Annotated in this window: 94 protein-coding genes and 1 riboswitch (2 of these 95 cut by a window edge); of the genes, 58 read left to right on the top strand and 36 right to left on the bottom strand. The window is 71.9% G+C overall.

From position 1 onward, the window contains the following. Nucleotides 1-790, bottom strand: the start of a protein-coding gene (locus OG259_RS11680; protein WP_328942226.1) for an IucA/IucC family protein. It extends 815 nt beyond the left edge of the window; the window shows 790 of its 1,605 coding nt (coding positions 1-790); the start codon lies at nt 788-790; the stop codon falls past the left edge of the window. Nucleotides 791-837: 47 nt separating this feature from the next. Between OG259_RS11680 and OG259_RS11675 the strand changes: the two genes are divergently transcribed. After that, nucleotides 838-2,376, top strand: coding sequence for an IucA/IucC family siderophore biosynthesis protein (locus tag OG259_RS11675; protein WP_328942225.1), 1,539 nt, complete (start codon nt 838-840; stop codon nt 2,374-2,376). A gap of 128 nt (nt 2,377-2,504) precedes the next feature. Here OG259_RS11675 and OG259_RS11670 read toward each other — a convergent pair whose 3' ends face one another. From OG259_RS11670 to OG259_RS11655, 3 genes are all read right to left on the bottom strand, one after another. After that, nucleotides 2,505-3,002, bottom strand: a complete 498-nt coding sequence (locus tag OG259_RS11670) for a DUF3291 domain-containing protein (RefSeq protein ID WP_328942224.1) — start codon at nt 3,000-3,002, stop codon at nt 2,505-2,507. A gap of 32 nt (nt 3,003-3,034) precedes the next feature. Continuing rightward, nucleotides 3,035-3,775 (bottom strand): helix-turn-helix transcriptional regulator, encoded by a 741-nt coding sequence (locus tag OG259_RS11665; protein ID WP_328942223.1) that lies wholly within the window; start codon nt 3,773-3,775, stop codon nt 3,035-3,037. Between the two features lie 346 nt (nt 3,776-4,121). Further along, nucleotides 4,122-4,517, bottom strand: coding sequence for an SMI1/KNR4 family protein (locus OG259_RS11655; protein WP_328942222.1), 396 nt, complete (start codon nt 4,515-4,517; stop codon nt 4,122-4,124). Nucleotides 4,518-5,299: 782 nt separating this feature from the next. On the opposite strand from OG259_RS11655, the gene recA reads away from it, so the two are divergent. Continuing rightward, nucleotides 5,300-6,445 (top strand): recombinase RecA, encoded by a 1,146-nt coding sequence (recA, locus tag OG259_RS11650; RefSeq protein WP_328947059.1) that lies wholly within the window; start codon nt 5,300-5,302, stop codon nt 6,443-6,445. Between the two features lie 4 nt (nt 6,446-6,449). Then, nucleotides 6,450-7,016 (top strand): recombination regulator RecX, encoded by a 567-nt coding sequence (gene recX, locus OG259_RS11645; protein ID WP_328942221.1) that lies wholly within the window; start codon nt 6,450-6,452, stop codon nt 7,014-7,016. A gap of 218 nt (nt 7,017-7,234) precedes the next feature. Here the strand turns inward: recX and OG259_RS11640 are convergent, their stop codons facing one another. From OG259_RS11640 to OG259_RS11605, 8 genes are all read right to left on the bottom strand, one after another. Next, nucleotides 7,235-7,645: a rhodanese-like domain-containing protein gene (locus OG259_RS11640; protein WP_328942220.1), complete on the bottom strand. Its 411-nt coding sequence runs from the start codon at nt 7,643-7,645 to the stop codon at nt 7,235-7,237. Continuing rightward, nucleotides 7,642-8,241: a cysteine dioxygenase gene (locus OG259_RS11635; RefSeq protein ID WP_328942219.1), complete on the bottom strand. Its 600-nt coding sequence runs from the start codon at nt 8,239-8,241 to the stop codon at nt 7,642-7,644. Before OG259_RS11635 ends, OG259_RS11640 begins: the two co-directional genes overlap by 4 nt. Before the next feature lie 105 nt (nt 8,242-8,346). Next, on the bottom strand, nt 8,347-8,418 hold the full coding sequence (locus OG259_RS11630) for a putative leader peptide (RefSeq protein ID WP_309544753.1): 72 nt from the start codon (nt 8,416-8,418) through the stop codon (nt 8,347-8,349). A gap of 47 nt (nt 8,419-8,465) precedes the next feature. After that, on the bottom strand, nt 8,466-10,283 hold the full coding sequence (locus OG259_RS11625) for an FAD-dependent monooxygenase (protein WP_328942218.1): 1,818 nt from the start codon (nt 10,281-10,283) through the stop codon (nt 8,466-8,468). A gap of 226 nt (nt 10,284-10,509) precedes the next feature. Further along, entirely contained in the window at nt 10,510-11,400 is an 891-nt protein-coding gene (locus OG259_RS11620; protein WP_328942217.1) for an amino acid ABC transporter permease, read from the bottom strand. Further along, entirely contained in the window at nt 11,397-12,071 is a 675-nt protein-coding gene (locus tag OG259_RS11615; protein ID WP_328942216.1) for an amino acid ABC transporter permease, read from the bottom strand. Before OG259_RS11615 ends, OG259_RS11620 begins: the two co-directional genes overlap by 4 nt. 120 nt (nt 12,072-12,191) lie before the next feature. Beyond that, nucleotides 12,192-13,013: a glutamate ABC transporter substrate-binding protein gene (locus OG259_RS11610; protein WP_328942215.1), complete on the bottom strand. Its 822-nt coding sequence runs from the start codon at nt 13,011-13,013 to the stop codon at nt 12,192-12,194. A 54-nt stretch (nt 13,014-13,067) separates the two neighbouring features. Next, nucleotides 13,068-13,853 (bottom strand): amino acid ABC transporter ATP-binding protein, encoded by a 786-nt coding sequence (locus OG259_RS11605; protein WP_328942214.1) that lies wholly within the window; start codon nt 13,851-13,853, stop codon nt 13,068-13,070. Nucleotides 13,854-14,136: 283 nt separating this feature from the next. Between OG259_RS11605 and OG259_RS11600 the strand changes: the two genes are divergently transcribed. Continuing rightward, nucleotides 14,137-14,853, top strand: coding sequence for a response regulator transcription factor (locus OG259_RS11600; RefSeq protein WP_328942213.1), 717 nt, complete (start codon nt 14,137-14,139; stop codon nt 14,851-14,853). An 18-nt stretch (nt 14,854-14,871) separates the two neighbouring features. After that, entirely contained in the window at nt 14,872-16,308 is a 1,437-nt protein-coding gene (locus OG259_RS11595; RefSeq protein ID WP_328942212.1) for a sensor histidine kinase, read from the top strand. Nucleotides 16,309-16,485: 177 nt separating this feature from the next. Here OG259_RS11595 and OG259_RS11590 read toward each other — a convergent pair whose 3' ends face one another. From OG259_RS11590 to OG259_RS11575, 4 genes are all read right to left on the bottom strand, one after another. Further along, nucleotides 16,486-17,484, bottom strand: a complete 999-nt coding sequence (locus OG259_RS11590) for a TAXI family TRAP transporter solute-binding subunit (RefSeq protein WP_328942211.1) — start codon at nt 17,482-17,484, stop codon at nt 16,486-16,488. A gap of 120 nt (nt 17,485-17,604) precedes the next feature. Beyond that, entirely contained in the window at nt 17,605-18,780 is a 1,176-nt protein-coding gene (locus OG259_RS11585) for an RCC1 domain-containing protein (RefSeq protein WP_328942210.1), read from the bottom strand. A 51-nt stretch (nt 18,781-18,831) separates the two neighbouring features. Continuing rightward, nucleotides 18,832-20,019 (bottom strand): RCC1 domain-containing protein, encoded by a 1,188-nt coding sequence (locus OG259_RS11580; protein WP_328942209.1) that lies wholly within the window; start codon nt 20,017-20,019, stop codon nt 18,832-18,834. A gap of 14 nt (nt 20,020-20,033) precedes the next feature. Beyond that, entirely contained in the window at nt 20,034-21,260 is a 1,227-nt protein-coding gene (locus tag OG259_RS11575) for an RCC1-like domain-containing protein (protein WP_328942208.1), read from the bottom strand. A 663-nt stretch (nt 21,261-21,923) separates the two neighbouring features. Here OG259_RS11575 and OG259_RS11570 point away from each other — a divergent pair. The 5 genes from OG259_RS11570 (at nt 21,924) to OG259_RS11550 (ending at nt 27,251) form a co-directional block, all read left to right on the top strand. Further along, nucleotides 21,924-22,406, top strand: a complete 483-nt coding sequence (locus OG259_RS11570) for a hypothetical protein (protein WP_328942207.1) — start codon at nt 21,924-21,926, stop codon at nt 22,404-22,406. Between the two features lie 80 nt (nt 22,407-22,486). Further along, entirely contained in the window at nt 22,487-23,464 is a 978-nt protein-coding gene (locus OG259_RS11565; protein WP_328942206.1) for a hypothetical protein, read from the top strand. Between the two features lie 18 nt (nt 23,465-23,482). Then, nucleotides 23,483-24,874 (top strand): hypothetical protein, encoded by a 1,392-nt coding sequence (locus tag OG259_RS11560; protein ID WP_328942205.1) that lies wholly within the window; start codon nt 23,483-23,485, stop codon nt 24,872-24,874. 179 nt (nt 24,875-25,053) lie between these two features. After that, entirely contained in the window at nt 25,054-26,088 is a 1,035-nt protein-coding gene (locus tag OG259_RS11555; RefSeq protein ID WP_328942204.1) for a LysR family transcriptional regulator, read from the top strand. A 236-nt stretch (nt 26,089-26,324) separates the two neighbouring features. Further along, on the top strand, nt 26,325-27,251 hold the full coding sequence (locus OG259_RS11550; protein ID WP_328942203.1) for a DMT family transporter: 927 nt from the start codon (nt 26,325-26,327) through the stop codon (nt 27,249-27,251). 127 nt (nt 27,252-27,378) lie between these two features. Here the strand turns inward: OG259_RS11550 and OG259_RS11545 are convergent, their stop codons facing one another. Further along, entirely contained in the window at nt 27,379-29,661 is a 2,283-nt protein-coding gene (locus tag OG259_RS11545; RefSeq protein ID WP_328942202.1) for an MMPL family transporter, read from the bottom strand. Between the two features lie 356 nt (nt 29,662-30,017). Between OG259_RS11545 and OG259_RS11540 the strand changes: the two genes are divergently transcribed. Continuing rightward, nucleotides 30,018-30,515, top strand: coding sequence for an SRPBCC family protein (locus tag OG259_RS11540; RefSeq protein WP_328942201.1), 498 nt, complete (start codon nt 30,018-30,020; stop codon nt 30,513-30,515). A 90-nt stretch (nt 30,516-30,605) separates the two neighbouring features. Here the strand turns inward: OG259_RS11540 and OG259_RS11535 are convergent, their stop codons facing one another. The 3 genes from OG259_RS11535 to OG259_RS11525 all read right to left on the bottom strand — a co-directional run bounded on the left by OG259_RS11535 (nt 30,606) and on the right by OG259_RS11525 (nt 33,219). Continuing rightward, nucleotides 30,606-31,250: a response regulator transcription factor gene (locus tag OG259_RS11535; protein ID WP_328942200.1), complete on the bottom strand. Its 645-nt coding sequence runs from the start codon at nt 31,248-31,250 to the stop codon at nt 30,606-30,608. After that, the gene (locus tag OG259_RS11530) at nt 31,241-32,452 is read right to left on the bottom strand and encodes a sensor histidine kinase (protein WP_443051946.1); all 1,212 of its coding nucleotides are present in this window, start codon (nt 32,450-32,452) and stop codon (nt 31,241-31,243) included. The genes OG259_RS11535 and OG259_RS11530 overlap by 10 nt, the downstream gene beginning before the upstream one ends. A 92-nt stretch (nt 32,453-32,544) precedes the next feature. Further along, a complete protein-coding gene (locus tag OG259_RS11525; RefSeq protein WP_328947057.1) occupies nt 32,545-33,219 on the bottom strand; it encodes a DedA family protein in 675 nt (224 codons plus the stop codon). Nucleotides 33,220-33,443: 224 nt separating this feature from the next. Between OG259_RS11525 and miaB the strand changes: the two genes are divergently transcribed. The 3 genes from miaB (at nt 33,444) to OG259_RS11510 (ending at nt 36,261) form a co-directional block, all read left to right on the top strand. Next, nucleotides 33,444-34,973 (top strand): tRNA (N6-isopentenyl adenosine(37)-C2)-methylthiotransferase MiaB, encoded by a 1,530-nt coding sequence (miaB, locus tag OG259_RS11520; protein WP_328942199.1) that lies wholly within the window; start codon nt 33,444-33,446, stop codon nt 34,971-34,973. A gap of 27 nt (nt 34,974-35,000) precedes the next feature. Then, the gene (locus tag OG259_RS11515) at nt 35,001-35,288 is read left to right on the top strand and encodes a hypothetical protein (protein ID WP_328942198.1); all 288 of its coding nucleotides are present in this window, start codon (nt 35,001-35,003) and stop codon (nt 35,286-35,288) included. A 211-nt stretch (nt 35,289-35,499) separates the two neighbouring features. Next, the gene (locus OG259_RS11510; protein WP_328942197.1) at nt 35,500-36,261 is read left to right on the top strand and encodes a class III extradiol dioxygenase subunit B-like domain-containing protein; all 762 of its coding nucleotides are present in this window, start codon (nt 35,500-35,502) and stop codon (nt 36,259-36,261) included. 126 nt (nt 36,262-36,387) lie between these two features. Here the strand turns inward: OG259_RS11510 and OG259_RS11505 are convergent, their stop codons facing one another. Continuing rightward, a complete protein-coding gene (locus tag OG259_RS11505; RefSeq protein WP_328942196.1) occupies nt 36,388-36,645 on the bottom strand; it encodes an antitoxin in 258 nt (85 codons plus the stop codon). Between the two features lie 51 nt (nt 36,646-36,696). Beyond that, nucleotides 36,697-37,005 (bottom strand): hypothetical protein, encoded by a 309-nt coding sequence (locus OG259_RS11500; protein WP_328942195.1) that lies wholly within the window; start codon nt 37,003-37,005, stop codon nt 36,697-36,699. 140 nt (nt 37,006-37,145) lie between these two features. Between OG259_RS11500 and miaA the strand changes: the two genes are divergently transcribed. The 6 genes from miaA (at nt 37,146) to hflX (ending at nt 45,514) form a co-directional block, all read left to right on the top strand. Next, nucleotides 37,146-38,084, top strand: a complete 939-nt coding sequence (gene miaA, locus OG259_RS11495) for a tRNA (adenosine(37)-N6)-dimethylallyltransferase MiaA (protein WP_328942194.1) — start codon at nt 37,146-37,148, stop codon at nt 38,082-38,084. A 108-nt stretch (nt 38,085-38,192) separates the two neighbouring features. Next, nucleotides 38,193-38,696, top strand: a complete 504-nt coding sequence (locus OG259_RS11490) for a hypothetical protein (RefSeq protein ID WP_328947056.1) — start codon at nt 38,193-38,195, stop codon at nt 38,694-38,696. Nucleotides 38,697-38,885: 189 nt separating this feature from the next. Next, nucleotides 38,886-39,764 carry a diaminopimelate epimerase gene (gene dapF / locus OG259_RS11485; protein WP_328942193.1) on the top strand — a complete coding sequence of 293 codons (879 nt, stop codon included), beginning with the start codon at nt 38,886-38,888 and terminating at the stop codon, nt 39,762-39,764. Between the two features lie 203 nt (nt 39,765-39,967). Then, nucleotides 39,968-42,229 carry a RelA/SpoT family protein gene (locus OG259_RS11480; protein WP_328942192.1) on the top strand — a complete coding sequence of 754 codons (2,262 nt, stop codon included), beginning with the start codon at nt 39,968-39,970 and terminating at the stop codon, nt 42,227-42,229. Between the two features lie 152 nt (nt 42,230-42,381). Then, the gene (locus tag OG259_RS11475; RefSeq protein ID WP_328942191.1) at nt 42,382-43,872 is read left to right on the top strand and encodes a M1 family metallopeptidase; all 1,491 of its coding nucleotides are present in this window, start codon (nt 42,382-42,384) and stop codon (nt 43,870-43,872) included. Nucleotides 43,873-44,020: 148 nt separating this feature from the next. Further along, complete coding sequence (hflX, locus tag OG259_RS11470; protein ID WP_328942190.1) at nt 44,021-45,514, top strand: GTPase HflX; 1,494 nt, start codon at nt 44,021-44,023, stop codon at nt 45,512-45,514. Nucleotides 45,515-45,674: 160 nt separating this feature from the next. Here hflX and OG259_RS11465 read toward each other — a convergent pair whose 3' ends face one another. Together OG259_RS11465 and OG259_RS11460 are read right to left on the bottom strand one after the other, a co-directional pair. Next, nucleotides 45,675-46,856: a trypsin-like serine peptidase gene (locus tag OG259_RS11465; protein WP_328942189.1), complete on the bottom strand. Its 1,182-nt coding sequence runs from the start codon at nt 46,854-46,856 to the stop codon at nt 45,675-45,677. A gap of 348 nt (nt 46,857-47,204) precedes the next feature. Next, nucleotides 47,205-48,383, bottom strand: coding sequence for a trypsin-like serine peptidase (locus tag OG259_RS11460; protein WP_266897482.1), 1,179 nt, complete (start codon nt 48,381-48,383; stop codon nt 47,205-47,207). A gap of 562 nt (nt 48,384-48,945) precedes the next feature. On the opposite strand from OG259_RS11460, the gene OG259_RS11455 reads away from it, so the two are divergent. The 5 genes from OG259_RS11455 (at nt 48,946) to OG259_RS11435 (ending at nt 57,417) form a co-directional block, all read left to right on the top strand. Next, the gene (locus OG259_RS11455) at nt 48,946-50,340 is read left to right on the top strand and encodes a diaminobutyrate--2-oxoglutarate transaminase family protein (protein WP_328942188.1); all 1,395 of its coding nucleotides are present in this window, start codon (nt 48,946-48,948) and stop codon (nt 50,338-50,340) included. Nucleotides 50,341-50,717: 377 nt separating this feature from the next. Continuing rightward, nucleotides 50,718-52,664 carry an IucA/IucC family protein gene (locus tag OG259_RS11450; RefSeq protein ID WP_443052122.1) on the top strand — a complete coding sequence of 649 codons (1,947 nt, stop codon included), beginning with the start codon at nt 50,718-50,720 and terminating at the stop codon, nt 52,662-52,664. Nucleotides 52,665-52,719: 55 nt separating this feature from the next. Continuing rightward, a complete protein-coding gene (locus OG259_RS11445) occupies nt 52,720-53,406 on the top strand; it encodes a GNAT family N-acetyltransferase (protein ID WP_328942187.1) in 687 nt (228 codons plus the stop codon). Between the two features lie 67 nt (nt 53,407-53,473). Beyond that, the gene (locus OG259_RS11440; protein WP_328942186.1) at nt 53,474-55,393 is read left to right on the top strand and encodes an IucA/IucC family protein; all 1,920 of its coding nucleotides are present in this window, start codon (nt 53,474-53,476) and stop codon (nt 55,391-55,393) included. A gap of 50 nt (nt 55,394-55,443) precedes the next feature. Continuing rightward, nucleotides 55,444-57,417: an ATP-dependent DNA helicase gene (locus OG259_RS11435; RefSeq protein ID WP_328942185.1), complete on the top strand. Its 1,974-nt coding sequence runs from the start codon at nt 55,444-55,446 to the stop codon at nt 57,415-57,417. A gap of 107 nt (nt 57,418-57,524) precedes the next feature. Here OG259_RS11435 and lexA read toward each other — a convergent pair whose 3' ends face one another. After that, nucleotides 57,525-58,313, bottom strand: a complete 789-nt coding sequence (gene lexA, locus OG259_RS11430) for a transcriptional repressor LexA (RefSeq protein WP_030325322.1) — start codon at nt 58,311-58,313, stop codon at nt 57,525-57,527. Nucleotides 58,314-58,747: 434 nt separating this feature from the next. Here lexA and nrdR point away from each other — a divergent pair, with 434 nt between their 5' ends. Both nrdR and OG259_RS11420 read left to right on the top strand, forming a co-directional pair. Further along, nucleotides 58,748-59,257: a transcriptional regulator NrdR gene (gene nrdR / locus OG259_RS11425; RefSeq protein WP_030325324.1), complete on the top strand. Its 510-nt coding sequence runs from the start codon at nt 58,748-58,750 to the stop codon at nt 59,255-59,257. Nucleotides 59,258-59,427: 170 nt separating this feature from the next. Next, entirely contained in the window at nt 59,428-62,322 is a 2,895-nt protein-coding gene (locus tag OG259_RS11420; protein ID WP_328942184.1) for a vitamin B12-dependent ribonucleotide reductase, read from the top strand. Nucleotides 62,323-62,401: 79 nt separating this feature from the next. On the opposite strand, the gene OG259_RS11415 is transcribed toward OG259_RS11420, so the two are convergent. Beyond that, entirely contained in the window at nt 62,402-62,932 is a 531-nt protein-coding gene (locus tag OG259_RS11415; RefSeq protein WP_328942183.1) for a TerD family protein, read from the bottom strand. On the opposite strand from OG259_RS11415, the gene OG259_RS11410 reads away from it, so the two are divergent. Continuing rightward, a complete protein-coding gene (locus OG259_RS11410) occupies nt 62,931-63,905 on the top strand; it encodes an arylamine N-acetyltransferase family protein (protein ID WP_328942182.1) in 975 nt (324 codons plus the stop codon). The two genes, OG259_RS11415 and OG259_RS11410, sit on opposite strands and share 2 nt — an antisense overlap. A 42-nt stretch (nt 63,906-63,947) precedes the next feature. Then, the gene (locus tag OG259_RS11405) at nt 63,948-64,553 is read left to right on the top strand and encodes a YdbC family protein (protein WP_328942181.1); all 606 of its coding nucleotides are present in this window, start codon (nt 63,948-63,950) and stop codon (nt 64,551-64,553) included. A gap of 70 nt (nt 64,554-64,623) precedes the next feature. Here the strand turns inward: OG259_RS11405 and OG259_RS11400 are convergent, their stop codons facing one another. After that, nucleotides 64,624-65,208, bottom strand: coding sequence for a TetR/AcrR family transcriptional regulator (locus OG259_RS11400; protein WP_328947054.1), 585 nt, complete (start codon nt 65,206-65,208; stop codon nt 64,624-64,626). A 137-nt stretch (nt 65,209-65,345) separates the two neighbouring features. Here OG259_RS11400 and OG259_RS11395 point away from each other — a divergent pair, with 137 nt between their 5' ends. Genes OG259_RS11395 through OG259_RS11385 form a run of 3 tightly spaced genes read left to right on the top strand, consistent with a single transcriptional unit; the run spans nt 65,346 to nt 68,570 of the window. Next, the gene (locus OG259_RS11395; protein ID WP_328942180.1) at nt 65,346-66,956 is read left to right on the top strand and encodes an ABC-F family ATP-binding cassette domain-containing protein; all 1,611 of its coding nucleotides are present in this window, start codon (nt 65,346-65,348) and stop codon (nt 66,954-66,956) included. Nucleotides 66,957-66,989: 33 nt separating this feature from the next. Beyond that, complete coding sequence (locus OG259_RS11390; RefSeq protein ID WP_328942179.1) at nt 66,990-67,649, top strand: histidine phosphatase family protein; 660 nt, start codon at nt 66,990-66,992, stop codon at nt 67,647-67,649. 12 nt (nt 67,650-67,661) lie between these two features. After that, nucleotides 67,662-68,570, top strand: coding sequence for an ADP-ribosylglycohydrolase family protein (locus tag OG259_RS11385; RefSeq protein ID WP_328942178.1), 909 nt, complete (start codon nt 67,662-67,664; stop codon nt 68,568-68,570). Nucleotides 68,571-68,675: 105 nt separating this feature from the next. On the opposite strand, the gene OG259_RS11380 is transcribed toward OG259_RS11385, so the two are convergent. Beyond that, nucleotides 68,676-70,229: an MFS transporter gene (locus tag OG259_RS11380; protein WP_328942177.1), complete on the bottom strand. Its 1,554-nt coding sequence runs from the start codon at nt 70,227-70,229 to the stop codon at nt 68,676-68,678. 133 nt (nt 70,230-70,362) lie between these two features. Here OG259_RS11380 and OG259_RS11375 point away from each other — a divergent pair, with 133 nt between their 5' ends. The 3 genes from OG259_RS11375 (at nt 70,363) to OG259_RS11365 (ending at nt 72,545) form a co-directional block, all read left to right on the top strand. After that, on the top strand, nt 70,363-70,980 hold the full coding sequence (locus tag OG259_RS11375; protein WP_328942176.1) for a TetR/AcrR family transcriptional regulator: 618 nt from the start codon (nt 70,363-70,365) through the stop codon (nt 70,978-70,980). Nucleotides 70,981-71,107: 127 nt separating this feature from the next. Then, nucleotides 71,108-71,818 carry a ribonuclease HII gene (locus OG259_RS11370; RefSeq protein ID WP_328942175.1) on the top strand — a complete coding sequence of 237 codons (711 nt, stop codon included), beginning with the start codon at nt 71,108-71,110 and terminating at the stop codon, nt 71,816-71,818. A gap of 106 nt (nt 71,819-71,924) precedes the next feature. Beyond that, the gene (locus tag OG259_RS11365) at nt 71,925-72,545 is read left to right on the top strand and encodes a hypothetical protein (protein ID WP_328942174.1); all 621 of its coding nucleotides are present in this window, start codon (nt 71,925-71,927) and stop codon (nt 72,543-72,545) included. A 74-nt stretch (nt 72,546-72,619) separates the two neighbouring features. On the opposite strand, the gene OG259_RS11360 is transcribed toward OG259_RS11365, so the two are convergent. Together OG259_RS11360 and OG259_RS11355 are read right to left on the bottom strand one after the other, a co-directional pair. Beyond that, nucleotides 72,620-73,255 carry a hypothetical protein gene (locus OG259_RS11360; RefSeq protein WP_328942173.1) on the bottom strand — a complete coding sequence of 212 codons (636 nt, stop codon included), beginning with the start codon at nt 73,253-73,255 and terminating at the stop codon, nt 72,620-72,622. Between the two features lie 228 nt (nt 73,256-73,483). Further along, nucleotides 73,484-75,667, bottom strand: a complete 2,184-nt coding sequence (locus OG259_RS11355) for a RecQ family ATP-dependent DNA helicase (RefSeq protein ID WP_328942172.1) — start codon at nt 75,665-75,667, stop codon at nt 73,484-73,486. 141 nt (nt 75,668-75,808) lie between these two features. On the opposite strand from OG259_RS11355, the gene OG259_RS11350 reads away from it, so the two are divergent. The 7 genes from OG259_RS11350 to OG259_RS11320 all read left to right on the top strand — a co-directional run bounded on the left by OG259_RS11350 (nt 75,809) and on the right by OG259_RS11320 (nt 86,271). Further along, nucleotides 75,809-77,239, top strand: a complete 1,431-nt coding sequence (locus OG259_RS11350; protein ID WP_328942171.1) for a DUF4192 domain-containing protein — start codon at nt 75,809-75,811, stop codon at nt 77,237-77,239. A gap of 115 nt (nt 77,240-77,354) precedes the next feature. Then, nucleotides 77,355-79,508 (top strand): glycogen debranching N-terminal domain-containing protein, encoded by a 2,154-nt coding sequence (locus OG259_RS11345; RefSeq protein WP_328942170.1) that lies wholly within the window; start codon nt 77,355-77,357, stop codon nt 79,506-79,508. Nucleotides 79,509-79,617: 109 nt separating this feature from the next. Continuing rightward, nucleotides 79,618-80,430, top strand: coding sequence for an NUDIX hydrolase (locus tag OG259_RS11340; RefSeq protein WP_328942169.1), 813 nt, complete (start codon nt 79,618-79,620; stop codon nt 80,428-80,430). Between the two features lie 122 nt (nt 80,431-80,552). Next, a complete protein-coding gene (locus tag OG259_RS11335) occupies nt 80,553-82,310 on the top strand; it encodes an ABC transporter ATP-binding protein (RefSeq protein WP_328942168.1) in 1,758 nt (585 codons plus the stop codon). Nucleotides 82,311-82,470: 160 nt separating this feature from the next. Next, a complete protein-coding gene (locus tag OG259_RS11330) occupies nt 82,471-83,358 on the top strand; it encodes a FadR/GntR family transcriptional regulator (RefSeq protein WP_328942167.1) in 888 nt (295 codons plus the stop codon). Nucleotides 83,359-83,736: 378 nt separating this feature from the next. Next, nucleotides 83,737-85,284, top strand: a complete 1,548-nt coding sequence (locus OG259_RS11325; protein WP_328942166.1) for an RNA polymerase sigma factor — start codon at nt 83,737-83,739, stop codon at nt 85,282-85,284. 168 nt (nt 85,285-85,452) lie between these two features. After that, on the top strand, nt 85,453-86,271 hold the full coding sequence (locus OG259_RS11320; protein ID WP_328942165.1) for a S1 family serine peptidase: 819 nt from the start codon (nt 85,453-85,455) through the stop codon (nt 86,269-86,271). Nucleotides 86,272-86,479: 208 nt separating this feature from the next. Here OG259_RS11320 and OG259_RS11315 read toward each other — a convergent pair whose 3' ends face one another. Further along, nucleotides 86,480-86,710: a DUF7455 domain-containing protein gene (locus OG259_RS11315; RefSeq protein WP_189832487.1), complete on the bottom strand. Its 231-nt coding sequence runs from the start codon at nt 86,708-86,710 to the stop codon at nt 86,480-86,482. Nucleotides 86,711-87,142: 432 nt separating this feature from the next. Between OG259_RS11315 and OG259_RS11310 the strand changes: the two genes are divergently transcribed. The 5 genes from OG259_RS11310 (at nt 87,143) to OG259_RS11290 (ending at nt 93,712) form a co-directional block, all read left to right on the top strand. Further along, nucleotides 87,143-89,260 carry a DNA gyrase/topoisomerase IV subunit B gene (locus OG259_RS11310; RefSeq protein WP_328942164.1) on the top strand — a complete coding sequence of 706 codons (2,118 nt, stop codon included), beginning with the start codon at nt 87,143-87,145 and terminating at the stop codon, nt 89,258-89,260. Between the two features lie 98 nt (nt 89,261-89,358). Beyond that, nucleotides 89,359-90,573, top strand: a complete 1,215-nt coding sequence (locus tag OG259_RS11305; RefSeq protein WP_328942163.1) for a sensor histidine kinase — start codon at nt 89,359-89,361, stop codon at nt 90,571-90,573. 290 nt (nt 90,574-90,863) lie between these two features. Next, nucleotides 90,864-91,538, top strand: coding sequence for a response regulator (locus tag OG259_RS11300; protein WP_443052121.1), 675 nt, complete (start codon nt 90,864-90,866; stop codon nt 91,536-91,538). A 141-nt stretch (nt 91,539-91,679) separates the two neighbouring features. After that, entirely contained in the window at nt 91,680-92,123 is a 444-nt protein-coding gene (locus tag OG259_RS11295; RefSeq protein WP_328947052.1) for a DUF485 domain-containing protein, read from the top strand. Continuing rightward, a complete protein-coding gene (locus tag OG259_RS11290) occupies nt 92,120-93,712 on the top strand; it encodes a solute symporter family protein (RefSeq protein WP_328942162.1) in 1,593 nt (530 codons plus the stop codon). The genes OG259_RS11295 and OG259_RS11290 overlap by 4 nt, the downstream gene beginning before the upstream one ends. Nucleotides 93,713-93,764: 52 nt before the next feature. On the opposite strand, the gene OG259_RS11285 is transcribed toward OG259_RS11290, so the two are convergent. After that, nucleotides 93,765-94,454: a DUF7342 family protein gene (locus OG259_RS11285; protein WP_328942161.1), complete on the bottom strand. Its 690-nt coding sequence runs from the start codon at nt 94,452-94,454 to the stop codon at nt 93,765-93,767. Continuing rightward, nucleotides 94,451-96,196, bottom strand: a complete 1,746-nt coding sequence (locus tag OG259_RS11280; RefSeq protein WP_328942160.1) for a sensor histidine kinase — start codon at nt 96,194-96,196, stop codon at nt 94,451-94,453. Before OG259_RS11280 ends, OG259_RS11285 begins: the two co-directional genes overlap by 4 nt. 121 nt (nt 96,197-96,317) lie before the next feature. On the opposite strand from OG259_RS11280, the gene OG259_RS11275 reads away from it, so the two are divergent. Next, complete coding sequence (locus OG259_RS11275; protein ID WP_328942159.1) at nt 96,318-97,385, top strand: CobW family GTP-binding protein; 1,068 nt, start codon at nt 96,318-96,320, stop codon at nt 97,383-97,385. Between the two features lie 19 nt (nt 97,386-97,404). Here the strand turns inward: OG259_RS11275 and OG259_RS11270 are convergent, their stop codons facing one another. After that, the gene (locus OG259_RS11270) at nt 97,405-99,864 is read right to left on the bottom strand and encodes a DNA gyrase/topoisomerase IV subunit A (RefSeq protein ID WP_328942158.1); all 2,460 of its coding nucleotides are present in this window, start codon (nt 99,862-99,864) and stop codon (nt 97,405-97,407) included. Between the two features lie 181 nt (nt 99,865-100,045). Between OG259_RS11270 and OG259_RS11265 the strand changes: the two genes are divergently transcribed. From OG259_RS11265 to OG259_RS11250, 4 genes are all read left to right on the top strand, one after another. Beyond that, on the top strand, nt 100,046-101,404 hold the full coding sequence (locus OG259_RS11265; RefSeq protein WP_328942157.1) for a M16 family metallopeptidase: 1,359 nt from the start codon (nt 100,046-100,048) through the stop codon (nt 101,402-101,404). A gap of 26 nt (nt 101,405-101,430) precedes the next feature. Continuing rightward, entirely contained in the window at nt 101,431-102,798 is a 1,368-nt protein-coding gene (locus OG259_RS11260) for a M16 family metallopeptidase (protein ID WP_328947051.1), read from the top strand. Between the two features lie 210 nt (nt 102,799-103,008). Continuing rightward, nucleotides 103,009-103,174, top strand: a riboswitch (cyclic di-AMP (ydaO/yuaA leader). Nucleotides 103,175-103,186: 12 nt separating this feature from the next. After that, nucleotides 103,187-103,957: a M23 family metallopeptidase gene (locus OG259_RS11255; protein ID WP_328942156.1), complete on the top strand. Its 771-nt coding sequence runs from the start codon at nt 103,187-103,189 to the stop codon at nt 103,955-103,957. 206 nt (nt 103,958-104,163) lie between these two features. After that, nucleotides 104,164-104,847 (top strand): GntR family transcriptional regulator, encoded by a 684-nt coding sequence (locus OG259_RS11250; RefSeq protein WP_328942155.1) that lies wholly within the window; start codon nt 104,164-104,166, stop codon nt 104,845-104,847. A gap of 145 nt (nt 104,848-104,992) precedes the next feature. Here the strand turns inward: OG259_RS11250 and OG259_RS11245 are convergent, their stop codons facing one another. Then, complete coding sequence (locus OG259_RS11245; protein WP_015036698.1) at nt 104,993-105,274, bottom strand: HPr family phosphocarrier protein; 282 nt, start codon at nt 105,272-105,274, stop codon at nt 104,993-104,995. A 197-nt stretch (nt 105,275-105,471) separates the two neighbouring features. Between OG259_RS11245 and OG259_RS11240 the strand changes: the two genes are divergently transcribed. From OG259_RS11240 to OG259_RS11215, 6 genes are all read left to right on the top strand, one after another. Continuing rightward, complete coding sequence (locus tag OG259_RS11240; RefSeq protein ID WP_328942154.1) at nt 105,472-108,573, top strand: bifunctional acetate--CoA ligase family protein/GNAT family N-acetyltransferase; 3,102 nt, start codon at nt 105,472-105,474, stop codon at nt 108,571-108,573. Between the two features lie 40 nt (nt 108,574-108,613). Further along, nucleotides 108,614-109,210 (top strand): DUF5998 family protein, encoded by a 597-nt coding sequence (locus tag OG259_RS11235; protein WP_030325407.1) that lies wholly within the window; start codon nt 108,614-108,616, stop codon nt 109,208-109,210. Beyond that, the gene (locus tag OG259_RS11230; RefSeq protein WP_328942153.1) at nt 109,210-110,415 is read left to right on the top strand and encodes an alkaline phosphatase family protein; all 1,206 of its coding nucleotides are present in this window, start codon (nt 109,210-109,212) and stop codon (nt 110,413-110,415) included. Before OG259_RS11235 ends, OG259_RS11230 begins: the two co-directional genes overlap by 1 nt. A 58-nt stretch (nt 110,416-110,473) precedes the next feature. Further along, on the top strand, nt 110,474-111,121 hold the full coding sequence (locus OG259_RS11225) for a thymidine kinase (RefSeq protein ID WP_266897576.1): 648 nt from the start codon (nt 110,474-110,476) through the stop codon (nt 111,119-111,121). A 102-nt stretch (nt 111,122-111,223) separates the two neighbouring features. Then, the gene (locus OG259_RS11220) at nt 111,224-111,655 is read left to right on the top strand and encodes a hypothetical protein (protein WP_328942152.1); all 432 of its coding nucleotides are present in this window, start codon (nt 111,224-111,226) and stop codon (nt 111,653-111,655) included. Nucleotides 111,656-111,883: 228 nt separating this feature from the next. Beyond that, the gene (locus OG259_RS11215) at nt 111,884-112,303 is read left to right on the top strand and encodes a hypothetical protein (RefSeq protein ID WP_328942151.1); all 420 of its coding nucleotides are present in this window, start codon (nt 111,884-111,886) and stop codon (nt 112,301-112,303) included. Between the two features lie 112 nt (nt 112,304-112,415). On the opposite strand, the gene OG259_RS11210 is transcribed toward OG259_RS11215, so the two are convergent. Further along, nucleotides 112,416-115,343, bottom strand: partial view of an AfsR/SARP family transcriptional regulator gene (locus OG259_RS11210; RefSeq protein ID WP_328942150.1) — the 3' portion only. It continues 120 nt past the right edge of the window; only the last 2,928 of its 3,048 coding nucleotides appear in the window; the start codon falls outside the window, past its right edge — the gene reads right to left on this strand; the stop codon is at nt 112,416-112,418.

The following is a 115,343-nucleotide window of genomic DNA, read 5'->3' as shown; positions in this document are numbered from 1 at the left end:
GTGTGCGGACCGAGGCGGTCGGCCGGGCCGGCCGGGGTGTGACGCCCAGTCGGATGAGCTTGCCCTCGGCGAAGGCGGCACGCACGCGCGTAGTGCGGTCGGAGAGCGCGAGCTGCCAGGGGTGGGCCGGAAGCAGGCGGTAGCCGGGGGGTGCCTCGCCGAGGGTGTCGAGGGCTCGGGTGTCGCCGTCCTCGACCACCGCGTCCTCGCGTACACCGAGCAGCACGAGCGGGAACTGGGCATGCGCCTCGGGCGCGTAGCGCAGCCAGTCGGCAGGGGGGCCGTCGAAGACGCGTGCCTTGGGGGCCGGGTGGTACGGGTGGCCCATGACCAGTGCCTGTTCGGAGCGCAGCCAGGGGTCCTCGGGCGGCGCCACGCGGGCGCGTGCGGCGAGCACGGCCTGCACGGCGGTGCGGCTGGCGGTCATCTCGGCGGCCAGGGCGGGATTGCCCCGGCCGGTGGAGGCGTACATCTCCTGGACCGCGAGGTCGACGAGCTCGGCGTGGCGGAGGATCCGCCAGGTGCGCCCCGTCCACAGTTCGGGGGCGGAGGGGCGATGGCCGGGACGGACCCGCAGGAGCCGGCCGCTGACGCGCAGGCGGTGGACGGCGTACGGGGTGGTTTCGCTGGTGCTGGTGCCCTGGTTTCCGTGGCCGGTGCGGGGTGGGGCCGTGGACAGGTCCGTCGTCGGGTCAGCCGGGTCCGTCGTCGGGTCTGCCGCCTCGCGGAGCAGGCAGTTGAGCAGGGGCGTCACCGCCAGTGCGTCGGCGGCCCGCGCGAGTGAGTTCATCGACTTCAGTATGTGTGGATCGCGTTCGACCGCGATAGAACATCCGCATGGGCCGAACCGTCGCGGAGCGGACGCTCGCCGCCGAGCTGGACACCGTACGACCGGCGCTGACGGCCGCGTACGCCGCCGAACTTCCGGGCGCGAGGGCCGCCGTGCTGACCCGGCTGTGGCGCGGGCTCGTCCATGAGCCGTTTCCCTGGGTCGCCGCGCGTACGGTCGGCCGAGAAGGCGTCACGCTGCTTCTGGAGGACGGCCGGCGACTGTGCGGTCCGCAGTCGGATCCCTGGGCGACGGCGGTGTCCGCGACCGGGCTGGACCTCGACGGGGTCCGGTACGACCATCCGGCTGAGCTGGTGGTGGCCCTGACCGTTCCGCAGGGCGGGCGGCTGGCAGCCGAGCTCGACCACAGCGTCGCGTCGCTGGCCCTTTCCCGCACGGCCCCTCGGCGGGAGGCGCCGCCCGTGGACCCGTGGGAGTGGGAGCAGGGGGAGACCGACGGGCATCCGTACCATCCGTGCTGCCGCTCCCGGCCCGGCTTCTCCGCCGCCGAGCAGCTCGCGTACGCGCCGGAGCACCGGCCCGTGGTCGGTCTGCGGCTGGCCGCGGTCGAGGGGGCTACGGTGTCGGGGGAGTGGCCGAGCGAGCTTCGCGACGGATCCACCGTGCTGATCCCCGTCCACCCCTGGCAGGCCAGGCACGTCCTGTCCGGCCCTTCCGGCCCTTCCGGCCTTTCCGGCCTTTCCGGCTTCGCGTTGCGGCCCGGTCCGGACGCCCACCCCCTGCTGTCGCTGCGGACGCTCGACATGGGAGGCGACACCCACGTCAAGACGTCGTTGACCACCCGGCTCACCTCGACCGTGCGGGACATCTCGGCGTACACCGTCACTCATGCCGTCGCGACGTCCGAGTTCGTCGAGCGGCTCGCCCGCCGGCTCGACGGCCGGCTGCACATCGCGCGGACGTCGGCGGCGGCCGGGGCGGGAATGGCCGATCTCGCGGCGCTTCTTCGGGAGTCGCCGCATGTCCACGCGGACTCGGCCGCCGGGGAGAGGGTCGTTCCGGTGGCGGCCCTTCCCGCGCTCCTCGCGCCGCGTGCGGCGGGTGAACGGCTCGACCGGGTCGTCGAGTTCGCGCGCCTCGCCCTCGACGTCTGCCTGGAACTGCTCGACCTCGGGGTGGCCCTGGAGGCGCACGGCCAGAACCTGCTCGCTGTCGTCGACGCCGAAGACCGGACCCGGCGCCTCGTCTACCGGGACCTCGCCGACATCCGCATCAGCCCCGCCCGACTGGCCCGGCACGGCATCGCGGCCCCGCCCATCAGCGGGCGCCTCCTGAACGACGACCCGGCCACGCTCCGCCGCAAGGTCCTCGGCAGCCTGGTCACCGGCGCGCTCGGCCCGCTGGCCGGCGACGCGCCGACCCTCGGCACGATCCTGGAGACGGCCACCCGGGACCTCGCCCCCACCGCGGACCTCCATGCCCTGCGGACGCAACCGCTCCCGGCGAAGGCGCTCACGCTGATGCGGCTGGACACGGGCGGCGGGGACCTGTGGACGGTGCTCCCGCACCCTTCGGCGGACGGGTAGGGCCGTCTGCTGAGCGGCCGGACGCCACAGTGCCTCGCGAGAGCCGTACGAGAGTGTTTCTGCCGCTGCCCAGTTGGGGTGTCGGCGTTGGCCTCGGGCTCCGGGCGGGCTGGGCTGGGCTGGTCGAGTTACGCGGGCGGTACGGCTGCCTGGACGTGCTCGGCGGCCTCGGCGGCGCTGTAGGAGGAGGCGAAGGTGAACGCGCGCGGGGACGGGCCGTGTGCCCGCAGGTCCGCGAGCCGTTCCAGGGCCTCGCCGACGGTCGGAAGGTGTCCGGCGGGGACCCACCAGAGCACCATGTGCGCCTCGACGTGCCGTTGGAACCACTCGCGCCGCCGCCGCATCACCTCCAGGTGCCCGCTGCGGTAGGCGAAGTCCCACAGCGCGTCCTGGTTCTCCCACACCGACAGGTTGACGATCACGTCCTCGCCCGCCGGGCGCAGGCCGGTGGCGTCGGCCGCGCCTTCCTCCACCAGCCGCCACACGAAGCCGGGCGCGCCGTCGGCGGCGGAGTTGACCGGATCGAGCATCTCGATGAACGGCGCCACGCGCGGGTCGTCGAAGGGGTGGAGGAGCGTGGCGATGTTGAGCTGGGCGAGGTGAGCGGCATGCGCGGATGCGGTCATGGCCCCATCCCAGCACGGCCCGCTTTTCTATGTCAATCAACATTGTTTTTAGAAGGTTCGACCACCACGCAGCACTCCCCGGGTCGTGCGTCCATGCGGGCGCGGACGGGGCCGTCCGTGCCGAGCAGCCCCTCAAGGAGTGCGAGGTTCATGCCGCAGACGAGTGGCGGGAAGCGTTCGGCGACGGCGTGGAAGGGGCAGTTGCGCATACGGACGACGGGGCCGGCGGCGGCCCCGGGCTCGGGACTTTCGGCATCCCTGGCACCGGCGGTATCCCCGACATCCCCGGCACCCCCGATATCCCCGACGTCTTCCAGGTGCGGTTCGTATCCGCGTGCGGCCAGCGTCTTCATGGCCTCATCGAGGTCGCCGCAGGGTGCGGCCGAGCCACGCATGGCCTCACCGCGGCGGCGTGCGGCCGCGCAGAGCGCGGCGTCGAGCCCGGCGTGCTCGGCGGCCTCGGCGAGCAGCTCGGCGGCAATGCGGTAGTCGCGGGCGGGCAGCGACACCGACCGCTCGGTCGCCGCCCGCGTGTACACCTTGGCGGGGCGGCCCGCTCCCGGCCCTGAGCGGCCCGTCAGGCGGCGGCTGCCGCTTTCCAGGAGCCCGGCCTCGGTCAGCTTGTCCAGATGGTGCGCGGCGAGCGTGCGCGCCACCCCGAGGGCCTCGGAGGCCTCGTTGCGGCCCACCTCGCGGCCCTGTGCCGCCACGTACTCGTACAGGCGGCGCCGCACCGGATCCTGCAGCATGGCGATTGCTTCGATGTCCTCCACCTGGCCATTCTAGGAACAACGCAGGTTGGAGATAGAGACGCCTGCTCGCGCTCGCGTCCTGCTCACGGGTCGTTCGAGTGCTCGGCGGAGCGGGCGCGCCGGTGGGCCGCGACCCGTTCGCGCCTGGGGCATCGGCAAGAGCGGGAGCGGCGTTCCGGACCGGCGCCCTGGGTGAGACATGGCATCGGCCCACGTCGCGCCCCGGCCCAAGCTCCGGTCGGACATGGCCGCGTCACCGAGTGGGACATCGGGGAGGCGTGGCACTCGCCCGGCCGGCCCCCGGGACCGTACGACGTGCGCCGCCGACGTACGGAGGAGCAGGTCCAGGCCCGCCTGGTCAGCGGGACTACGGCTCGGAGTCGTCCCACTTCCAGCCTGTTTCGGGGAACTGCTCAAGCAGGGCGGACAGCGAAACCGCCTGGTGGATGGCGGACGACCAGGCCTGAGCGGAAACGTCGATCAGCGCCAGAGGTGGAGGTTCCTGCCGGAAGTCGTAGGCGAGCATTTCGCGGCTTCCGTCCCCGCCGATGACGAGGCTTCCGGGAAATCGTCGCCGGAACTCTCCGGCCTCGTTGACGGCGATCAGCTCGGTAACGTCGTTGATCATCAGGAAGTCGTCTGCAGGGGGAACGAACCGGCTCATGCTCCCCTGCGTGGACAGGAAGTGCCGGTAGTCCGGTGGCAGACGGACTCCGAAGTGCCGTTCGACCTGCGTGATCGCGTCGTCGTCGCTGGAGCTCATGAGGCCATTCTGTTGTCGAGGTGCCGGAGATGGGTGGGGAAGGGCGTGACCGTCCTGACGGGGACGAGGCGCCTTCCTGGCGCCTTCTCCGCGCGCGGACCGTCGGCGCGCGGACGGTCAGCGCGCGGCGGCCCGCACCCGGTGGGCAGGCGGCAAGGAGCTCGGCATCTCGTCGCCGATCCAGGCGTACTCCAGGCCGGCCAGGGTGGTGCCCTTGTCGGTCCACACCAGCAGCTCCCCGCTGTACTCGCCGGACTTGTCATGGATTGAGCGTCGACGGGCACCAGCTCGTCGGGCTTGGCGGCAGGCTGCGCCGGAGGCAGGGCGCGCAGATCCACGCTCATCGACCCGGGCGCTCAGAGGGTCACGACCTCCGTCCGGTCCAGGTGATTGCGAAGCTCCGACGCCCCCGTGAAGTCGGCCGAGAGGATGTGCTCCAGCACGGCTCGCTCGGAGGCGTTCAAGGGGCGCCGAGGTTCTACGGGCAGGCGGGACATGGGCTGTCATCCCGGGCCCGTGTCCCGCGGACGGCGGCGAGGGTGGGGTCGGCGTCGCCGCTGCGACGCTCGGTGGCCAACGGGAACGCTCGGTCGCATCAGGTCGGCGTGTCACCCCGGAGTGTGCTTGACACTGAAATCGAACATCCATTCTCATGGAAGCCCGGCCCTTGGAATCTCGGGCTTGTCGCCGAGTTGTCCACAGGCCGGAGGGGACGTCGGGGCCCATTGTCAGTGGCAGGGGTTAGCGTCTTTCACATGAAGCGATCGACTCAAGCAAACCGGGTGGAACCCATGGCAGGAACCGACCGCGAGAAGGCGCTCGACGCCGCGCTCGCACAGATTGAACGCCAATTCGGCAAGGGCGCCGTGATGCGCATGGGTGACCGCGTCCAGGAGCCGATCGAGGTGATCTCCACCGGATCGACCGCCCTCGACATCGCCCTCGGCGTCGGTGGCCTGCCGCGCGGCCGTGTCGTGGAGGTCTACGGACCGGAGTCCTCCGGTAAGACGACCCTGACCCTGCACGCCGTGGCCAACGCCCAGAAGGCCGGCGGCCAGGTGGCCTTCGTGGACGCCGAGCACGCCCTCGACCCCGAGTACGCCAAGAAGCTCGGCGTGGACATCGACAACCTCATCCTGTCCCAGCCGGACAACGGCGAGCAGGCCCTTGAGATCGTCGACATGCTGGTCCGCTCCGGCGCCCTCGACCTGATCGTCATCGACTCCGTCGCCGCGCTCGTCCCGCGTGCGGAGATCGAGGGCGAGATGGGTGACTCGCACGTCGGCCTCCAGGCCCGACTGATGAGCCAGGCGCTCCGGAAGATCACCAGCGCGCTCAACCAGTCCAAGACCACCGCGATCTTCATCAACCAGCTCCGCGAGAAGATCGGCGTGATGTTCGGCTCGCCGGAGACCACGACCGGTGGCCGCGCCCTGAAGTTCTACGCTTCGGTGCGTCTCGACATCCGCCGTATCGAGACCCTCAAGGACGGCACGGACGCGGTCGGCAACCGCACCCGCGTCAAGGTCGTCAAGAACAAGGTCGCGCCCCCCTTCAAGCAGGCCGAGTTCGACATCCTCTACGGCCAGGGCATCAGCCGCGAGGGCGGTCTGATCGACATGGGCGTGGAGCACGGCTTCGTGCGCAAGGCCGGTGCCTGGTACACGTACGAGGGCGACCAGCTCGGCCAGGGCAAGGAGAACGCCCGTAACTTCCTGAAGGACAACCCCGACCTCGCCGACGAGATCGAGAAGAAGATCAAGGAGAAGCTGGGCGTCGGCGTCCGGCCCGAGGCCGCGAAGGCCGAACCGGCGACGGACGCGGCTGCCGCCGCGGACGCGGCCGGCACGGACGACGCCGCCAAGAGCGTCCCGGCACCCGCGAGCAAGACCGTGAAGGCGACCAAGGCCACCGCGGTCAAGAGCTGAACCAGTGACCGGTCGCACCGAATGGCCGGGTGACAGCCCCGACTCGTCGAGGGCCGAGAAGGAGCTGTCACCCCAGGATCCGGCTGAGCGGGCGCGGGCGATCTGCCTGCGCCTGCTCACCGGGACCCCCCGCACGCGCAAGCAGCTCGCCGACGCGCTGCGCAAGCGGGAGATCCCCGACGAGGTGGCCGAGGAGGTCCTCTCCCGCTTCGAGGACGTCGGGCTCATCGACGACGCCGCCTTCGCGGGGGCCTGGGTGGAGTCCCGCCACCACGGACGGGGCCTCGCGCGCCGGGCCCTCGCCCGCGAGCTGCGGACCAAGGGCGTCGAGCCGACCCTCATCCAGGAGGCGGTGGAGCAGCTCGACTCCGACCAGGAGGAGGCCACCGCGCGGGAGCTCGTCGCCCGCAAGCTTCGCGCCACCCGCGGTCTCGACCGCGACCGGCGCCTGAGACGGCTCGCCGGGATGCTCGCCCGCAAGGGCTATCCCGAGGGCATGGCCCTCCGTGTCGTCCGCCAGGCCCTGGAGGCCGAGGGCGAGGACACGGACGGACTCGACGAGTCCTTCTGATCCCCGGGGGAGATCAGAAGGACTCGGTCGAGGCCGCGCCGGTGGCAGTGCCGGTGGCCGAGCTCATGGCCGCACCCGTGGCCGAGCTCACGGCCCGAGCTCATGGTCGTGCTCATGGCCGCGCCCGTGGCCGAGCTCACGGTCCGAGCTCATGGTCATGCTCACTCACGGTCCGAGGCCACGGTCGAGCTCACGGTCCGGTTCACGACTGTGCTTCGTCAGCCGGTCTTTGTCGGGAGCAGCACCGGGAGGCCCGCCGCCTTCCAGGCCTGGAAGCCGCCGATCAGGTCGGTCGCGCGGTGCAGGCCCAGGCGGCGCAGGGACTCGGCCGCGAGGGAGGAGGCGTAGCCCTCGTTGCAGAGCACCACCACCAGCAGGTCGTGGCTGTCCGCCTCCGGCGCGCGGTGGCTGCACTGGGGGTCCAGCCGCCACTCCAGCTCATTGCGTTCCACCACCAGTGCGCCCGGGATCAGACCGTCCCGCTCGCGCAGGGCTGCGTACCGCGTATCCACCAGGAGTGCTTCACCCGCCTCGTACGCCTCGTGGGCGGCCTTGGGCTCGATCCGGTCGAGGCCGGACCTGACCCGGTCCAGGAGTTCGTCGATGCCGACGCGGTCGTCGTCGCTCACTGCCAGTCCTCCGGGCGTTCGACCTGCTCAAGGCGGAGTACCGCGCCCGCCCGGCTGAAGCGTCGGATCAGCGGGAGCGGCGGGTAGTAGGCGTGCACGGACACCGCGTGGGTGTCCCGGGACTCGTTGAGGACCTCGTGCACATGGTGGCGGCCGAAGGCGCGGCCGACGCCCTCGCCGAGGCGGCGGGAGCGGTCGAGACCGTCGGCCAGTTCCAGGGTCTTCCAACCGCCCGCCGGCAGTCGGACCGCCAGCGCGTTCTCGGTGAGCGTGCCGCGCGCGGTGGCGAAGGCGCCCAGAGACTCGGCATGGTCGTGCCAGCCGGTGCCGGTGCCGGGCGGCCAGCCGATGAGCCAGGCCTCACTGCCGCCGGGGCCGTCGAGCCGCACCCAGGTACGGCCCTCGGGGTCCAGCGGCAGGGAGTCGACCAGTTCCCGGTCCGCCGCCGTGCGCCGGACGAAGTCGAGGAGATCGGCCGCCGTCGGGGCGCCGGAGGGGCCATCGGAACGGCCGGGGGTGCCGGAGCTGCCGGTCCGTGCGGCGGGGGAGTCGTCGGTGGGGGTCTTCGGGGGGCGTGCGGGGGCGGGGTGTGACACGGGTGACCGTCCTGGGTTCGCTGAGAGCGCGCGGCGGCAGCACGGCACACGGAGGTACGAGGGACGTACGTCGGTGGCGGGGCGCGCGCGGGGAAGGGAGCGAGATCAGCAGGACGGGCGACACACGCAGCCCGCATAGCGGACGAGGTCCATATGGACCCTCCGCCACAGGCGCACATCGGTGTCGGTCACGCTCCGGAGTACACCATGTGCGCCTGGGGGAATCAATGCATGTCCGCTGTGCGGTCACTCCCCGCGGTCACCTCGGCGCCCGATCGAGGGCCTGATCGAGGGCCCGAATCGGCGTCCGACCCGGCGTTCGTTCCCGCGTCCGACCCGGTGTCCGACCCGGTGTCCGCCGCGGCATCCGCCCGAGCGTTCTTCCCGGCCTTCGACCCCGCCTTCGTGCCCTGCGGTTCGGTCGCCGGGTCCTCCGTCGCGGAGCCGCCCCGGGCCGCGTCCGCCGCCGCGTACAGCTCCTCCGGGTGGACCCCGGCGAAGGCCGCGACGAGATGCCCGTCGGGCCGTACCAGCAGGACGGCGTGGGCCGGGGCACCCGGGTAGGCCTCCGTCACCAGGACCTCGGCCCTCGCCGGGAGGGCGGCGACCGCCTCTTCGAGCCGGGGCATCACCCCGGCGCCGCGCCAGTGCCGCCGGTCCCACACCCCGGTGCCGGGGGCGACCAGGAGGACCAGGAGGCGGCCCTGACCGAGCCGGTCCCGGAGCCGTACGGTCGTGCCGTCGGGGGCGGTCACGCGGACGTCCTCGACCGGGGCGCCCTCCGGGGTGCCGACCGGGGTCCGCCCCTCGGTGTACGGAGGCGCGAGGGGGGAGTGGGGGTACGCCGGGGGCGCGCCCAGCGGGCCGCGCCCCACATGGCCGTCGGTGAGGAGGGCGTCGTGGCCGCGCGTGGCCCCCGGGAGGTACGTGCGCAGGCCGCCGCCGCCCCGCAGGACCGGCAGCGACTGGTCGGCGCCGCGCAGTCGGTGGGCGACGGCCGAGCGACGCTCGCTCTGGTAGCTGTCGAGCAGCCGCTCGGAGGCGCCGTGGTGCCAGGTGTGGGCGAGTTTCCAGGCGAGGTTGTCCACGTCCCGGAACCCCTCGTCGAGGCCCTGGGTGCCGACCGCGCCCAGCAGATGGGCCGCGTCCCCGGCGAGGAGGACCCGGTCGACCCGCCAGCGCCGGGCGAGCCGGTGGTGCAGGGTGTGGACGCCGGTGTCGATGAGCTCGTACGGGGGTGTCACCCCGTCGCACCAGCCGGCCAGGGTCTCGCGGATCCGGGCGACCAGCGCGTCCGGGGTGACGAGGTCGCCCCTTGGCGGCAGCAACCAGTCGATCCGCCAGACCCCGTCGGGCAGCGGCCGGGCGGTGATCTCGTCGGCGGCGCCGCGCCACGGCGGCTGACGGTGCAGCAGGGCCTCGCCGGGCCAAGGGAGTTCGGTGCGGAGCGCGGCGACCGCGTGCCGCTCCACCGCCGTGCGGCCGGGGAAGCGGATCCCGAGCAGCTTGCGCACGGTCGAGCGGGCGCCGTCGCAGCCGACGAGGTGGCTGCCCCGCCACCAGGTGCCCGCCGGGCCCCGGGTGTGGGCGACGACCCCGTCGCGGTCCTGCTCGATGGTGTCGAGGCGGGCCTCGGTGACGAGCCGGATCAGCTTCTGGTGGGCGATGGCGTCGCGCAGCCCGCGCGCGAGGGCGTGCTGGGGGATGTGCAGCGGTGCGGCCGGGGCGGAGGGCGCGGCGGGGTCCTCGGACCACTCCTCCGTACCGCCGAGTCCCAGGTCGAGCGCGAGGTGGCGGACCACCTGGCGGCGGCGCATCCCGCGCCAGCCGACCCAGCGGACTCCCTCGTCACGGAGGGTGGTGCAGCCGAGCCGCTCGACCATCGCGGCCATGTCGGCGCGCAGCACGACGCTCCGGGCAGGGCGGGGTTCGTCCTTGCCCGAGCTCTCGTCGAGGACGACGCTGGGCACGCCCTGCGCGGCGAGCGCGAGGGAGAGCGCGAGGCCGACAGGCCCCGCGCCCACGATGATCACCGGGTCCACGGCGCGGCTCCTGAAGGCCGGACGGTCATGGGGGCAGCACATCTGAGTGTGGCACGAGCCCGGTGCTTGATCACAGACCGTATGCAACCCACTGAGGGTGCTTGCGTCAAGCGACGGGGTGGGCGCGGTGCGGCTGACCTGAAGTCAGTACCGCTCCGGCCCACCCCTGTTGTCCCACGGACCCCGTCGGGTCCCACCGCTCACTGCCGGTGGGCCTGCCTCGGAGTCAGGCGCCGGTGACGGCGTCGCTCTTCACCTCGGTCGCTCCGGGCTGGGCCGGGATGGTCACCGCGGCGGACTTCTTGCCCCGACGCAGGCGCTTCTCCAGGCGTCCGGCGAGGTTGGTGAGGATCGCGTTGATGACGATGTAGATCAGCGCGATGACCGTGAACGTGGCGATCGTGTTGGCGCCGTAGTTGGCCGTGATCTGCCGGTTCTGGCTGAGCAGCTCCGCGAAGCCGAGCAGCGCGCCACCGAGCGCCGTGTCCTTGACGATCACGACGAGCTGGCTGACGAGGGCGGGGAGCATGACGGTGACGGCCTGCGGGAGCAGGACGTACAGCATGGTCTGGCCCTTGCGCATACCGAGCGCCTCGGCCGCGTCGCCCTGGCCGCGGGGCAGCGAGAGCACGCCGGCGCGGACGACCTCGGCGATCACGGAGGCGTTGTAGAGCACCAGGCCGGTGACGACCGCGTACAGCGGGCGGAAGTCGGAGCTGACGGTCGTGAACTCGCGGTACAGGGCGGCCGCGAACATCATCAGGAGCAGGACCGGGATGGCGCGGAAGAACTCCACGACGGTGCCGACGGGCACCCGTACCCAGCGGTGGTCGGAGAGCCGGCCGATACCGAGGAGCGCGCCGAGCGGCAGCGCGATCAGGATCGACAGCGCGGCGGCCTTCAGGGTCTCCGTCAGACCGGGCAGCAGATACGTCGTCCAGACCCGGGAGTCGGTGACGAACGGACTCCACTTGTCGGCGTCCAGCTGGTTCTTGTCGGCCAGGGCCGCCAGTACCCACCACGCGACCAGGCCGAGGACGGCCAGGAAGCCGATCGTGTAGAGGACGTTCCGCCGCTTGGCGCGGGGGCCGGGAGTGTCGTACAGGACGGAACTCATCGCTTCACCGCCAGACGCTTGGCCGCCCAGCCCAGGATCAGGCCGGTGGGGAGGGTGAGGAGGATGAAGCCGAACGCGAAGACGGCGAAGACGGCGAAGAGCGCGTCGGCCTCGTTCTCGATCATCTCCTTCATCAGGAGAGCCGCCTCGGCGGCGCCGATGGCCGCCGCCACCGTGGTGTTCTTGGTGAGGGCGATGAGGACGTTGGCGAGCGGGGTCACCACCGCACGGAAGGCCTGCGGGAGCACCACCAGGGTGAGGACCTGGGTGAAGCCGAGGCCGAGGGCGCGGGCGGCCTCGGCCTGGCCCGGCGGGACGGTGTTGATGCCCGAGCGCAGTGCCTCGCAGACGAAGGTGCCGGTGTACGCGACGAGCCCGAGGATCGCCAGCCGGAAGCCGATGTCCTCCGAGCGTCCGCCGCCGAGCGTGATGCCCAGGGTCTGGTCGAGACCGAACGAGCAGGCCACGATGACCACGGTCAGCGGCGTGTTCCGGACGATGTTGACGTACCCGGTGGCGAAGGCCCGCATGACGGGCACCGGGCTGACCCGCATCGCTACCAGGGCGGTGCCCCAGATCAGCGAGCCGATCGCCGAGTAGAGGGCGAGCTGCGCCGTCACCCAGAAGGCGCCGAGCAGGTCGTACTGCCCGGAATCAAGAAAGTCGAACACGATGCCCGCGCTCTCCCCTGGTGGTCGGTCGGTGTGGAGGCCGGTGCGGGGGCAGCGGCCGGTGCCGGTGCGACGGCCGCCCCGGGTGGGGGGCGGCCGTCACGGCCGGTGCGGGTCAGGTCAGTTCTGGACCTTCGGCGCGGGCTCGTACTTGTAGCCGGAGGGGCCGAAGTGCTCCTTGACGAGCTTCTCCCAGGTGCCGTCGGAGACCATCTTCTCCAGCGCCTTGTTGATCTTGCCGCGCAGCTCGTCGTCGCCCTTCTTGAGGCCGACGCCGTAGTTCTCGTCGCTCATCTTCAGGCCGGCGAGCTTGAACTTGCCCTGGTGCTCCTTCTGCGAGGCGTAGCCCGCGAGGATCGAAGCGTCCGTGGTCAGCGCGTCGACGCGCTTGTTCTCCAGGCCGGTGAGGCACTCGGAGTAGCCGCCGAGCTGCTGGAGGTCGGCCTTCGGGGCGAGCTTCTCCTTGACGTTCTGCGCGGAGGTCGAGCCGGAGACCGAGCAGAGCTTCTTGGAGTTGAGGTCCTCGACCTTGGTGATCGAGCTGTCGTCGGAGCGCACGAGCAGGTCCTGGTGGGTCAGGAAGTACGGACCGGCGAAGTCGACCTCCTTCTTGCGCTTGTCGTTGATCGAGTAGCTGGCGACGACGAACTTGACGTCACCGTTCTTGATCAGGTTCTCGCGCTCGGCGCTGGGCGCCTGCTTGAAGTTGATCTTGTCCTCGGCGTAGCCGAGCTCCTTGGCGACGTAGCGGGCCACGTCCACGTCGAAGCCGGCGTACTTGCCGTCCGGGGTCTTCAGGCCCAGGCCGGGCTGGTCGAACTTGATGCCGACGTTGATCTTGTCACCGTTGCTGCCCGAGTCGGAGCCGGTGCCACAGGCGGTGGCGGTCAGCGCGAGGACGACGGCGGCCGCGGCGGCGGCGGGGGTGCGACGAAGCTTCATCGAGGAATGTCCCTTGGTCTAGAAGTGAGTTGGGAAGAATAGGCCCGAACTCGCTCAGTGGTGAAGGATCTTGGAGAGGAAGTCCTTGGCCCGGTCGCTGCGCGGGTTGCTGAAGAACTCCTCGGGCGTCGCCTGCTCGACGATGCGACCGTCCGCCATGAAGACGACACGGTTGGCGGCGGAGCGCGCGAAGCCCATCTCGTGGGTCACGACCACCATCGTCATGCCGTCCCGCGCCAGTTGCTGCATGACCTCGAGGACCTCGTTGATCATCTCGGGGTCGAGCGCGGAGGTCGGCTCGTCGAACAGCATGACCTTCGGGCCCATCGCGAGCGCGCGGGCGATCGCCACGCGCTGCTGCTGGCCGCCGGAGAGCTGCGCCGGGTACTTGTCCGCCTGGGTGCCGACCCCGACCCTGTCCAGCAGGGCGCGGGCCTTCTCCTCGGCGGCCTTCTTCTCCGTCTTCCGGACCTTGATCTGGCCCAGCATCACGTTCTCGAGCACCGTCTTGTGCGCGAAGAGGTTGAACGACTGGAAGACCATGCCGACGTCGGAACGCAGGCGAGCGAGCTCCTTGCCCTCCGCCGGCAGCGGCTTGCCGTCGATCGTGATGATGCCGGAGTCGACGCTCTCCAGCCGGTTGATCGTGCGGCACAGCGTCGACTTGCCGGACCCGGAGGGTCCGATGACGACCACGACTTCGCCGCGGCTGATCGTCAGATCGATGTCCTGGAGGACATGCAGTGCGCCGAAGTGCTTGTTCACGCCGGACAGTACGACCAGGTCGTCCGCGGCGCGCGGGGTGTCCTCGGGACCCTTGGACACTGACTCTCCGCTCATCGGGCTCTAGCTCCGTCCTCCTCGGTTGGGGAGGACACTAGAGACCCGATGTGATGACCGTCATCACATCTGAGCGGAAATTGAGGATAACGATCCGGCCGCAACCGGACACAGTGTGTGAACGGGACACCCCGGGCCGTACCGGCTGCATAACAGAAACACCGGCGTCACCGGGCGACACTTGACTGCAACACCACTCGGCACCGATGTTCGGTGTTCATGCCCTGGTACCACCTGGTACACAGAGAGCCGTCATCAGCACATCACCACGGAGGAGGTACGTATGCGACTGCTGCTCGTCGAGGACGACGATCATGTCGCCGCCGCCCTCTCCGCGATCCTCGCCAAGCACGGCTTCACGGTCACCCACGCCCGCAACGGCGAGGAGGCGCTCCAGGCCGTCCTGCCCACCGCGCAGGGCGAGCGCCCCTCCTACGGGGTGATCCTGCTCGACCTCGGTCTGCCCGACCAGGACGGCTACCAGGTCTGCGGACGCATCCGGAAGCTCACCACCACCCCGGTGATCATGGTGACCGCGCGCGGCGACGTACGCTCCCGGATCCACGGCCTCAACCTCGGCGCCGACGACTACGTCGTCAAGCCCTACGACCCCGGCGAGCTCCTCGCCCGCATCCACGCCGTCAGCCGGCGCCACGCGGGAACCGAGGAGTCGGCGGGCGGCGGCGGCACGACCACCGACGGAAGCCGACTGAGGCTCGGCTCCGTCACCATCGAGCTGCCCACCCGCCGGGTCAGCGTCGACGGCGAGAGCGTGCCCCTCACCCGCAAGGAGTTCGACCTGCTCGCCCTCCTCGCCCAGCGCCCCGGCGTCGTCTTCCGCCGCGAGCAGATCATCAGCGAGGTCTGGCGCACCAGTTGGGAAGGGACCGGCCGCACCCTGGAGGTGCACGTCGCCTCCCTGCGCTCCAAGCTCCGGATGCCCGCCCTGATCGAGACCGTGCGGGGCGTCGGCTACCGCCTGGTCGCCCCCGCCGCCTGACCGCCGGACGGCCCCTTCGTGCGCACCCGCCTCCTTCCGCTGCTCATCATCCTGATGGCCGGCGTCCTGCTCGCCCTCGGCTTCCCGCTCGCCGCCAGCCTCGCCGCCTCCGAACAGCAGCGGGTCGTCGTCGACCGGCTCGACGACTCCGCCCGCTTCGCCGCGCTCGCCCAGTTCGTCAGCGAGACGAACCCCGGCGCCGACGAGCGGCGCACCACCCTCGGCGGCGAACTCGCCAGCTACTACGACGTGTACGGCATCCGGGCCGGCGTCTTCTACCGCGACAACCGGTCCATGGCCGCCGCACCCGAGGACTGGGTCGTCCCGTACGAGGGGGAGGGCCGCCGTGCCTTCCGCGAGGCTCTCCTCGGCCGGCGCAGCCACGATCCGCCGCAGGTGTGGCCCTGGCAGGGCCACGCACGGCTCACCGTCGCCTCCCCGGTCGTCAGTGACGGGGACGTCGTCGCCGTCGTCGTCACCGACTCGCCCACCGGACAGCTCCGCCTCCGCATCCTGCGCGGCTGGCTGCTGATCTTCGCGGGCGAGTCCCTGGCCATGCTCGTCGCCGTCGGTGCCGCCTTCCGGCTCACCGGCTGGGTCCTGCGGCCCGTACGCGTCCTCGACTCCGTCACCCACGACATCGCGACCGGGCGCATGAACTCCCGGGTCGCCGCGACCGGCGGACCGCCCGAACTGCGGCGCCTGGCGCTCTCGTTCAACGAGATGGCCGACAACGTCGAGGAGGCGCTCGAACAGCAGCGGGCGTTCGTCGCCGACGCCTCCCACCAGTTGCGCAACCCGCTGGCCGCGCTGCTCCTGCGCATCGAGCTCCTCGCCATGGAGCTCCCCGAGGGCAACGAGGAGATCGCCTCCGTACGGACCGAGGGCAAGCGCCTCTCCCAGGTCCTCGACGACCTCCTCGACCTGGCCCTCGCCGAGCACGCGGCCGCCGAGCTGCGGCTCATCGACGTCGGGGCGCTCACGGCCGAGCGGGTCGCGTCCTGGCGGCCGGTCGCCGACGACAAGGGTGTCGTGCTCGCCGGGGACTGTGGGGCGGTCACCGCCTGGGCGGACCCGGTGGCGCTCTCCAGCGCGCTGGACGCGGTGATCGACAACGCGCTGAAGTTCACCCCGGCCGGGGAGGAGGTCAGCGTCACGGCCAAGGCCCTGCCCGGCGGGGAGAGCGTCGCCGTCGTCGTCGCCGACCAGGGCCCCGGACTCACCGACGAGGAGCTGGGGCGGGTCGGCGACCGCTTCTGGCGCTCGGGCCGACACCAGAACATCAAGGGATCGGGCCTCGGCCTCTCGATCACCCGCGTCCTGCTCACGGCGGGCGGCGGCGGCATCGCCTTCGCACCGAACGAGCCGCACGGGCTGCGTGTCACGGTCACCGTGCCCCGTAACCCTCCGGCGGCGAGGGGCGACCGCGAGGCCGAGGGCTTCACCGGGCGGTAGCGACACGGGAACGCCGGGCCGTCAGCGCCGGACGGGCAAGGCCGGGAGTAAGAGCCGGGCGGGCAGGGCCGGAAGGCAGGCCCGACGGGCAGGGCCGGAAGACGGACGGGGCCGGACGGCCGGTCCCGGGCCGGTCGGGAACGGGCCGATCGGGAACGGGCCGTCAGGGCGGGAAGCTCAGGGCTTCACCGAGCGGTAGTAGCGGCGGGCGCCCTCGTGGAGGGGCAGGGGTTCGGTGTAGACGGCGGTCCGCAGGTCCACCAGCTGGGCCGGGTGGACCTGGCTGCCGATCCGGTCCCGGCTCCTGATCACCGTCCGGGTGAAGCCCTCCACCAGGTCCGCGTCCGCCTCCACCGTGGTGACCAGGAGGTTCGCCACGGCCAGGGTCTCTATCGGCCGGCCGTCCTGCGCCTTGGCGTACGCGTCGGCCGGGATCACCGCCGACCGGTAGTGGCGGGTCGACCCGCCGACGTCGTGGAGCCGGTCGACCAGCGGCGCGTCCAGGGGGAGCAGCCGGATCTCGAAGCGCTCGGACAGCGTCTGCACCGCCAGGGTGGGGAGGCCGCCCGACCAGAAGAAGGCGTCGAGCTCGCCGCGCTCCAGGAGCTCGGGCATCGTGTCGATGCCCGCCGAGACCGCCTCGACGTCCCGTATGGGGGTGAGGCCCGCCGCCGCGAGGACCCGGTCGGCGATCAGTCGTACGCCGGAGCCGTCCTGGCCGACGCCGACCTTGAGACCGCGCAGGTCCTGCACCCTCCGCAGCGTGGAGCCCTTGCGCACCACGAGCTGTACGTAGTCGTCGTAGAGGCGGGCGCAGCCGCGCAGCCGCTCGAAGCCGGGCCTGCGCTCGCGCTGGTACTGGGCCACCGCGTCGGCCGTCGCGATGGTGAAGTCGGCCTGGCCCGAGGCCACCCGGGCCAGGTTCTGCTGGGAGCCCTCACTGCGCGTGAGCTCTATCGAGACCTCGGGCAGGTCCTGTGCGAGGGCCTGCTTGAGCAGCTTTCCGTACTGCTGGTAGACGCCGGTGGGGACTCCCGTACTGAAAGTGACGGAACCGCTCGGTACGGGGGTGCCCCAGGGCACCAGCCACCACACCAGCACCCCGCACACCGCGAGCAGCGCGGCCGAGACCGCCAGGACACGGCGGCGGGCGGCACGGGAGAGCGAGGCGAACATGCTCGCGATCCTGCCAGGCCACCGGTGTGTCTGGCCAGGATCGGAGGTGTGGGCCCGCTCTCCCGTTGCCGCCGGGAGGGCCGCGCGGGCCCGGCGAGGGGCCCGCGCGGCCGTGCCGGGTCAGTAGGCGAACGCGGACTTGCCCGTCACGGTGGTGGCGACGTGAGTGATGCCACTGCCGGGCGGCAGCGCCACCGTGGTGCCGGTGGGGTTGGTGGTCGTGCCGTCGCCGAGCTGGGCGGCCGCGTTGGCACCCCAGCCGATCACCGAGCCGTCGTCCAGCGCGGCCACGGTGAAGTCGGCCCCGCCGGCGATGCTCTGGACGCCCTTGAGCGTGTCCAGGACGACCGGGGTGGTGCGGTTGGCGTTGGTGCCGTCGCCGAGCTGCCGGTCGGTGTTCTTGCCCCAGCCGGCCAGGCTGCCGTCGTCGAGGACGGCGAAGCCGGACGCGGAGGTGGCGAAGATCCTGGCCACGGCGTCGAGGTAGGCGACGTCCACCGGCTTGTTGCTGTCGGTGGTGGAGTCGTTGCCGAGCTGGCCCTCGGCGCCCTTGCCCCAGGACTTGACGACGCCGTCGGCGGTGAGTGCGAGGACGTGGTCGCAGCCCACGGCCACGGACTCGACGTCGACGAGGTCGGGGACCTTCTGCGGGGTCTCGCGCGTGGTGTTGTTGCCGGTGCCCAGACGCCCGTTGTCGCCCTTGCCCCAGGTCCAGACCGTGCCGTCCTGCCGGAGCGCCACGCTGAAGTCGCAGCCCGCCCCGACGTCCTTCACCTTGTCCAGGCTCTGCACGGGGATCGGGGCCTTGTACGGGTTGGTGGTGTCCTGGCCGGTGCCGAGCTGCTTGGAGGCGTTGCTGCCCCAGGCGAGGACCCGGCCGCCCTTGACGGCGAGGGCGTGGTTGAGGCCCGCGGAGACCTCGCTCACGCCGGAGAGTCCGGCGACGGTCGCGGGGAAGGACTGGGCGACGAGGGTGCCGTTGCCGAGCTGGCCGGTGGCGTTGTTGCCCCAGCTCTTCACGGTGCCGTCCTTGAGGAGGGCGACGGCGAAGCCGTTGGCCGCCGCCGCGGCGCCGCCGCCTCCTCCGGAGAGCTCGCGGACGTCGTCACGGGTGATGCCGAGGACGGCGGCGGGGGTCTGCTGGGCGAGGACGCTGCCGTTGCCGAGCTGGCCCTGGGCGTTCTCGCCCCAGGCGCGCACCCAGGGGTCGGTACCGGCGGCGGCGGGGAGGGCGGAGGCGGTGAGGGCCGCGAGGGACAGCGCGGCGAGGAGGGTGAGACGCAGGGGTGGGGTCATCTGCGTGCCTTTCGCTTCATGAGGGTCGTGGGGGTCGAGGAGTCAGGGGGGTCAGTAGGCGTAGCTGGATTTGTTCGCGACGGAGGCGGCGACGCGGGTGACGCCGCTGCCGGCCGGCAGGGCCGTGACCGGGGTGGGGGACGAGTCGGTGGTGCCGTTGCCGAGCTGACCGTTGCTGTTGTTGCCCCAGGCGAGGACGGACTGGTCGGAGAGGGCGGCGAGGGTGTGCTGCCAGCCGCCGGCCATCTCCTGGACGTCGCTCAGGCCGGGGAGGGGGACGGGAGTCGCCCGGTCGACGGTGGTGCCGTCGCCGAGCTGGCCGAGTCCGTTCCAGCCCCAGGCGCGTACGGTGCCGTCGTCCAGGACGGCGTAGCTCTGGTAGGCGCCCGTGATGATCTTGGTGGCGCCGTCGAGGTGCCGTACGTCGACGGGCGCCGGACTGTCCTCGGCGCTGTCGTTGCCGAGCTGGCCCTTGTTGTTGCGGCCCCAGGCTTTGACGGTCCCCTCGGCCGTGAGGGCGAGGGAGTGGGCGCAGCCGGCGCTGATGGCCACCACGTCGTCGAGGCCGGGCACCTTCTGGGGCGTGTTCCGATCGGAATAGGCGCCGTTGCCGAGCTGTCCGAGGTGGCCCCTTCCCCAGGTCCAGACGGTGCCGTCCTCCCGGAGGGCGACGGAGTGCTCGCAGCCGCCCGAGACGTCCTTGACCTTGTTCAGGCTCTGGACGGCTACGGGACGGGTCGCGAGGCCGGCCGTGTCGGGGGTGGTGAGGCCGTTCCCGAGTTGTCCGTAGGCGTTGGTGCCCCAGGCCAGGACGCGGCCGCCGCGCACCGCGAGGGCGAAGGGGCCGCCGGCGGCGGCGATCGAGGACACACCCGAGAGTCCGGCGACCGTCGCGGGGAAGCCCCGCTGGGTGGTGGTGCCGTCGCCGAGCTGGCCCGAGGTGTTGCCGCCCCAGGACAGGACCGTGCCGTCGTCGAGGAGGGCGAGGGCGAAGGAGAGGTTGCTGTTGAAGCCTCCGGCGGAGAGCTCGCGGACGTCGCCGCGGGCGACTCCGACGACCGAGCCCGGGGTGGTCTGGTCGAGCGTGGTGCCGTTGCCGAGCTGGCTGCCGATGTTCAGGCCCCAGGACCGTACCCACGGGTCACGCGGTTCGGCGTGCGCGAGTGCCGGAGAGGCGGCCAGGGAGGCCAGGGCGAGGGCGGCGGCGACCACGGCCCGTACGTACGACGGGTACGACATGCCGTTCACCGGCCTCAGTACGCGTACGTCGTGTTGCCGCCCAGGGAGACGGCCACCGCCTTGATCGCCGAGCCCTCGTTGAGGATCTTCACCGACTCGTAGCGGGCGACCGTCGTGCCGTTGCCGAGCTGGCCCTCGCCGTTGTGGCCCCAGGTGAAGACCTCGTCCGCCGTGACGGCGACGCCGTGCCGGGCTCCCGCCGCGAGGTGCTGGACGCCTTCGAGGCGCGGGATCTCGACGGGGGCGGTGCGGTTGGTGCGGGAGACGTTGGAGTCGAAGGCCTCGTCGGACTCCAGGAGCTGGCCGTACTGGTTGTTGCCCCAGCCCCAGACGTGGCTGTCGCTCGTCTTGACGTAGTTGTGGAAGGCGCCCGCCTCGATGTCGGAGACGCCTTCGATCCAGTCCACGTCGACGGGGAGGGTGGCGGACTTGGTGGAGGAGTTGCCGAGCTGGCCGTAGAGGTTGTAGCCCCAGGACTTGACCGTGTCGTCGGCGGTCAGTGCGAGGGCGTGGTGGCAGCCGGCGTCGATCTCCACGATGTTCTCCAGGCCGAGGACCTGCCGGGGTACGGAGCTGGTGGCACGGGTGCCGTTGCCGAGCTGGCCGTGGATGCCGCGGCCCCAGGCGTACACCTTGCCGTTCTCCAGGAGCGCGAGGCTGAAGTCGCAGCCGGCCGAGATCTGCTTGACCTTGGGCATGCCCTGGACGCGGTCGGGGACCGTACGGCTGTCGCCGGTGCGGTTGTTGCCGAGCTGGCCGTACGCGTTGTCCCCCCAGGAGTAGACCTGGCCGCTCGTGTCGAGGGCGAGGCCGTGCTTCCCGCCCGCGGCGACGTCCTTGATGTTGTTCAGGCGGGGCACGGTGGTGGGAACGGCCTGGTTGGTGTTGCCTCCGTTGCCGAGCTGGCCGGAGGAGTTGTGGCCCCAGGACTTGACCGTCTTGTCGGTACGGGCGAGGGCGAACGAGTCGGCGGACGAGGTGCCGCCGGCCGACATCTGGTCGACGTCGCCGCGGAAGAGGCTGGTGACCGAGGACGGGCTGAGGCTGTCGGCGAGGGTGCCGTTGCCGAGCTGGCCGGTGCGGCCCGCGCCCCAGCTCAGCACGGTCGGGTTGCCCTCGTTGGCGTTCGCCGCGGGGGCGAGGGCCGGTACGGCGGTGAGGGCTGCCGCGGTGAGGGCGGCGGCGGCGAACCGCCGGGAGCGTGGTGTCGTGCGCGAGGGACTGCGTCGTGAACGGGACATGGCTCTGCTCTCCTTCGACGGGGACATACGGGAGCGCGGCGTCCGGCCGGTGGCGTCCGCGGGGAGCGCGGAGGCGTGCACGGGCCGGTCGCGGGTCATGCGAACACGTCGTGCCGGGCCCTTGGGCATGGGGCGCCCACGGCCGGGTGCGGCGGCCGGGACGGGCCGCCGGGCACAACAGCAGACTGACCGAAAACGATCACCGAGGCGCGCTGGAGCCGCTGAAACACCCGTTTGTCGGACGTCCGTTCGGGGTGGTGAGATGGGGGCGCATTCACCCCTGCCGTGGACCCGGGGCGAGACGCGGGCGGTGTTGGGGACGGACGGCCGAACGGCGGCGGCCGGGTGAGTGAGAGGCCCCGCCGGACACGCCTGCCCGCTCTCTCGTCCGCACCCCCGAGTCCCTACGAACGGGTGGACCGGCGGGCCGGGGGACGGGCCCGCCGGTGCCCCGGATCCGGGCCCTCGGGGCAGCCCCGTGTGCGCTCCGCCGAAGTGGTGAGCGGCTCTTGGGGTGCACGCCGCGCCGTGTGTCCTGCCGGAGTGCCGAGGCCTCGACGGCTAGCGTCTGGATGCGCTCGGTGATCTTGAGGACAGTCCCCTGTCCGCCCCTGGCGTCCCCTTCCGAGCTCACCAAGTCACCCCTGTCCCAAGGGAGTTCTCATGTCCGAATGGAAGACGTCGGCACGCCGTGTGCTGACCGCAGCCGTCCTCGCCGCCGCTCTCGCCCTGCCCCTTGCCCCCACCGCGTACGCCGAGGAGTGCAAGCCCGAGGACCAGGCCTGCCTGGACAAGGAGGCCAACGCCAAGGAGGCCAAGGAGATCGACGAGCAGCAGAAGAAGACCCAGGAGGCGGCCGGCCAGGCCGACAAGGACATCAAGGCGGCCGGCAAGAAGCTGGAGGAGTGCCCGCCCGGCTCCAGCTCCTGCATGGAGAAGCTGGCCGATACGGGCGGCCGCGAGGAGGACGGCCTCAAGGAGATGGGCACGACCATCTCCACGTACAAGCCGGAGCCCGCCGAGAACGCCGCTCAGGCGGTCGACTCCACCTGCGCGGCCTTCCCCGCCTCCCTGCCGCAGGGGTCGAGCGACCCGGGACAGTCCCCCTTCCCGGCCTCCCAGCTCTGCTCGCTGCTCGGTTCCTGACCCACTTCCCTTCCCCCTCCCTTCTCTCCCTCTCCCTTCCTCCCCCCTGTACTCCTTCCGTCCCGAAGGGCTCCTTCGTCATGCCTGAACGTCGTCCCCACGCCGTCCCGCCCCTGGCCCGCTCCCTCACCCTCACTCTCGCCCTCGGGCTCACCGCGCCCCTGGTCCTGCTCACCCCGCCCGCCGCCGTCGCCGCCGAGGAGGGGCCGGGCGAGACCCCCGTCGCCCGCGCAGTCACCGCCGACGGGCGGCCCGCGCGGATCGCCGACGTCCTGGAGTACTGCGGGACCAAGCGCACGGCCTGCACGTTCGCCATCGACCCGGCGCGGGACCGCGAGTACGCCACCGCCGTCAAGTCCCTCGGCAACGCCGTCGTCAACTGCACGACCAGTGACATGGGCGTCGACCGGACGGTCACCCTGAGGACCAGCAGCACCGACAACATCGGCGGCGAGATCTCCGGGAAGATCACGGCCGAGGGCACGATCACCGCCTCCGGCGAGGTCACCACCAACCTCAGCAACGACATCACCAGCGAGAACAAGACACCCAACCTGAAGGACGGCCCGACCTCGACGAACGGCACCAAGACCACCGTCGCGGGCGGCGCGAAGGTGGCCGGTTCGCTGAGCGCCAAGCTCGCCTTCGAGGCCGCCTTCAAGGCCACGTACTCCAAGTCGTGGACGACCGAGAACACCGAGGCGACGGTCTACAAGACCACGGTCAAGCCGTACGACATGCTCGTCTTCGGCGCGAGCGCCGCCATGCGGCGGGTGGTGGGCGATCTCGTCACGGACACGGGCAAGAAGATCCTCAACGTGAGCGTGGACAGCCCCTCCATGGTCAACACCAGCAGCTTCGTCGCTCAGACGTACGCCGTCCCCGACCGGCTCTGCGGCCGCAAGCGTCCCGCCGGTGACACCGCGTCCGACGCCGACAACAGCACCCCCGGCGGGCTTCGGAGCGGCGCCGCCGTACGGGAGGTGCCGGCCGCTCGGGCGGTGCCGCCGGGTGCCGACCCGAAGCGCGAAGTCGTCCTGCCCGCCAACGGTTTCTGATCCCGGAGGAGTCCCCTCATGCATCGCTCCCTCTCCGCGCTCGCCGTCCTCGGCGCCGCCGGGATCCTGATCCCCCTCCCCCTCGCCCCCCACTCCGCCGTCGCCGCAGCCGCGGCCGCCGCCGCGCAGTCCGTGCCCGTCCTCAACGGCGACTTCGCCGACCCGGTCATGAAGGGCGACGGACCCACCACCGTCGGCATCGACTTCTGGACCGGCTCCAACCAGCGCTACTCGCCCACCGCTTCGGGCCGCACCGACGCCTCCCACGGCGTCGCCCTGCAGAAGGACGGCAACACCCTCCAGCAGCGGCTGCGCGGCGTCCGCGCCGGCGCCAAGGTCACGGTGAGCTACGAGGACAGCCCCGCCGTCTCCAAGGAGTGCACCGGCGAGCAGGTCGTCGCCGGGCAGCCGTACGCCGTCGTCGGCTCCGGCGGTGCGGTCCAGGAGGCCACCACCGCTGGAGACCCCGACCGTACGAAGGGCAAGCCCGGTCCCGGCCGTTGGACCGCCCGCAGCTATGTCTTCACCGCGAGCGAGAACGAGCCGCTGCTCACCTTCACCTCCCGGGTCACCGACTCCCGTACCCATGTGACCTGTTCACCGATGATCGCCCGCATCCGCGCGGTCGAGGTGCCGCGGGACCTCGACAAGACCGTGAACAAGACCGCGCTCGGCACCTCGGAGGCGTACAAGGGCAACGACCGCGAGAGCACCCTCCACAACGCGGCCGCAGCCTGCAACGGCGAGAACGCCTGCACGTTCCAGCCGGACACCCGCATGTCCTTCCGCTACTACGACCGGGCGAGGGTCGTCGGCGAGGCCTTCGTCAACTGCACCCGCAACCCGCTGGAGCACTCCCGGCTCCTCTCCTACGCCGAGCGGGGGCACGACAGCATCTCCCAGACGTACGCCGACGCGAACCTGGCCCTCAACGAGGTGGCCAGGCTGCCCACTTCAGGCGTACGGGACGAGGACGAGAAGCGCATCAAGGAACGGCCCATGGCCGCCCAGTTCGCCCTCGCCTACGAGAAGGGCTGGCAGCGGCCCTGGCAGTGGTTCAGCAGCGACCAGCGGACGATCGTGGAGAAGATCCAGCCCGGCGAGGTGAGCTGGGTCGAGATGCAGCCCAGCCGGGAGCGGGTCGAGGGCTGGTTCGTCAGCAAGAAGGACGACTACCGGCTGCACGCCGTCATCGACGGACCCTCGCGGGCCGTGCCCGACCGGCTGCTTCAGCGCACCGGTCCCATGTCCGAGGCGGAGAAGCAGCGTTGCGCCGCCGCCCGGCCCATGACCACCACCCCGGTCGGCGCGGACGCGCCCGCGAGCTCCAGCGACAAGGGCCTCCTCAAGATCCCGGCGCCGACGGCTCCGGGTGCGCGCTCCTCGGAACGGAGCATGCCGCTGGACTGACCCCTCTTCCGGTGCCGGACCGCCGCCTCACCCCGCCACGGCGGTGAGGCGGCGCCCGTACGCCGTCCGGGCCGAGAGCGCGGGCCACGGCGAACAGGTCGGGGCCGCCAAGGAGGTCGTCGACGTGGACGCCGGCTGCGTACGATGACCGGACGGCGGTGGCGGGAAGGGGTGCGGGCGTGACCGACCTTCCGGACCTGAGGAAGCTGCGGGTGCTGCGGGAACTCAGCGAGCGCGGCACCGTCAGCGCGGCCGCCCAAGCGCTCCACCTCACCCCACAGGCCGTCTCGCAGCAGATCAGTGCCCTGGGGCGTGAGTTGGGCGTCCCGCTCACCGAACCGTCCGGGCGCCGGCTGCGGCTCACGGGAGCCGCCCGGATCGTGCTCAGGCACGCCGACGCCGTCTTCACCCAGGTCGAACAGATGCGCGCGGAACTGGCCGCCCACCGGAGCGGAGAGCGCGGGGAAGTGGCGGTCGCCGGCTTCTCCACCACCCTGTCGGCGCTCATCCTGCCCGCCGTGGCCCGACTGCGGGAGACCCGACCGCTGTTGCGGACCTCGCTGGCCGAGGTCGACCCGCCGGAGAGCTTCTCCCTGCTACGGCGCGGGGAGACGGACGTCGTGATCTCCGCGGACACGACCCGGCCGTCGCCCGGTGCGCCGAGTGAGGAACGCCCTTCCGCCGGGCTCCCCGACGGACGCACCGATGGGCCTCCCGACGAACGCACCGACGGACGCACCGACGGACGCACCGCCAGGACCTCCGACGGACGCACCGACGGGCGGTTCCACCGGGTCGCGCTCTGCGACGACCCCTTCGACATCGCCCTGCCGGCCGGGCACCGGCTGCTCGACAGCGAGCGGCTGCTGCTCGCCGACCTCGCCGACGAGACCTGGATCTTCGCCACGACGGGCCTCTGCCACGACATCGGCGTCGCCGCGTGTACGGCGGCCGGGTTCACCCCGCGGGCCTCCCACGCCATCGGCGACTGGGACGCCACGCTCGCGGCGGTCCGGCTCGGCCTCGGGGTCGCGCTGGTGCCGCGCCTCGCCAAGCCGGTCCCGCGGCCGGAGGTGACGATCCGCGCGTTCAGCGAGCGGGCCCCTTCACGTACGGTCTTCGCGGCCGTGCGGGAGGGCAGCCAGACGTCGCCGGAGATCGCCGCCGTCCTCGACGAGCTGCGTACGGCGGCCAGGGCGGCCGTCGTCGGCTGAGCGGGCGCAGCCTGCCCCTCCACGGCTCCGGCCCGCTGGGACGCGATTCGCCACGGCTGGTGGACGGTACCTTCCACCAGCCGTTGCTGGACCCGTCCGACGGCCGGTGCGAGGCTCGGTGCCGTACCGCGGAGAGCTCCGCGCGTCCCCTTGCTTCGTCCTCCTCTTCCTCCTCATCCTCTTCATCCTCTTCCAACTCCTTGCCGAGCCTTGAGCTTCGGAGAGCGGGAACACCCATGTCCAAAGCCACCTACACGCGGCTGGCCGCACTGAGTCTCGTCTGGGGCTCCGTCTTCCTGTGGATCAAGATCGCCGGGTACGGATTCTCACCCGTGCAGATGGTGCTGATCCGGCTCGCGCTCGGCGCCGTCGTCATCCTCGCCCTCGGTTACGCGAAGGGGCTCCGGCTCCCGAGGGAAGCCGCCACCTGGGGCCATCTGACCGTCGCCGCGCTGCTCGGCAACGCCGTCCCGTGGACCCTCTACGCCGAGGGGGAGATCGCCGGATCGAGCAGCGTCGCCGCCGTGGTCAACGGCAGCGCGCCGATCTGGACCCTGGGCGCCGCCCTGCTGCTCGGCCAGGAGAAGCGGGTCTCCGGCTTCAAGGCCGGCGGCGTACTGCTCGGTCTCGGCGGCACCGCGCTCATCGCCTCCCCGTGGAACTCGGCCTCGTCCGGCACCGGTTGGAGCGTCCTCTGCTTCGTCCTCGGTTCGATCAGCTTCGGCGCCAGCTTCGCCTACATGGGCAGGTTCCTCGTGGGCAAGGGCATTCCCCCGCTGGTGCTCGCCGGAGGGCAGCTCAGTGCGGCCACCGTGCTGCTCCTGGTCGCCTTCCCCTTCCTGGGGCTCCAGACCATCACCTGGCGCGCCGACTCGGTGATCTCCGTCCTGATCCTCGGCGTCGTCTGCACCGGCTTCGCCGCGCTGCTCAACTTCGAGCTGATCATCAAGGACGGGCCCACGGTGGCCTCCACCGTCACCTATCTGATGACCGCCGTGGCTGTGGTCCTGGGCGCCGCGGTGCTGCGCGAACCCCTCGGCTGGACCGTGTGGCTCGGGGCGGTCGCGGTGCTCGCGGCCACCGGTCTGCTCCGGCGCAAGCCGCGGCCGGCACCCGAACCTGCGCCCGGGACCGCCCCCGCACCGACGACGGCGGCCGAATAGCGCGCTCCCTTCCCTGAGGAACTGCCGTTACCGCCGCGCGAGTCGCGGGTCCGGCACCCGTTCCGCGGGTCGTTCGCCCGGCCGTCCGCCCCGCCCTGCCGCCTCGCCCCCCGCCCAAGTCCTGGGTCTACCGCTCGTGTTCGCTCCGACAGCCCGTCCCCTGGCCGTACCCCTGCTTCTCGGGGTTCGGCCCCGCACCCACCGGCACAGGCCCCGGCTGCGGCAGCCGCAGCTGCCGGGTGTCGTCGTCCGCTTCGGCCGCGTGCCGGCCGCGTCGTCGTGTGGCGGCGAGGCCGCCCGGCCACCAGTTCCACCGGCCGAGGGCCGTCATCAGGGCCGGCAGGACGAAGACGCGGATCACGACGGCGTCCAGCAGGATCGCCGCCGCCAGGCCGACGCCCAGCTGCTTGAACTCCACCATGCTGAGCGTCCCGAAGACGGCGAATACGGCCACCATGACGATCGCCGCGCTGGTGACGACGCCGGCGGAGCGGGTGATGCCGTCGCGGACGGCGGCGCGGACGTCGGCGCCGTCGAGGGCCGCCTCGCGGATCCGGCTCACGACGAACACGTGGTAGTCCATCGAGAGTCCGAAGAGGACGACGAACAGGAAGAGCGGCAGCCAGGAGACGACCGCCCCCGAGCTGTGGAAGTCGAGCACGCCCTCGGCCCAGGTGTTCTGGAAGACCGCGACGAGGACACCGAAGGACGCGGCCGCCGACAGCAGGTTCAGGAGGATCGCGGAGAGCGCCACGGCGAGCGAGCGGAAGATGACGGCCATGGTGGCGAAGGTCAGCAGCAGGACGAAGCCGACCACCCACGGCATCCGGTCCTCCAGGTGGCCGGTGAAGTCGACCCCTTGGGCGACCTTGCCGCCGACCGCGCTCTCGGCGTCCTGGACGGGTGCGATCGCCCGGGGCACCCAGGCCCGCAGCAGTTCGAGGGAGTGCCGCGCCCCCTCGCTCCTGGGCGAGTGCGGCGTTCCGACGGCAACGGTGTGGACGCGCTTGTCGGCCGACGCGCGGATCGTGGGCGTCCGGTCGTGGGCGAACAGCTCCTGGCCCCCGGTGCGGTCCAGCAGGGTCCTGAGCGCGGCCTCCACGTCACCGGCCCGCTCGGCCGGGGCCCGTACGGCCACCTGGTGCACGGTGCCCTTGCTGGGGAAGGCGGCGGTCAGCCGGTCCATGGCCCGGACGACCGGGATGTCACGCGACAGGTCGTCGGAGCCGGGCTGCTTCAGCTTCATGTCGAGGGCGGGCAGGGCGAGGGCGAGCAGGGCGCCGACGGAGACCACCAGGGTGAGCACGGGCCGTACGAGTGCGGGGCGCAGCAGCACGGGCCAGAGCCGGGACTCGCCGGAGCGCATGGTGAGCCGCCACAGGAGCGGCACCTTCGGCCGGTCGACCCAGCGGCCGAGCTTGGCGAGGAGCGCCGGGAGCACGGTCAGCGAGGCCAGGACGGCGACGGCCACGACGATGATCGACCCGGTGGCCAGGGAGGCGAAGGTGGCCTCCTGGGCGAGGTAGAGACCGGCCATGGAGACGATGACGGTGGTGCCGGAGACCACGACGGTGTGTCCGGAGGTCTCGGCGGCGATCTCGATGGCGTCGAGGTGCGAGGCGCCCTTGTGGCGTTCCTCGCGCTCCCGCTTGAGGTAGAAGAGCGAGTAGTCGACGCCGACGGCCATTCCCATGAGCAGGATGACGTTGCCGACCGCGCTGGTCTCCGGCAGGACGTGCGAGGCGAGGGTCGACAGGCCGATCGCGGCGCCGACGCAGGACATGGCGAGCAGCACGGGGACACCTGCGGCGATGATCGCGCCGAAGACGACGAGCAGGATCAGCAGGGTCAGCGGAAGGCTGATCAGCTCGGCCTTCTCGAAGTCCTCGCCCAGGGTCTCGCCGAGTCCCTTCGCGGTGGAGCCGGTACCGATCTGGTCGATCCGGATGCCCTCGTGGGCCTTCTGGGTGGCCGCGCTCGCGTCGAGGAGCGGCTGGACCCGGGTGTCGGCGTTCTCGGTGTCGCCCGTCATCGTCACCGGGAGCAGCAGGGCCGTGCCGTCGGGGGAGGGGAAGGCGGTGCCGACGCTCTCCACCTCGGGCAGGGCCCTCATCCTCCCGGTGAGTTCCGCGGCCGCCTGCCGCGCGGTGGCGACGTCCACCTTCCCGCCGTGGGCGGCGGTGATGAGGACGTTCTCCTCGGGCTTCTCGGTGAAGTGCCCCGAGGCGGTGATCCGGCCGGCGCGCCCGGATTCGCCGACCCCGGACTCCTCGTCGCTGATCTTGTTCGTGCCGGCGGCTCCGCCCAGGAAGAGACAGAGAGCGACGAAGACCACCCAGAGCCCGATGGCGGTCCACGGATGAGTGGCGCTCCATCGTGCGATCCGTACCGTCGCCGGTTTCCTTCGCATTTTCCGTTCCTCCCGTTGTGCTTCCGTTTCGCGACGGGAGAAACGCTATTCACGGGAGAATGAAGGGAGTACGAGGTAAACCGGTGCGGTTTCCCGTAACGCCGTGCAGGGAGTTCCAGGAGCTACGGCTTTGGATACCGGGCGGGCTTGATGGCGGCGTCGCCAGTGGGACCGGCGGAACCGGTGGGCCGGTGCGGCGGTTGCGGCGGACCAGCAGTTGGTGGTGTCCCGGCTGCGCGTCGGCGAGGTCGGCCAGGGCCCAGTCGTAGGGGCGCAGTCCCTTGGCTCGGTGGCCGCGCCTGTCCCCACACCGCCCCTGGCCAGCTAGATCGCGGCCTACGGCTGGGATACTTACGATGAGCATGCTGGTCAATCTCGGCGCCTTCGGTTGGAGGAGGTTCGCGATGACACACGATGGCGGGCTGAGGCTGCATCTGCGGCGTGTCCTCCGCGCACCGCGCTCGGTCATATTCCGAGCATTGACCGAACCGCAGGAACTGGCCAAGTGGTGGGGCCCTGACGGGTTCACCATCCCACGTGTGGAAAGCGACCTTCGGCCAGGCGGTAGGTATCGGATCGCCATGCAGCCTCCGGAGGGCGATCTGTTCTACCTGGTGGGGGAATTCGTTGAGGTCGACCCTCTGGAACGCCTGTCCTACACCTTCCGATGGGAGGATCCCGATCCCGAGGATCGGGAGACGGTGGTGACGCTGTCGCTTCGCGATATCGGCGGTGCACGGGCCGAGTTGGTCATCAGCCAGGGTGACTTCGCCACCGAGAGGCGCCAAGCTCTTCACGAGGAGGGCTGGACTCAGAGTCTCGACAAGCTGGAGGAGCTGGTGTCGTCGGCCTGAGATCTTTGCCGCGAGGAGGGGCCCTGACGGTGGCCGTACCTGTCTTCGCACCGCCCCTGAACAGCAAGATCGCGGTCTACGGCTGGAGTACTAGGACTCCAGATAGCGGAGCACCGCCAGGATCCGTCGGCTGTAGCCGGTCGTATGCGTGAGTTCCAGCTTGTCGAAGACGGTGTTGAGGTTCTTCTCCACCGAACTCAGCGAGATGTGCAATTTCTGCGCGATGGCCGCGTTCGTGTGCCCCTCCGCGAGCGCCTCCAGGACCGTCCGCTCCCGGGGCGTCAGCCGCGCCAGCGGGTCCCCGTGCGTGGTCCGGATGACCAACTGCCGTACGACCTCCGGGTCGATCGCCGCACCGCCGGCGTGGATCCGTTCGAGCGCGTCGAGGAACTCCTCGACCTGCGCCACCCGGTCCTTGAGGAGATAGCCGACCCGCTCGGCATTGGCCGCGAGGAGCTTGGCCGCGTAATTCCGCTCGATGTGCTGCGAAAGGACGAGAACACTCACCTCGGGCCAGCGCTCCCGGATCTCGACGGCCGCCCGCAGCCCCTCGTCCGTATGGGTCGGAGGCATCCGGATGTCGACGACGACGATGTCCGGCCGCCGCTCCTCGACCTCCTTGAGCAGCGTCACCGCGTCACCCAGCGCCGCCAGGACCTCGTGGCCCTCCTCGACGAGCAGCCTGACCAGGCCTTCTCGCAGCAGGGTCGAGTCCTCGGCCAGGATTACGCGCATGGCAGCTCCGCGGTGACGGTGGTCGGTCCCCCGAGGGGGCTGTGAATGTGCAGCACGCCGTCGAGCGCGGCCACCCGGCTGCGCAGTCCGGTCAGCCCGCTGCCGGTCTCGCTCGCGCCACCCGCGCCGTCGTCCTCGACCCGTACGGTGAGCTGCGCCCCTTCGAGCGCCACCGCGACCGAGATCGCCGAGGCCGAGGAATGCTTGGCCGCGTTGGTCACGGACTCCGACACCACGAAGTAGGCGGCCGTCTCGACCGGCCGGGGCAGCGGGGCGCCGACCTCGAAACGGGTCCGCAGCGGAATGTCGCACCGCTCGGCGACGCCGCCGATCGCCTCTTCGAGCCCGAGGCTGTCGAGCGCGGACGGGTACACCCGCCAGGCCACCTCGCGCAGTTCGGTCAGGACGCCCTGGGACTCCTGGTGTGCCTGGAGCAGCAGCGCGGCGGCCTGCTCGGGGTCGCGGCCCCGGCGCGCCCGGCCGATCAGCATGGCGAGCGCCACCAGGCGCTGCTGGACACCGTCGTGCAGATCGCGCTCGATGCGCCGCCGCTCGGCGTCCACGGCCTCGACGACCGCGGCCCGGCTGGTGGCGAGTTCGTCGATGCGGCGCTGGAGCAGTTCCCGCTCGGAAGGCCCGAAGCACTCCCGGGCGGAACGGGCGTCGAGCGCGGCCAGCGAGTACAGGCCCTGGACGTCGAGGAAGAGCAGCACGCCGCCGAGCAGGACCTGGGTGAGCAGCTCGTCCCAGCCGAGGGTGCCCCGGACAGCGCCGTGGGCGAGGAGCCCGGCCAGGACGGCGCCGAACACGAGCAGCCCGATCACCACCGCGCAGAGCAGACCCGTGTAGCTGCGGATCGCGAGATAGCGCAGCATCTTCTGGTCCGAGGCCTTGTAGTGCTCGGGGAAGAGATCGGCGAAGAAGGCGGAGCGCCGGGCCCGTTCGACGGTGACCAGGCGCCGGGCGCCGGCCATCAGGATCTCCCGAGCGCTGGACCGGGTGCGCGGCCAGAGCAGGAACGGGCCGAGGGCCGCGCCGACGACGAGGAAGTAGAGGGCGCCGATCAGAGCGGTCGCACAGCCGAGGAGGGTCCCCAGTCCGCGCCGGGGCCAGTACGGGGTGGTGGTGCGGGTGACGGTCCCGTGTACGCCCCCGCCGTTCCCGGTGTCTGCTGAATCCCCTGAATCCCCGTCCCCGTGCACGGGGCCCGACACTAATGCGCCCGCACAGCCCGGGCAAGATCGCCAGGGCTGGGCGGGAAGCGGTGCCGTACCGGTGGGGCGGGAGCCGAGGGTCACGAGGCGCGCCGGTGCTGGGCGGCCTGGCCGCGACCGCGCAGCCGGACCGCGACGTAGGCCACGACGGCGATGACGACACCCACCAGGACGGCCTTCGACAGGACACCGACGTAGGTCTCCACGACGTCCCACCGGTCGCCCAGCCAGTAGCCGGCCATCACGAGGACGCTGTTCCAGACGAGGCTGCCGAGTGTGGTGAGCATGATGAACAGCGGCATCGGCATCCGCTCGACACCGGCGGGCACCGAGACGAGGCTCCGGAAGATCGGCACCATCCTGCCGAGGAAGACGGCCTTGGTGCCGTGCTTGGCGAACCACTCCTCGGTACGGACCAGGTCCGAGGACTTCACCAGGGGCAGCTTCCGCCAGATCGCGTGCACCCGGTCCCGGCCGAAGAGCACCCCGATCCAGTAGAGCGCCACCGCGCCGACCACCGAGCCGAGCGTCGTCCAGAACAGCGCCGAGGCCAGGCTCAGCACGCCCTGCCCGGCGGCGAAGCCGGTCAGCGGCAGGATGACCTCGCTCGGCAGCGGCGGGAAGAGGTTCTCCAGGGCGATGGCGAGACCGGCGCCCGGGCCGCCCATGGTGTCGACGAGGCCGGCGGCCCAGCCGGCGACGCCGTCGGCGGGCTGCTGGGACTGCTGGGCGATCACCGTCGTCGTGAGGTTCATGAGCGACTCCAAGCGGGCGGGGAGGTCGGGGGCGGGCGCCCCGTTCTTCTCCGTCAAACCTAGAAATCCCTGATCAGCGCCGGTATGAGGGTTGCCGTTCAACCAGGTGGTGTTCTCCGCACCCCCGACCCTGCGGTTTTCCGCAGGGTCGGGGGTACGGTGCCCCGCCGCCGGGCTCCCCGGTTCGGGCGGAGGCCCTCCACGGACCGCCTACCCTTGGACGCATGACGAGCAGCAGCGACCGGAGCACCGCAGTGAGCGTTGACGGCACCAAGACCTATGAGATCCGCACCTACGGGTGCCAGATGAACGTCCACGACTCCGAGCGGCTCTCCGGTCTGCTGGAAGAGGCGGGTTACGTCAAGGCCCCCAAGGGCTCCGACGGAGACGCCGACGTCGTCGTCTTCAACACCTGCGCGGTCCGCGAGAACGCCGACAACAAGCTGTACGGCAACCTCGGCCGGCTCGCCCCCATGAAGACCACGCGCCCCGGCATGCAGATCGCCGTCGGCGGCTGTCTCGCCCAGAAGGACCGCGACACCATCGTCTCCAAGGCCCCCTGGGTCGACGTGGTCTTCGGCACGCACAACATCGGCAAGCTGCCCGTCCTCCTGGAGCGCGCCCGCGTGCAGGAGGAGGCGCAGATCGAGATCGCCGAGTCCCTCGAGGCGTTCCCCTCGACCCTGCCGACGCGCCGCGAGTCCGCGTACGCCGCCTGGGTCTCGATCTCCGTCGGCTGCAACAACACCTGCACCTTCTGCATCGTCCCCGCCCTGCGCGGCAAGGAGGAGGACCGCCGCCCCGGCGACATCCTCGCCGAGATCGAGGCACTGGTCGCCGAGGGCGTCTCCGAGATCACCCTGCTCGGCCAGAACGTGAACGCGTACGGCTCCGACCTCGGCGACCGTGAGGCCTTCTCCAAGCTGCTGCGCGCCTGCGGACAGATCGACGGCCTGGAGCGGGTCCGCTTCACCTCCCCGCACCCCCGCGACTTCACCGACGACGTGATCGCGGCGATGGCCGAGACGCCGAACGTCATGCCGCAGCTGCACATGCCGATGCAGTCCGGCTCGGACTCGATCCTCCGGGCGATGCGTCGTTCCTACCGGCAGGAGCGTTTCCTCGGCATCATCGAGAAGGTCCGCGCGGCCATCCCGCACGCCGCCATCTCCACCGACATCATCGTGGGCTTCCCCGGCGAGACCGAGGAGGACTTCGAGCAGACCATGCACGCCGTCCGCGAGGCCCGCTTCGCGAACGCCTTCACCTTCCAGTACTCCAAGCGCCCCGGGACCCCGGCGGCCGACATGGACGACCAGATCCCCAAGGCGGTCGTGCAGGAGCGCTACATGCGGCTCGTCGCCCTCCAGGAGGAGATCTCCTGGGCGGAGAACAAGAAGCAGGTCGGCCGCACCCTGGAGGTCATGGTCGCCGAGGGCGAGGGCCGCAAGGACGGCGCCACGGACCGCCTCTCGGGCCGCGCCCCCGACAACCGTCTCGTCCACTTCACGAAGCCGGACGAGGACGTCCGCCCCGGCGACGTCGTGACCGTCGAGATCACGTACGCCGCCCCGCACCACCTGCTCGCCGAGGGCCCCGTCGCGTCGGTGCGCCGCACCCGCGCCGGTGACGCCTGGGAGAAGCGCACCACCGCGGCCGCCGCGAAGCCGGCGGGCGTGCTGCTCGGGCTGCCGAAGATCGGGGTCCCGGAGCCGCTCCCGGCGGCCGAGGTCCCGGCCTGCGGGAGCCACTGACACCGTTCGTACCTGTGGGGGGAACGCATGGAGAGCACGGAGAAGTGGATCGTCTTCGCGCAGTACAAGTCGGGTGACTCCTGCTTCACCGAGGTGGTCTCCCGGGTGACCGGCACCCGGGAGGACGCCCGGGAACAGCTGCTCGCCGCCACTCGGGCGTACCACGCGCCCATGCGGGAGAAGTGGCGCGAGGTGTACCGCATGCCGGGCGGCGACAGCTATCTGGTGATCGTCAAGGGCGCGGTGACGCTCTCCGAGATCACGATGGGCATCGCGGAACTGGTCCACGACTCGAAGGACGGCAAGACCGAGTAGACGCCCGGTCGGACCGGGACGCCGAAGCCGATGCCCGGTAACGCGGGGACAGAGCCGGCCGACACCCCCGCGGAGGGCCCCCGTCGACGCTCCGGCCCGACGGCCCGGCCGGGGCCCACCAGACCACCGTGCCACCAGGTCACCGTGCCGCCAGGTCACCGGTGTGTGAGGGAACCCGGCCGCGTGAGCCTCGCGCAGTAGGCTGCGGATCATGCTTGTCGCCGCAGCCGTCTGCCCCTGCCCGCCGCTCCTCGTGCCCGAGGTCGCGACCGGTGCCGCCCCCGAACTGGATGCCGCGCGGGCGGCCTGTACGGACGCCGTCGGGCTGCTCGCCGCCGCGCGCCCCGACCTGCTGTACGTCGTCGGTCCCGCCGACGAGGGCGCCCACGGCGTCTTCCCGGCCGGCTCGACGGGCTCCTTCGCGGGCTTCGGCGTCGACCTCGCCGTACGGCTGGGAGGCTCCGCGACGCCGGGAGACCCCGCCGGGCACGGGGACTCCGTACCGTCGGCCGAGGGGTCGGTCGCCGACCGGCCCCTGCCCGCCTCCCTCGCCGTCGGAGCCTGGCTCCTCGGCCGGGCGGGCTGGGCAGACGCGCCGATCGAGGGCCTGGGCGTCGACCCGTCGGCCACACCCGACGTCTGCGCCGGGATCGGTCGCGGGCTCGCCGACTCGGCCGATCGGGTCGTTCTCCTGGTGCTGGGCGACGGCAGCGCCTGCCGGACGGTGAAGGCCCCCGGCTATCTCGACGAGCGGGCCGCCGGCTTCGACGCCGAGGCCGCCCGCGCGCTGGGCACCGCCGACGCCGCCGCGCTGCTCGCCCTGGAACCGGAGCTCGCATACGAGTTGAAGGCGGCCGGACGCGCCCCCTGGCAGGTCCTCGCGGGCGCCGCCGAGGGCGCGGGCCTCGACGGCCGGCTGCTCTTCGAGGACGCCCCGTACGGCGTGGGGTACTTCGTGGCCGCCTGGTCCTGAGTCCGGGAAGAGTCCCGACTTCGGAACGGATCCGGAAGGAAGCCCTAAGAGAACGGCGGACGGCCGCGGAGCGAGGTGCTCCGCGGCCGTCCGCCGTGCGGAGGGACCGTCGGGTGACGCCGGACGTCAGGCGGCCGGCGGCGGGGTCGCGCCGCCGCTGCCGGAGGTGCCGTCGTCCTTGTGACCCATCCGGTCCAGTGCGCCCTTGGCCTTGTCCGTACCGGAATGGATCTTGTCGCTGTACTTGCCCTTGGTCTTCTCGTCGACCAGCTTCGCGGCCTTCTCGATGCCGTGGTCGATCTTGCCCCCGTGCTGCTGCGCGAGGTCGGCCACCTTGTCCTTGGCCGGGGCGAGCTTTGCCTTCAGCGAATCCAGGAGACCCATGGGCCACCTTCCCTCCGCGGACTCCCCAGGAGTCCGTGTTCCGAGTCCTGCCTACTTACGGGCGCCCTCGCCGGCCTCGTTGTCCGCGGCGGCCTCGGCCGACTGCTGCTTCGGGATCTCCACGACCTCCGCGGCGACCGCACCGGTCGCCGCCTCGCCCGCGTCGACATCGTCCGCATCCACGTCGCCGCTCGCGGTCTCGACCTCGCTGCCGGCCTTCGCGGTGTCGGCCACGGCCTCCGGGGTGTCCGTCCCGGACTCCGTGTCGCCGTCCTCCGCCGGAGCGACGGCCCCGGTCTCCTCCGGCGAGGCCGCGGCCGCATCCTTCTTCTTACGGCTAAACACTGCAAAAACGCCCATATTCACTCCATAGCGTACTCGGATGGGAGGGATTCCGTGGCGATCGACGGCCGGAACCTCGCAACAGGCAACGAAGCCGGATGAGGGCCCGTCACGTAACTCATTCGGGGACCGGTCGGGAGGTTTGCGAGACTGGGGTGGTGAGAAGCGCAGCTCCCGCCCCGCGGGTCATCGCCGTCGTCGGCCCCACGGCGGCCGGAAAGTCCGATCTGGGTGTATTCCTGGCCCAGCAGCTCGGGGGCGAGGTCGTCAACGCCGACTCGATGCAGCTCTACCGGGGGATGGACATCGGCACCGCCAAACTGACGCAGGAGGAGCGCGGTGGCGTTCCGCACCACCTCCTCGACATCTGGGACGTGACCGAGGCCGCCAGCGTCGCCGAGTACCAGCGCCTCGCCCGCGCCGAGATCGACCGACTGCTCGCCGCCGGCCGCACCCCCGTCCTCGTCGGCGGTTCCGGTCTGTACGTACGGGGGGCCGTCGACGCGCTCGAGTTCCCCGGCACCGACCCCGCCGTCCGGGCCCGGCTGGAGGCCGAACTGGAGGAGCGTGGCTCCGGCGTCCTGCACGCCCGGCTCACCGAAGCGGACCCCGAGGCGGCTCGTGCGATCCTGCCCAGCAACGGGCGCCGGATCGTCCGCGCCCTCGAAGTGATCGAGATCACCGGCAAGCCCTTCACCGCCAATCTGCCGGGCCCCGACTCGGTCTACGACACCGTCCAGATCGGCGTCGACGTGGCCCGCCCCGAGCTGGACGAGCGGATCACCACCCGCGTGGACCGGATGTGGGAGGCCGGCCTCGTCGAGGAGGTGCGCACCCTGGAGGCCCAGGGCCTGCGCGAGGGGCGCACCGCGGCCCGCGCCCTCGGCTACCAGCAGGTCCTCGCCGCGCTCGCCGGGGAGTGCACCGAGGAGGAGGCGCGCGCCGAGACCGTGCGGGCCACCAAGCGCTTCGCCCGCCGTCAGGACTCGTGGTTCCGCCGCGACCCGCGGGTCCACTGGCTCAGCGGAGCCGCAGATCACCGGGGGGAACTCCCGGGGCAGGCGCTGTCGTTGGTCGAACGAGCGGTTACAGCCTGATCACGTGATGGCATCGGGACGCCCTGCCCGTCATTTCGGCGGTCAGGAGCGTGCCATCATCGAGCATCGATCGACCAAGTGGAGTCCGAGTGGGGAGGGCGCGTGGCGATGGAGGCCGGCCCTCGCGACAGAGAACAGCACGAATCGGCGCTCGGTGACCCGACGGGTGACACACCGGGCAGACCGACCGACGGCGACCTTCCGGTCGGCGCCTCCGGGTTGACCCCGGACGGCCCCGACGACGCGGTGGGCACCGCCGTGGAGGTGGACGCCGACGAGGTCGAGGTCGAGCTCCGTCCCCAGCGTCGGCTGAGGATCTGGCAGCTCGCCCCGATCGTGGCTCTGGCCGCAGTCGGCTCGCTGATGTTCGCGTTCCCGCTCGCCTTCGGGTCGGGGGACGGCGGCGCCGTCCTCGCCATGCTCGGACTGCTGATCAGCTTCTGCGCGGCCGGCTGGGGCGTGATGGCCGCCCGCAAGGTGGGCTACACCTGGCCGGGCCTCCCGCAGCGCGGCTCGGGCGAGCGCCCGAACTGGCGTTACCTCGCGCTGTACGTGACGACGATCGCGGCCCTGGTCGCCCTCGCGGTCTGGCGCGTCGCCCGCCTGCGCTGAGCCCCGCCTGCGCTGAGCCCCGCCTGCGCTGAGCCTCGGCCGACAGGGCGTGGCCGCTCCGCCCCCGTACCGGCCGGCCCGTACCGACCGCCCTCGTACCGACCGGCCCGTACCGACCCCGCTGGGGGCGCCCGACCGTCCCGTGGACGATCAGGCGGCCTGTCAGGGGCACCCCGTACAGTTGATCGCGTGACCAGCACGCAGACCTCACCGCTCCCCTCCCTCAGGTTCCTCAAGGGCCACGGCACCGAGAACGACTTCGTGATCGTCCCGGACGCGGAGAACGCCTTCGACCTGCCGCCGGCCTCCGTCGCGCGCCTCTGCGACCGAAGGGCCGGCATCGGCGGCGACGGCCTGCTGCACGTCGTGCGCAGCGCCGCCCACCCCGAGGCCCGGCACATGGCCGACGAGGCCGAGTGGTTCATGGACTACCGCAACGCCGACGGCTCGGTCGCCGAGATGTGCGGGAACGGGGTCCGGGTCTTCGCCCGCTACCTGGAGCACGCCGGGCACGTCACCACGGGCGAGGTCGCCATCGCCACCCGCGGCGGGATCAAGCGCGTCCACCTCGACAAGGACGGCTCCGTCACCGTCGCCATGGGGCGCGCGGTCCTTCCCGACGCCGGTGTCACCGTCACCGTCGACGGCCGCAGCTGGCCCGCGCGGAACGTGAACATGGGCAACCCGCACGCGGTCGCCTTCGTCGAGGACCTCGACCACGCGGGCAACCTGTTCACCGAGCCGCCGTACGCGCCGGCCGCGGTCTACCCGGACGGTGTGAACATCGAGTTCGTCGTCGACCGCGGCCCCCGCCACGTCGCCATGCGGGTCCACGAGCGCGGCGCCGCCGAGACGCGCTCCTGCGGCACGGGCGCGTGTGCCGTGGCCGTCGCCACCGCCCGCCGGGACGGCGCCGACCCCGCCGAGAGCGGCACCCCCGTCACGTACACCGTCGACGTGCTCGGCGGGACGCTGGTCATCACCGAGCACCCCGACGGCCGGATCGACATGACGGGCCCCGCCGTGATCGTCGCCGAGGGCACCGTCGACCCGTCCTGGCTCGGTTGAAGCGGGCCTTCGCGGGGCGCGGGAATCGAAGGAAGCGACGAAATCGAAACAGTCAACGACTGATTTGTCGCTCGAATGGGTGATCCGATTCACGCTGAGCGAGAGCGTGACTGCGCCACGTGGTGGGGTCGGTAGCATCAAGCACCGGCCCCCCGGGTACGCCTGGCCCGCCCACCGCCGGTCGACGTTGCCGGAGGTGCCCCATGAGCGCAGAGGCCACCAACCCTGTGAGCGCGGCGGAAGCCGCCGTCACCGATGCGACCGCCCGCAGACGCGGACGCGCCCGGATCGACCTGCGCCGGATCGGCCGCGCCGCCCTGCTCGGCGCCACCGCCGGACCGGCGCCCCGTGACCGGCTGCCCGACGCGATCAGCCATGTCGCGGAGGCGCACCGCGCCCACCATCCCGATGCCGACCTCATGGTGCTGCGGCGGGCGTACGTACTCGCGGAGTCCTCGCACCGCGGCCAGTTCCGCAAGAGCGGCGAGCCGTACATCACCCACCCGCTCGCGGTGACCCTGATCCTCGCCGAACTCGGCGCGGAGACCACCACCCTGACCGCGTCCCTCCTCCACGACACCGTCGAGGACACCGAGGTGACGCTCGATCAGGTACGCCGGGAGTTCGGCGACGAGGTCGCCTATCTCGTCGACGGCGTCACCAAGGTGGAGAAGATCGACTACGGCGCCGCGGCCGAGCCGGAGACCTTCCGCAAGATGCTCGTCGCCACCGGCAACGACGTCCGGGTGATGTCGATCAAGCTCGCCGACCGGCTCCACAACATGCGCACCCTCGGGGTGATGCGGCCCGAGAAACAGGCGAGGATCGCCAAGGTCACCCGGGACGTCCTCATCCCGCTGGCCGAACGGCTCGGGGTCCAGGCCCTCAAGACCGAGCTTGAGGACCTCGTCTTCGCCATCCTCCACCCGGAGGAGTACGAGACCACCCGGGCGCTCATCGCCGGCAACCCGCACGCGGGCGACGCGCTGGGCGCCGTCGCCGAACAGGTGTCGACGGTCCTGCGCGAGGCGGACATCGGCGCCGAAGTCCTCGTCCGCCCCCGGCACTTCGTCTCCGTCCACCGGGTCCGCCTCAAGCGCGGCGAGCTGCGCGGCTGTGACTTCGGCCGCCTCCTCGTCCTGGTCGCCGAGGACGCCGACTGCTACGCGGTCCTGGGCGAGCTGCACACCTGCTTCACCCCGGTGATCTCCGAGTTCAAGGACTTCATCGCGGCCCCCAAGTTCAACCTGTACCAGTCCCTGCACACCGCGATCGCCGCCCCCGACGGCGCCGTGGCCGAGGTCCTCATCCGCACCCACCGGATGCACAAGGTGGCGGAGGCGGGAGTCGTCGCCCTCGGCAACCCGCACCCGGGTCAGGACACGACGGGCCAGCCGGCGGGAACCGGCGGCGGGAAGGGGAGCGAGGGCGGGGACACCGGCGCCCTCGCCGCGCTCCCGACGAGCGCCGACGAGCCGGGAACCACCGCTTCGGCGGACGGTGCCGAGGACGGCGAGCGCGTCGACCCCACCCGCCCCGGCTGGCTCTCCCGACTCCTCGACTGGCAGCAGGCCGCCCCCGACCCGGACACCTTCTGGACCTCGCTCCGCGCCGACCTCGCCGAGGACGACGAGATCACCGTCTTCCGCGCCGACGGCAGCGCGCCCGGCACGATCAGCCTGCCCGCCGGAGCCAGCTGCATCGACGCCGCCTACGCGCAGCACGGCGACGCCGCCCACGCCTGTCTCGGCGCGCGCGTCAACGGGCGACTCGCGCCGCTGAGCACCGTCCTCGGCGACGGGGACACCGTCCAGCTGCTGCTCGCCCAGGACACCGTGTCCGGGCCGTCCCCCGAATGGCTCGACCACGCCCGTACCCCCGCGGCCAGGATCGCGATCACCGGCTGGCTCCGGGCCCACCCCGAGAGCACCGCGCCCCCCGCCGCCACCACCGGGACCCGGCCGCAGGCCGGCGTCACCGCCGACCACCGCTCCGGCGCGGAACTCCACGCCGACCTGGAGGGCGAGCCGCGCGCCTCCGTCCGTCCGGCCGGCTGCTGCACCCCCGTACCGCCCGACAAGATCACCGGTTTCCGGGTACGCGGCGGATCGGTCACCGTCCACCGCACGGGCTGCTCCGCCGTCGACACCATGCGCAGACTGGGCCGCGACCCCGTCGCCGTGCGCTGGGGCGACACGGCCCAGGGCAGGGTCACCCTCGTCGCCGAGTCCTTCGGACGGCCCGGTCTCCTCGCCGACCTCACCGAGGCCATCGCCGTCGCCGGAGCCGCCGTCGTATCGGCGACCGTCGAGCCGCCGAGCGAACAGCTGGTCCGCCACACGTACACCCTCCACCTGCCGGACGTGGCCCGGCTCGCCGCCCTCATGCGGGCCATGCGGGACGTGCCAGGGGTGTACGACGTGAGCCGCGCCCGCCACCGCTCCCCGGAGCCGCGCCGGGCCTGACCGTGCACGGAGGCGGGGTACCGGCGGTGTCCACAGGGTGCCGCGCGGGACCCGGGCCATGACCCCCTTCGGGTGGCGGGCGAGCGCGCCGCCCGGGGGAGCGGGCCCGGCACTGGTAGCCGTAGGGCCAGTCCTCCGGAAAGGCCTGGCCCATGCCGCTCGTCCGAACTCCCCTGCCCCGCGCGCGGTGGCTCCGCTCCGCCGTCCTGGTCGCCGCCTCGGCCGGCCTCGTCGCCGCCGCGCTGCCCGCCCCGGCGCCGCTCGGCATCGGGGACCCGCTCTTCCCGCACCTCGGCAATCCCGGCTACGACGTCCTCGCGTACGCCGTCGACCTCACCTACCCCGGGGTCAACACCCAGCCGCTGGCCGCCGTGACCCGGATCGACGCGCTCGCCACCGACGACCTGGAGCGACTCAACCTCGACTTCACCCACGGCACGGTCTCCGCCGTCAGCGTCGACGGCCTGGCCGCCACGTTCGCCACCAGCGGCGAGGACCTGGTCGTCACCCCCGCCGTACCGATCGACGAGGGCGAATCGATCGAGATCACCGTCAAGCACACCAGCGACCCCAGCGGTCCCGCCGACACCGGCGGCTGGGTCCGTACCAGCGACGGACTCGCCATGGCCAACCAGGCCGACGCCGCCCACCGGGTCTTCCCGTCCAACGACCACCCGTCGGACAAGGCGTACTTCACCTTCCGCATCACCGCCCCCAGTGAGCTCACCGCCGTCGCCAACGGCCTGCCCACCGGCCGGGTCACCCGGGGCGCCACCACCACCTGGACGTACCGCACCGGCCACCCCATGGCCACCGAACTCGCCCAGGTGTCCATCGGCCGCTCCACCGTCGTGCACCGGGCCGGACCCCACGGCCTGCCCGTACGGGACGTGGTGCGCACCACCGACCGCGCGCTGATGGAGCCCTGGCTGCGCCGCACCCCCGGACACCTGGAATGGATGGAGCGGCAGGTCGGCGCGTACCCCTTCGAGACGTACGGGGTGCTCATCGCGGACGCCACCACGGGCTTCGAGCTGGAGACCCAGACCCTGTCGCTCTTCGAGCGCCGCCTCTTCACGGAACCGGCCTACCCCGAGTGGTACGTCGACTCGGTCATGGTGCACGAGCTGGCCCACCAGTGGTTCGGCGACAGCGTCTCGCCCCGGACCTGGTCCGACCTCTGGCTCAACGAGGGGCACGCCAGCTGGTACGAGGCGCTCTACGCCGAGGAGACCGCGGGCAAGTCCCTGGAACGGCGCATGAAGGCCGCCTACGCCGCCTCCGACGGGTGGCGTGCCGACGGCGGCCCGCCGGCCGCCCCCGAGCCGCCCTCGCCCGGCCACAAGATCAGCCTCTTCCGGCCCGTCGTCTACGACGGCAGCGCCCTCGTCCTCTACGCGCTCCGCCAGGAGATCGGCACCGAGGCCTTCCGGCGCGTGGAGCGCCGCTGGGTCGCCGACCACCGGGACGGCACCGCCACCACCGCCGACTTCATCGCGCTGGCCGGTGAGATCGCCGGACGCGACCTCACCGCCTTCTTCCGCGGCTGGCTGTACGAGGCGAAGACCCCGGCCATGCCCGGGCACCCGGACTGGCGCAGCCGCCCCGCCGGGGCAGCCAGGACCGCCCCGAAACCCGGATGACGGGCCCCGCGGGGCCGTGACACCATCGTCAGGTCGGCGACGCGGCCGACGGCCCGGGAATCTTCCGGTGCCCTCACGCGTTGTGACGGCATAAGACTCATCGCTTCCTCGACCACCATCGATGTGAAGCAATCGACGTAAGGATCAAATGACCTCCTCTTCTTCCCCTTCCCAGGACGAGCAGCGCTTCGCGGAGACGAGCCGTACCGAGAGCCTTCGGGCCGATGCCCTGATGGAAGAGGACGTCGCCTGGAGCCACGAGATCGACGGAGAGCGGGACGGCGACCAGTTCGACCGCTCCGAGCGCGCGGCTCTGCGCCGTGTCGCCGGCCTCTCCACCGAGCTCGAGGACGTCACCGAGGTCGAGTACCGCCAGCTGCGCCTGGAGCGCGTCGTGCTGGTCGGTGTGTGGACCTCGGGGACCGTCCAGGACGCGGAGAACTCCCTCGCGGAACTCGCGGCCCTCGCCGAGACGGCGGGCGCCCTCGTGCTCGACGGCGTGATGCAGCGCCGTGACAAGCCGGACCCGGCGACCTTCATCGGTTCCGGCAAGGCACGCGAGCTGCGGGACATCGTGGTCGAGACCGGTGCCGACACCGTCGTCTGCGACGGCGAGCTCAGTCCCGGCCAGCTCATCGCCCTCGAAGACGTCGTCAAGGTCAAGGTGGTCGACCGGACCGCCCTGATCCTCGACATCTTCGCCCAGCACGCCAAGTCCCGAGAGGGCAAGGCGCAGGTCGCGCTCGCGCAGATGCAGTACATGCTGCCGCGCCTCCGTGGCTGGGGTCAGTCGCTCTCCCGGCAGATGGGTGGCGGCGGCGGTGGCGGCATGGCCACGCGTGGTCCCGGTGAGACCAAGATCGAGACCGACCGGCGTCGTATCCGCGAGAAGATGGCGAAGATGCGCCGGGAGATCGCGGAGATGAAGACCGGCCGCGACATCAAGCGGCAGGAGCGGCGTCGTAACAAGGTGCCGTCGGTCGCCATCGCCGGATACACGAACGCAGGCAAGTCCTCCCTGCTCAACCGCCTCACCGGCGCGGGCGTGCTCGTGGAGAACGCGCTGTTCGCCACGCTGGACCCGACCGTCCGCCGGGCCGAGACTCCCACCGGCCGGGTCTACACCCTGGCCGACACCGTCGGCTTCGTCCGGCACCTGCCGCACCACCTGGTCGAGGCGTTCCGCTCCACCATGGAGGAGGTCGGCGAGTCCGACCTCATCCTGCACGTGGTGGACGGCTCGCACCCCGCGCCGGAGGAGCAGCTGGCCGCCGTGCGCGAGGTCTTCCGGGACGTCGGCGCGGTGAACGTGCCGGAGATCGTCGTCATCAACAAGGCGGACGCCGCGGATCCGCTGGTGCTCCAGCGACTGCTGCGGATCGAGAAGCACTCCATCGTGGTCTCGGCCCGTTCGGGCCAGGGCATGGAGGAGCTGCTCGCGCTCATCGACTCCGAGCTGCCGCGCCCTCAGGTCGAGCTCGAAGCCCTCGTGCCGTACACGCAGGGCGGTCTCGTCTCGCGGGTGCACGCCGAGGGCGAGGTCGAGTCCGAGGAGCACACCCCGGAGGGCACCCTGCTCAAGGCCCGGGTGCACGAGGAGCTGGCGGCGATGCTCGCGCCGTACGTTCCCGCCGCGCACTGACCTGAGGTACGACTGAGGCGCCGGCCTCCTCCCGCGAGGGAGGGGACCGGCGCCTTCTGTCATGGCGAGCTGTCATGGCGAGCTGTCATGACGAGCTGCCATGAGAGCTGTCATGGCGAGTGCCGTGGTGTCCAGGCCCGCCGTGTCGTGACGGGACGGGTCAGCGGGCGAACTTCTTGCTGACCATCTCGTGTGCCGCCTTGGCGCCCCGGCCCAACTGCGGTCCGGCGAGCCAGCCGTTGCTGCCGGCCGGGCCGATCGAGGTGTTCGACACGAGCGCCGTCTTGCCGTTCGGCAGCACCCGGAACCAGCCGCCGCCGGACGAGCCCGCCGTCATCGTGCAGCCGATCCGGTACATCACCGGGGTGGCGGGCGCCGTGGTCAGTCGCGTCGCCCGGTCCAGGCACTTGTGCATGATCACGCCGTTGTACGGGGCGGCCTGCGGGTAGCCCCAGGCGCCCACCGTGCCGGACTGCGCGGGCGCCGGTGCGGAGAAGTCGACCGGCAGCGCGGCGCCGACGGTCTCCTCCAGCGACTTGCCGCCCCGCTGCGGGTTCACGTGCAGCACGGCGTAGTCGTACGGCCAGGCCTGGTTGGTGCCGCCCGAGTTGATCCACTCGCCCGAGGTCACGGCCCAGTCGGCCCAGTACTGGCCGTACGGGTAGACCTCGTGCGGCTGCGCGTTGTTGAGCGCGGCGGGGGACTTGCCCAGGTCGTTGAAGGCCGGGACGAAGGTGATGTTGCGGTACCAGCCGCCCTTCTTGCCCGCGTGGACGCAGTGGCCGGCCGTCCAGACCATGTTGGACTTACCGGGCCGACGCGGGTCCTTCACGATGGTGCCGGAGCAGACCATGTGGCCCTGGGGCGAGTCGAAGAAGATCTTCCCGACCGGAGCCGCGTTGCGGTGGTACGGCGTCTTCTCGCGCTGCGCCTTCACGGGGCGGGGCGTCGGGTCGGTGCCGCCGCCTCCGGCCTGCGCGGTGATCGTCGGGTCGGGGCTCTTGGCGGACTGCATCCGCGCCGGGTCCCAGAGGCCGTCGATGACCGGGTTCACGAAGTCCTCGGCCTCACGCAGCCAGGTGTTCGTGTCCCAGTTCTTCCATTCGCCGTCCTTCCACTTGTCCAGGTCCACGCCGTGCTTCTTGAGCTTGTCGGCGAGGTCCTTGGTGAGGTCGGCGCCACCGTCTCCGGTGGCCGCGTCGTCGGCGCCCGACGCGGAACTGCTCGCTCCGGCGGCCGGCTTGTCGGCCGCCGGGGTTTCGGTGGGGCCGCAGGCCGTGGCGGTCAGCGCGAGCGCGGTGGCCAGGCCGAGAGCGGCGGGTAGGAGTCGTATGGAACGCATGTGGTGATTCCCCCTGAGATGTTTCCCGCGTCCGGGACGGGCCCCGTTTCCGGCGCGTTCTCGCCTTGACGTTGCCATGGACGCGTCACTTGCGGTGGACAGTATGCCGGTCGGACGGAACCGGACGGAATCCGGGCGGGACGCGGACGGAGCCCGGGCGGGACGCGGACGGAATCCGGGCGGGACGCGGACGGAATCCGGGCGGGACGCGGACGGAATCCGGGCGGGACGCGGACGGAATCCGGGCGGGACGCGGACGGAACCCGGGCGGGACGCGGGTCGCGCCCCGCCCGGACATGCCCGGACATGGGGGAGGCGGGACCCGTGGGCCCCGCCTCCGCGCCGTGCCTACTGCCCGGCGTACTTCTTGCTGACCTCGTCGAACATGGCCTTGGCCTCGGGACCGAGGCGCGGACCCGCGAGCCAACCGGCCGTCGACGGGCCGATCGAGGTGTTCGACACCAGCGCGGGCTTGCCGTCACTGCCCTGAGCGACCCAGCCGCCACCGGACGAACCACCGGTCATCGTGCAGCCGATGCGGTACATCGTCGGCTGCTCCGCCTTCAGGGACAGCCGGCCCGGCTTGTCCTCGCACTGGAACATCTTCTGGCCGTCGAACGGCGGCGCCGCCGGGTAGCCGGTCGCCTCCATGCTCGCGATCTTCGGCACCGCCGGCGCGTTGAAGTCCACCGGAAGCGCCGAACCGACGGTCTCCTCCAGGGACTTGCTCGTGCCGCCCTTCTCCGGAGTCACCTTGATGACCGCGAAGTCGTAGGGAGCGCCCGCGCCACCGGTCGACGCGCCCTCGGCGATCCACTGGTCGGAGGTCTTGACCCAGTCCGCCCACCACACGCCGTACGGCGCGATCTGCTCGCGCGTCGCCTTCTCGAGGGCGGCGGTCGACAGGGCGGAGTCGTTGTACGAGGGAACGAAGGCGATGTTGCGGTACCAGCCGCCCTTCTTGCCCTTGTGGACGCAGTGACCGGCCGTCCACACCATGTTCGACTTGCCGGGGTGCGCCGGGTCCTGCACGACCGTGGCCGAGCAGACCATCGAGCCCTCGGGGCCGTCGAAGAAGACCTTCCCGGACTCCGCGGCGTTTCCGTGGTACTTCGGCGCCACGGCCTTCGCCCGCACCGGGTCCGGCGTCGGGTCGGTCACGCCCTCGTCACCCGAGATGTCCTCCTCCTCGACCGGCTTGTCGGGACGCTCGGCGTCCCGCATCCGGTCCGGGTCCCAGAGGTCCTCGATGATCGGGTTGACGAAGTCCTTGGCCTCACGCAGCCACTTGTCGCGGTCCCAGTTCTTCCACTCGCCGTCGCGCCACTTGTCGACGTCGATCCCGTGCTCCTTCAGGCGATCCTTCAGGTCCTCCGGAATCTTGATCTTGTCGGCCGGGTTCTGGGCGGTCGCGGGCGAGCTGGGCTTGTCTCCCGCGTTCTCCTCGCTCGGTCCGCAGGCCGTAACGGTGAGCGTCAGCGCCGCGACGGCGGAAGCCGCCGTCAGCAGCGGACGAATCGATCGCATCTCGTGATCCCCCTGGGACTACGTCAACTTGTGCATGGACAGCGGCCGTGCCCGCATGGGCAGCGGCCGACGGCCCCCACTATGCCGGTGCCGGAGGGGACGGTACGCGGCCGGTCGGCGGTTCCGGCCATCGTTCGGCCGTTGCCGTGCCGTGATCCGGGACACGCCAAGTTCTTGTCTCCGGCCCGTGATCCAGGGCAGTTCGCGTCGTTGGTACGTACGGGGGACACAACGGTGGCGTTCTGGGCGGCCCTTGCGGCGGCTTCACGACGTCCCGATGTGCAACGCAACTGTTACAGTGGGAGGACACCGAGCCGTGGCCGTGACCGAATCAGCTCCGGCCGTCCCACCGGCCGCGCGGACGCAGACCCGGACGCCCGAAGGGCCCATCGCCGGACCGCCCGAAGAAGCCGGCACCGGGACGCACACCCCGACGGTCCGACCCACCCCGGACCGCGAGGTCTTGGACCGCGGGGCCTTGGACCGCGAGGTCTTGGACCGTGGCGCCCCGGAGCGAGGGGCCCTGGAGCGAGGGGCCGCCCCGCAGGGGACTCGGGGGCGAGTGGCCACGGACCAGGGCGGCGGGGGGTACGAGGGCATCCTGCGCCGCCAGTCCCTGCGCGAGTCCGCCGCCCGCACCTACGCCCGCTCCCTGCCGATCGTCCCGGTGCGGGCACGGGGGCTGACCATCGAGGGCGCCGACGGCCGCCGCTACCTCGACTGCCTTTCCGGCGCGGGGACGCTGGCCCTCGGCCACAACCACCCCGTGGTCCTCGAAGCCATCAAGAAGGTCCTCGACTCCGGCGCACCGCTCCATGTCCTCGACCTCGCCACCCCCGTCAAGGACGCCTTCACCTCCGAGCTGTTCGCCACCCTGCCGGGTGAACTCGCCGACAACGCCCGTATCCAGTTCTGCGGCCCCGCCGGCACGGACGCCGTCGAGGCGGCCCTCAAACTCGTCCGCACCGCCACCGGCCGCAGCGGACTCCTGGCCTTCACCGGCGCCTACCACGGCATGACGTCCGGCGCCCTCGACGCCTCGGGCGGAGCGACCGACGTCCGCGTCACCCGGCTGCCTTACCCGCACGCGTACCGCTGCCCGTACGGCGTCGGCGGCGCCCGCGGCGCCCAACTCGCCGCCCGCTGGACCGAGAACCTCCTCGACGACCCCAAGAGCGGCGTCACCACCCCCGCCGGAATGATCGTCGAAGCCGTCCAGGGCGAGGGCGGGGTCATCCCCGCCCCCGACGACTGGATGCGCCGGATGCGCCGCATCACCGCCGACCGCTCCATCCCGCTCGTCGTCGACGAGGTCCAGACCGGCGTCGGCCGCACCGGCGCCTTCTGGGCCGTCGAGCACAGCGGCGTCGTACCCGACGTGATGGTCCTCTCCAAGGCCATCGGCGGCTCCCTCCCCCTCGCCGTCATCGTCTACAGGTCCGAGCTCGACGCCTGGGAACCCGGCGCCCACGCCGGCACCTTCCGCGGCAACCAGCTCGCCATGGCCGCGGGCACGGCCACCCTCGCGTATGTCCGCGAGAACAAGCTCGCCGAACGGGCCGGCATCCTCGGCGCCCGCATCCTCGGCCAACTCCGGGGCCTCGCCGCCGCCCACCCCTGCGTCGGCGACGTCCGCGGCCGGGGTCTCATGATCGGCGTCGAACTCGTCGACCCCGACGCGGCGGGACCGGACGACCCCGTACCCCCCGCCGCCCCCGCCCTGGCCCTCGCCGTCCAGCAGGAGTGCCTCGCCCGCGGACTCATCGTCGAACTCGGCGGCCGCCACTCCGCGGTGGTCCGGCTCCTGCCCCCGCTCACCCTCACCGACGAGCAGGCCACCGCCGTCCTGGACCGCTTCGCCGACGCCCTGGCCGCGGCCGAACGGGCCCACACCCCCCAGCCGCCCGCAGCCCGCCGGCCCGCCGCTCCCCGGACCGCCCCCGGGCCGTCCCACTGACCCGGGCCGCCCCCGGCCCCACCCCCAAGGAAGCCCCCGTGAACGCCACGCCCCCCTCCCCAGCGCCCGAGACCGAGGCCCCCCTCGCCGTCAACCAACTCGGCTCCCAGGTCCTCACCTCCCAGGTACTCGCCTCCGCGACCCTCGACTCCCCCCTACTGACCGCCGAGGCCCTCGGCGCCGAACTGCTCACCGCCGACGAAGCCCCCTCCCAACCCCCCGCCCCCGAGGCACCAACCCGCCCCGAACCCGCCACCACGGAACCGGGCCGCACCGAACCCGGCCGCACCGAACCCGGCGCCACGGGATCCCGCACGGTGGGAGCCAGCGTCACGGGATCCGGCACCGTGGGACCCGGCGCGATGGGATCCGGCGCGATGGGATCCGGCGTCACGGGATCCGGCACCGTGGGACCCGGGTTCACGTCGCCTGCTTTCGCGGAGCCTGGTGTCAGGGAGCCCGGCGTGACCGAGGCCGGTCCGGGCGCGGCAGCCGCCGACCCGACCGTCCCGCGCCAGCACGTCGGTCCGTACGACCCCCGGCCGCACCGCCCGGTAACCGCCGCCGGCCCGTCGGGCGACCGTGACCCGCAGCGCCCGGCCGGTGCCGACCCCCTGGACGACCCGGACCCGCAGCGCGCCGCCGACGCGGCCGCCGTCGAGAACCTGCTCCGCTGCTGGGTCAGGGAGAAGAACCTCCCCGCCCCCGACTCCGCCACCCTGCGCATCCCCCTCGACGCCAGTGGCACCGCCCTTCTCGCCCCCGTCCGCTACTGGTCGCCCACCGGCTGGCACCGCTTCGATGCCCCCTCCCTCGAAGGGCTCCCGGCCACGGCCCCCGCCGTCGACGCCGTGACCGTGGCCGCCCTTCTCAGCCGGGAGAGCGGCCGCCCCGAGGGCACCGAACTCGTCGGTCGAGTCGCCGACTCCGCCCGCCGCACCGCCGACTTCCTCACCGAGCGCCGCCGCCGGCCCCAACCGCATCCGGACGCCGACCTCTTCCTCGCCGCCGAACAGTCCCTGCTGCTCGGCCACCCCCTCCACCCGACGCCCAAGAGCCGCGAAGGCCTCTCCGACGCCGAGGCCCGGCTCTACTCACCCGAACTGCACGGCTCCTTCCCCCTCCACTGGCTCGCCGTCGACTCCTCCCTCCTGGCCTCCGACTCCGCCTGGACCGAACAGGGCCGTCCCGTCTCCGCGGAGCAGATCGCCATCGGCCTCGCCGAAGGGCTCGCGCTCCCCGCCGGAACCGCGCCCCTGCCCGTACACCCCTGGCAGGCCCGCGAGCTCCTGCACCGCGCCGACATCCGCGCCTTCCTCGACGCCGGCCTCGTCCACGACCTCGGCCTCCACGGCAGCCCCTGGCACCCCACCTCCTCCGTCCGTACCGTGCACCGCCCCGGCGCGCGGGCCATGCTCAAGCTCTCCCTCGGCCTGCGCATCACCAACTCGCGCCGCGAGAACCTCCGCAAGGAACTCCACCGCGGCGTCGAGGTCCACCGGCTGCTCCGCACCGGCCTCGTCGACGAGTGGCAGGCCGCCCACCCGGGCTTCGACATCGTCCGCGACCCCGCGTGGCTCGCCGTCGACGCCCCGGACGGCGCCCCCGTCCCCGGGCTCGACCTCATGATCCGCCACAACCCCTTCGGGCCCGGTGACGACGCCGTCTGCATCGCCTCCCTCACCGCCCCCCGTCCCTGGCCGGGCGCCCCCGTCATGCGCTCCCGCCTGGCCGACGTCATCGGCCGCCTCGCCGCACGCACCGGCCGCCCCACCACGGCCGTCTCCGCCGAGTGGTTCCTCCGCTACCTCGACCAGGTCGTCCGCCCGGTCCTCTGGCTCGACGGACACGCCGGCATCGCCCTGGAGGCCCACCAGCAGAACACCCTGGTGCTCCTCGACCCCGACGGCTGGCCGGTCGGCGGCCGTTACCGTGACAATCAGGGCTACTACTTCCGCGAGTCCCACCGGAGCGAGCTGGAGAGCCGCCTCCCCGGCATCGGCGCCGACAGCGACACCTTCGTCTCCGACCAGGTCACCGACGAACGCTTCGCCTACTACCTCGGCATCAACAACGTCCTCGGCCTGATCGGCGCCTTCGGCGCCCAGCACCTCGCGGACGAGCGCGTCCTGCTCGCGGCCTTCCGCAGCTTCCTCACCTCCGCCATCAGCCTGGGATCACCCCTGCCGCACCGCCTCCTGGAGGCCGCGACCCTCCGCAGCAAGGCCAACCTCCTCACCCGTCTGCACGGCATGGACGAACTCGTCGGCCCCGTCGACACCCAGTCCGTCTACGTCACCGTCACCAACCCCCTCCGCACCTGAGCCCGCCTTTCGAGGACCCACGACCCGACCGCACCGCCGAGAGGAGAGCGACACCGTGTCACCCACCCGCCCACCGGCCGACCCGCCCGGCGACGACACCCTCGACCTGAGGCTCGACGAACTCGTCGCCCTCCTCGAAGGCGGTCACGCCGACGCCGGACTCCTCGACGGCGACCTGCTGGACTCCGTCGCCTCCTGGGACCCGGCCGATACGTCCGTCGGCCACTTCCAGCTCGTCCCCGTGCGACTCGAACGAGACCTGCCGCTCCTCACCCGATGGATGAACGACCCCGCCGTCGCCGCCTTCTGGGAACTGGCCGGACCCGAGACCGTGACCGCCGAGCACCTGCGCGCCCAACTCGAAGGCGACGGCCGCAGCGTCCCCTGCCTCGGCGTGCTCGACGCAGCGCCCATGAGCTACTTCGAGATCTACCGCGCCGACCTCGACCCGCTCGCCCGGCACTACCCGGTACGCCCCCACGACACCGGTATCCATCTGCTGATCGGAGGCGTCACCGACCGGGGCCGCGGCGTCGGCAGCACACTTCTGCGCGCCGTCGCCGATCTCGTCCTCGACCACCGTCCCCGCTGCACCCGCGTCGTCGCCGAACCCGACATCCGCAACACCCCCTCCGTCTCTGCCTTCCTCAGCAGCGGCTTCCGCTATGCGGCGGAAGTCGACCTTCCCGACAAACGAGCGGCGCTCATGATGCGTGACCGCGCCCTCCGTCACGTTCTGTGAACAACCCTCTGTCTTCTATACACCGCTCGATCCAGAGCGGTTCCCACTCCGAGGAGTCCTCGTGTCGATGTCCCCTGCACCCCACGACTCCGCACAGCCCACGCACTCCGCACCGTCTCCCGACTCTTCGCCCACGGCCGGAACGCCGCCCGTACCCAAGCCGACTCCGGCACCCAAGCCGATTCCGGCACCCGGACCGGCGCCGGCACCCGCACCGACGACGGCACCCGAACTGCTCGCGCCCCCCGAGCTGAACGCCGCCGCCTGGAGCAGGGCCTCCTCCCGACTGCTGGCCAAGGCCGTCGCCGAGTTCGCCTACGAGGAGATCGTCGAACCCGCCCCCGTGGCAGATCGACCCGACCTCCACACCCTGCGGCTCGACGACGGCACCGCCCTCACCTTCCAGGCCCGCCGAGGCGCCTACGGCAGCTGGTACGTCGCCGCCGACTCGATCACCCACGAGGGCCGGCCCATGACCGACGCCCTCGACTTCCTGGTCCGGGCCCGCCGACTCCTGCAGCTCGACGGCGCCACCCTCGGCCATCTCATCCGCGAGCTCTCCGCCACCCTCGCCGCCGACGCCCGCCTCGACCACACCGCCCTCCCCGCCGCCCGGCTCGCCGACCTCTCCTACGCGGAACTCGAAGGGCACCAGACCGGCCACCCCTGGCTCGTCCTCAACAAGGGCCGCATCGGCTTCTCCGCAGCCGACGCCGCGCGCTGGGCCCCCGAGGCCCGCCGCGCCACCCGGCTGCCGTGGATCGCGGTCAGCAACCGCCTTGCCGCCTACCGGGGGGTGTCCGGCCTCGACACCCCCGACCGCCTCTACGCCCAGGAGCTCGACCCCGAGGTCCAGGCGGCCTTCCGCGCCGAGCTGACCGCCCGCGGCCACCAACCCGACGGCTACCTCCTGCTGCCCGTCCACCCCTGGCAGTGGGACGAGATCCTGCTCCCGCTCTACGCCCCGGCCATCGCCGCCGGGACCGTCGTCCCGCTCTCCTCGGACGGCGACCTCCGCCTGCCGCAGCAGTCGGTCCGTACGTTCCTCAACACCAGTCGCCCCGACCGGCACACCGTCAAACTCCCGCTGTCGGTGCTCAACACCCTCGTCTGGCGCGGACTGCCCACCGAACGCACCCTCGCCGCACCCGCCGTCACCACCTGGGTCCACGGCCTCCGTGACGCCGATCCGTTCCTCCGGGACGAATGCGGGGTGATCCTCCTCGGCGAGGTCGCCTCCGTCACCGTCGAGCACCCCCTGTACGACCGCCTGCCCGAAGTCCCGTACCAGTACAAGGAACTCCTCGGCGCGATCTGGCGCGAACCGCTCCGGCTGCCCCCGGGGGAGCGGGCCCGTACCCTCGCCTCCCTGCTCCACACGGACCCCGCCGGGCGGGCGTTCGTCGCCGAACTCGTCGAGCGCTCCGGGCTCGCCCCCGACGTCTGGCTCCAGCGCCTCTTCGCCGCCCTGCTGCCGCCGCTGCTGCACTTCCTCTACCGGTACGGCACGGTCTTCTCCCCGCACGGCGAGAACGCCATCGTCGTCTACGACGAAGACGACGTCCCCGTACGTCTGGCGATCAAGGACTTCGTCGACGACGTGAACATCAGCGCCCAGCCACTGCCCGAGCACGACACCCTGCCGGACGACGTGCGCGCCGTCCTCCTCACCGAGGAACCCGACTTCCTCGTCCAGTTCATCCATTCGGGGCTCTTCGTCGGTGTCTTCCGTTATCTGGCTCCGCTCTGCGAGGAACAACTCGAGGTGCCCGAGACGGACTTCTGGTCCCTCGTCCGCGCCGAGATCCTCCGCCACCAGGCGCGCTTCCCCGAGCTGAAGGAACGGTTCGAGCTCTTCGACCTCCTCACCCCCCGGATCGAGCGGCTCTGCCTCAACCGCAACCGTCTGCACCTGGACGGCTACCGGGACCGCCCCGAGCGCCCCCACGCGGCCGTCCACGGGACCGTCCCCAACCCGCTCGCGTGACCCGCGCGCGTGCTCTGGCTGTCAGTGGCGCCCCGTAGGCTGGAACCGCTATGACGAAGCCATCCCTCCCCGACCTCCTCCACGCCGCCGTCTCCGCCGTCGGCGGCACGGAGCGGCCCGGCCAGGTCACCATGGCCGAGGCCGTGGCCGAGGCCATCGACGACAACTCCCACCTCCTCGTCCAGGCCGGTACCGGCACGGGCAAGTCGCTCGGCTATCTGGTGCCGGCGCTGGCCCAGGGTGAGCGGGTGGTGGTGGCCACGGCCACCCTGGCGCTGCAGCGCCAGCTCGTCGAGCGCGATCTTCCGCGGACGGTCGACGCACTGCATCCGCAGCTGCGTCGCCGCCCGCAGTTCGCCATGCTCAAGGGCCGGTCGAACTACCTCTGTCTGCACCGGCTCCACGAGGGCGTTCCACAGGACGAGGAGGACGGCCTCTTCGACCCCTTCGAGGCGGCCGCACCCACCAGCAAGCTGGGCCAGGACCTGATGCGGCTCCGGGACTGGTCGGACGAGACCGAGACCGGGGACCGGGACGACCTGACTCCGGGCGTCTCCGACAAGGCCTGGGCTCAGGTCTCGGTCTCCTCCCGGGAGTGCCTCGGCGCGAGCAAGTGCGCGTACGGGCCGGAGTGCTTCGCCGAGGCGGCCCGAGAGCGGGCCAAGCTCGCCGACGTCGTCGTCACCAACCACGCCCTGCTCGCCATCGACGCCATCGAGGGCGCCCCCGTGCTCCCGCAGCACGAGGTGCTGATCGTCGACGAGGCGCACGAGCTGGTCTCCCGGGTCACCGGGGTCGCCACCGGCGAGCTCACCCCGGGCCAGGTCAACCGTGCCGTGCGCCGGTCCGCCAAGCTGGTCGACGAGAAGGTCGCCGACCAGTTGCAGACCGCGGCCGAGGGCTTCGAGCGGGTCATGGAGCTGGCCCTGCCGGGCCGCCTGGAGGAGATCCCGGAGGATCTCGCGTACGCCCTGATGGCGCTGCGGGACGCGGCCCGCGCGGTGATCACGGCGCTTGGTTCCACCCGCGACCGGTCCGTGCAGGACGAGGACGCGGTGCGCAAGCAGGCGATGGCCTCCGTGGAGACCGTGCACGGTGTCGCGGAGCGGATCACGCAGGGTTCGGAGTACGACGTCGTCTGGTACGAGCGTCATGACCGCTTCGGGGCATCGGTGCGGGTCGCGCCGCTCAGCGTCTCGGGCCTGCTGAGGGAGAAGCTCTTCACGGAGCGGTCCGTGGTCCTGGCCTCGGCCACGCTCAAGCTGGGCGGCGACTTCAACGGCGTCGGAGCCTCGCTCGGCCTCGCTCCGGAGGGCACCACGGGCGACGACCTGCCCGTCTGGAAGGGGATCGACGTCGGCTCGCCGTTCGACTACCCCAAGCAGGGCATTCTCTACGTCGCCAAGCACCTCTCCCGCCCCGCGCGGGACGGGGACCGGGGCGACATGCTCGATGAGCTGACCGAGCTGATGCAGTCGGCCGGCGGCCGGACGCTCGGTCTCTTCTCGTCCATGCGTGCGGCGCAGCAGGCGGCGGAGGAGCTGCGGACCCGGGTTCCGGAGCTGCCGATCCTGCTCCAGGGCGAGGACACGCTGGGCGAACTGATCAAGAACTTCGCGGCCGATCCGAAGACCTGTCTCTTCGGCACGCTGTCGCTCTGGCAGGGCGTGGATGTCCCGGGGACCAGCTGTCAGCTGGTCGTCATGGACAAGATCCCGTTCCCGCGCCCGGACGATCCGCTGATGAGCGCCCGGCAGAAGGCCGTCGAGGAGGCGGGGGGCAACGGCTTCATGGCGGTCGCGGCGACCCATGCCGCCCTGCTGATGGCCCAGGGCGCGGGCCGCCTCGTGAGGGCCACGGGAGACCGGGGTGTCGTGGCGGTGCTCGATCCCCGCCTGGCGACGGCCCGGTACGGCAGCTATCTGAAGGCCTCGCTGCCCGACTTCTGGTACACGACGGACCGCAACCAGGTACGGAAGTCGCTGGCGGCCATCGACACCGCGTCGAAGGCCGCCGGCGCCTGACGCTCACCACGACCGATCCCCGCTACCCCGGGGCCCTCCCCGGACACGGCAGGGCCCCGGGACCGGCGCAGTGGGTCCCGGGGCCCGGTCAGAGCCGGCGAGGTGGGTCACACCCGCCGCAGTACCGCCACGACCTTGCCGAGGATCGTCGCCTCGTCGCCGGGGATCGGCTGGTACGCCGCGTTGTGCGGGAGCAGCCAGACATGACCGTCCTCGCGCTTGAAGCGCTTGACCGTGGCCTCGCCGTCCAGCATCGCCGCGACGATGTCGCCGTTCTCCGCGACGGGCTGCCGCCGGACGGTGACCCAGTCGCCGTCACAGATGGCGGCCTCGATCATGGAGTCGCCGACGACCTTGAGGACGAACAGCTCGCCGTCACCGACCAGCTGCCGGGGGAGAGGGAAGACGTCCTCGACGGACTCCTCGGCGAGGATCGGGCCACCGGCCGCGATCCGGCCGACCAGGGGCACGTACGACGCGGCCGGCTTGCCCGTGGTGTCCGTCGGCTGGGTGCTCGGCTGGTCGGAGCCGCGTACCTCGTACGCCCGGGGGCGGTGCGGGTCGCGGCGGAGGAAGCCCTTTCGCTCGAGCGCCATGAGCTGGTGCGCCACCGAGGACGTGCTGGACAGGCCGACCGCCTGTCCGATCTCGCGCATCGACGGCGGGTAGCCGCGCCTCTGGACCGAGTCGCGGATGACTTCGATGACCCTGCGCTGCCGGTCGGTGAGACCGGAGCTGTCGGCTCGGATGCCTGGAGGTCGCCCGGGGAGGGCGCGGGCAGGTCGCCCGGGGTCCTCGCCGTTCATGCTTGTGTCATTCATGGCGTGCACCGGCTCGAGTCGGCCCTGGGAGCGGTCCTGGGCGGTGATGGTGGCACTGTCTGCGGTGGTGGTCACGTCGTCGGCCCCTCTCGAATGGTCTCCCTGGCTGGCACAACGGTAGTGGCTTTCGAAAGGTTGCGCCAAACACACGTTCGAGTGAAAATTCGCAGATTGCCTTACGCCTGTACGCATGCGGGTGTATGAGCACTCTCGCGCCGCCGTCCCAATTCGGTCGTTACGGTAACCTTCGCCGCTGGGTCGCGCGCGGTGCACCCTCCCAGTGTCGCACCCGGAGGGGCGGAATCGCGGGAGTGGGCGCGCTGCGACACGCGGAGCGTCCGGAAGCGCCCCCAACCCAAGATCTAGTGGTTGGATGGCACCGGCCACCCAGGGGTAGTGGTCCCCGGTCTGCCGGGGGTGCCCGCATCGCCTATGCTGGTGGTCGCTTCGCAGGGCCTTGACGGTCGGGTGAGGTTCACCAGTCGTGCCATGAGGGAGGGTCGGAACCAATGCACTGCCCCTTCTGCAGGCACCCCGACAGCCGTGTCGTCGACAGTCGCACCACCGACGACGGGACGTCGATCCGACGCCGCCGCCAGTGCCCCGACTGCTCCCGTCGTTTCACGACGGTGGAGACGTGCTCGCTCATGGTGGTGAAGCGGTCCGGTGTCACCGAGCCCTTCAGCCGTACCAAGGTCATCTCCGGCGTACGCAAGGCGTGCCAGGGGCGACCGGTCACCGAGGACGCCCTCGCCAAGCTCGGCCAGCGGGTCGAGGAGGCGGTGCGCGCCACCGGCAGCGCCGAGCTGACCACTCACGACGTGGGTCTGGCCATTCTCGGCCCGTTGCAGGAGCTCGACCTCGTCGCGTACCTGCGCTTCGCGTCCGTGTACAAGGCTTTCGACAGCCTCGAAGACTTCGAGGCCGCCATCGCGGAACTCCGCGTGCGGCCTCCCGCTGAGAACCGCGGGACCGGTGCGACCCCTGAGGTCCCCGTTCCCGCCACCGCCGCCGACTGACCGGCGGTCCGGGCCGCGCGCCCGGCGACCGGCCGCCGAGCGGCCCGGCAGACGTGCCCCGAGCGACCCCCCGTGGCGCTCGTGGCAGCAGTACAGAACGACGTACAGAAGACGGTGCCCTGGGACTATCTGGGCGCCAAAGTGTGTTTTGCCCGTATATGGGAGGCGGCATGACAGAGACGGCGAGCGGTCCGGCACGTGGTTCTCGTTCCAAGGGAACGAAGGCGACGAGCAAGGGCCTGCGTATCGAGCGCATCCACACCACCCCCGGCGTGCATCCGTACGACGAGGTGGCGTGGGAGCGCCGTGACGTCGTCATGACCAACTGGCGCGACGGCTCGATCAACTTCGAGCAGCGTGGCGTCGAGTTCCCCGACTTCTGGTCGGTGAACGCGGTCAACATCGTCACCAGCAAGTACTTCCGCGGGGCCGTCGGCACCCCGCAGCGCGAGACCGGTCTCAAGCAGCTCATCGACCGGATCGTGAAGACGTACACGAAGGCCGGCGAGGAGTACGGCTACTTCTCCTCGCCCGCCGACGCCGAGATCTTCGAGCACGAGCTGGCCTACGCCCTCCTGCACCAGATCTTCAGCTTCAACTCGCCGGTCTGGTTCAACGTCGGTACCCCCCAGCCCCAGCAGGTCTCCGCCTGCTTCATCCTGTCCGTCGACGACTCCATGGAGTCCATCCTCGACTGGTACAAGGAAGAGGGCATGATCTTCAAGGGCGGCTCCGGCGCCGGCCTGAACCTCTCCCGCATCCGCTCCTCCAAGGAGCTGCTCTCCTCCGGTGGCAACGCCTCCGGCCCGGTCTCGTTCATGCGCGGCGCCGACGCCTCCGCCGGAACGATCAAGTCGGGCGGCGCGACCCGCCGTGCGGCCAAGATGGTCATCCTCGACGTCGACCACCCCGACATCGAGGACTTCATCGAGACCAAGGTCAAGGAGGAGGAGAAGATCCGCGCCCTCCGCGACGCGGGCTTCGACATGGACCTGGGCGGCGACGACATCACGTCCGTCCAGTACCAGAACGCCAACAACTCCGTCCGCGTGAACGACACGTTCATGAAGGCCGTCGAGTCCGGCGGGAAGTTCGGTCTCACCTCCCGTATGACCGGCGAGGTCATCGAGGAGGTCGACGCCAAGTCGCTCTTCCGCAAGATGGCCGAGGCCGCGTGGGCCTGTGCCGACCCGGGCATTCAGTACGACGACACGATCAACCACTGGCACACGTGCCCGGAGTCCGGCCGGATCAACGGCTCGAACCCGTGCAGCGAGTACATGCACCTGGACAACACGTCCTGCAACCTCGCCTCGCTGAACCTGATGAAGTTCCTCAAGGACGACGGCAAGGGCAACCAGTCCTTCGAGGTCGAGCGCTTCGCCAAGGTCGTCGAGCTCGTCATCACCGCGATGGACATCTCCATCTGCTTCGCCGACTTCCCCACCCAGAAGATCGGCGAGAACACCCGCGCCTACCGCCAGCTCGGCATCGGCTACGCCAACCTCGGCGCCCTGCTGATGGCGACCGGCCACGCGTACGACTCCGACGGCGGCCGCGCCCTCGCCGGCGCCATCACCTCCCTGATGACCGGCACGTCGTACAAGCGCTCCGCCGAGCTCGCCGCGGTCGTCGGTGCGTACGACGGCTACGCCCGCAACGCCGAGCCGCACCAGCGCGTCATGCAGCAGCACGCCGACGAGAACACCAAGGCCGTCCGCGTGGACGACCTCGACTCGCCGATCTGGGCCGCCGCCACGGAGTCCTGGCAGGACGTGATCCGCCTCGGCGCCAAGAACGGCTTCCGCAACGCCCAGGCCTCGGTCATCGCCCCGACCGGCACCATCGGTCTCGCGATGTCCTGCGACACCACCGGCCTCGAGCCCGACCTCGCCCTGGTCAAGTTCAAGAAGCTGGTCGGCGGCGGCTCGATGCAGATCGTCAACGGCACCGTCCCGCAGGCCCTGCGCCGCCTGGGCTACCAGGAGGAGCAGATCGAGGCGATCGTCGCCCACATCGCCGAGAACGGCAATGTGATCGACGCCCCCGGTCTGAAGGCCGAGCACTACGAGGTCTTCGACTGCGCCATGGGCGAGCGCTCCATCTCCGCGATGGGCCACGTCCGCATGATGGCCGCCATCCAGCCGTGGATCTCGGGCGCCCTCTCCAAGACCGTGAACCTGCCGGAGACGGCCACGGTCGAGGACGTCGAGGAGGTCTACTTCGAGGCCTGGAAGATGGGCGTCAAGGCGCTCGCCATCTACCGCGACAACTGCAAGGTCGGCCAGCCCCTCTCCGCCAAGAAGAAGGAGGAGGAGAAGGTCGAGGTCGCCGCGAAGTCCGAGGCGACGATCCGCGAGGCCGTCGAGAAGGTCGTCGAGTACCGTCCGGTCCGCAAGCGCCTGCCCAAGGGCCGTCCGGGGATCACCACCTCCTTCACCGTCGGTGGCGCCGAGGGCTACATGACCGCCAACTCCTACCCGGACGACGGTCTCGGCGAGGTCTTCCTCAAGATGTCCAAGCAGGGTTCGACGCTCGCCGGCATGATGGACGCCTTCTCCATCGCCGTCTCCGTCGGTCTGCAGTACGGCGTCCCGCTGGAGACGTACGTCTCGAAGTTCACCAACATGCGCTTCGAGCCGGCCGGCATGACCGACGACCCGGACGTGCGGATGGCGCAGTCGATCGTCGACTACATCTTCCGTCGCCTGGCGCTGGACTTCCTGCCCTTCGAGACCCGCTCCGCGCTCGGCATCCACTCGGCCGAGGAGCGTCAGCGCCACCTGGACACCGGCTCGTACGAGCAGTCCGACGAGGACGAGGTCGACATCGAGAGCCTCGCCCAGTCGGCGCCCCGCGCCCAGGAGCTGAAGGCCGTCGCGGCCCCGGCCCCGAAGATCGAGGTGCCGGCCCCCAAGCAGGCGCACACCTCGGCGGAGCTCGTCGAGATGCAGCTCGGCATCAGTGCCGACGCCCCGCTCTGCTTCTCCTGCGGGACGAAGATGCAGCGCGCCGGCTCCTGCTACATCTGCGAGGGCTGCGGCTCGACCAGTGGCTGCAGCTGACATCGAGTAGGTGCTTCATGAAGGGGACCGGCCCTGTGCCGGTCCCCTTCGCTGCGTCCCGGGCCGGATGTCCGCGGTTTCAGGGGCGTACGGAACCCAGCACGGTGCCGAACAGCTGGGGGTCGGCTTCGAAGCCGTGGCTGATCGGGCGGTACGTCCAGCCTTCGGCGCCGTCCCTGGTGAACTCCACGACCGTCGCCGAGAGGGCGTCCGGCACGTCCGCGAAGTCGTGGACCAGCAGGTCCGTGTAGCCCTCGCGGACCCGGACGCCCGTGTTCGCTATGTCGCCGAAGGTCCGCCGCCCGCCACCCTGCTGTATGGCGACTCCCACCACCACGCGCGCGTACCGAGGTGCCAGCCGGTCCAGCTCCAGAGTCATGGCCTCGTCGTAGCCGAATCCCTGGCCCGTACGGCTGTCGCGGTGCAGCGTGATCGTGCCGTCGGGAGAGCGACTGCCGAAGTGCACCAGGTGGACCGGCGCTCCGTTCGGGTCGTCGGCCGTGAAGACGCCGGCGACGATGTCCAGGTCGTGGGCGGGCGCGCCGATCGGGGCAGGGTCCCACTTGAGCGTCACCTCGACCCGGCCCACCCCTTTGTTGAGTCCGCTCATGGTGCTTCCCCTCTCCGCGCACGCCCCCGCGCACGCCTCGCGTCGTACCGTCGACCCGCTCAAAAGCCCGTGGTCCTGGGCCGATTGCTCATGGTGTCATGGGGTTACGACAGCGGACCCGAGGGTTGAGGGGGAGAGCGGTTTGTGGAGTGGTGAGGAGCTGGATCTCGACGCATATCTGGCTCGAATCGGATATGAGATCGAGCGAGACGGGGAACTCGCCCCTGATCTGCCGTCCTTGACGGCCCTTCACCGGGCGCACGTCCGGGCCATTCCGTTCGAGAACCTCGACGTCGCCCTCGGGCGACCGGTGCCTCTGGACCTGAAGAGCCTGCAGGGCAAGCTCGTCGGGAGGCGGCGCGGCGGCTACTGCTATGAGCAGAACTCGCTGTTCGCGGCCGTCCTCGAACGGATCGGCTTCACGGTGTCCGGGCGCGGAGCCCGCAACCGGTCGCGGGGCGCGGCGCTGCCGCCCATCACGCACGCGCTGCTCGTCGTGACGATCGAGGGCGAACAGTGGCTTGTCGACGTCGGGTTCGGCTGGCAGGGGCCGATCGAACCGGTGCCCCTGCGCGACGGGGCGCGCGTCGAGCAGGGCGGCTGGACGTTCGGGATCGGCGCCGAGGACGAGGGCATCCACGTGCTGCGTTCCCTGTCTCCGGAGGGCTGGACCGATCTGTACGCCTTCTCCCCGCAGACCCTCTACCCCGGTGACTTCAGTGTCATGAACCACTACAGCTCCAGCCATCCGCAGTCGCGTTTCCTCGGCCAGGTCGTGGCCCAGCAGCCAGGTGCGGAGGTGCGCAGAGTATTGGTGCGCGACACGCTCTCGACGGTGCGGACGGGCGGTGTCAGGGAGGAACGCGTCGTGACGGTGGGTGAGTTGATCACGACGCTCGAAGGCGACTTCGGGATCGAACTGGACGACGAGGAGCGCGCGGGTCTGGAACGAATGCACCCGGCGGGAGCCTGACGAGGTCTGCCGGGGCGGTCATCGGCCCCGTACGATGGCGCGGTGCTGGTCAAGTGGATTCGCTGCACCGTGATGGACCGTCGAGGGTTCGAGCGGGGGCAGCGGAAATGGGCGGGGCTGCTCGGTGAGCCGGGATTCCGGGGCCAGGGCGGAGGGTGGAGCCGGGCTCGGCCGGACGTCGCCCATATCTTCGCGTTCTGGGAGAGCCGGGCTTTCTACGACTCGTTCATGGCACGCTCGCACGATCGCCTTGCGGCGTCCCAGATGGGTACCTACAAGGACATCCAGGTCAAGTTGTTCGACCACCGCTTCGACGTGAAGACGGGGTTCGAGCCGCGGTTCTCCGACGCCGACGTGGCCCGGGTGGCGCACTGTCGTGTCCACGAGGACCGCGCCGAGCACTTCGCGCTCATGCAGGAGAAGGTGTGGAACCCGGCGATGGCCGGGTCCCCCGGCATGCTGCGCGGTCTGTTCGGCGAGGCACCCGGCAGTGAGTTCCTGGTCCTGTCGATGTGGCAGTCCGCCGCGGAGCACGGCAAGTACCGGGTGGAGCGGATCGAGCGGCTCGGGCTGCGGGCCAGAACCGCGGCCGATGTGGCGGCGCTGGCCGGGGACGTGGTGCAGCTCGAGGCGTCCTGGACGGTCTGAGCCGCTCGGGCGGTCTGGGGCGGTCCGGGACGGTGAGTCGGTCCGAGACGGTGAGCCGGCCTGAGGCGGTCTAGGCCGGGAGGAACGCGCCCGCTTCGATCCCCGCCAGAACCGCGCGTGCCGCCTGGTCCGCGAGTGCGCCGTCGATCGGTTCGCGGGTGACGAAGAGGCGGAGGAACAGGGGGGCCGAGACCGCCCGGACGACGGCTCCCGCGTCGGTGTCCCGTGGCGCTTCGCCGCGGGCGACAGCCCGGGAGACGACCGCCTCGCAGCGCCGGAAGCGCTCGGCGTAGAAGGCGTGCAGGGCGTCGGCGGCGCGCGCGGACTGGAATGCGGCGCCGACGAACGCCGTCGGGGCGGCGCCGGCCGCGGGATGGCCGAAGGCGTCGACGACCTCGTGCGCGAGTGCGCGCAGATCTCCGGAGAGACTCCCGGTGTCCGGCGGCGTCCAGGCGTCCTCGCTCGCCAGGTCGAGCGCGTCGGCCAGGAGGCCTTCGACGCTGCCCCAACGGCGGTAGAGCGTCGTCTTGTGGACGCCCGAGTGCTCCGCCACGTACTCCACGGTCAGGGCGGGGTAGCCGTGCTCGGACAGGCCGGTCAGGACGGCGTCGCGGACGGCTGCCCTGGTACGGGCGGTGCGGCCGCCGGGGCGCATGCTGCCGGGCGCCGGAGTGGTGCGCTCCTCGGTCGAGTCATTCAATTGCTACTCCCGTTGCGTTAGGGGTCCGAGTGTGCCACACTCGCCTTAATGCGATCGATGTTGCATTTGACGGTCTATGCATGGAGGCGCCCTTGCCCACTCAGATCTCACTGCACGACGTCGTCGTGTCCCGTGGCGAACGACTGCTTCTCGACCAGGTCTCGCTCTCCGTGCGCCCCGGGGAGCGGATCGGGATCGTGGGGGAGAACGGCGCGGGGAAGTCGACCCTGCTGCGCCTCCTCGCCGGGGCGGAGCAGCCCGACGAGGGCAGGGTCGTCACCGTCGCCGACGGTGGTCTGCGGATGCTCGCGCAGACTCCCGAGCTGCCTCCCGCTGCCACCGTCGGTGACGCGATCGAGGCCGCGCTCGCCGAGCTCCGTGCCATGGAGCGGCGGCTGCGCGCACTCGAAGCGGGACTCGACGCGGCGGACGGGGCGGAGCTCGACGCGTACGGCGAACTCCTCACCGCCTATGAGCTGCGCGGCGGGTACGAGGCGGACGCCCGGGTCGACAAGGCCCTTCATGGACTCGGCCTCGGCGGCACCGGGCGCGAGCGGATACTCGGCAGCCTCTCCGGCGGCGAGCTCGCCCGGCTCGGCATCGCCTGCGCGGTCGCGGCCGGCCCCGAAGTGCTCCTGCTCGACGAGCCGACCAACCACCTCGACGCGCAGGCGCTCGACTGGCTGGAGAGCGCCCTTCTCGCGCACCGCGGCACCGTCGTGGCCGTCTCCCACGACCGGACCTTCCTGGAGCGGGTCGCCACCGCGATCGTCGAGGTGGACGCCGACCGCCGTGCGCTCGTGCGGTACGGCGACGGATACGCCGGCTATCGCGCGGCACGGGTGGCCGCACGGCGACGCTGGGAGGAGGCGTACGCGGATTGGTGCGAGGAGACGGCACGGCTGGAGGCATACGCCTCGACCACGGCTCGCGGTGTCGCACCCGGGAGGGAGATGAAGGACAACAACAAAATGGCGTTCGACCGGGCTGCGGGCCGCGTCCAGGCCTCCGTCTCGGGGCGGGTCCGCAACGCCAGGGAGAGACTGAGACGACTCCGCGAGGAGCCCGTGCCCCAGCCGCCCCCGCCCCTCTCCTTCACCGCCCGGCCCCTGGCGGGCGGTGCCGAGGGAACGCTCGTCGCCCTGACGGGGGTGCGGATCGCGGACCGCCTCGCCGTGGACACGCTCAGCGTCCGGGCAGGGGAACGGCTGCTCGTCCACGGAGGCAACGGCGCGGGGAAGTCCACGCTGCTCCGGATCATGGCGGGGACCGTCAGCCCCGACACCGGGGACGTCCGGCGCGCCGGCCGGATCGGGTACCTGGCCCAGGACGTCACCGTGCGACGCCCGGAGGAGCGACTGCTCACCTGCTTCGGGCGCGGGCTCGCCCTCCCCGAGGACGAGCGGGCAGAACTGCTCCTGTCGTACGGCCTGTTCCGGGCCGCCGACCTGAGCGTGCCGGTCGGTGGTCTCTCCGCGGGCCAGCTCCGCCGGCTGGCGCTCGCCCGGCTGCTGGCCCGGCCCGCCGACCTCCTCCTGCTCGACGAGCCGGGCAACCATCTCTCCCTGGGCCTCGTGGAGGAGCTGGAGGAGGCCCTGGAGCACTGGAAGGGAGCACTCGTCGTGGTCTCGCACGACCGTGCGCTGCGCCATCGCTTCACCGGGCACATACGCCGGATGGACTCCGGGCGCCTACTCGGCTGAGCCGGCCCGGGACCGGCGATCTAGGGTCGGGGTATGGCACGACCGCGGCGCATCGTTCTCGTACGGCACGGAGAGTCCGAGGGCAATGTCGATGACACGGTGTACGAACGGGAGCCCGACCACGCCCTGCGGCTCACGGAGACAGGGTGGCGGCAGGCGGAGGAGACGGGGGAGCGGCTGCGGGAACTCTTCGGGGACGAGGCGATCAGCGTCTATGTCTCGCCCTACCGACGCACCCACGAGACCCTGCGTGCCTTCCGGCTGCCCCTGGAGCAGGTCCGGGTGCGGGAGGAGCCCCGCCTTCGGGAGCAGGACTGGGGCAACTGGCAGGAGAGGGAGGACGTACGGCTGCAGAAGGCCTACCGGGACGCGTACGGGCACTTCTTCTACCGCTTCGCCCAGGGGGAGTCGGGGGCGGACGTCTACGACCGGGTCGGGGCGTTCCTGGAGAGCCTGTACCGCAGTTTCGAGGCGCCCGACCATCCGCCCAACGTCCTGATCGTCACCCATGGGCTGACCATGCGCCTGTTCTGCATGCGTTGGTTCCACTGGTCGGTCGCGGACTTCGAGTCGCTGTCGAATCCCGGCAACGCCGAGACCCGCGTCCTCCTGCTCGGCGAGGACGGGAGATACCGTCTTGACCGGCCGTTCGAACGCTGGCGTACCCCGGAACCGTACGGCCCTACCGGATAGAGTGGCAGACCGATGACCGCTGACTCCTCACTCGACCGGCGCTTCGACCGCGCCCTGGACAGCCTGCGCGGGCTGTCCGTGGGAGACGCCCTGGGCTCCCAGTTCTTCGTACCCGCCAACTACCCCCTGCTGAAGCGGCGCGAGCTGCCCGACGGCCCTTGGCAGTGGACCGACGACACCGAGATGGCCTGCTCCGTCCTGGCCGTCCTCGCCCGCCACGAACGGATCGACCAGGACGCCCTGGCCATGTCCTTCGCTCAGCACCACGACTTCGACCGGGGCTACGGTCCGGCCGTCAACCGGATGCTCCGGCTCATCAGGGAGGGGGGCGACTGGCGGGAGCTGGCCGCCGCGCTCTTCCAGGGGCAGGGCTCCTGGGGCAACGGCGCCGCGATGCGGATCGCCCCGCTCGGCGCCTGGTACGCGGACGACCCGGAGCAGGCGACGCACCAGGCCGAGATCTCCGCGTACACGACCCACCAGCACCGCGAGGCCGTGGTCGGAGCCATGGCCGTCGCCGCCGCGGCCGCGCTGGCCGCAGACCCGGCGGGGCCACCCACACCGGAGGCGCTGCTCGACGGGGTCATCGCCCTGGTGCCGCGCAGTGCGGTCGGGGCGGGGCTGCGCCGGGCCCGCGACATGCTCGACTACGGCGACGCGGGCACGGTCGCCGCGGTCCTCGGCAGCGGTCGGCGGACGAGCGCGCACGACACGGTTCCGTTCGCCCTGTGGTCGGCGGCGCGTGGCCTCGGCGATTTCGAGCGGGTGTTCTGGACGACTGCTCAGGTCGGTGGCGACGTCGACACGACCTGCGCCATCGCCGGGGGCGTGGTGGCCGCCGCGACGACCGGGGCGCCGCCGGCGGAGTGGCTGAGCCAGACCGAGGACCTTCCGGAGTGGGCTTCGGTCGCGACGGCCTGAAGCAGCACGCGGCCTGAAGCAGCGGCCTCAAGTGGGCGCGACGGCCTGCGGCATCAAGGCGGCCCCTGAACCCCTGTGCGGGATTCAGGGGCCGTCGGTGTCCGCTCAGGCCACCGGCCCGGCGGCCTCAGCTCGGCCGCTCAGTGCTTCCAGGTCGCTCTTGCGGACCCTGACCATCAGGACGGCCGTCACCAGCGCGATCAGCACCATCGCGACGGCGGCCGTGAACGCCGAGGAGATGCCCGCGGTCAGCACCTCGTGGCCCCAGGGCGGGGGCAGCTCCTGCGTCTTCATGGCCTCGGCCTGCTGCTCGGGCGTCGAGTTCGCGAGGAAGCCCGGCATCTGCTTGTCGCCCTCCTCGCGGCTGGCGGTGCCGAAGACCGTGACCAGAATGGACAGGCCGAGCGAACCGCCGACCTGCTGCGTGGCGTTGAGCAGGCCCGACGCGGCTCCTGCCTCGTGCTGGGCCACTCCAGAGACGGCCGTGAGCGTGAGCGTCACGAAATTGAGGCCCATGCCGAAGCCGAAGAGGACCATCGGACCGAGGACACCGCTCACGTAGCTGCTGTCCGAGGTGATGAACGTCAGCCAGAACAGAGCCGCACCGGTGATCGCCGAACCGCTCACCATGAACGGCTTCGGGCCGAGGACCGGCAGCAGCCGCTGCGCGAGTCCCGCGCCGGTGACGATCGCGACCGTCACCGGAAGGAAGGCGAGCCCGGACCGGATCGGGCTGTACCCCAGGACGCCCTGGACCCACAGCACGATGAAGAAGAACATGCCGAACATGGCGGCCGCCAGGCTGAGCATGATGATGTACGTGCCCGAGCGGTTGCGGTCCGCGAACATCCGGAGCGGGGTGATCGGTTCCTTGGCGCGCGACTCCACGAGCGCGAAGGCCACGAGCAGGATGACCGCCGAGACGAACGAGCCGATGGTCAGCGCGTCCTCCCAACCCTTCTCGGACGCCCGGATGAACCCGTACACCAGTGCGGCCATGCCCAGGGTCGAGGTCGCGGCACCCGCGATGTCGAACCGACCGGGGTGGCGCTCGGACTCGGCGATGAAGCGCGGGGTCAGGAAGGCGATCAGCAGTCCGATGGGGACGTTCACGAAGAGGACCCAGCGCCAGTCCAGCCACTCCGTGAGCATGCCGCCGGCGAGCAGACCGATCGCGCCACCGCCCGCGGAGACGGCGGCGAAGACGCCGAACGCCCGGTTGCGCTCCGGCCCTTCGGGGAACGTCGTGGTGATGAGCGCGAGCGAGGTGGGCGAGGCGATGGCGCCGCCGACGCCCTGCAGGGCCCGCGCGGCGAGCAGATGCCAGGGCTCCTGGGCGAAGCCCCCGAGCAGCGAGGCGAAGGTGAAGAGCAGGATGCCGGCCATGAACACCCGGCGGCGCCCCAGGATGTCCCCCGCGCGTCCGCCGAGGAGCAGCAGGCCGCCGAAGGTGAGCGTGTAGGCGCTGAGCACCCACGACAGGTCGGTGGTCGAGAAGGACAGCGCGTCCTGGATGTGCGGCAGTGCGATGTTCACGATGGTGGCGTCGAGGACGACCATCAGCTGGCAGGCGGCGATGACGGTCAAGGCGATACCTGGCCGACCTCCGGCGCGAGCAGGCCCGTCCTTGGTCTGTGTGTCCACCGGAGATGTTGTCACTATGGATCCCCCACGGAAGAATTAGTGAACGCACCCGTTCACTGTTCTCCACGGTAGTGAGTCCCCCTCAGTGGACGCAACCGTTCACTGAGCGCTGCCGACGACATGACATCGCCTCAACGGAGAGATCCTGATGGTTACTTCGCGCTCCGCGGCCGCCGCCCGGCCGGAAGGGGCGTCGCTGCGACGCCGCGGTCCGGTACTCGAACGGGCGATCCTGGAGGCCGCACTTGAGCAGCTGGGCAGCGTCGGCTGGAACGGTCTGACGATGGAGGGTGTCGCGGTCGGCGCGCAGACGGGCAAAGCCGCGGTGTACCGGCGCTGGCCTTCGAAGGAGGACCTCGTCGCCGACGCGCTCCAGGCCGGACTGCCGACCCTCGACGAGGCCCCGGACCTCGGCGGTGTGCGCGAGGATCTGTACGAGCTGTGCCGCCGGGTCAGGGACGTCATGTACTCCAAGCCCGGCTTCGCCCTGCGCGCTGTGCTTCACGAATGCGATGCCGAGGCCGCCGAGAGGTTCCACGGCCTGATCGTCTCGGGGGTGGTCGAGCCCTCGGCCCGACTCTTCCGTGATGTTCTGCACCGCGGAATCGCGCGCGGGGAGGTGCGGGCGGAAGCGGACAACGACCTGGTGATCGACGTCATTCCCGCCATGATGATGTACCGATCAAAGGTGTGCGCGAGCGAATGGCCGGACGGTGAGCTCGCCGATCTGGTCGACCGGATCATGGTGCCGCTACTCCGTGTCTGACCCCGCCGGGACGGCCTCCGAGAGGCGGCGCGCACGGGTCCGGGGGCACGACGCGAAGCCCCCTCGGGCGCCCGAGGGGAAACCGGGTATCGCACCCGGCACCAAGCGGCGTAACCTGTCAGGCGCCATGCCGTACGAACCACCCACCCACACCGTCGAGCGATCGCTCCGAGCCACCACCGGCGCCAAGATCGTCGCCGGAGTCGACGAGGTCGGACGCGGGGCGTGGGCCGGCCCCGTCACCGTGTGCGCGGCCGTCACCGGCCTGCGCCGGGCGCCCGAAGGGCTCACCGACTCCAAACTGCTCACCCCCAAGCGCCGTACCGCGCTCGCCGCGGAGCTGGAGAAGTGGGTCACGGCCTACGCCCTCGGCGACGCCTCCCCGCAGGAGATAGACGAGCTCGGCATGACAGCCGCGCTGCGGCTCGCGGCCGTCCGGGCCCTCGAAGGCCTTCCCGTGCGGCCCGACGCGGTGATCCTCGACGGCAAGCACGACTACCTCGGCAGCCCCTGGCAGGTCCGTACGGTGATCAAGGGCGATCAGTCCTGCATCGCCGTGGCCGCCGCCTCCGTGATCGCCAAGGTCCGACGGGACGCCGCCATGGCGGAGCTGGGGCTCGGGGCCGAGGGGTACGCCGCGTACGCCTTCGATGCCAACGCGGGCTACCCTTCGCCGGTCCACAAAGCGGCGCTCGAAGAGCTGGGGCCCACCCCTCACCACCGACTCTCCTGGTCGTACCTGGACGCGATGCCCAGGTGGCGCCACCTCAAAAAGGTCCGCCTCTCCGCCGAGGCGGCCGCGCTGGAGAGCGGGGGCCAACTCGGCTTCGACTTCTGAACTTCCGGTCGCGGGGCCCCGCCCAAGGGGCTCCCAAGCGGCCGGGGTGCACATGTGTGCCCACCCGCCGGTGCCTCGCGCAGCGGCGTTTGATAGACATCCACTCATGCCTCTCATCCCCGAGGAGCCTCAGATTCACGAGAGCGCCCAGGGTCCCCGCGCCACCGCGTCGACCCCCCGTCCCGTACCCGGCCCGCGTTCCGCGGCCTCACCGCGTCCCGGACGCCCCGTTCCCGGCCCCGCCAGGCCCGCGGCGCCGGCGCAGCGCCCGCACCCCGGTGCCGGGCCGTCTCCGGCGAACGCCCCGGAGAATCGTTCCGATCAGCGATCCACGCCGCAGCTCCAGCTGATCCCGGCCCCCGTCGACGGCGCGCTCGACGCCGCCGAGGAGGCTCTGGACCTGCTTCTGGAGAGCGGACGGGCACCGGGTGAGGTCCTGGTGCTCACCACCGGTGACCCGCACCCGTGGGCCACGCACGAGCTGACCTTCGGCGAGGCCGCCTACTGGGCCCAGCAGGCCACCGGGGACGACGTGTTCTTCGCGGACGCCGCCTCCGTGGAGCGGGCGACCGCCCGTCCCGTGGTGATCGTCGCCCTCAACGGCGGGGATGACGAGACGGCCGCCAAGGCCCTGCCGTCGGCGATGGCCCGTGCCGCCGCGCTGCTCGTCGTCTGCGGTGACCCGCAGCGCGTCACGACGCTCCTCGGAGCTGGCGCCGGAGTCTGACCGACCCCGAGTCCGACCGACAGCCCTCCGCCGGACCGAACCCGGCCCGGCGGGGGCCGGTGTCGTCCACGCGGTCAGCGTGCGGCGACCCGGCGCAGGGGCTCCGTCGCGCCGCTCGCGGTCCTCGGCGTCAGCCGGCCGAGCTCGGACGGCTCCTCTCCGAGCGGCAGCGGAAGCGAATCGGAACTCGGACGACGGCCGACGCGGCCCTCACCGAGCACCTGCCAGCCCCCTCGGGTCAGCGTGATGTACGCGCCGCAGCGGAGTCCGTGCAAGGTGCAGGCGTCCCGGAGCCCCCACATCCAGGCTCCGTCCTCCTCCGTCCAGCGCTCGTCACCCTCGCGGCAGTACAGCAGGACCGCGGTCCGTACGGGGGCGCGCCTGCGGAGGTCGTGTGGAATGACCCGCCGCAGATGCGCGAGCAGAGCGTTCCGGAAATCCCAACCGTCCGCCGGGGCGGGGGCGGGCCGTCGGACGAACGAGGCGCTGGCTGCGAGCCGTTCCTCGTGATCCAGGATTGCGAGGACCGCCGTCGAGGGCGTGGGGGTATGGCGCGAGTGCAGGCCGCTGACGACCTCACGCGGGTTGCGCAGTAGAGGGATCCCCGCCGCGGACCACTCCGCCGGTTCGAGTATCCGAGCGAGGCGGTTGGCGGACTCGGACGAAGATCTGAGCGAGGTGGCTGTGGGCGGAGCGAATCCGAGGGTCACGGTCCTCCCTTCGGATACGCGCCCGCGAGGCGGGCAAGGTCGGGTGAGGGCGCACCACGGCACAACCCATCCGGACCGCTGACGGGGCGTGTTAGGCGGTTTCCCAATTCTTGCTGGCCCGTGCGCGAGCGGCAACGAGCAATTGAGGCCGCTGACGGGATTGCGTCGGTATGCCTTTCATATCCCTGCCCAGTTGCCCATTGTTCACTCCCCGTTTCCCCTCCTGTTTCACCCCTGGACGGCGAGCACCATCGGAAACACCCCTTCCGCTCCGGCCCGCCGCAGCAGCCGGGCCGCCACCGCCAGGGTCCACCCGCTGTCCGACAGATCGTCCACGAGGAGGACCGGCCCCCCGGCCGAGGCCAGTCGGCCGCTCAGCTCGGCGGAGACCGTCAGGGTCCGCTGCAGCCCGACCACCCGCTGGGCGCTGTTGGTTCGGGACAGCCTCGACTCCTCCGCCTCGGGCGCGTACTCCACCGCGCCGAGCAGCGGCATCCTGCCGATCTCGGCGATCCGCTGCCCGAGCGAACCCACCAGCCGGGGCCGGCGGTGGGAGGCGATCGTGACCACGCCGGCCGGCCGGGCAGGCGCGCCGGGCGCCCCGGAGGCCCAACCACCGGGCCCCTTGGCCCAGTCGGCGAGCACATGCACCACCGCCTGCACGACATCGTCCGGAACCGGACCGTCCGCGGCGCTGTCGGCCAGCAGCGGACGCAGTCGGTTGCCCCAGCCGATGTCCGAGAGCCGCCCCAGAGCCCGGCCGCCGAAAGCCTGCTCGCCGGGCGGGATACGGCCCTTCAGATCGACCCCGACCGCGGCGAGCCCGGTCGGCCACATCTTTCGGGGCTCGACCTCCACGCCCGGCCGACCCAGCTCGCCCTTGGCCGAGTCCAGCGCCGCGTCGGACACCTTCGGATCGAACCGGCTTCCCGCGCAGTTGTCACAGCGACCGCACGGCGCGGCCTCCTCGTCGTCCAGCTGACGGCGCAGGAACTCCATCCGGCACCCCGTCGCCGCCGCGTAGTCCCGCATCGCCTGCTGCTCGGCCGCTCGCTGCCGGGCCACCCAGGCGTACCGCTCCGTGTCGTACACCCAGGGCCGGCCGGTGCTCTCCCAGCCGCCCTTGACCCGCTTGACGGCCCCGTCCACGTCGAGGACCTTGAGCATCGTCTCCAGCCTGGTCCTGCGCAGTTCCACCAAGGGTTCCAGCGCGGGCAGGGACAAGGGCCTGCCCGCCTGCGCGAGCACGTCGATCGTGCGGCGCACCTGCTCCTCGGGCGGGAAGGCGACCGAGGCGAAGTAGCGCCAGATCGCCTCGTCCTCCTGCCCTGGAAGCAGCAGCACCTCCGCGTGCTCCACACCTCGCCCCGCCCGGCCGACCTGCTGGTAGTAGGCGATCGGGGAGGAGGGCGACCCGAGGTGCACCACGAAACCCAGGTCGGGCTTGTCGAAGCCCATGCCGAGGGCCGAGGTCGCCACGAGGGCCTTGACCCGGTTGGCCTGAAGATCGTCCTCCGCCTGCTGCCGGTCGGCGTTCTCCGTCCGGCCCGTGTACGAGGAGACCGTGTGCCCGCACTGGCGCAGATAGGCCGTGACCTCATCGGCCGCGGCGACCGTCAGCGTGTAGATGATTCCGGAGCCGGGCAGTTCGCCGAGGTGGTCGGCCAGCCAGGCGAGCCGATGGGCCGCGTCCGGCAGCCGGACCACGCCCAGGCTGAGACTCTCCCGGTCCAGCGGCCCGCGCAGCACCAGGGCGTCCGTGCCGGCGCCCGTACCCAGCTGGTCGGCCACGTCCGCCGTCACCCGGGCGTTCGCCGTGGCCGTGGTGGCGAGCACCGGAACCCCGGACGGCAGGTCGGCCAGCATCGTGCGCAAACGGCGGTAGTCGGGCCGGAAGTCGTGCCCCCAGTCCGAGATGCAGTGCGCCTCGTCGACCACGAGCAGCCCGGTGGCGGCCGCGAGCCGAGGGAGCACCTGGTCGCGGAAGTCGGGGTTGTTGAGCCGCTCGGGGCTCACCAGGAGCACGTCCACCTCGCCGGCGGACACCTCCTCCTGGACCGTGTCCCACTCCTCCGTGTTCGACGAGTTGATCGTCCGGGCGCGGATACCCGCCCGAGCGGCCGCCTCCACCTGGTTGCGCATCAGCGCGAGCAGGGGAGAGACGATCACCGTCGGGCCGCTGCCGCGCTCGCGGAGCAGTGAGGTCGCCACGAAGTACACGGCCGACTTGCCCCAGCCGGTCCGCTGCACCACCAGGGCCCGGCGCCGGTCGGCGACCAGGGCCTCGATGGCCCGCCACTGGTCCTCGCGCAGTCTCGCCTTGCCCGTCGGATCCGCGACGAGACGGGCGAGCACGGCATCGGCGGCGGTCCGGAGCGCGGCACGGTCTTCCAGGGGGTCTGCGTGGGTCATGCCTCCATGCAACCCGATGCCTCGGACATCGCGCGAATGAGCGCCGAACCTGTGGACAACTCTGCGGGATGACGGAAGCCCCGTTCCAGGAGTTATCCACAGGGGTTTCGGATTTCGGGAGATCACGAGACCGTCCTGACCATGAACGCGAATCACCACGAATCCAGCGGACCCTCCCGTACCCAGCAGATCGCCCTGCGCGGCCCGGCGGACCTCGCCGACGCCCTTCCCTTCGTGCTGGGCTTCCACCCCACCGACTCCGTCGTCCTGGTCGCCCTCCACGGCGAGCACGGCCGCTTCGGCGGCCGCGTCAGGCTCGGCATTCCCCGCTCGCCCCGCGAATGGGCGTCCACCGCCGATCACCTCGCCGAATGCCTCGTCGAGGGCGGCAGCAAGAGCGGCACCCGACCGGACGGCATCGTCGTCTTCCTCTGCCAGGACCCCGGAGCAGGCGAGACGGGCCGCCGGGTCATGGAACGACTGCGTCCCTTCGCCCAGCGACTGCGCACCGCATGCGGGGCCCTCGACATCCCGGTCTACGAGGCCCTCTGCATCTCCGACGGGCTCTTCTTCTCCTACTGCTGCCCCGACGCACGCTGCTGTCCGCCGGACGGCACCCCGCTCGCGCTCAGCGGTACGTCGGTGATGGCCGCGGCCGCGGCGTACGCCGGAGTCCAGGTGCGGGGCTCACTGCGAGACATGGAGGGCCGGTTCAAGCCGACCGGCGGGCCCGGGGAGGAAGAGCAGCGCGCGGCGCTCGACGCGACGGCCGCCTCGATCGTCCCCCGGATCCTCGAAGGCGCCGAGGGCAAGGGGCGGGAGGAGGTACGCGAGTCCACGCTGCGACTCGCCCGAGAGGTCCTTCGCAGGTTCGTCAACCCGAAGGGTGGGGCGAACCCGGCCGGCCGTTCCGGCAACCCGACGGGACTGCCGGGGTCGGCCACCACGGGGAGGGCCGTCGTCGGAACGGTCGAGGGCGACGCGGCCGACGACGCCCTGGTCGAGGCCGGGGAGGCGGCCGCACTGATCCTCGGCCTCCAGGACCGGATCACCCGCGACCGTGCCGCCGAATGGATGGAGGGCTGGGAAGGCACCGCGGCCCTGCGCCTCTGGCGCGTACTGGCCCGGCGCTGCGTCGCCCCCTACCAGGAGCACGCCGCCGCGCCGCTCACCCTCGCGGGCTGGGTGGCCTGGTCCACCGGCGACGAGCCGACCGCCCGGGTCGCCCTCGGACTCGCGCTCGACGCCGACCCCGAATACGTCTTCGCCCGACTGCTTCATCAGGCGTGCAACGAAGGGCTCGACCCCGAGTCGCTCCGATCCTGTCTGCGGACCGAGCGGGACGGCCGGACCGCCTCGGACCGGGCCGCTCCCGCCACCTCACGGCGGCTCCGGGCACGCACGGCCCGCCCGCAGAGCAGCCGAGGGACCCTCCGGAAGCCCGGTCGCCAGACCGGCGGAGGGGAGCGCCGTTCGGCGGCCGGAGTGCGGCCCGGGGGACCCGCCACGGGGAGGCCGGAGAGCGGGTCCCCGAGGCAAGGTGGACAGCGCGGCACCAGGAGCGGGCGATGAGGACCGTGACCCGGCCGCCCGTCGGCGCGTTCAGCTCTCTGGCGGAGTCGTCCGAACCGTCCCGCCGACACTCCGCCGGCCGCCCGGTTCGCACAGAGAGCACCCCGTACCCGCCATGGCCCTCAGCCCTGTACCGGCCCCCGGCCGCCCCACCGGTCACGCACCCGGCGGTCCCACCGGACCCCCCACCGGCCATGCCCCCGGGGGTCCCGCCGGACTCCCCACCGGCCAGGCGCCCGGACGTCCCGCGGGACGCCGGCCGGGCGCCGGAACCGGCGCCGTGCCCGCGCGCGCGGCGCGTCCCGCGGAGCTCCCCTCGGTGCACGGTGCGCTCCTCTGCGTGGCCCTGCCCGCCCTCGCCGTCTGCGCCGAGCACGGCCAGCTCACCGGTGAGGGCCCCGAGGGCGTGTACGCGGCGGGGCGACGGCTCCTATCCCGCTGCGTCCTGCGGGTGGCGGGGCGCGAGCCCGTCGCCCTCCAGGGCCGCATGGCGACCGCCGACCGAGCGGTGTTCCTCGGCGTCCTCCGTGTTCCCGGAGACCTCGGACCCGATCCCGGTCTCACCGTCGAACGCACCCGGAGCGCCGACGGGAGCGAACGGATCACCCTGCGCAGCGCCGTCGCCCGCCCCCTCCGGCTCCCGATGGAAATCGCTCTGGGCTCGGATCTCGCGGACCTGGGCGCGGTCGCGTCCGGCCGACCCGGACCCGAGCTCACAGCGAGCGTCCACGGCACCGGACTGCGCTGGACCGGCGACGACGGGCGGTCCGTCGCCGTCACGGCGGACCCGCCACCCATGGACGCCCTGGCGGCGGCGGGAGTCCTGCGCTGGGAAGCCGACCTGGCGCCGGGGGGCACGTTCACGGTCCGGTTACGGGTACGCGACGGCTCGCCCACCCGCCCCACCGGCTCTTCGGGCGCGGGCGCCGGACGGCCCGGTGGCCACGTCCTCGCCGAGGCCCTCGCCGAAGGTGACGACCGGCGTCCGGGGGAGCTGCTGCGCGCGTCCGTCGAGGACCTGCGGGCCCTGCTCCAGCGGGACCCGGCGCACCCGGCGGACGTCCACCTCGCGGCAGGAGTCCCCTGGCGCTGCGGACCGGTCACCGCCGAGGCGCTCTGGGCGGCCCGGATGGCCCTGCCCCTCGGTACCCGGCTCGCCGTCACCACCCTGCACGCCCTCGGGCGCACCCAACTCTCCGGCGGCGGATCCGAGTCCGGCCGTCTCCGCGGACCCCTCAGGGACGCCGGCCCGCATCTGCCGCCCCGCTGCACGGGCGTCGAGGCCACCCTGGCCTTTCCGGTCGTGCTCGCCGAGGCACGCCGCTGGGGATTGCCGGCAGCGGACCTGGACGAGCTGCTCCCCGTCGCGGAACGCTGCCTCGGCTGGCTGCTCCGGACGGTCGGCGCGAGCGGCCTCGTGCCGGACCCCGGCCCCGCCGGACCCTGGCGGGCCGAGACACAGGCACACGCGCATCGCGCGGCCCTGCTCGGAGCAGACCTGCTCGACGCCTGCGGGGGATCCGGGGGAGACGCGCTGCGGGACGCCGCCCGGACACTGCGTGAGCGGTTCCGACGGGAGTTCTGGCTCGACGACCCGGCGGGCGGCCGACCCGCCGTCGCCCGCGGACCCGACGGTCGGAGCTGGTCCCAGTTCGGCGGCTGGGCCGCGCATCTGCTCGACACCGGGCTGCTGGGCGGCGGCCGCCACGGGCAGGGCCTGCTGGACAGGACGGAGACCGAACAGGTGGCCAGGCTGCTCGGCACCCCGGCCCTGGACTCCGGCTGGGGGCTGCGCAGCCTGGGTGCCAAGGAGCCGGGACACAACCCCTTCGGTCACCGGGCGGGTGCGGTGCGGGTGCACGAGACGGCGGTCGCGGTGGCGGGACTCGCCGCCGTCGGCCACGAGAAGGAGGCCGCCGCCCTGCTGCGCGGGCTGCTCGACGCGGCGGAGGCCTTCACCTACCGGCTGCCCGAGATGTACGCGGGGGAACAGCGGACGGCCGGCGGGCGCCCGGTGCCGCACCCCGCCGCGTGTCGGCCGGCGGCCGTCGCGGCCTCCGGCGCGGTGCACGCACTGCTCGCGCTCGCCGGAATCCGGCCGGACGCGCCGGGCCGGTCCGTCTCGACGCATCCCCTGCGGTCGGCTCCGCTCGGAGCGATCCGCTTCTCGGGGCTCGTGGTCGCGGGTGAGCCGTTCGCGGTGCGGGTCGGCAGGCTCGGTCTCGGTATGGTCGAGGAGGCCGCAGAGGGCCTTCAGCTGGGGGTGTGACGGGATGCCGGTGACAGACACGACGGAAGCCTCGCGGCAGGGTGAGGAAGTCATCGGCGATGCTTCCGAGGGGCGTGCTTATCGTCAGGAAGACGACTATGATCGCGGCATGCCTCCCTACGACCCGTCGGCCTTTCCGCCCTTCGCCGTGACCGTCGATCTGGTCGTGCTCACCGTGCGCCGCCATGCGCTCTGCACCCTGGTCGTGCGGCGGGGGGAAGCGCCGTACCAGGGGCGTTGGGCGCTGCCCGGCGGCTTCGTGCGCGCGGACGAGGACCTCGGTGCCGCCGCCGCGCGCGAGCTGGTCGAGGAGACGGGTCTCTGCGCCCACGATCCGGCCGCTCCGCCGCCGGTGCCGAGCAACGGCGCGCACCTGGAGCAGCTGGCGACGTACGGGGCGCCCGACCGTGACCCGCGCATGCGGGTGGTCAGCGTCGCGCATCTGGCCCTCGCCCCGGACCTTCCCGCGCCGAGGGCCGGCGGCGACGCGAACAGCGCCCGTTGGGCCCCCGTCGAGGAGCTGCTCGGCGAGGACGCGCTCGCCGGGACCGCAGAGGCCGTCGGAGCGGCGGGGGAGTCGGTGGCCGAGGAGAAGGAAGGGGGGCCGGCGGCGCTCGCCTTCGACCACGCCCGGATCCTCGCCGACGGCGTGGAGCGTGCCCGCTCCAAGATCGAGTACTCCTCCCTGGCCACGGCCTTCTGCCCGCCGGAGTTCACGGTCGGAGAGCTGCGGCGCGTCTACGAGGCCGTCTGGGGCGTGGCCCTGGACCCGCGCAACTTCCACCGGAAGGTGACCGGCACGCCCGGCTTCCTGGTTCCCGCCGGTGGTACCACGACCCGTCAGGGCGGGCGCCCCGCCCAGCTCTTCCGGGCAGGTGGGGCCACTCTCCTCAACCCGCCGATGCTGCGTCCCGAGGTCTGACGGACCGGCACTTCCGGCGCCCCTGGGCGCCAACCCTGCGCCGAAAGTCCGAAATGTAGCGTTATCTTGCTGCGAAAGCGCCGCCCTGCCGCGGAGCGGTGTCATCTACCGCGAGAGAAGCGATGCTCCAGGCAATCGGACTGACCAGCACTCCCCTCCGCGATCGCCCGCCCGCCGTGGACGATCTGACCTTCGAGGCGCGGCCGGGTGCCGTGACCGCTCTCCTCGGCTCCTCGGGCTCAGGCAAGACCACCACGCTCCGGCTCATGCTCGAACTCGAGCCGGGACGCGGGATCACCTACTTCCGGGGCCGACCGCTGCACCGCATCGCCCACCCTCCGCGCGAGGTCGGCGTGCTCCTCGGCAACATCCCCGGGCACCCCTCCCGGACGCTCCGGGGCCAGTTGCGGATGCTCTGCGCCGCCACGGGGGTTCCCGTCTCACGGGCCGAGGAGCTGACACGGGCCGTCGGCCTCGACGGACTGGAGCGCCGAAGGATCGGCACCCTTCCGGTCGGGGCCGATCGCCGACTCGGCCTCGCCTCCGCAATGTTGGGCGGCCCCCACACCCTGCTGCTCGACGAGCCCGGCGCCGGCCTCTCCGCACCCGAGGGCGTCTGGCTGTACGAGCTCCTGCGGGCGCACGCGGACGCCGGCGGCACCGTGCTCTACACCACGGCCGACCCCAAGGACGCGGCCCGCAACGCCGACCGGGTCGTCACCCTCGACGGCGGGCGGCTCGTGGCCGACCAGGACGTCGCCGAGTTCGCCCGTACCCGGCTGCGGCCCCGGGTCGCCGTCCGCACCCCGCAGGCCGCGCGGCTGGCGGCGGTCGTGACCCAGGAGGCCAGGGCCGCCCGGCGCCCCGTCGAGGTCGTCGCCGAGGACGGCAATCGCCTGTCCGTCTACGGGAGCGACTGCGCGGCCGTCGGTGACACGGCGTTCCGCCACGGCGTGCCGATCCACCGGCTCGCCGCCGAGACGGGCGACACCGGGCCCGTTCCGCGTACCCGGGCGGGAGGCGTCCACCCGGACTCCGGCCACGAGGGCGAGGCCGCCGGGCCCCGTGAGGCCCCGGCCGGGGAGCCCGGTGGGGCCCGGAAGCCCGCCCGCTCGCCCCTGCGCCCGCTGCGGTACGAGATCCACCGGCTCCTGGGCGTGCCGTCCACCCCGCTCGTCGTGGCGGCCGTCCTGCTCGGCTCCGTGACCCTCGCCCTGCTCCTCGGGCGGGGCGGCCACGCCGCGCTGCCCGCCGTCCTCGCGGGCTGGCCCGCCCTCTCCCCGCTGCCGCCCGCGGCCCTCGGCGCCGGGCTGCTCGGCGCCTTCTCCTTCGGTGAGGAGTACCGCTACCCCGCGCTCACCACGGGCCGGGGAGCGGTGCCCCGCAGGCCCGGCCTCCTGCTGGCGAAGCTCGCCGTGGCGGCGGCCGTCGCCCTGCTGCTCGGGGCGGCCGTCGTGGTGGCGGATCTGGAGGCCCTGCGGTTCGTCTACGGCGGAGAGTTGATCTCCGTACCGAAGAACTGGCCGACTCTCTGTGCGAGTTGGCTCGGCCTGATGGTCGGCTGCGCCTGGGCCGGGGTGCTCGGTGCCGGGGTGTTCCGGGCGGCGGCGGCCGGGGTGGCGGCGGTCCTCGCGGTGCCGGTCGCCTTCGTCCCGCTGCTGCAGAAGGTGCTGACCGGGCCCTCGGTACGGTCGGCCGCCGGACTCCCCGCGCGGTTGCGCGAGTTCGCCGGTCCGCAGTGGTCACCCGCGGTGGACCGCTGGCTGACGGGCGGGCTGCGGGTGCTCGGGCAGCCCGCGGGAGTGGCTCTCTCGCTGACGTTGACCGGGTTGCTCTGCGCTTATGTGTTCACCGGCCTTCGCCGTAAGGCGCGTTGGTGATCACTTGCGGACCGAAAGGTTCCGGTTCGCGTCCAACTCCCTTGAAATCTAGCCGATATGTCCGATTAATCGTCAATTGTGTAGGGGGTGCCGATCACCCTTTCGTGTGCTTTTCACCAAAGACCTCAAGGGTCACGGAGGCAACGCCGACAAAGGATGCGTGAGTACCCTTGCGCACACCATGATGACCGCCGCCCGCTCCGTCGACTCCGGCCTCGGCGCCCCGGGCGATCTCGACCGCTACCCCTACGCGGAGGCGCCCGCCGCCGGCCGTGTGGGCCCGCCCTCCTGGGAGGGGGTGGACACCGACCTGGGCCGCGTCGGCCGCCGGAGCACCGGCAACCGGGGGCGCGGGCTGCACGGCCAGCTCGTCCAGCAGCTCGGCCAGATGATCGTCTCCGGCGACCTCGGGGCCGACCGCCCGCTCGTCCCCGAAGAGATCGGCCAGCGGTTCGAGGTCTCGCGCACCGTCGTCCGCGAGTCCCTGCGCGTCCTGGAGGCGAAGGGGCTGGTCAGCGCCCGCCCGAACGTCGGAACCCGCGTCAGGCCCGTCAGCGACTGGAACCTCCTCGACCCCGACATCATCGAGTGGCGGGCCTTCGGCCCGCAGCGCGACGACCAGCGCCGCGAGCTGAACGAGCTGCGCTGGACGATCGAGCCCCTGGCCGCCCGCCTCGCCGCCGGGCACGGCCGCGAGGACGTGCAGCAGCGTCTCGCCGACATGGTCGAGATCATGGGCCACGCGTTCGCGCAGGGAGACGGCATCACGTTCTCCCGCGCCGACACCGAGTTCCACTCGCTCCTCATCCAGCTCGCCGGGAACCGGATGCTGGAGCACCTCTCCGGCATCGTCGCCGCCGCGCTCCAGGTGTCCGGCGGCCCCGTCACGGGCTGCGACCGTCCGAGCGAGGCCTGCCTCTCCCACCACGCCCGGATCGTGGACGCGCTCGCCGCGGGCGACGCCCTCGGTGCCGAGACGGCCATGCGGGCCCTGCTCACGGTCCACCCCGAGGTGGACCGCGTCGTCCCCGCCCCCCGCGAACACTGACCCGCGGGCCGTGGCCGGGAGCGCCGAGGCGCGGACATCGCGTGCCGCCGGGTCCGAGCGGCACCCGGGGAGCCCGGAAGGGTTTCCCGGGTGGTGCCAGGATTCCGGCGGCGTGAATGTACGCTGATATATCCCTCTGCGTCGGTTTGTCGCACATGAGGTGTGACTCGGGCCACGAAGATTGGGCGTAACACTCCTCCGAGCCGTGCGATGACCTAAGAGGTGACAGCCGAGGAAGGAATACAGCAGCCGATGGAGGCGCTGTGCAGTTCCCCGGTCCAGCCCGCGCCGTCGGCACATTCCCCGTCGACGGTCGTCGGCTCCAGCCCGATCCCGGGCGGGGCCGGAAGCCGTTTCCATCGTTCCGAGAGGTTGTTCGTGTCGGCCAGCACATCCCGTACGCTCCCGCCGGAGATCGCCGAGTCCGAGTCTGTGATGGCGCTCATCGAGCGGGGAAAGGCTGATGGGCAGATCGCCGGCGATGACGTGCGTCGGGCCTTCGAGGCTGACCAGATTCCGCCAACCCAGTGGAAGAATGTTCTGCGCAGCCTCAATCAGATCCTCGAGGAAGAGGGTGTGACGCTGATGGTCAGTGCAGCGGAGTCGCCGAAGCGCGCCCGCAAGAGCGTCGCAGCGAAGAGCCCGGCCAAGCGCACCGCCACCAAGACCGTCACCGCCAGGACGACCGTGACGAAGACGACCGTCACGGCCGCCACGGCCTCCGCGGCAGAGGGCGCAGACCCGGCCGACGAGGCCGGATCCGCCGCCAAGAAGGCGGCCGCGAAGAAGACCGTCGCCAAGAAGACGGTGGCCAAGAAGACCGTCGCGAAGAAGACGGCGGCAAAGAAGACCACGTCCAAGAAGGACGCCGACGAGATCGTCGAGGGCGAAGAGCTGCTCGAGGACGTCGCGCCCGGCAAGGGCGAGGAAGAAGAGACCGAGGGCGAGAGCAAGGGCTTCGTCCTGTCCGACGAGGACGAGGACGACGCTCCGGCGCAGCAGGTCGCCGTCGCCGGTGCCACCGCCGACCCGGTCAAGGACTACCTGAAGCAGATCGGCAAGGTCCCGCTCCTCAACGCCGAGCAGGAGGTCGAGCTCGCCAAGCGCATCGAGGCCGGCCTGTTCGCCGAGGACAAGCTCGCCAACTCGGACAAGCTCGCGCCGAAGCTCAAGCGCGAGCTGGAGATCATCGCCGAGGACGGCCGCCGCGCCAAGAACCACCTCCTGGAGGCCAACCTCCGTCTGGTGGTCTCCCTGGCCAAGCGCTACACCGGCCGCGGCATGCTCTTCCTGGACCTGATCCAGGAGGGCAACCTGGGTCTGATCCGCGCGGTCGAGAAGTTCGACTACACCAAGGGCTACAAGTTCTCCACGTACGCCACCTGGTGGATCCGTCAGGCGATCACCCGCGCCATGGCCGACCAGGCCCGCACCATCCGTATCCCGGTGCACATGGTCGAGGTCATCAACAAGCTCGCGCGCGTGCAGCGCCAGATGCTCCAGGACCTGGGCCGTGAGCCCACCCCGGAGGAGCTGGCCAAGGAGCTCGACATGACCCCTGAGAAGGTCATCGAGGTCCAGAAGTACGGCCGCGAGCCGATCTCCCTCCACACCCCGCTGGGTGAGGACGGCGACAGCGAGTTCGGCGACCTGATCGAGGACTCCGAGGCGGTCGTTCCGGCCGACGCGGTGAGCTTCACGCTCCTCCAGGAGCAGCTGCACTCGGTGCTCGACACGCTCTCCGAGCGTGAGGCCGGCGTCGTCTCGATGCGCTTCGGTCTCACCGACGGCCAGCCGAAGACGCTGGACGAGATCGGCAAGGTCTACGGCGTGACCCGCGAGCGGATCCGTCAGATCGAGTCGAAGACGATGTCGAAGCTGCGTCACCCGTCGCGTTCGCAGGTGCTGCGCGACTACCTCGACTGATCCGTATCCCGACGTCCGTGCGAGCTGCGGACACGAGGCATGGAGCGGTACGCGGAAGGGCCCGGTTCCCCGAGGGGGAGCCGGGCCCTCCGGCTGTGCGGGGGTGCACGGCGCGGTCGCGTGTTGGACGCTGGGTGAACCGACATCACCGGAGAGTCAGGAGGCTCCATGCGTGGTTCCCTCACCCGAGCATTGACGGGTGCTCTGGGCCTGATCGCAGCGGCGGCGGGGCAGCTGGCCACTGCCGCACCCGTGGCCGCCGACAGCGTCGTGGTGGGCGGCCGGCAGGCCCAGATCGCCGACGCGCCGTGGGTCGTGGCACTGTCCAGCCGTGACCGGTTCGGGGGTACGCGCGCGGGGCAGTTCTGCGGGGGCGTGCTCGTGGCGCCGACCAAGGTGCTCACGGCGGCCCACTGCCTGGGCCGCGAGGTGCTCGGCGGCGAGCCGTGGGAGGTGCGCGACTTCGTCGTCATCGCGGGCCGGGCCGCGCTGGGCGGGCAGGGCGGCCAGGAGGTGCGGATCTCGGACACCTGGGTCAATCCCGACTACGACCCGACGACCAACTCGGGCGATCTCGCGGTCCTGACGCTCGTCAGCGCTCTGCCGCAGTCCTACGTGATCGGCGTCGCTCGTGCGGGAGACGCGGCGTACACGCCCGGTACGGAGGCGGACGTCTACGGCTGGGGTGACACGACCGGCAGCGGGACCTATGCCTCCACGCTGCGGACGGCGCGGGTCCAGGTGCTGCCGGACAGCGCGTGCGAGCGGGCGTACCCGGGCGGATTCGGCGTCCCGTACCGGAGCGACACGATGCTGTGCGCGGGCGACCCGCAGGGCGGCAAGGACGCGTGCCAGGGGGACAGCGGAGGCCCGCTCGTGGCGAAGGGGCTGCTCGTCGGCCTGGTGTCCTGGGGCAGCGGTTGCGGGCAGGCGGAGAACCCGGGTGTGTACACCCGAGTCTCGGCGGTGCTGCCGGCGCGCTTCTGATCAGCGCCGCTGATCGGGGCCTCTGACCAGGGGTTCTGGCCGGGTTCTCCGGCCAGGCCCGCCGGTCGGGCCCGCTGCCGGGTCCCGGCGGTGATCGGTCCAGGACGCGCGGGATACGAGAACGGGCGGCCACTCCCCTCGGAATGCGGGGGTGGCCGCCCGAAGTCCGGTCAGTGGCCGGATCTGGGCTCGTCGTGGATGCGAGGCGTCAGTGGTCGTCGCCCATCGTGCGGGCCGGCACGTCCGTCAGGCGGTCCGTCTCATCCTGTATCTCAACGGCGATCTTCTTGAGTTCCGGCTCGAACTTACGTCCGTGGTGGGCGCAGAAGAGCAAGTCACCTCCGCTGGTCAGGACAACACGCAGGTATGCCTGGGCGCCGCAGCGGTCGCAGCGGTCAGCGGCCGTCAGGGGGCTCGCGGGGGTCAGAACAGTAGTCACGTCGCCTCTTCTCTAGCTCGACGAGCTGTCGTACCAGGGTCAACATCCAACCAGGCCGAAAACGTTCCCGCTCGCGGCTTTTCCTTGAAACTTCTTCCGAGGTGGCTGTCTGCTGCCGGTTGGCGGCGAATGAGCCGTATTGCGTCGCTCTACGGATTTCGCGTTGCTTGTGTCGGTCAGTCCTCCCGGCGTGGTTGCCGGTTGTTGATGAGGACGTGCCCGGAGCCTAAATGGTTCATGCCTGGAAGGGAACGTGATGTTCGCGTCACCCCATCGAGGGATCGAACATCCATACGACGCTGGACTAGCATGAGGAATCGGGGAGGGTGGCGTGACAACGGCTCTACCAGGCATCGGTACCCTCTGACCGGTGACCGACGCCGGGCCTTACCCCATCGGGCCAGATTTCAAATTCAGCGAGGAGCGAACCGCGTGACCGCCGAAACGTCCGTGCCGTCCAGTGCGCTGCTGACCGCAGACCGTGACGCTTCCAACTACACCGCGCGGCACCTGCTCGTACTCGAAGGGCTCGAAGCGGTCCGCAAGCGCCCCGGTATGTACATCGGGTCCACCGACAGCCGCGGCCTGATGCACTGCATCTGGGAGATCATCGACAACTCGGTCGACGAGGCCCTCGGGGGCTACTGCGACCACATCGAGGTCATCCTCCACGACGACGGATCCGTGGAGGTCCAGGACAACGGCCGGGGCATCCCGGTCGACGTCGAGCCGAAGACCGGACTCTCCGGAGTCGAGGTCGTCATGACCAAGCTGCACGCCGGCGGAAAGTTCGGCGGCGGATCGTACGCCGCGTCCGGCGGTCTGCACGGCGTCGGCGCCTCCGTGGTCAACGCCCTCTCGGCCCGTCTCGACGTCGAGGTCGACCGGAACAGCGCCACGCACACGATCAGCTTCCGCCGTGGCGTCCCGGGCATCTTCACGGAGCAGGGCCCCGACAGCCCCTTCGATCCGGGCAACGGCCTGCTCAAGGGCAAGCGCGTCCCCAAGACCCGCACCGGTACGCGGGTGCGCTACTGGGCGGACCGGCAGATCTTCCTCAAGGACGCCAAGCTCTCCCTGGAGACGCTGCACCAGCGCGCCCGGCAGACCGCCTTCCTCGTCCCCGGCCTCACCATCGTCGTCCGCGACGAGCGGGACCTGGCGGGGATCGGCAAGAGCGAGGAGACCTTCCGCTTCGACGGCGGCATCAGCGAGTTCTGCGAGTACCTCGCGCAGGACAAGGCCGTCTGCGACATCCAGCGCCTCACCGGCCAGGGCACCTTCAAGGAGACCGTCCCGGTCCTCGACGAGCGGGGCCACATGACCCCGACCGAGGTCACCCGCGAGCTCGCCGTCGACGTCGCCCTGCGCTGGGGCACCGGCTACGACTCGACGGTCAAGTCCTTCGTCAACATCATCGCCACCCCCAAGGGCGGCACCCACGTCTCGGGATTCGAGCAGGCCATCACCAAGACGGTGAACGAGGTCCTGCGCTCGGCGAAGATGCTGCGCGTCGCCGAGGACGACATCGTCAAGGACGACGCCCTGGAAGGGCTCACGGCCGTCGTGACGGTCCGCCTCGCCGAGCCGCAGTTCGAGGGGCAGACCAAGGAGGTCCTCGGCACGTCCGCGGCCCGCCGGATCGTGGCGAACGTGGTCGCCAAGGAGCTCAAGGCCTTCCTCACCTCCACCAAGCGGGACGCCAAGGCGCAGGCCCGTGCCGTCCTGGACAAGGCCGTAGCCGCCGCCCGTACCCGGATCGCGGCCCGCCAGCACAAGGACGCGCAGCGCCGGAAGACCGCGCTCGAGTCCTCCTCGCTGCCGGCCAAGCTGGCCGACTGCCGCAGCGACGACGTGGAGCGCAGCGAGCTCTTCATCGTCGAGGGCGACTCGGCCCTCGGTACGGCCAAGCTCGCCCGCAACAGCGAGTTCCAGGCCCTGCTGCCGATCCGCGGCAAGATCCTCAACGTCCAGAAGTCGTCCGTCTCGGACATGCTGAAGAACGCCGAGTGCGGGGCGATCATCCAGGTCATAGGAGCGGGCTCGGGCCGCACCTTCGACATCGACGCGGCCCGCTACGGGAAGATCGTCCTGCTGGTCGACGCCGACGTCGACGGCGCCCACATCCGCTGTCTGCTGCTGACGCTCTTCCAGCGCTACATGCGGCCGATGGTCGAGGCCGGGCGGGTCTTCGCCGCCGTGCCCCCGCTGCACCGGATCGAGCTCGTCCAGCCCAAGAAGGGCCAGGACAAGTACGTCTACACGTACTCCGACAACGAGCTGCGCCAGACTCTGCTCGAGTACCAGCGCAAGGGGGTCCGCTACAAGGACTCCATCCAGCGCTACAAGGGCCTGGGCGAGATGGACGCCGACCAGCTCGCGGAGACCACGATGGACCCGCGTCACCGCACCCTGCGCCGGATCAACATCGGCGACCTGGACGCGGCGGAGCAGGTCTTCGACCTCCTCATGGGCAACGACGTGGCGCCCCGCAAGGAGTTCATCACCGGCTCCGCGGCGACCCTCGACCGCTCGCGCATCGACGCCTGAGGCGCTCCACCCGTGGGTGGAGCAGAACGCTCCACCCACGGGCCGATCACACGTCCGGCGACTCTCCGTAACATGGGAAATGTCGGAGGGGGACGGACATGGAGGAGACGCGCGACCGAGCGCGCACGAGGAGTGGTGAGGCCCTGGGGGGTTCCTGGAAGGCCTGGCCGTCACGGGAGGCGCTCACCCGCCTGGGAGTACCCCGGGGGCGCATCGTCCTCGACTACTGCCTGATCGCGGGCCTGAGCGTCTGGGTACTGAGCGGCTGCTACACCTCGGGGGCTTTCGACGGTTGGTACGCGCCCGTGCCTCCGATCGGGTTCGGGCTCTGTGTGATGGCCGCCCTGGCCTACCACCACACGACCTTGGGCCACCGGCTGCCGGCCTCGCTGGGGCTCCTGGCGGTGATAGCTCTCTGTGGTCTCGGGGCCTACGCGGCCGGCGCTCCGACGTCCGCGACCGTGATGTGGATAGTCGTCTCGGTCATGGCGATGGAGCGACTGCCGCTTCCGGTCGGCCTCGCCACCGTGGCGGTGCTCGTCACCGGCTTCGTGGAGGCCGACGAGACCGGGATACTCGGAGCGGGTGTCACCACCGCGGCCGTGCTTCTCGCTGGTTACTCACTCCGGCTGGACGCCCAGGCCCGCGGTGCGGGGTTCCAGCTGCTCGCCCAGGAGCGACTCGCCCGGGAGGCCGAGGCCGCTTCGGCGGCGCTCGCCGAGCGGGCCAGGATCGCCCGCGAGATACACGACGTGCTCGCGCACAGCCTCTCCGCGCAGATGGTGCATCTGGAGGTCGCACGGCTCCAGATCGAGTCGGGATCGGAGAGGTCGGAGATCCTCAAGCTCGTTACCTCGGCCCGCTCCATGGCCAAGGAAGGCCTCGCCGAGACCCGGCACGCGCTGTCGGCGCTGCGCGGTGACATGGTGCCCGTAGAGGACTACCTGCGGGACCTGGCACGGGAGGACCGCGCCCAGGTCGACGTCACGGGCGAGCGCCGGGACCTGCCCGCCGAAGCGTCCCAGGCAGTACGACGAGTGGCACAGGAGGCTCTCACCAATGTCCGCAAGCACGCCCCGGGAGCCCGGACCCGGATCCGGCTCGCCTACGAGGTGGACCGGATCTCCCTGGAGATATGTGACTCCGGGCCACCTCCGACGGCAGAGGGCGGTCCCGACGGGTACGAGCTCGGCTCCTCCGGCTCCGGATACGGGCTGCGCGGCATGAGGGAGCGTGCCGAACTGCTGGGCGGCAGCCTGGACGCGGGGCCGGAGGGCCAGGGGTTCGCGGTGCGGCTGCGGGTGCCGGCATGAGCGGCCGGCAGAGGGCAGACGGCGGCCCGGAGAAGGTCGACCGCGGTCAGGAGGGCCCCGACCACGTCGAGCAGAGGGCAGACGGCGGCCCGGAGAGGGCCGACCACGGTCAGGAGGGTGCTGACCGTGGGCAGGAGGGCCCCGACCGTGGGCAGGGGGGTCCGTCCACTCGGGATTCCGGTGTGCCCGGGGGTCTCTCCGCGCCGGAGAGCGCCGGTGCTCCCGGGAAGGCTCGGGTGATTCGGGTGGTGGTCGCTGATGATCAGGCCGTCGTGCGGGAGGGCATCGTGATGCTGCTCGGGTTGCTTCCCGGGGTCGAGGCCGTGGGGGCGGCCCGGGACGGGGAGGAAGCGGTCGCGCTGACCGCCGAACTGGAGCCCGACGTGGTCCTGATGGATCTGCGGATGCCCCGTTGCGACGGCGTCGAGGCCACCCGCCGGATCCGCGAGCTGTACTCCGGGACGGAGATCGTGGTGCTCACCACGTACGCCGACGACGAGTCGCTGTTCCCCGCGCTGCGGGCGGGAGCGCGGGGCTACCTGACCAAGGACGCGGGCGGGGACGAGATCGTACGGGCCCTGAGGGACGTGACCGATGGGCGGGCGGGGCTTTCCCCCACGGTGCAGCGGCGGTTGCTGGAGCAGCTGTTGGAACGGGGGGAGCGTCCCGAGTGGGCGGAGCCGTCGGGAGGTCCCGGACCGCGGTCGGCGCAGCCGGGTGCCGCCGCCGGGCCCTTGGCCCCGGAGGCCGACGGGCTCACGGAGCGGGAGACGGAGGTGCTCGTGCTGGTCGCCGACGGGCTCTCCAACCAGGAGATCGCCGTGCGGTTGCGGATCTCCACGGCCACGGTGAAGACCCATATCAACAACCTCTTCGCCAAGACGGGGGTGCGCGACCGGGCGCAGGCCGTGCGGTACGCATATCAGCACGGTCTGGTCAGGGCACCTGGGCGGAGAGTCACCTGATGGGGTGAACAGCAGGAGGAGAAGAGTCCGGGATCTTCCCGCTCTGTCCATCCTTGGGCACGCGGCCGAAACGGTTCGCTTGTCAAGGAGAGTTGGCCGGTGGAGCAGGTGGACAAGCAGGAGGGGCTCGACGCTTCGGCGATGCCGGTCGACGACCCCTGGAACGACGCGACGGCCTCCGGCCGGGACGAGCGGACGGGGGCCGGGGGCCCCGGCGACGGCCGGCCCGGCGCGGTGCCGCGACAGCGGGTCCACAGCGCGGCGGAGATCTATCTGGAAGTGCAGCGGAGCCCCGCCTTCCAGGAGGTGCGCAGCCGCTACCGCCGGTTCGTCTTCCCGGCCGCCCTCGCCTTCCTCCTCTGGTACCTCGCCTATGTCGTGGCGGCGACCGCCGCACCCGGCCTGATGGCCCGGCCGGTCGCCGGGGTGGTGAACGTGGCGATGGTCGCGGGGCTCGGGCAGTTCCTCACCACCTTCCTGCTGACCTGGGCGTACGCGCGCCACGCGCGGCTGCGCAGGGACCGGGCCGCGCTCGAACTGCGCTGGGACACCCAGGAGATGACCCGAGGGGTGGCGCAGCCGTGACCGGAGACCACCAGACCCTGGCGCTCGTGCTGTTCAGCGTCTTCATCGCCGTCACCCTGGGGATCACCACCTGGGTGAGCCGCAACCGGCGCGGCTCGGCGGAGGAGTTCTACGCCGGGGGCAGGCTCTTCTCTCCCCTGGAGAACGGATTCGCCATCGCGGGCGACTACATGTCCGCGGCCTCCTTCCTCGGCATCTCCGGGCTGATCGCGCTCTACGGCTACGACGGCATGCTGTACTCCGTCGGATTCCTGGTCGCCTGGCTGGTCGTCCTGCTGCTCGTGGCCGAACTGGTCCGCAACTGCGGACGGTTCACACTGGCCGACGTCGTCGCCGCGCGGATGGCCGAGCGCCCGGTGCGGATCGCCGCCGGAACGTCCTCGGTGGCCGTCTCCGTGCTGTACCTCGTGGCCCAGATGGTGGGCGCCGGAAGCCTGGTGGCCCTGCTCCTGGGCGGCACCAGCGAGGCGGCCCGCTCATGGACCGTGATCGGCGTCGGCGCGCTGATGGTGATCTACGTGTCGCTCGGCGGCATGCGGGCCACCACCTGGATCCAGATCGTCAAGGCGGTCCTGCTCATGGCGGGCACGATCGCGCTCACCGTCCTCGTCCTGCTCCGCTTCCACGGCGATGTGAACGGCCTGCTCTCCACCGCCGCCGAACGCAGTGGCCACGGCCTGGACTTCCTCGCCCCCGGGCTCCGCTACGGCGGGGACTGGACGGCCCGCCTCGACTTCATCAGCCTCGGCGTGGCACTGGTCCTGGGTACGGCGGGACTGCCCCACATCCTGTCGCGCTTCTACACCGTGCCGACCGCCCGGGCCGCCCGACGCTCCGTCGTCTGGTCCATCGGGCTCATCGGCAGCTTCTATCTGATGACCATCGTGCTCGGCTTCGGCGCGGCCGCCCTGATCGGCCCCGACGAGGTCCGCGCCTCCAACGCGTCCGGGAACACCGCCGTACCGCTGCTCGCCCTCGACCTCGGCGGCGGCGCGGGCTCCACCGGCGGCACCGTGCTCTTCGCGATCGTCGCGGCCGTGGCCTTCGCGACGATCCTCGCCGTCGTCGCGGGGATCACGCTGGCCTCCTCGGCCTCCGTCGCCCACGATCTGTACGCATCGTTGCGGCGCCGGCACGCGAAGCAGTACAGCGAGGTGACCGTGGCCAGGGTCGCCGCCGCGGGGATCGGGGCGGCCGCCATCGGCCTCGGGCTGCTCGCGCGCGACCTCAACGTGGCCTTCCTCGTCGGGCTGGCCTTCGCGGTCGCGGCCTCCGCCAATCTGCCGGTGCTGCTGTACTCGCTGTTCTGGCGGAAGTTCACCACCCGGGGCGCGGTCTGGTCGGTGTACGGCGGCCTGGTCCCGGCGGTGCTGCTCGTGCTCGTCTCGCCGGTCGTGTCCGGCAGTCCCGAATCGATGTTCCCCGGCGTCGACTTCCACCTCTTCCAGCTGCAGAACCCGGGCGTGGTCTCCATCCCGCTCGGCTTCCTCGCCGGCTGGATCGGCACGGTCACCTCGACCGAGCCGCCCGACGAGGCACGGCACGCCGAGACCGAGGTCCGGGCGCTGACCGGCGCGGGCGCCGCCTGACGGGTCCCGACGCGGACCGGCCCGAGTCCCGGAGGGTCCCGGCGCGGACGTGTCAGCCGGCCTGCGGGGAGGCTGCCCAGGCGTAGCGGTGCTCGGGTCGGCCCGTCTCGCCGTACCGGAGCGAGAGACGGACCCGGCCGGTGCGTTCGAGGAGTTTGAGGTAGCGCTGGGCGGTCTGACGGCTGACGCCGGCCCGCTCGGCGATCTCCTGCGCGGACAGCGGACCGTCGGCGGCGAGCAGCACCTGGCGGACCAGCTCGGCCGTCGTGGGGGAGTGCCCCTTGGGCAGGTCCGGGGCGACGGTGCCCGCCGACAGGACCCCGAAGATCCGGTCCACCTCGGCCTGCTCGGCCTCGCCCCCGCTCTCCAGGGTGCTGCGGAGCGTCGCGTACGCCTCCAGCTTGGCGCGCAGCCCGGCGAAGTTGAACGGCTTGACCAGGTACTGGAGGGCGCCGTGCCGCATAGCCGCCTGCACCGTGGCCACGTCCCGGGCCGCCGTGACCATGATCACGTCGCACTGGTGGCCGCGCGCCCGGAGTTCCCGTACGGCCGCGAGCCCGTTCTCGTCCGGCAGGTAGTGGTCGAGGAGGATCAGATCCACCGGATGCTCGTCCAGGGCGGCGAGTGCTTCGGCGGTCGAGTGGGCGGTGGCGGCGACGCGGAAGCCGGGCACCTTGGTGACGTAGGCGGCGTTGATCCGCGCGACCAGCACGTCGTCGTCCACGACGAGGACGTCGATCATCGTGCCTCCTCGACGGGCTCGGGAAGCGGACCTGGCCGCGGCGCGCCGGCAGTCACGTCCGGGTCGGGAAGCGGACCTGGCCGCGGCGCTTCGGCGGTCACGTCCGGGTCGGGTTCCGGCTCGGTCAGGGCGTCCGGGAGGACGACGGTGAACTCGGCGCCCCCGTTCGGCCCGCCGGTCACCCGCGCGGTGCCGCCCCGGCGCTCGGCGAGCCGGCGCACCAGGGCGAGGCCGAGGCCGCGCTTTCCGTGCGACGGAAGCGCCTTCGTCGACCAGCCCTCGGTGAAGATCAGCTCGCGGCGCTCCTCGGGAACCCCCGGGCCGCTGTCCGTGACCCGCAGGACGACCGTACGCCCCTCGGTGCGGAAGGAGACGTCGATACGGGCGCCGGGGGTGCCCGCGACGGCGTCCAGGGCGTTGTCGACCAGGTTGCCGACGACGGTGACCAGTTCGCGCGGGTCGACGAGCCGGTCCGGCAGCAGCGAGTCGGAGGTGAGCCGCAGGGAGGCGCCCCGCTCGGCGGCGACGGTCGCCTTGCCGACCAGGAGCGCCGCGAGCAGCGGGTCGTGGACCTTCTCCGTGACCTGCTCGGCGGTGGCCCGGTGCACGCCGACCACCTCGGTGACGAAGTCGACCGCCTCCTCGTGCATCTCCAGCTCCAGGAGTCCCAGGAGGGTGTGCATCCGGTTGGCGTGCTCGTGGTCCTGGGCGCGCAGGGCGTCGATCAGACCCCGGGTGGAGTCCAGCTCGCGGCCGAGCCGTTCCAGCTCCGTGCGGTCGCGCAGGGTCGCCACGGCGCCGCCGTCGTCCGTCGGCATCCGGTTGGCGACGAGCACCCGGTGGCCCCGGACCGTGACCAGGTCGTCGCCGGTCACCCGGCCCGCCAGGACGTCGGCGGTACGGCCCCGGCCGAGGACCTCGTCGAGCGGCCGGCCCGCCGCCTCGGGACCGAGGCCGAGGAGCCGCTGTGCCTCGTCGTTCATGAGCCGTACGGAGCCGTTGCGGTCCAGGGCCACGACCCCCTCGCGGATGCCGTGCAGCATGGCCTCGCGTTCGGCGAGCAGCGCCGAGATGTCGGAGAAGGCCAGGTCATGGGTCTGCCGCTGGATGCGCCGGGAGATCAGGTACGCGGCCACGGCGCCGGCCGCGAGCGCCCCGCCGGCGTAGGCGAGGAGGCCCGGGATCGCGGCGAGCAGCCGGTCGCGGACGCTGTCGTACTCGATGCCGACGGAGACCGCGCCGACGATCCGCCCGTCCGCGTCCCGCAGCGGCATCTTGCCGCGCGCCGAGCGGCCCAGGGTGCCGCTGTCGATCTCCATCACCTCGTGCCCGGCGAGGACGTCGCTCGGATCGGTGGAGACGCGCCCGCCGATCGCGGCGGGATCGGTGTGCGACCAGCGCACCCCGCGCGTGTCCATGACGACGACGTACTCGGCGCCGGTGGAGGTACGGATCCGCTCGGCCTCCGTCTGCACCGGGCCCCGCGCGGACGGCGGGCTTCCGGTGAGGTCCGCCGCCATGCGGGGGGACGCGGTGGTCCCGGCGATGGCCAGGGCCCGGCGCATCGCCTGGTCGTCGAGCTGGGCGCTGAGCGGGGCCAGGAAGAGCCCGGTGGCGAGGACGGTCACACCGGTCGCGATGGCCAGCTGCATCAGCAGGACCTGCGAGAACACCCGCTGGGGCCACCCGAACCGCCGACGACGCGCGCGGGGGCGCGGGGGGCTGGTCTGTGCGGGGCTCATGCCGGAAACGGTAAAGGGCCACGCCCCGCGACCGGAAATGACGTCCGCGTGGGTGTCCGTGCCGGTACCTAAGCTGGGGGTCCCACAGCCGTGGGAAACGAAGGAACCGGAGGCACGTCCCTTGACCACGCAGCAGATCCCCGTCGTCGTCCTGGCCGGGTTTCTCGGCGCCGGGAAGACCACGCTCCTCAACCACCTGCTGCGCAGCGCCCGGGGCACCCGTATCGGTGTCATGGTCAACGACTTCGGCGACATCGGCATCGACGCGATGCGGATCGCCGGACAGGTCGGCTCCACCGTCTCCCTCGGCAACGGCTGCCTGTGCTGCGCCGTCGACGCGAGCGAGCTCGACGAGTACCTGGAGGTCCTCACCCGGCCCGAGTCGCGGCTCGACGTGATCGTGATCGAGGCGAGCGGCCTCGCCGAGCCGCAGGAACTGGTCCGGATGGTCCTCGCCAGCGAGAACGAGCGGATCGTGTACGGCGGGCTCGTCCAGGTCGTCGACGCGGCCGAGTTCTCCGCGACGCGGGAGCGGCACCCCGAGACCGACCGGCACCTGCCGATCGCCGACCTCGTGATCGTGAACAAGGCCGACCGGGTCTCCGGGGCCGAGCTGCGCGCCGTCCGCGAGACGGTGGGCGGTCTCGCCGGGAAGGCCGTGGTCGTCGATGCCACCCACGGACGGATCGACCCGGAGCTGCTCTTCGACCGGGTGGTCCCCGAGGGGGAGATCGAGGGACAGATGTCCATCGAGGACATCCTGTACGGGGACGGGGACGGGGACGGGGACGGCGGACCGCGGGCCCACACCCACACGTCGTACGAGACGGTCTCCCTGACCGCTGCCACCCCGCTCCACCCGCGCCGGCTGATGGCCTTCCTCGACGCGCGGCCCGAGGGCCTCTACCGGATCAAGGGCTTCGTCGACTTCGGCGCCGCCGATCCGGACAACCGCTACTCCGTGCACGCGGTCGGCCGGTTCCTGCGCTTCTACCCCGAGCGGTGGCCCGAGGGCGAGGAGCGGCTCACCCAGCTCGTCCTGATCGGCTCCGGCGTCGACGCGGCCGGCCTGCGCAAGGAGCTCGCGGAGTGTGAGCTGAACGGCCCGCAGGACGCCCCCGACGAGCACAGCATGTGGGGCGTCCTGCGGTACGTACAGCAGACGGAGGAGGAGCCGGAGGCGCCGTAGGACGCCTCCGGGATTCCGGCTAGCTCGCCGGGCTCGCCACCACGTCCACCGGGTGGGGGAGCGGGGTGCCCGAGCCGTCCCGGCGGGGGTCCACCTCCGGGAGTTCCACCGGGGCACCGGTCTTCTGGGCGGCGCGGGCCGGGGTGGTGCCCGCCCAGGCCAGGATCAGGACGTCCTCGCCCTTCAGGAAGCGCTGGCAGCGGACGCCGCCGGTCGCCCGGCCCTTGCGCGGGTACTGGTCGAAGGGCGTCAGCTTCGCCGACGTACCCGCCGAGGAGTCGAGGGTGCCCGTGGAACCCGCGACGGTGAAGACGACGGCGTCCGCCGCCGGGTCGACCGCCGTGAACGAGATCACATCGGCGCCCTCCGTCAGCTTCACGCCCGCCATGCCGCCGGCCGGGCGGCCCTGGGGCCGTACCTGCGAGGCCGGGTAGCGCAGCAGCTGGGCGTCCGAGGTGATGAAGACGAGGTCCTCCTCGCCCGTCCGCAGCTCGGTCGCACCGACGATCCGGTCGCCCTCCTTGAGGGTGATGACCTCCAGCTCGTCCTTGTTCGCCGGATAGTCCGGGACCACGCGCTTCACCACGCCCTGGAGCGTGCCGATGGCGAGCCCCGGCGAAGCCTCGTCGAGCGTGGTGAGGCAGACCACGGTCTCGTCCGCCTCCAGGGACAGGAACTCCGACAGAGGTGCGCCGCCCGCCAGGTTCGGGGCGCTCGCGGTGTCCGGGAGCTGCGGCAGATCGATCACCGCGATCCGCAGGAGCCGCCCGGCCGAGGTCACCGCGCCGACGTCACCGCGCTGGGTGGCCGCGACCGCCGACAGGATCACGTCGTGCTTGACGCGGGTCGCCTCCGGGTCGACCGCCGGAAGCTCCGCCGTCGCCGTACGGGCGAGGAGCCCGGTGGAGGAGAGCAGCACGCGGCACGGGTCGTCCGCGACCTCCAGGGAGACGGCGGCGACGGGCGCGCCCGCCGATTCGAGCAGCACCGTCCGCCGGTCCGTGGCGAACTTCTTGGCGACCGTGGCCAGTTCCGCCGAGACCAGCTTGCGCAGCTCCGCGTCGGAGTCCAGGATCCCGGTCAGCTCGTCGATCTCGCCGTTGAGCCGGTCGCTCTCGGTCTCCAGCTCGATGCGGTCGAACTTGGTGAGGCGGCGCAGCGGGGTGTCCAGGATGTACTGCGTCTGGATCTCGCTCAGCGAGAAGCGCTCGATCAGGCGCTCCTTGGCCTGCGCCGAGTTCTCGCTCTCCCGGATCAGCCGGATGACCTCGTCGATGTCGAGCAGGGCGACGAGCAGGCCCTCCACCAGGTGGAGACGGTCGCGCTTCTTGGTCCGGCGGAACTCGGAGCGGCGCCGGACGACCTCGAAGCGGTGGTCCAGGTAGACCTCCAGGAGCTCCTTGAGGCCGAGCGTCAGCGGTTGGCCGTCGACCAGCGCGACGTTGTTGATGCCGAAGGACTCCTCCATCGGCGTCAGCTTGTAGAGCTGCTCCAGGACGGCCTCGGGCACGAAGCCGTTCTTGATCTCGATGACCAGACGCAGCCCGTGGTTGCGGTCGGTCAGGTCCTTGACGTCCGCGATGCCCTGGAGCTTCTTGGAACCGACCAGGTCCTTGATCTTGGAGATGACCTTCTCGGGGCCGACCGTGAACGGCAGCTCGGTCACGACGATGCCCTTGCGGCGCGCCGTCACCGTCTCCACGCTCGTCGTGGCGCGGATCTTGAACGAGCCGCGGCCCGACTCGTACGCGTCCTTGATGCCGGAGAGGCCGACGATCCGGCCGCCGGTCGGCAGGTCGGGGCCGGGCACGAAGCGCATCAGCGTCTCGAGGTCCGCTCCCGGGTGGCGGATCAGATGGCGGGCGGCCGCGATGACCTCGCCGAGGTTGTGCGGGGGCATGTTGGTCGCCATGCCGACCGCGATGCCCGACGCGCCGTTGACCAGCAGGTTCGGGTAGGCGGCGGGCAATGCCACCGGCTCCCGCTCCTGGCCGTCGTAGTTCGGCGCGAAGTCGACCGTGTCCTCGTCGATGGACTCGGTCATGAGCAGGGCGGCCGGGGCCATCCTCGACTCGGTGTACCGCATGGCGGCCGGCGGGTCGTCGTTGCCCAGGGAACCGAAGTTGCCGTGGCCGTCGACCAGGGGCAGGCGCATGGAGAACGGCTGCGCCATGCGGACCATCGCGTCGTAGATGGACGCGTCGCCGTGCGGGTGCAGCTTGCCCATCACCTCGCCGACGACACGGGCGCACTTGACGAAGCCGCGGTCGGGGCGGAGCCCCATCTCGCCCATCTGGTAGACGATGCGGCGCTGGACCGGCTTCATGCCGTCACGGGCGTCCGGCAGGGCGCGCGAGTAGATCACCGAGTAGGCGTACTCGAGGAAGGAGCCCTGCATCTCGTCGACAACGTCGATGTCGAGGATTCGCTCCTCGAACGCGTCGTCCGGCGGCGGTGTCTTCGTGCTGCGGCGGGCCATCGCGGCTGCGGCTCCTTCACCAACAAGGTTGATCTGACGCGGACCATTGTGGACCGTGCCACCGACAACGCCGACCGCGACCCGGAAGAGGGACATCTCGAGGGGGCGGGAACTTCGCCAGGTGTCGGCGCGCTTGCATACAGTGGCAGGACTTTTTCACATCGCGATCGAAGGGACGTACATGCCCATGGGTCACACGGCCACGGCCGAGGCCGGCTCCGGCGGCCTGACAGCGACCGAGCACCGGTTGGCGAACGGCCTGCGCGTGGTGCTCTCGGAGGACCACCTGACCCCGGTCGCCGCGGTCTGCCTCTGGTACGACGTCGGCTCGCGTCACGAGGTCCCGGGCCGCACTGGCCTCGCCCACCTCTTCGAGCACCTGATGTTCCAGGGCTCGAAGCAGGTCCACGGGAACGGGCACTTCGAGCTCGTGCAGGGCGCCGGCGGCTCGCTCAACGGCACGACGAGCTTCGAGCGCACCAACTACTTCGAGACCATGCCCACGCACCAGCTGGAGCTCGCGCTCTGGCTGGAGGCCGACCGCATGGGCTCGCTGCTGGCCGCTCTGGACGACGAGTCCATGGAGAACCAGCGGGACGTCGTCAAGAACGAGCGCCGCCAGCGCTACGACAACGTGCCCTACGGCACGGCCTTCGAGAAGCTGACCGCCCTCGCCTACCCGGAGGGCCACCCCTACCACCACACGCCGATCGGCTCCATGGCCGACCTGGACGCGGCCACCCTGGAGGACGCGCGGAACTTCTTCCGCACGTACTACGCCCCGAACAACGCGGTGCTGTCGGTCGTCGGCGACATCGACCCGGAGCAGACCCTCGCCTGGGTCGAGAAGTACTTCGGCTCCATCCCCGGCCACGACGGCAAGCCCGAACCGCGCCCCGGCGACCTCCCCGGCGTCATCGGGGAGCAGCTGCGCGAGGTCGTCGAGGAGGAGGTCCCGGCCCGCGCGCTGATGGCCGCCTACCGGCTGCCGCACGACGGCACGCGCGAGTGCGACGCCGCCGACCTGGCCCTGACGGTCCTCGGCGGTGGCGAGTCCTCCCGGCTCCACAACCGCCTGGTCCGCCGCGACCGTACGGCCGTCGCCGCCGGCTTCGGCCTGCTGCGGCTCGCCGGCGCGCCCTCGCTGGGCTGGCTGGACGTCAAGACCTCCGGAGGCGTCGAGGTCCCGCAGATCGAGGCGGCCGTCGACGAGGAGCTCGCCCGGTTCGCCGCCGAGGGCCCCACGCCCGAGGAGATGGAGCGCGCGCAGGCCCAGTTGGAGCGCGAGTGGCTCGACCGGCTCGGCACCGTGGCGGGCCGCGCCGACGAACTGTGCCGGTTCGCCGTGCTGTTCGGCGACCCGCAGCTCGCCCTCAGTGCCGTCGACCGGGTCCTGGACATCACCGCGGAGGAGGTGCGGGCGGCCGCAGCGGCCAAGCTGCGCCCCGACAACCGCGCGGTGCTGGTCTACGAGCCCCTGGCGACCGAGCAGGGCGACGACGCCGACGGCGATGACGAGGAAGAGGGAGCGGACCAGTGACCGACGCCGCCGCGTCTTTGACGAGCATGGACTTCCACCCGCAGCCGGCGCCCGGCGTCGCCAGGCCCTGGGCCTTCCCGGCCCCGGACCGCGGCGCCCTGGACAACGGTCTGACGGTGCTGACCAGTCACCGCCCCGGCCAGCAGGTCGTGGCCGTGGAGATCTTCCTGGCGGCCCCGCTGGACGCCGAGCCCGCCGGTCTCGACGGTGTCGCCACCATCATGGCCCGCGCGCTCTCCGAGGGCACGGACAAGCACACCGCCGAGGAGTTCGCGGCCGAGCTGGAGCGCTGCGGCGCCACGCTGGACGCGCACGCCGACCACCCGGGCGTACGGGTCTCCCTGGAGGTTCCCGTCTCCCGGCTGCCCAAGGCGCTCGGTCTGGTCGCCGAGGCCCTGATCGCACCGGCGTTCCTCGAGACCGAGGTCGAGCGCCTGGTGCGCAACCGCCTCGACGAGATCCCGCACGAGACGGCCAGCCCGCAGCGCCGCGCCGCCAAGCAGCTCTCCAAGGAGCTGTTCCCGGCCGAGGCCCGGATGTCCCGGCCGCGTCAGGGCACCGAGGAGACCGTCGCGGCGATCGACGCCGCCGCGGTCCGCGCCTTCTACGAGGCGTACGTCCGGCCCGCCACGGCCACCGCCGTGGTCGTCGGCGACCTCACCGGGGTCGACCTGGACAAGGTCCTCGCCGAGACCCTGGGCGCCTGGACCGGCGAGCCGGCCGAGCCGCTCCCGATGCCGCCGATCACCGCGGACGACACCGGACGGGTCGTCATCGTGGACCGTCCCGGCGCCGTCCAGACCCAGTTGCTGATCGGCCGGATCGGCGCCGACCGGCACGACAGCGTCTGGGCGGCCCAGGTCCTGGGCACGTACTGCCTCGGTGGCACCCTCACCTCGCGGCTCGACAAGGTCCTGCGCGAGGAGAAGGGCTACACGTACGGCGTGCGGGCCTTCGGGCAGGTGCTCCGCTCCGACGGCAAGGGGAACGGTGCCGCGATGCTCGCCATCAGCGGTTCCGTCGACACACCCAACACCGGTCCGGCTCTTGACGATCTGTGGAAGGTGCTGCGGACGCTGGCCGCCGAAGGCCTCACGGACGCCGAGCGCGAGACGGCCGTGCAGAACCTGGTGGGGGTCGCGCCGCTCAAGTACGAGACGGCCGCATCCGTCGCCGGGACGCTCGCCGACCAGCTCGAGCAGCACCTCCCGGACGACTACCAGGCCCAGTTGTACGCGCGCCTGGCGGAGACCGGCACGGTCGAGGCGACCGCGGCCGTGGTCAGCGCCTTCCCCGTGGACCGGCTCGTCACCGTGCTCGTGGGCGACGCGGCGCAGATCGCGGAGCCGGTGCGCGCGCTCGGCATCGGTGAAGTGACCGTCGTGACGGGCTGATTCAGGCCTCTGACGGCTTCTGGCATGACAAGAGAGGGCCCCGACGGCATAGTTCGTCGGGGTCCTCCCCTTTGTCCGTATTGATGGCAAGGGTGCTTGTATGACCTGTGGCATGTCTTACAAAAGACGTGTCTGGTTGGTGATTGAAAGACGATCCGCATAGCGTCGGGGCGGCTGTTCGTCAGTTGCACGTGCCGCAGCCGCGGCATCGGACAGTCATCGCCGAGTCCCCGTCAGGCGCGAGCCTGGGGAGCCGGGGACCCACATGTAGTCCCTGGGGTGAATCGGGCGCCTTCGTCTCGTACGGAGGGGCTCGTAGGAGACCTTCCTGCTCCGAACCCGTCAGCTAACCCGGTAGGCGAGAAGGAAGGAAAGGATCAGCCCCTACATGGCGTTCACCCGTGCCACCGGGAAGCATCGTGGTCCGAGCCGGATGGCGCGCCGCAGCGTGGGCATCGCCGGCGCAGCGACGCTCGCCGGCGCCGGCGTCATCGGAACCCTCGCCTCCCCGGCGCTCGCCGCCGACACGGACAACCGCTCCGTCGAGGACACCGGCCTCATCAAGGTGATCACCGAGGACTCCCTCGCGGACCGGATCGACGCCCAGGCCGCCGCCCAGGAGCAGGAGGCCTTCGAGGTCGCCGCCAAGGCGAAGGCCAAGGCCGAGGCGAAGCGCAAGGCCGAGGCCCGCGCCAAGGAGATCCGTGAGGCCGAGCAGCGCGCCGCCCGTGAGGCCGAGCGCCGCCGCCTGAACTCCTTCCAGCTCCCCGTCGAGGGCACGTACGTGTCCACCGGCTACCAGACCAGCGGCTCGCTCTGGTCCTCCGGCAGCCACTCCGGCATCGACTTCCACGCCTCCTACGGCAGCAGCGTCGTCTCCGTCGGCTCCGGCACCGTCGTCGAGGCCGGCTGGGGCGGCGCGTACGGCAACAACATCGTCATCCGGATGAACGACGGCACGTACACCCAGTACGGTCACCTCTCCTCCATCGGCGTCTACGTCGGCCAGAGCGTCGAGCCGGGCCAGCGGATCGGCATCTCGGGCTCGTCCGGCAACTCGACCGGCCCGCACCTTCACTTCGAGGCGCGTACGACCTCCGAGTACGGCTCCGACATCAACCCGATCTCGTACCTGCGCGCCCGCGGCGTCAACGTCTGACCCGGACGTCCGTCGCGCACCCGCGTCGTACCGCAGCGCATCGCAAAAGCCCCGGCTCGTACTGAGCCGGGGCTTTTCGTCGGTCGCAAGACATTCATATTCCGCTGGGGCATCGGAAATTCCGGCGCACTGCAATAGAGTCGCAGATCGGGCGCAGAACAGGCGCCGCTCGAATTGACTCGCGCAGACCAAGGCGGAGGTCGGACATGCGCATTCCCGCGCACTCGGTATGCACGGCGATCCGGGACGACATCGTCTCCGGCGTCTTCGAGCGCGGCAGCCGGCTGACCGAGGAACAGCTCGCCCGGCGGTACGGGGTCTCCCGCGTCCCGGTCCGTGAGGCGCTGCGCACCCTGGAGTCCGAGGGCTTCGTCGTCACCCGCCGTCACGCCGGCGCGCATGTCGCGGAGCCCACCGAGCAGGAGGCGGCCGATCTGCTCGACATGCGGGCGCTGCTCGAACCCCTGGGGGCCGCACGCGCGGCCCAGCGGCGCACGGAGGCCCATCTCAAGGTGCTGCGGGGCCTGGTCAGGCTGGGGCAGGAGCGGGCCAGGCGCGGCCAGGGCGAGGATCTGCGCTCACTCGGCGGCTGGTTCCACGAGACGCTCGCGCAGGCTTCCGGCAGCCCGGCGCTGACGGCGCTGCTGACCCAGCTGCGGCACAAGATCGCCTGGATGTACGCCGTCGAGCAGCCCGAACGCCCGGTGGACGCGTGGGCGGAGCACGGCGCGATCGTGGACGCCGTGGCGCGCGGTGACGCCGAGCGGGCACGGGCGCTGACCGCGTCGCACGCGGAGCGCTCGCAGTCGCTGCATCGCCTCAAAAGGCCGGACCGCGGCCGTGTGAGGGTTTCGCAACATGCAGTCAACACGGCGAGTGCCCGGAATTAACGTGCGCACCGTATACAAAGAATAGGAATTCGGCGGCGTTGTTCCGTGCTGCCCAGAACAAGGGCCGGCGGAAATGCGAAAGGCCGCGACCGCCGGAATTCCGGCAGTCGCGGCCTTTCGTCGTGCGGGGTGGGGTCGACCCGGATCAGACGGTCTCGGGAAGCTCGTCGAGACCCTCGGCGACCAGCTTCGCCAGGCGGTCCAGAGCGGCCTCGGCGCCGTCGGCCTCCGAAGCGAGGACGATCTCCTCGCCGCCCTGCGCGCCCAGGCCGAGCACCGCGAGCATGGAGGCGGCGTTCACCGGGGTGCCGTCGGACTTGGCGATCGTCACCGGAACGCCGGAAGCCGTGGCGGCACGGACGAAGATGGACGCGGGGCGGGCGTGCAGGCCCTCGGCCCAGCCGACGTTGACGCGGCGCTCAGCCATGGTGTTGCCCTTCAAGTCTCAAGCGGGTTGTCTAGACCAGTCTCTCACGGGATGCTGCGTGCTCGCGCCGACCTCCGGCCCGGATCGGACCGCCGTTCGGCCCTCCCTCGCCGCGCCCGGCGTCCCCCCTACCTTGCACGGCGCCCACCCGCAGCGCGAGCGGTGCCACCGCCGTGTCGCGGTCGTAGGCTGACCCCATGCAGAGCGCGTCGGAGCAGTCGGAAGCGGCGGACCAACCGGCACCACCGGCGCGTCCGGAGTCATCGGACCGGTCGCCGGACCACGACTACCCCGACCACTGGGAAGCCGACGTGGTGCTCCGGGACGGCGGCACCGCGCGCATCCGGCCCATCACGGCCGACGACGCCGACCGCCTCGTCAGCTTCTACGAGCAGGTCTCGGACGAGTCGAAGTACTACCGCTTCTTCGCCCCCTACCCGCGGCTCTCCGCCAAGGACGTCCACCGCTTCACCCACCACGACTTCGTGGACAGGGTCGGACTCGCGGCGACCGTGGGCGGCGAGTTCATCGCCACCGTGCGCTACGACCGCATCGACGACCGCGGACTGCCCGCCTCCGCCCCGGCCGACGAGGCCGAGGTCGCCTTCCTCGTCCAGGACGCCCACCAGGGACGCGGAGTCGCCTCCGCCCTGCTCGAACACATCGCGGCGGTCGCGCGCGAGCGCGACATCCGGCGCTTCGCCGCCGAGGTGCTCCCCGCCAACACCAAGATGATCAAGGTCTTCACCGACGCGGGCTACACGCAGAAGCGCAGCTTCGAGGACGGGTCCGTACGGCTCCACCTCGACCTCGAACCCACCGACCGCTCCCTCGCCGTCCAGCGCGCGCGGGAGCAGCGGGCCGAGGCCCGCTCCGTGCAGCGCCTCCTCACCCCCCGGTCCGTCGCCGTCATCGGCGCCGGACGGGCACCGGGCGGCGTCGGCCGGACCGTCCTGCGCAACCTCCTCGGGGCCGGGTACAGCGGACGCGTGTACGCGGTCAACGCGGCGCTCGCGGACCACGGCGACGGGGTCGTCGAGCTCGACGGCGTACCCGCGCACCCCTCGGTCGCCGCCATCGGCGGGCCCGTCGACCTCGCGATCGTCGCCGTCCCCGCCGAACGGGTGCCGGAGGTCGTCGCCGACTGCGGCGAACACGGAGTCCAGGGCCTCGTGGTCCTCTCCGCCGGATACGCCGAGAGCGGGGCCGCCGGCCGGGAGCGGCAGCGTCAGCTCGTACGGCAGGCCCGCTCGTACGGCATGCGGATCATCGGGCCCAACGCCTTCGGCATCATCAACACCGCCGCCGACGTCCGGCTCAACGCCTCCCTCGCCCCGCAGATGCCGGCCGCCGGACGGATCGGGCTCTTCACCCAGTCCGGCGCGATCGGCATCGCGCTCCTCGCCGGACTGCACCGGCGGGGCGCCGGGCTGTCCTCCTTCATCTCGGCGGGCAACCGCGCCGACGTCTCCGGCAACGACTTCCTCCAGCACTGGTACGACGACCCCGGAACCGACGTCGTCCTCCTCTACCTGGAGTCGATCGGCAACCCCCGGAAGTTCACCCGGCTCGCCCGCCGCACCGCCGCCGTCAAGCCGGTCGTCGTCGTCAAGGGCGCCCGGCACAGCGGCAGCGCCCCGCCCGGCCACCGGGTGCCCGTCACCCGCATCCCGCACGCCACGGTCTCCGCGCTGCTCCGCCAGGCCGGTGTCATCCGCGTCGACACCGTCACCGAACTCGTCGACGCCGGACTGTTGCTCGCCGCCCAGCCGCTGCCCGCCGGGCCCCGGGTCGCGATCCTCGGCAACTCCGAGTCCCTCGGCCTCCTCACGTACGACGCCTGCCTGACCGAGGGGCTCCGCCCGCTCCGGCCGCTCGACCTCACGACCGCGGCGGAGCCCGCGGACTTCCGGGACGCCCTCGCGGCGGCGCTCGCGGACGAGACCTCCGACGCGGTCGTCGTGAACGCGATCCCCTGGGTCGGGGAGAACGGCGCCACCGAGTTCGGCGACGGCGAGGTGCTCGCGGCCTCCCTTCGTGAGGCCGTCGCCGCCGCCCCGACCCCGACCAAGCCGGTCGTCGTCGTCCACGTCGAGATGGGCGGCCTCGCGGAGGCCCTCGCGGTCGCCACGAGCACGCGACCGGCGGCGCCGGGTCGGGGCGCCGCCACCTCCGGCCCCCGGCCGACCGGAACGCCCACCGGGCCCGGCCCGGACCAGGTGCCCCCGGGCGTCGGGCGCCCGAGCGGGCCCGGCTCCGCCCCGCCCGCGGCCGGCCCGAACCCGGCCGCGCCCGGAGCAGGCGTGACCCCGCCCGGAACAGGACCGTTCGCGTCCGCCCCGGGTCAGGCCCCGTCCGCCCCCGGCCAGGCCCCGTCCGGCACCGGTCAGGCCGCTCCTGCTCCCGCCCCCGTCGTCGCCCCGCCCGCCACCATCCCCGCCTACCCCGCCGCCGAGCGGGCCGTGCGGGCGCTCGCCGAGGCCGTGCGGTACGGGCAGTGGCGGCGGCAGGCCGCCGAACCCGGGCGGGTGCCCGAGTACGAGGACATCGACGAGGCCGGGGCCGCCGCCCTCATCGAGCGGGTCCTCGGCGGCGGCGAAGCCGACCCGAGGGGTGTGACCCTCGACACCGCGCAGGCCGGGGAGCTGCTCGCGCGGTACGGCATCGCCGTCCTCCCGACCCTGCCCGCGCCCACCCCCGACGCCGCCGTCGCGGCCGCCGCCCGCCTCGGCTACCCGGTCGCCCTCAAGACGACCGCGCCCCACCTCCGGCACCGCCCCGACCTCGGTGGCGTACGGCTCGACCTGGCGTCCGAGGAGCAGCTGCGCACGGCCTACGCCGAGCTGACCGAGGTCCTCGGCAAGCCCGAGGAGCTCCAGCCGGTGGTCCAGGCGATGGTTCCCCGGGGAGTCGACACCGTCGTCCGCTCCGCCATCGACCCGGCCGTCGGCGCCGTCCTCTCCTTCGGCCTCGCGGGCGCCGCGTCCGAGCTGCTCGGCGACACGGCCCACCGCCTGGTCCCGGCCACCGACCGGGACGTCGCCGAACTCGTCCGTTCCCTCCGCACCGCCCCGCTGCTCTTCGGCTGGCGCGGCTCCGCCCCCGTCGACACCCCCGCCCTGGAGGAGGTCCTGCTCCGGGTGTCCCGGCTGGTCGACGACCACCCCGAGGTGGTGGCCGTCTCCCTGGAGCCGGTGGTCGTGGCACCGCGCGGACTCTCCGTCCTCGGGGCCACCGTCCGACTGGCCCCGCCGGCGCCCCGCACCGACCTCGGGCCGCGCAGCCTGCCGAGTTACTGAAGGGCCCGAGGGGGCCCCACGGCCCCGTAGGATGGAGTCCATGGCGAAGACCGGTACGACGACCCAGGGGCTGCGCGCGGCGATCGAGCGCAGCGGCTACTACCCGGCCCTCGTGGCCGAGGCGGTGGAGGCCGCCGTCGGCGGCGAGGCCGTCGCGTCGTACGTGGTGCACCAGGAGACCACCTTCGACGCCAACGAGGTCCGGCGCCACGTCACCGTCCTCGTCCTGACGCCGCACCGCTTCATCGTCAGCCACACCGACGAGCAGGCCGCCGACACCAGCTCCCCGACGCCGTACGCCACGACGTCCACCGAGTCCGTGAAGCTCGACCGGATCTCGTCCGTCGTGGTGAGCCGTGTGGTCGCCAATCCTGAGTCGTACACGCCGGGCACGCTGCCCCGTGAGGTGGTCCTCACCATCGGCTGGGGTGCCGTCTCCCGGATCGACCTGGAGCCCGCCGCCTGCGGCGACGCCAACTGCGACGCCGACCACGGCTACACCGGCAACGCCACCGCGGACGACCTCAGCCTCCGGGTGAGCGAGGCCGGGGACGGCCCGGACACCGTCCGGCAGACCCTCGTCTTCGCCCAGGCCCTCTCCGAAGCCATCGCGGCCACCGCCGCCCCCACCCGCTGATGGTGCAGCCGACCGCCGTGACCCACGGCTGGCCCGACGACCCGGTCCCGCTCGCCCCGGAGGCCGCGCCGGTCCCCGAGTACACCTTCGGCTCCCTCGGCGACGTGCTGCCGACGCTGGTCGCCGGCCAGGACGTGCCCGGATTCGCGCCGCGGATCGCCGAGCTGGCCCCGGCCGACCGGAACTGCCTGTTCCTGATCGACGGGCTCGGCTGGGAGCAGATCAGGAACCACCCGGACGAGGCCCCCTATCTGACCTCGCTCCTCGGCTCCTCGCGAGGTGGCACGGGCCGGCCGATCACCGCCGGCTTCCCCGCCACGACGGCGACCTCGCTGGCCTCCGTCGGCACCGGCCGCTACCCCGGCACGCACGGACTGCCCGGCTACACCGTGCGCAACCCCGACACCGGCGAGCTGATGAACCAGCTGCGCTGGAAGCCGTGGACCTCGCCGCGGGTCTGGCAGCCGTACCCCACCGTCTTCCAGCTCGCCCACGAGGCGGGGATCCACACCGCCCAGGTGTCCTCCCCGATCTTCGAGCAGACCCCGCTCACCAAGGTCGCGCTCAGCGGCGGAAAGTTCCACGGGCGGCTCTCCGGCGAGGAGCGCATGGACTTCGCCGCCGAGCAGCTCGCCGCCGGTGACCGCTCGCTGGTCTACACGTACTACAGCGAACTCGACGGAGCCGGACACCGCTTCGGCATCGACTCCGACGCCTGGCGCGGCCAGCTGATGTTCGTCGACCGGCTGGTGCAGCGGCTCGCCGAGCAGCTGCCGCCCCGCTCGGCGCTGTACGTCACCGCCGACCACGGCATGGTCGACATCCCCTTCGACGAGCAGCACCGCATCGACTTCGACGAGGACTGGGAGCTGCGCGCGGGCGTCGCCCTCCTCGGTGGCGAGGGGCGTGCCCGGCACGTCTACGCCGTGCCCGGCGCCGAGGCGGACGTCCTCACCTGCTGGCGCGAGGTGATCGGCGAGCAGTTCTGGGTGGCGAGCCGCGACGAGGCCATCTCGCTCGGCTGGTTCGGCGACGAGGTCGACGAGCGCGTGTACGGCCGGATCGGCGACGTCGTCGCCGCGGCCCACGACGACGTGGCGATCACCGCCTCGGTCAACGAGCCCCACGAGTCCGCGATGGTCGGCATGCACGGGTCCATGACCCCCGCGGAGCAGCTCGTCCCGCTGCTCGAAATCCGCTCCTGAACCGTTCCCGCCCCGGAAATCCTTCCCCCTCCACGACCTGAAAGGTCCCCGTCCCGTCATGCCCGAGCTGGTCTTCTTCTCCGGAACCATGGATTGCGGGAAGAGCACCCTGGCGCTCCAGATCGCCCACAACCGCGACGCGCGGGGGCTGCAGGGCGTGATCTTCACCCGTGACGACCGGGCGGGCGAGGGCAAGCTCTCCTCCCGGCTCGGCCTGGTGACGGAGGCCGTCGAGGCTCCGCAGGGCATGGATCTGTACGCGTACCTCGTCGCCCAGCTCTCCCAGGGCGGCAAGGCCGACTACGTGATCGTGGACGAGGCCCAGTTCCTCGCCCCCGAGCAGATCGACCAGCTCGCCCGGGTCGTCGACGACCTCGGCCTCGACGTCTTCGCCTTCGGCATCACCACCGACTTCCGGACCAGGCTCTTCCCCGGCTCGCAGCGGCTGATCGAGCTGGCGGACCGCATCGAGCAGCTCCAGGTCGAGGCGCTGTGCTGGTGCGGAGCCCGCGCCACGCACAATGCCCGCACGGTGGGCGGCGAGATGGTCGTCGAGGGCGAGCAGGTAGTCGTCGGCGATGTGAACCGGCCGGCCGAGGAGATCGGTTACGAGGTGCTCTGCCGGCGCCATCACCGGCGCCGGATGACCTCGGCCTCTGCCCACGCGGGGGCCCTCTCCCCGGACGTGCTGCCGGTCAACGGCTGATCCCTCGCGGATCCGGTCCCCACGGGGGGACCGGAGCGGGAGGGAAACGGTATCGGGGCGCTCGACTCTGGCGGAGTAGTTCTCTGCAGGAGGAGTCATTCGATGAAGCATCCCCCGGACCGGATCGACGTGGCCGAGGGGCTGCGCCACATCCTTCAGGAGCTGTCCGCCGTCGAGCGGTCGGCCGAGGGTGAGCGCGCGGGCCTGCCCGATCCTCGTACGGACGGAGAGGAGTCCTGGGACGGGCCCGAGTTCACCGTCGAGACCGTGAGCGACAACAGCATGCACGCCGTGGTGGACATCAGGGCGCTACGCGGCCCCGGCCAGTCTCCGCCCGACCGCGCCGGGCCCGACGAGGAAGAGGTAGCCGCGCTGCGCGCCACGGTGCGGGCGCTGCTCGATCTGGCGGACATCGGCTCCGGCCGCGTGAGCACCACCGTGGTCCTCACCACGCGGGGGCCACGAGTGGTCAGTTGTCGGCTCGGCGGCGGCGCGACCGTGTTCGCCCGCGAGCGGCGGCCCGGGGCGGGGTGAGTCGGCGGGCGGCGGATCGGGGCGGGGTGAGCCGGCGAGCGGCGGATCGGGGCGGGTGAGCGCGCGGGCGGGAAGACGGTTGCACCCGGGCTGACCTGGCGTTCCCGGGTGCGTTCCCGTGCCGTCCCGGTGGGCGGTATCGGCTCGGGAACGGTCCGGGAACGGGTCGCCGGAGAGTACGTGGTGTCGGGAAGCAGAACCGGAGAAACCGCGTAAAGGGGATAGGCCATGGGACGCAAGTCGACTGGACTCGCCGGGATCGTCGTCGCCGCCCTCGCCTTCGGGCTCGGGGTCACGGTCGAGGCGGGTCACTCGCAGAGCGGGTCGGTCGGCGTGCAGGTCCAGGCCGACGACCAGGGTCCGACGGTGATCGGGAAGGGCGGGGTCGTCCGGGCCGCGGCCACCGACGACCAGGGTCCGACGGTCATCGGGAACGGGCGGGTCGTCCAGGCCGCCGCCACTGACGACCAGGGCCCGACCGTGATCGGGAAGAACGTCGTCGTCCAGGCCGCCGCGACCGACGACCAGGGCCCGACCGTGATCGGGAACGGGCGGGTCTTCCAGGCATCCGCCACCGACGACCAGGGCCCCACCGTGATCGGCGAGAACCCGGTCGCCGGCGCCGGTCAGAAGCTCTTCGCCGTCTGAGCCCGTCTGCGCCTGTCTGATCCCGGCCGCCCCCCCCGGCCGCCCCCCGGCCGCCCCCCCCGGCCGATCCTCTCCCCCCGGGCCGATCTCCCCGGTCGATCCCCCCGGCCTCTCAGCCGCGCCGGCGTTCCGCCGGTACGCCCATCTCGCCGAACAGGTCCTCCGCCGAGCGTTCGTTGCGGGTCGCCTCCTCCGAGCGGCCGAGGGCCGCCTGGGCGCGGGCCATGCCGGACAGGGCGTAGGCCATCTCGATGCGGAAGTCGAGGGAGTGCGCCACCTCGTGGGCGCTCTCGTGCAGGCCGAGCGCCGCCGCGTAGTCCTTGCGCTTGTAGAGGTAGCGGCCGACGGTGTTCTCGACCTTCGCCCGGCGAAGTGGAGAAACGTTTGGCCCGATCGTCTCCATGGCGCGGTCCGCGTACCTGACCGCCTGCTCGTCCCTGCCGAGACGCTGGGCGACCTCCGCGAGCAGGGCCAGGGCCAGGGCCACCTGCCCCGGGTCGCTGTTCTCGGTGCACAGGGCGCGCGCCCGCGCGAGGCACGTGTCGGCGGCCTCGTCGTCGCCGAGGCAGGCGTGGGCGAACGCCAGGTCCGTGAAGGCGACCAACTTGTTCTCGTGCTGCCCGAGTTCGTCGCAGAGGGCGATCGCCCGACGGGCCGCCGAGGCGGCCTCCTCGTGCCGCCCCCACTGCTCGTACAGGGTGCTGAGCAGGGTGAGGCTCTCCGCCTCGGCGCGGCTGGCGCCCAGCTCCCGCTGGTGCGCGATCGACTTCTCCAGATGGGACAGCGCCTGCGGGAACCGGCCGAGCAGACTGTTGAGCTGGCCGAGGGCGCCCTCACTGTGGGCCAAGGTCTGCACGTCGCCCAGTCGTTCGGCGACGTCCCGGCCCTCCGTGGCCACCTCGATGCCCTCGGCGAAGCGGCCCAGCTTCCAGCAGGCGACGCCCAGATTGGACAGGCTCACGCCGAGCAGCGGCAGTTCACCGAGCCGGCGCGCGGCGGCCACCGCCAGGAGACCCATCGAGCGGAACTCCTCCAACTGGCCGCGCGCACTGAGCTGGAAGGCCAGATTGCGGCTCAGGAACACGGTGTGGCGGTCGTGTCCGAGCCGGTCGGCCAGACAGACCGCCCCCAGCAGGGACCCCTGCTCCCGCGCGAACCACTGCTCGGCCTGCCCGCTGTCCGCCAGCAGCGGCAGTCGCGTGGCCCAGGCGCCCTCCTTCTCCACCTCCGCCACCTCGGTGGGAATGCGTCGCCTGCCCGGGAACATCACCTGGCACGCCGACTCCGTCGCCGCCAGGTAGTAGTCGAGCAGCCGGCGCGTCGACGCGGAGTCGTCGTTCTCCGTCGCCGTCGACCTGAGGCTCTGCGCGAAGCTGCGCACCAGGTCGTGGAAGGTGTACAGGCCGATCTCCGGCTGCTGCAACAGATGGACGTCCAGGAGGAGTTCGAGGATGTCCTCGGCGTCGGCCGGGTCGGTCTCCAGGAGGGCGGCCGCCGCGTACACGTCGAGGTCGCCGCCGGGATGCAGCGCCAGACTGCGGAACGCGGTCCGGCAGTCCTGCGCCAGGGCCTGGTACGACAGACGCAGGGTTGCGGCGACACTGCGCTGGCCCGAACTCAGCTCGTCCAGGCGGCGCGTCTCGTCGCGCAGCCGGTCGGCCAGGTAACGCAGGGTCCAGCGAGGCCGGTTGCGCAGCCGGGCGGTGGCGATCCGCAGGGCCAGGGGAAGGCGGCCGCACAGCCGGGCCAGTTCGGCCGCCGCCTCCGGCTCCGCCGCGTACCGCCGTTCGCCGAGGGTCTCCGCCATCAGGGCCGCGCACTCGGCCGGCGACATCACGTCGATGGAGATCCACTGGGCCGAGTCGAGCTCCATCAGCCGGGCCCGGCTGGTGATCAGGACCAGGCAGCCGCCCGAGGTCGGCAGCAGCGGCCGTACGTCGTCCGCGTCGGCCGCGTTGTCGAGGAGGAGCAGCAGCCGCTTCCCGGTGACGGTCGCCCGCCACAGTGCCGTACGGCCCGCGAGGTCCTCGGGGATGCGGGCGCCCGGCACGCCCAGGGCGCGTAACAGACTGTCGAGGGCCCCGCCGGCGGTCACCGGCTGCTCGCCCGGGGTGTATCCGCGCAGGTCGATGTAGAGCTGGCCGTCGGGGAACTCGCCCGCGAGGGTGTGCGCCGCGTGCACCGCGAGGGAGGTCTTGCCGCTGCCGCCCATGCCGTCCAGGGCCACGATCCGGGAGTGACGCGCGCAGTCCAGGCCCGCCGAGTCGAGGAGTTCCCGTAGCTCGTCGCCGCGACCGGTGAAGTCCGCCAGGTCGTACGGCAGGGTGCAGGGGGCGTCGGGGGCCGTGCTGTCCGGGACGGGGACCGGGGCCGCGGCGGGCGGGGGAGCGGGGGCGGCCAGTTCCGGGCTGTCGCGCAGGATGCCCTCGTACACCTTGGTCAGGCGGGGGCCCGGGTCGACGCCCAGCTCCTCCACGAGGAGCTCACGGACCCGGCTGTACTCCTCAAGGGCCTCGGCCTGCCGGCCCGAGCGGTACAGGGCGAGCATCAACTGGGCGCGCAGCGACTCGTGGAGGGGGTGGGCCTGGACCAGATCCCTCAGGTCGACGATCAGTTCGGCGGTCTCGCCGAGGCCGAGACGCAGGTCGAAGAGCTGCTCGGCGGCCGCGAGTCTTCGCTCCTCCAGCGCGGTGGCCGCCGCCTCGATGACCGGGCCGCCCGCCCCGGACAGGATCGGGCCCCGCCAGAGGCCGAGCGCCCGGCGCAGTGCCTCCACCGCGTCGACGGTCCGGCCCTCGCCCGGTGCGTCCCGGGCCGCTTGCACCAGTGCGCCGAACTCCGTCAGGTCCAGCTGTCCGGGGCCCAGGATCACCCGGTAGCCGGGGCCGTCGGTCACGATGACCTCGCTGCCCGCGGGGATGCGCCGTCGGAGATCGGCGACCGCCTTGCGGACCTGGTGGGAGGCGGTGGCGGGCGGGTCCTCGGCCCAGGCCGACTCCACGAGCCGCCCGATCGGCAGTACCCGGCCGGGCTCCAGGAG

It is taken from the genome of Streptomyces sp. NBC_00250, assembly GCF_036192275.1.
Lineage (GTDB): Bacteria > Actinomycetota > Actinomycetes > Streptomycetales > Streptomycetaceae > Streptomyces.
This window is presented reverse-complemented; position numbering and strand designations above follow the sequence as displayed.

Coding starts and splice junctions, on each gene's coding strand:
- OG259_RS11675 (WP_328942225.1), top strand. CDS start 838: ATGGGCCGAACCGTCGCGGAGCGGACGCTCGCCGCCGAGCTGGACACC.
- OG259_RS11670 (WP_328942224.1), bottom strand. CDS start 3,002: ATGACCGCATCCGCGCATGCCGCTCACCTCGCCCAGCTCAACATCGCC.
- OG259_RS11655 (WP_328942222.1), bottom strand. CDS start 4,517: ATGAGCTCCAGCGACGACGACGCGATCACGCAGGTCGAACGGCACTTC.
- OG259_RS11620 (WP_328942217.1), bottom strand. CDS start 11,400: ATGAGTTCCGTCCTGTACGACACTCCCGGCCCCCGCGCCAAGCGGCGG.
- OG259_RS11610 (WP_328942215.1), bottom strand. CDS start 13,013: ATGAAGCTTCGTCGCACCCCCGCCGCCGCCGCGGCCGCCGTCGTCCTC.
- OG259_RS11605 (WP_328942214.1), bottom strand. CDS start 13,853: ATGAGCGGAGAGTCAGTGTCCAAGGGTCCCGAGGACACCCCGCGCGCC.
- OG259_RS11600 (WP_328942213.1), top strand. CDS start 14,137: ATGCGACTGCTGCTCGTCGAGGACGACGATCATGTCGCCGCCGCCCTC.
- OG259_RS11590 (WP_328942211.1), bottom strand. CDS start 17,484: ATGTTCGCCTCGCTCTCCCGTGCCGCCCGCCGCCGTGTCCTGGCGGTC.
- OG259_RS11585 (WP_328942210.1), bottom strand. CDS start 18,780: ATGACCCCACCCCTGCGTCTCACCCTCCTCGCCGCGCTGTCCCTCGCG.
- OG259_RS11580 (WP_328942209.1), bottom strand. CDS start 20,019: ATGTCGTACCCGTCGTACGTACGGGCCGTGGTCGCCGCCGCCCTCGCC.
- OG259_RS11575 (WP_328942208.1), bottom strand. CDS start 21,260: ATGTCCCGTTCACGACGCAGTCCCTCGCGCACGACACCACGCTCCCGG.
- OG259_RS11570 (WP_328942207.1), top strand. CDS start 21,924: ATGTCCGAATGGAAGACGTCGGCACGCCGTGTGCTGACCGCAGCCGTC.
- OG259_RS11565 (WP_328942206.1), top strand. CDS start 22,487: ATGCCTGAACGTCGTCCCCACGCCGTCCCGCCCCTGGCCCGCTCCCTC.
- OG259_RS11560 (WP_328942205.1), top strand. CDS start 23,483: ATGCATCGCTCCCTCTCCGCGCTCGCCGTCCTCGGCGCCGCCGGGATC.
- OG259_RS11550 (WP_328942203.1), top strand. CDS start 26,325: ATGTCCAAAGCCACCTACACGCGGCTGGCCGCACTGAGTCTCGTCTGG.
- OG259_RS11545 (WP_328942202.1), bottom strand. CDS start 29,661: ATGCGAAGGAAACCGGCGACGGTACGGATCGCACGATGGAGCGCCACT.
- OG259_RS11540 (WP_328942201.1), top strand. CDS start 30,018: ATGAGCATGCTGGTCAATCTCGGCGCCTTCGGTTGGAGGAGGTTCGCG.
- OG259_RS11535 (WP_328942200.1), bottom strand. CDS start 31,250: ATGCGCGTAATCCTGGCCGAGGACTCGACCCTGCTGCGAGAAGGCCTG.
- OG259_RS11525 (WP_328947057.1), bottom strand. CDS start 33,219: ATGAACCTCACGACGACGGTGATCGCCCAGCAGTCCCAGCAGCCCGCC.
- miaB (WP_328942199.1), top strand. CDS start 33,444: ATGACGAGCAGCAGCGACCGGAGCACCGCAGTGAGCGTTGACGGCACC.
- OG259_RS11515 (WP_328942198.1), top strand. CDS start 35,001: ATGGAGAGCACGGAGAAGTGGATCGTCTTCGCGCAGTACAAGTCGGGT.
- OG259_RS11510 (WP_328942197.1), top strand. CDS start 35,500: ATGCTTGTCGCCGCAGCCGTCTGCCCCTGCCCGCCGCTCCTCGTGCCC.
- OG259_RS11505 (WP_328942196.1), bottom strand. CDS start 36,645: ATGGGTCTCCTGGATTCGCTGAAGGCAAAGCTCGCCCCGGCCAAGGAC.
- OG259_RS11500 (WP_328942195.1), bottom strand. CDS start 37,005: ATGGGCGTTTTTGCAGTGTTTAGCCGTAAGAAGAAGGATGCGGCCGCG.
- OG259_RS11490 (WP_328947056.1), top strand. CDS start 38,193: ATGGAGGCCGGCCCTCGCGACAGAGAACAGCACGAATCGGCGCTCGGT.
- OG259_RS11480 (WP_328942192.1), top strand. CDS start 39,968: ATGAGCGCAGAGGCCACCAACCCTGTGAGCGCGGCGGAAGCCGCCGTC.
- OG259_RS11475 (WP_328942191.1), top strand. CDS start 42,382: ATGCCGCTCGTCCGAACTCCCCTGCCCCGCGCGCGGTGGCTCCGCTCC.
- hflX (WP_328942190.1), top strand. CDS start 44,021: ATGACCTCCTCTTCTTCCCCTTCCCAGGACGAGCAGCGCTTCGCGGAG.
- OG259_RS11465 (WP_328942189.1), bottom strand. CDS start 46,856: ATGCGTTCCATACGACTCCTACCCGCCGCTCTCGGCCTGGCCACCGCG.
- OG259_RS11460 (WP_266897482.1), bottom strand. CDS start 48,383: ATGCGATCGATTCGTCCGCTGCTGACGGCGGCTTCCGCCGTCGCGGCG.
- OG259_RS11450 (WP_443052122.1), top strand. CDS start 50,718: ATGGGATCCGGCGTCACGGGATCCGGCACCGTGGGACCCGGGTTCACG.
- OG259_RS11440 (WP_328942186.1), top strand. CDS start 53,474: ATGTCCCCTGCACCCCACGACTCCGCACAGCCCACGCACTCCGCACCG.
- OG259_RS11435 (WP_328942185.1), top strand. CDS start 55,444: ATGACGAAGCCATCCCTCCCCGACCTCCTCCACGCCGCCGTCTCCGCC.
- nrdR (WP_030325324.1), top strand. CDS start 58,748: ATGCACTGCCCCTTCTGCAGGCACCCCGACAGCCGTGTCGTCGACAGT.
- OG259_RS11420 (WP_328942184.1), top strand. CDS start 59,428: ATGACAGAGACGGCGAGCGGTCCGGCACGTGGTTCTCGTTCCAAGGGA.
- OG259_RS11410 (WP_328942182.1), top strand. CDS start 62,931: ATGGTGCTTCCCCTCTCCGCGCACGCCCCCGCGCACGCCTCGCGTCGT.
- OG259_RS11415 (WP_328942183.1), bottom strand. CDS start 62,932: ATGAGCGGACTCAACAAAGGGGTGGGCCGGGTCGAGGTGACGCTCAAG.
- OG259_RS11400 (WP_328947054.1), bottom strand. CDS start 65,208: ATGCGCCCCGGCGGCCGCACCGCCCGTACCAGGGCAGCCGTCCGCGAC.
- OG259_RS11390 (WP_328942179.1), top strand. CDS start 66,990: ATGGCACGACCGCGGCGCATCGTTCTCGTACGGCACGGAGAGTCCGAG.
- OG259_RS11385 (WP_328942178.1), top strand. CDS start 67,662: ATGACCGCTGACTCCTCACTCGACCGGCGCTTCGACCGCGCCCTGGAC.
- OG259_RS11375 (WP_328942176.1), top strand. CDS start 70,363: ATGGTTACTTCGCGCTCCGCGGCCGCCGCCCGGCCGGAAGGGGCGTCG.
- OG259_RS11370 (WP_328942175.1), top strand. CDS start 71,108: ATGCCGTACGAACCACCCACCCACACCGTCGAGCGATCGCTCCGAGCC.
- OG259_RS11365 (WP_328942174.1), top strand. CDS start 71,925: ATGCCTCTCATCCCCGAGGAGCCTCAGATTCACGAGAGCGCCCAGGGT.
- OG259_RS11355 (WP_328942172.1), bottom strand. CDS start 75,667: ATGACCCACGCAGACCCCCTGGAAGACCGTGCCGCGCTCCGGACCGCC.
- OG259_RS11350 (WP_328942171.1), top strand. CDS start 75,809: ATGAACGCGAATCACCACGAATCCAGCGGACCCTCCCGTACCCAGCAG.
- OG259_RS11345 (WP_328942170.1), top strand. CDS start 77,355: ATGGCCCTCAGCCCTGTACCGGCCCCCGGCCGCCCCACCGGTCACGCA.
- OG259_RS11340 (WP_328942169.1), top strand. CDS start 79,618: ATGCCTCCCTACGACCCGTCGGCCTTTCCGCCCTTCGCCGTGACCGTC.
- OG259_RS11335 (WP_328942168.1), top strand. CDS start 80,553: ATGCTCCAGGCAATCGGACTGACCAGCACTCCCCTCCGCGATCGCCCG.
- OG259_RS11320 (WP_328942165.1), top strand. CDS start 85,453: ATGCGTGGTTCCCTCACCCGAGCATTGACGGGTGCTCTGGGCCTGATC.
- OG259_RS11305 (WP_328942163.1), top strand. CDS start 89,359: ATGGAGGAGACGCGCGACCGAGCGCGCACGAGGAGTGGTGAGGCCCTG.
- OG259_RS11300 (WP_443052121.1), top strand. CDS start 90,864: ATGCTGCTCGGGTTGCTTCCCGGGGTCGAGGCCGTGGGGGCGGCCCGG.
- OG259_RS11295 (WP_328947052.1), top strand. CDS start 91,680: ATGCCGGTCGACGACCCCTGGAACGACGCGACGGCCTCCGGCCGGGAC.
- OG259_RS11285 (WP_328942161.1), bottom strand. CDS start 94,454: ATGATCGACGTCCTCGTCGTGGACGACGACGTGCTGGTCGCGCGGATC.
- OG259_RS11280 (WP_328942160.1), bottom strand. CDS start 96,196: ATGAGCCCCGCACAGACCAGCCCCCCGCGCCCCCGCGCGCGTCGTCGG.
- OG259_RS11270 (WP_328942158.1), bottom strand. CDS start 99,864: ATGGCCCGCCGCAGCACGAAGACACCGCCGCCGGACGACGCGTTCGAG.
- OG259_RS11265 (WP_328942157.1), top strand. CDS start 100,046: ATGCCCATGGGTCACACGGCCACGGCCGAGGCCGGCTCCGGCGGCCTG.
- OG259_RS11260 (WP_328947051.1), top strand. CDS start 101,431: ATGGACTTCCACCCGCAGCCGGCGCCCGGCGTCGCCAGGCCCTGGGCC.
- OG259_RS11255 (WP_328942156.1), top strand. CDS start 103,187: ATGGCGTTCACCCGTGCCACCGGGAAGCATCGTGGTCCGAGCCGGATG.
- OG259_RS11250 (WP_328942155.1), top strand. CDS start 104,164: ATGCGCATTCCCGCGCACTCGGTATGCACGGCGATCCGGGACGACATC.
- OG259_RS11245 (WP_015036698.1), bottom strand. CDS start 105,274: ATGGCTGAGCGCCGCGTCAACGTCGGCTGGGCCGAGGGCCTGCACGCC.
- OG259_RS11240 (WP_328942154.1), top strand. CDS start 105,472: ATGCAGAGCGCGTCGGAGCAGTCGGAAGCGGCGGACCAACCGGCACCA.
- OG259_RS11235 (WP_030325407.1), top strand. CDS start 108,614: ATGGCGAAGACCGGTACGACGACCCAGGGGCTGCGCGCGGCGATCGAG.
- OG259_RS11230 (WP_328942153.1), top strand. CDS start 109,210: ATGGTGCAGCCGACCGCCGTGACCCACGGCTGGCCCGACGACCCGGTC.
- OG259_RS11225 (WP_266897576.1), top strand. CDS start 110,474: ATGCCCGAGCTGGTCTTCTTCTCCGGAACCATGGATTGCGGGAAGAGC.
- OG259_RS11220 (WP_328942152.1), top strand. CDS start 111,224: ATGAAGCATCCCCCGGACCGGATCGACGTGGCCGAGGGGCTGCGCCAC.
- OG259_RS11215 (WP_328942151.1), top strand. CDS start 111,884: ATGGGACGCAAGTCGACTGGACTCGCCGGGATCGTCGTCGCCGCCCTC.